At 64.3% G+C, this 113,722-nt stretch carries 102 protein-coding genes (2 of these 102 only partly in view); 62 read left to right on the forward strand and 40 right to left on the reverse strand.

The annotated features are described in order from the left end of the window. Together rbsK and HYH07_RS01470 are read right to left on the reverse strand one after the other, a co-directional pair. A protein-coding gene (rbsK, locus tag HYH07_RS01465; protein ID WP_220000768.1) for a ribokinase crosses the window boundary here: on the reverse strand, positions 1-738 show its 5' portion. 168 nt of this gene lie to the left of the window's left edge; 738 of the gene's 906 nt are visible here — the first part of the coding sequence; the start codon lies at positions 736-738; the stop codon falls past the left edge of the window. Positions 739-748: 10 nt separating this feature from the next. Then, the gene (locus HYH07_RS01470; RefSeq protein ID WP_220000769.1) at positions 749-1,642 is read right to left on the reverse strand and encodes a sugar kinase; all 894 of its coding nucleotides are present in this window, start codon (positions 1,640-1,642) and stop codon (positions 749-751) included. Between the two features lie 210 nt (positions 1,643-1,852). On the opposite strand from HYH07_RS01470, the gene HYH07_RS01475 reads away from it, so the two are divergent. The 11 genes from HYH07_RS01475 to HYH07_RS01525 all read left to right on the forward strand — a co-directional run bounded on the left by HYH07_RS01475 (position 1,853) and on the right by HYH07_RS01525 (position 12,602). Beyond that, positions 1,853-2,701, forward strand: a complete 849-nt coding sequence (locus HYH07_RS01475; protein WP_220000770.1) for a VOC family protein — start codon at positions 1,853-1,855, stop codon at positions 2,699-2,701. Between the two features lie 135 nt (positions 2,702-2,836). Next, positions 2,837-3,592, forward strand: coding sequence for a TetR/AcrR family transcriptional regulator (locus tag HYH07_RS01480; protein ID WP_220000771.1), 756 nt, complete (start codon positions 2,837-2,839; stop codon positions 3,590-3,592). A 279-nt stretch (positions 3,593-3,871) separates the two neighbouring features. Beyond that, positions 3,872-4,681 carry an ABC transporter permease gene (locus HYH07_RS01485; RefSeq protein WP_220000772.1) on the forward strand — a complete coding sequence of 270 codons (810 nt, stop codon included), beginning with the start codon at positions 3,872-3,874 and terminating at the stop codon, positions 4,679-4,681. A 52-nt stretch (positions 4,682-4,733) separates the two neighbouring features. Continuing rightward, a complete protein-coding gene (locus HYH07_RS01490) occupies positions 4,734-5,726 on the forward strand; it encodes an ABC transporter substrate-binding protein (RefSeq protein WP_220000773.1) in 993 nt (330 codons plus the stop codon). Between the two features lie 151 nt (positions 5,727-5,877). Beyond that, positions 5,878-6,720: an ABC transporter ATP-binding protein gene (locus HYH07_RS01495; RefSeq protein WP_220000774.1), complete on the forward strand. Its 843-nt coding sequence runs from the start codon at positions 5,878-5,880 to the stop codon at positions 6,718-6,720. Positions 6,721-6,960: 240 nt separating this feature from the next. Continuing rightward, positions 6,961-8,346, forward strand: coding sequence for a hypothetical protein (locus tag HYH07_RS01500; protein ID WP_220000775.1), 1,386 nt, complete (start codon positions 6,961-6,963; stop codon positions 8,344-8,346). Continuing rightward, the gene (locus HYH07_RS01505; RefSeq protein ID WP_220000776.1) at positions 8,343-9,494 is read left to right on the forward strand and encodes a Gfo/Idh/MocA family protein; all 1,152 of its coding nucleotides are present in this window, start codon (positions 8,343-8,345) and stop codon (positions 9,492-9,494) included. The genes HYH07_RS01500 and HYH07_RS01505 overlap by 4 nt, the downstream gene beginning before the upstream one ends. Before the next feature lie 137 nt (positions 9,495-9,631). Further along, a complete protein-coding gene (locus HYH07_RS01510; protein ID WP_220000777.1) occupies positions 9,632-10,822 on the forward strand; it encodes a dihydrodipicolinate synthase family protein in 1,191 nt (396 codons plus the stop codon). Continuing rightward, a complete protein-coding gene (locus tag HYH07_RS01515; RefSeq protein WP_220000778.1) occupies positions 10,822-11,685 on the forward strand; it encodes a sugar phosphate isomerase/epimerase in 864 nt (287 codons plus the stop codon). The genes HYH07_RS01510 and HYH07_RS01515 overlap by 1 nt, the downstream gene beginning before the upstream one ends. A gap of 106 nt (positions 11,686-11,791) precedes the next feature. Continuing rightward, positions 11,792-12,061 carry a hypothetical protein gene (locus tag HYH07_RS01520; protein WP_220000779.1) on the forward strand — a complete coding sequence of 90 codons (270 nt, stop codon included), beginning with the start codon at positions 11,792-11,794 and terminating at the stop codon, positions 12,059-12,061. Between the two features lie 118 nt (positions 12,062-12,179). Continuing rightward, positions 12,180-12,602 (forward strand): SgcJ/EcaC family oxidoreductase, encoded by a 423-nt coding sequence (locus tag HYH07_RS01525; protein WP_220000780.1) that lies wholly within the window; start codon positions 12,180-12,182, stop codon positions 12,600-12,602. Between the two features lie 66 nt (positions 12,603-12,668). Here HYH07_RS01525 and HYH07_RS01530 read toward each other — a convergent pair whose 3' ends face one another. Both HYH07_RS01530 and rocD read right to left on the reverse strand, forming a co-directional pair. Beyond that, positions 12,669-14,051, reverse strand: a complete 1,383-nt coding sequence (locus tag HYH07_RS01530; RefSeq protein ID WP_312016619.1) for a Spy/CpxP family protein refolding chaperone — start codon at positions 14,049-14,051, stop codon at positions 12,669-12,671. Positions 14,052-14,613: 562 nt separating this feature from the next. Then, positions 14,614-15,828, reverse strand: coding sequence for an ornithine--oxo-acid transaminase (rocD, locus tag HYH07_RS01535; RefSeq protein ID WP_220000782.1), 1,215 nt, complete (start codon positions 15,826-15,828; stop codon positions 14,614-14,616). A gap of 432 nt (positions 15,829-16,260) precedes the next feature. On the opposite strand from rocD, the gene HYH07_RS01540 reads away from it, so the two are divergent. The 3 genes from HYH07_RS01540 to HYH07_RS01550 all read left to right on the forward strand — a co-directional run bounded on the left by HYH07_RS01540 (position 16,261) and on the right by HYH07_RS01550 (position 19,737). Beyond that, complete coding sequence (locus HYH07_RS01540; protein WP_220000783.1) at positions 16,261-18,060, forward strand: adenylate/guanylate cyclase domain-containing protein; 1,800 nt, start codon at positions 16,261-16,263, stop codon at positions 18,058-18,060. Continuing rightward, entirely contained in the window at positions 18,008-18,460 is a 453-nt protein-coding gene (locus HYH07_RS01545) for a hypothetical protein (protein ID WP_220000784.1), read from the forward strand. The genes HYH07_RS01540 and HYH07_RS01545 overlap by 53 nt, the downstream gene beginning before the upstream one ends. Before the next feature lie 71 nt (positions 18,461-18,531). Further along, complete coding sequence (locus HYH07_RS01550; protein ID WP_220000785.1) at positions 18,532-19,737, forward strand: hypothetical protein; 1,206 nt, start codon at positions 18,532-18,534, stop codon at positions 19,735-19,737. Positions 19,738-19,803: 66 nt separating this feature from the next. Here the strand turns inward: HYH07_RS01550 and HYH07_RS01555 are convergent, their stop codons facing one another. The 3 genes from HYH07_RS01555 to HYH07_RS01565 form a co-directional block, all read right to left on the reverse strand. Next, on the reverse strand, positions 19,804-22,596 hold the full coding sequence (locus tag HYH07_RS01555) for a hypothetical protein (RefSeq protein WP_220000786.1): 2,793 nt from the start codon (positions 22,594-22,596) through the stop codon (positions 19,804-19,806). A 347-nt stretch (positions 22,597-22,943) separates the two neighbouring features. Next, positions 22,944-23,621: a potassium channel family protein gene (locus HYH07_RS01560; protein ID WP_220000787.1), complete on the reverse strand. Its 678-nt coding sequence runs from the start codon at positions 23,619-23,621 to the stop codon at positions 22,944-22,946. A gap of 6 nt (positions 23,622-23,627) precedes the next feature. After that, positions 23,628-24,860, reverse strand: a complete 1,233-nt coding sequence (locus HYH07_RS01565) for a cytochrome P450 (protein WP_220000788.1) — start codon at positions 24,858-24,860, stop codon at positions 23,628-23,630. 106 nt (positions 24,861-24,966) lie between these two features. On the opposite strand from HYH07_RS01565, the gene HYH07_RS01570 reads away from it, so the two are divergent. From HYH07_RS01570 to HYH07_RS01615, 10 genes are all read left to right on the forward strand, one after another. After that, positions 24,967-25,524, forward strand: coding sequence for a phosphonopyruvate decarboxylase (locus tag HYH07_RS01570; RefSeq protein WP_220000789.1), 558 nt, complete (start codon positions 24,967-24,969; stop codon positions 25,522-25,524). Continuing rightward, the gene (locus HYH07_RS01575) at positions 25,521-26,111 is read left to right on the forward strand and encodes a thiamine pyrophosphate-dependent enzyme (RefSeq protein WP_220000790.1); all 591 of its coding nucleotides are present in this window, start codon (positions 25,521-25,523) and stop codon (positions 26,109-26,111) included. The genes HYH07_RS01570 and HYH07_RS01575 overlap by 4 nt, the downstream gene beginning before the upstream one ends. A 144-nt stretch (positions 26,112-26,255) precedes the next feature. After that, positions 26,256-26,957, forward strand: coding sequence for a TetR/AcrR family transcriptional regulator (locus HYH07_RS01580; RefSeq protein ID WP_220000791.1), 702 nt, complete (start codon positions 26,256-26,258; stop codon positions 26,955-26,957). A 1-nt stretch (position 26,958) separates the two neighbouring features. Beyond that, positions 26,959-28,152 (forward strand): efflux RND transporter periplasmic adaptor subunit, encoded by a 1,194-nt coding sequence (locus HYH07_RS01585; protein ID WP_220000792.1) that lies wholly within the window; start codon positions 26,959-26,961, stop codon positions 28,150-28,152. A gap of 65 nt (positions 28,153-28,217) precedes the next feature. Then, complete coding sequence (locus HYH07_RS01590; RefSeq protein ID WP_220000793.1) at positions 28,218-31,313, forward strand: MexW/MexI family multidrug efflux RND transporter permease subunit; 3,096 nt, start codon at positions 28,218-28,220, stop codon at positions 31,311-31,313. Between the two features lie 114 nt (positions 31,314-31,427). Continuing rightward, a complete protein-coding gene (locus HYH07_RS01595) occupies positions 31,428-32,408 on the forward strand; it encodes an ABC transporter substrate-binding protein (protein WP_220000794.1) in 981 nt (326 codons plus the stop codon). 54 nt (positions 32,409-32,462) lie between these two features. Continuing rightward, positions 32,463-34,508 carry a sensor histidine kinase gene (locus tag HYH07_RS01600; RefSeq protein ID WP_220000795.1) on the forward strand — a complete coding sequence of 682 codons (2,046 nt, stop codon included), beginning with the start codon at positions 32,463-32,465 and terminating at the stop codon, positions 34,506-34,508. Continuing rightward, complete coding sequence (locus tag HYH07_RS01605) at positions 34,505-34,894, forward strand: response regulator (RefSeq protein ID WP_220000796.1); 390 nt, start codon at positions 34,505-34,507, stop codon at positions 34,892-34,894. The genes HYH07_RS01600 and HYH07_RS01605 overlap by 4 nt, the downstream gene beginning before the upstream one ends. After that, on the forward strand, positions 34,891-36,141 hold the full coding sequence (locus HYH07_RS01610) for an adenylate/guanylate cyclase domain-containing protein (protein ID WP_220000797.1): 1,251 nt from the start codon (positions 34,891-34,893) through the stop codon (positions 36,139-36,141). The genes HYH07_RS01605 and HYH07_RS01610 overlap by 4 nt, the downstream gene beginning before the upstream one ends. A gap of 8 nt (positions 36,142-36,149) precedes the next feature. Continuing rightward, entirely contained in the window at positions 36,150-36,896 is a 747-nt protein-coding gene (locus HYH07_RS01615) for a hypothetical protein (RefSeq protein ID WP_220000798.1), read from the forward strand. Between the two features lie 73 nt (positions 36,897-36,969). On the opposite strand, the gene HYH07_RS01620 is transcribed toward HYH07_RS01615, so the two are convergent. The 12 genes from HYH07_RS01620 to HYH07_RS01675 form a co-directional block, all read right to left on the reverse strand. Then, positions 36,970-37,857 (reverse strand): ABC transporter permease, encoded by an 888-nt coding sequence (locus tag HYH07_RS01620; protein WP_220000799.1) that lies wholly within the window; start codon positions 37,855-37,857, stop codon positions 36,970-36,972. A gap of 3 nt (positions 37,858-37,860) precedes the next feature. After that, entirely contained in the window at positions 37,861-38,802 is a 942-nt protein-coding gene (locus HYH07_RS01625) for an ABC transporter permease (protein WP_220000800.1), read from the reverse strand. 10 nt (positions 38,803-38,812) lie between these two features. After that, entirely contained in the window at positions 38,813-40,321 is a 1,509-nt protein-coding gene (locus HYH07_RS01630) for an ABC transporter substrate-binding protein (RefSeq protein ID WP_220000801.1), read from the reverse strand. A 22-nt stretch (positions 40,322-40,343) separates the two neighbouring features. Then, positions 40,344-41,450 (reverse strand): ABC transporter ATP-binding protein, encoded by a 1,107-nt coding sequence (locus HYH07_RS01635; protein WP_220000802.1) that lies wholly within the window; start codon positions 41,448-41,450, stop codon positions 40,344-40,346. Next, on the reverse strand, positions 41,450-42,433 hold the full coding sequence (locus tag HYH07_RS01640; RefSeq protein WP_220000803.1) for an ABC transporter ATP-binding protein: 984 nt from the start codon (positions 42,431-42,433) through the stop codon (positions 41,450-41,452). The genes HYH07_RS01635 and HYH07_RS01640 overlap by 1 nt, the downstream gene beginning before the upstream one ends. Continuing rightward, positions 42,430-43,140 (reverse strand): DUF1028 domain-containing protein, encoded by a 711-nt coding sequence (locus HYH07_RS01645; RefSeq protein WP_220000804.1) that lies wholly within the window; start codon positions 43,138-43,140, stop codon positions 42,430-42,432. The genes HYH07_RS01640 and HYH07_RS01645 overlap by 4 nt, the downstream gene beginning before the upstream one ends. Positions 43,141-43,149: 9 nt before the next feature. Continuing rightward, positions 43,150-44,955, reverse strand: coding sequence for a gamma-glutamyltransferase family protein (locus tag HYH07_RS01650; protein ID WP_220000805.1), 1,806 nt, complete (start codon positions 44,953-44,955; stop codon positions 43,150-43,152). Positions 44,956-45,037: 82 nt separating this feature from the next. Further along, complete coding sequence (locus HYH07_RS01655) at positions 45,038-46,027, reverse strand: ABC transporter ATP-binding protein (protein ID WP_220000806.1); 990 nt, start codon at positions 46,025-46,027, stop codon at positions 45,038-45,040. Continuing rightward, positions 46,024-47,010, reverse strand: coding sequence for an ABC transporter ATP-binding protein (locus tag HYH07_RS01660; protein WP_057753234.1), 987 nt, complete (start codon positions 47,008-47,010; stop codon positions 46,024-46,026). Before HYH07_RS01660 ends, HYH07_RS01655 begins: the two co-directional genes overlap by 4 nt. A gap of 13 nt (positions 47,011-47,023) precedes the next feature. Beyond that, on the reverse strand, positions 47,024-47,986 hold the full coding sequence (locus HYH07_RS01665) for an ABC transporter permease (RefSeq protein ID WP_220000807.1): 963 nt from the start codon (positions 47,984-47,986) through the stop codon (positions 47,024-47,026). Position 47,987: 1 nt separating this feature from the next. After that, a complete protein-coding gene (locus HYH07_RS01670) occupies positions 47,988-48,968 on the reverse strand; it encodes an ABC transporter permease (RefSeq protein WP_220000808.1) in 981 nt (326 codons plus the stop codon). A 116-nt stretch (positions 48,969-49,084) separates the two neighbouring features. Beyond that, positions 49,085-50,686: an ABC transporter substrate-binding protein gene (locus HYH07_RS01675; protein WP_220000809.1), complete on the reverse strand. Its 1,602-nt coding sequence runs from the start codon at positions 50,684-50,686 to the stop codon at positions 49,085-49,087. A gap of 376 nt (positions 50,687-51,062) precedes the next feature. On the opposite strand from HYH07_RS01675, the gene HYH07_RS01680 reads away from it, so the two are divergent. The 6 genes from HYH07_RS01680 (at position 51,063) to HYH07_RS01705 (ending at position 58,819) form a co-directional block, all read left to right on the forward strand. Next, positions 51,063-51,320, forward strand: coding sequence for a DUF6489 family protein (locus HYH07_RS01680; protein WP_057753225.1), 258 nt, complete (start codon positions 51,063-51,065; stop codon positions 51,318-51,320). Beyond that, positions 51,320-52,120, forward strand: coding sequence for a triacylglycerol lipase (locus HYH07_RS01685; protein WP_220000810.1), 801 nt, complete (start codon positions 51,320-51,322; stop codon positions 52,118-52,120). Before HYH07_RS01680 ends, HYH07_RS01685 begins: the two co-directional genes overlap by 1 nt. Before the next feature lie 46 nt (positions 52,121-52,166). After that, a complete protein-coding gene (locus HYH07_RS01690; RefSeq protein WP_220000811.1) occupies positions 52,167-53,717 on the forward strand; it encodes a wax ester/triacylglycerol synthase family O-acyltransferase in 1,551 nt (516 codons plus the stop codon). A 10-nt stretch (positions 53,718-53,727) separates the two neighbouring features. Next, positions 53,728-54,723 (forward strand): alpha/beta fold hydrolase, encoded by a 996-nt coding sequence (locus tag HYH07_RS01695; RefSeq protein WP_220000812.1) that lies wholly within the window; start codon positions 53,728-53,730, stop codon positions 54,721-54,723. Between the two features lie 154 nt (positions 54,724-54,877). Continuing rightward, entirely contained in the window at positions 54,878-58,114 is a 3,237-nt protein-coding gene (locus tag HYH07_RS01700) for a bifunctional cytochrome P450/NADPH--P450 reductase (RefSeq protein WP_220000813.1), read from the forward strand. Positions 58,115-58,144: 30 nt separating this feature from the next. Continuing rightward, on the forward strand, positions 58,145-58,819 hold the full coding sequence (locus HYH07_RS01705; protein ID WP_220000814.1) for a spermidine synthase: 675 nt from the start codon (positions 58,145-58,147) through the stop codon (positions 58,817-58,819). Here the strand turns inward: HYH07_RS01705 and HYH07_RS01710 are convergent. Next, entirely contained in the window at positions 58,816-59,775 is a 960-nt protein-coding gene (locus tag HYH07_RS01710) for an alpha/beta fold hydrolase (protein WP_220000815.1), read from the reverse strand. The two genes, HYH07_RS01705 and HYH07_RS01710, sit on opposite strands and share 4 nt — an antisense overlap. A gap of 126 nt (positions 59,776-59,901) precedes the next feature. Between HYH07_RS01710 and HYH07_RS01715 the strand changes: the two genes are divergently transcribed. The 16 genes from HYH07_RS01715 (at position 59,902) to HYH07_RS01790 (ending at position 74,273) form a co-directional block, all read left to right on the forward strand. Then, positions 59,902-60,282 (forward strand): hypothetical protein, encoded by a 381-nt coding sequence (locus HYH07_RS01715; RefSeq protein WP_220000816.1) that lies wholly within the window; start codon positions 59,902-59,904, stop codon positions 60,280-60,282. Then, the gene (locus HYH07_RS01720) at positions 60,279-61,361 is read left to right on the forward strand and encodes an alpha/beta hydrolase (RefSeq protein ID WP_220000817.1); all 1,083 of its coding nucleotides are present in this window, start codon (positions 60,279-60,281) and stop codon (positions 61,359-61,361) included. The genes HYH07_RS01715 and HYH07_RS01720 overlap by 4 nt, the downstream gene beginning before the upstream one ends. After that, positions 61,358-61,951 carry a GNAT family N-acetyltransferase gene (locus tag HYH07_RS01725; protein ID WP_057753211.1) on the forward strand — a complete coding sequence of 198 codons (594 nt, stop codon included), beginning with the start codon at positions 61,358-61,360 and terminating at the stop codon, positions 61,949-61,951. The genes HYH07_RS01720 and HYH07_RS01725 overlap by 4 nt, the downstream gene beginning before the upstream one ends. Before the next feature lie 247 nt (positions 61,952-62,198). After that, positions 62,199-62,654 carry a phasin gene (locus HYH07_RS01730; protein WP_220000818.1) on the forward strand — a complete coding sequence of 152 codons (456 nt, stop codon included), beginning with the start codon at positions 62,199-62,201 and terminating at the stop codon, positions 62,652-62,654. A gap of 211 nt (positions 62,655-62,865) precedes the next feature. After that, positions 62,866-64,152 carry a DUF445 domain-containing protein gene (locus tag HYH07_RS01735; RefSeq protein WP_220000819.1) on the forward strand — a complete coding sequence of 429 codons (1,287 nt, stop codon included), beginning with the start codon at positions 62,866-62,868 and terminating at the stop codon, positions 64,150-64,152. A 200-nt stretch (positions 64,153-64,352) separates the two neighbouring features. Next, positions 64,353-65,123, forward strand: coding sequence for a triacylglycerol lipase (locus HYH07_RS01740; protein ID WP_220000820.1), 771 nt, complete (start codon positions 64,353-64,355; stop codon positions 65,121-65,123). Between the two features lie 208 nt (positions 65,124-65,331). Beyond that, positions 65,332-66,198, forward strand: a complete 867-nt coding sequence (paaX, locus tag HYH07_RS01745; RefSeq protein WP_220000821.1) for a phenylacetic acid degradation operon negative regulatory protein PaaX — start codon at positions 65,332-65,334, stop codon at positions 66,196-66,198. Between the two features lie 76 nt (positions 66,199-66,274). Next, complete coding sequence (gene paaA, locus HYH07_RS01750; RefSeq protein WP_220000822.1) at positions 66,275-67,267, forward strand: 1,2-phenylacetyl-CoA epoxidase subunit PaaA; 993 nt, start codon at positions 66,275-66,277, stop codon at positions 67,265-67,267. Positions 67,268-67,277: 10 nt separating this feature from the next. Beyond that, complete coding sequence (gene paaB, locus HYH07_RS01755; protein WP_008136594.1) at positions 67,278-67,565, forward strand: 1,2-phenylacetyl-CoA epoxidase subunit PaaB; 288 nt, start codon at positions 67,278-67,280, stop codon at positions 67,563-67,565. A gap of 52 nt (positions 67,566-67,617) precedes the next feature. Further along, positions 67,618-68,355, forward strand: a complete 738-nt coding sequence (gene paaC / locus HYH07_RS01760; protein ID WP_409363872.1) for a 1,2-phenylacetyl-CoA epoxidase subunit PaaC — start codon at positions 67,618-67,620, stop codon at positions 68,353-68,355. Next, positions 68,349-68,852, forward strand: coding sequence for a 1,2-phenylacetyl-CoA epoxidase subunit PaaD (gene paaD, locus HYH07_RS01765; RefSeq protein WP_220000824.1), 504 nt, complete (start codon positions 68,349-68,351; stop codon positions 68,850-68,852). The genes paaC and paaD overlap by 7 nt, the downstream gene beginning before the upstream one ends. Before the next feature lie 138 nt (positions 68,853-68,990). Further along, on the forward strand, positions 68,991-70,073 hold the full coding sequence (paaE, locus tag HYH07_RS01770; protein WP_220000825.1) for a 1,2-phenylacetyl-CoA epoxidase subunit PaaE: 1,083 nt from the start codon (positions 68,991-68,993) through the stop codon (positions 70,071-70,073). 55 nt (positions 70,074-70,128) lie between these two features. Beyond that, positions 70,129-70,578, forward strand: coding sequence for a hydroxyphenylacetyl-CoA thioesterase PaaI (gene paaI, locus HYH07_RS01775; protein ID WP_220000826.1), 450 nt, complete (start codon positions 70,129-70,131; stop codon positions 70,576-70,578). 30 nt (positions 70,579-70,608) lie between these two features. Next, positions 70,609-71,940, forward strand: coding sequence for a phenylacetate--CoA ligase PaaK (gene paaK / locus HYH07_RS01780; protein WP_220000827.1), 1,332 nt, complete (start codon positions 70,609-70,611; stop codon positions 71,938-71,940). A gap of 229 nt (positions 71,941-72,169) precedes the next feature. After that, entirely contained in the window at positions 72,170-73,174 is a 1,005-nt protein-coding gene (locus tag HYH07_RS01785) for a zinc-binding alcohol dehydrogenase family protein (RefSeq protein WP_220000828.1), read from the forward strand. A 43-nt stretch (positions 73,175-73,217) separates the two neighbouring features. Further along, complete coding sequence (locus HYH07_RS01790) at positions 73,218-74,273, forward strand: YeeE/YedE family protein (protein ID WP_220000829.1); 1,056 nt, start codon at positions 73,218-73,220, stop codon at positions 74,271-74,273. Here the strand turns inward: HYH07_RS01790 and HYH07_RS01795 are convergent. After that, positions 74,252-75,169 (reverse strand): DMT family transporter, encoded by a 918-nt coding sequence (locus tag HYH07_RS01795; protein WP_220000830.1) that lies wholly within the window; start codon positions 75,167-75,169, stop codon positions 74,252-74,254. The genes HYH07_RS01790 and HYH07_RS01795 overlap by 22 nt on opposite strands. Before the next feature lie 100 nt (positions 75,170-75,269). On the opposite strand from HYH07_RS01795, the gene HYH07_RS01800 reads away from it, so the two are divergent. After that, positions 75,270-76,700 carry a PLP-dependent aminotransferase family protein gene (locus HYH07_RS01800; protein ID WP_220000893.1) on the forward strand — a complete coding sequence of 477 codons (1,431 nt, stop codon included), beginning with the start codon at positions 75,270-75,272 and terminating at the stop codon, positions 76,698-76,700. On the opposite strand, the gene HYH07_RS01805 is transcribed toward HYH07_RS01800, so the two are convergent. The 5 genes from HYH07_RS01805 to HYH07_RS01825 all read right to left on the reverse strand — a co-directional run bounded on the left by HYH07_RS01805 (position 76,697) and on the right by HYH07_RS01825 (position 81,473). Further along, on the reverse strand, positions 76,697-77,920 hold the full coding sequence (locus HYH07_RS01805; RefSeq protein WP_220000831.1) for a bifunctional alpha/beta hydrolase/OsmC family protein: 1,224 nt from the start codon (positions 77,918-77,920) through the stop codon (positions 76,697-76,699). The two genes, HYH07_RS01800 and HYH07_RS01805, sit on opposite strands and share 4 nt — an antisense overlap. Positions 77,921-77,944: 24 nt before the next feature. After that, on the reverse strand, positions 77,945-78,607 hold the full coding sequence (locus tag HYH07_RS01810; protein WP_220000832.1) for a sulfite oxidase-like oxidoreductase: 663 nt from the start codon (positions 78,605-78,607) through the stop codon (positions 77,945-77,947). Positions 78,608-78,624: 17 nt separating this feature from the next. Next, positions 78,625-79,947, reverse strand: coding sequence for an MFS transporter (locus tag HYH07_RS01815; RefSeq protein WP_220000833.1), 1,323 nt, complete (start codon positions 79,945-79,947; stop codon positions 78,625-78,627). A gap of 33 nt (positions 79,948-79,980) precedes the next feature. Next, positions 79,981-81,201, reverse strand: a complete 1,221-nt coding sequence (locus HYH07_RS01820; RefSeq protein ID WP_220000834.1) for a cytochrome P450 — start codon at positions 81,199-81,201, stop codon at positions 79,981-79,983. Positions 81,202-81,263: 62 nt separating this feature from the next. After that, positions 81,264-81,473 carry a ferredoxin gene (locus tag HYH07_RS01825; RefSeq protein WP_018648108.1) on the reverse strand — a complete coding sequence of 70 codons (210 nt, stop codon included), beginning with the start codon at positions 81,471-81,473 and terminating at the stop codon, positions 81,264-81,266. Positions 81,474-81,626: 153 nt separating this feature from the next. Here HYH07_RS01825 and HYH07_RS01830 point away from each other — a divergent pair, with 153 nt between their 5' ends. Then, positions 81,627-82,274: a TetR/AcrR family transcriptional regulator gene (locus tag HYH07_RS01830; RefSeq protein ID WP_220000835.1), complete on the forward strand. Its 648-nt coding sequence runs from the start codon at positions 81,627-81,629 to the stop codon at positions 82,272-82,274. Here the strand turns inward: HYH07_RS01830 and HYH07_RS01835 are convergent. The 4 genes from HYH07_RS01835 to HYH07_RS01850 all read right to left on the reverse strand — a co-directional run bounded on the left by HYH07_RS01835 (position 82,271) and on the right by HYH07_RS01850 (position 86,343). Next, positions 82,271-82,921 (reverse strand): aspartate/glutamate racemase family protein, encoded by a 651-nt coding sequence (locus HYH07_RS01835; RefSeq protein WP_220000836.1) that lies wholly within the window; start codon positions 82,919-82,921, stop codon positions 82,271-82,273. The two genes, HYH07_RS01830 and HYH07_RS01835, sit on opposite strands and share 4 nt — an antisense overlap. Positions 82,922-83,091: 170 nt before the next feature. After that, positions 83,092-84,105, reverse strand: coding sequence for an amino acid ABC transporter substrate-binding protein (locus HYH07_RS01840; RefSeq protein WP_220000837.1), 1,014 nt, complete (start codon positions 84,103-84,105; stop codon positions 83,092-83,094). A gap of 12 nt (positions 84,106-84,117) precedes the next feature. After that, positions 84,118-85,467: an aspartate aminotransferase family protein gene (locus HYH07_RS01845; RefSeq protein ID WP_220000838.1), complete on the reverse strand. Its 1,350-nt coding sequence runs from the start codon at positions 85,465-85,467 to the stop codon at positions 84,118-84,120. 3 nt (positions 85,468-85,470) lie between these two features. Next, positions 85,471-86,343 (reverse strand): MurR/RpiR family transcriptional regulator, encoded by an 873-nt coding sequence (locus HYH07_RS01850; RefSeq protein ID WP_220000839.1) that lies wholly within the window; start codon positions 86,341-86,343, stop codon positions 85,471-85,473. Positions 86,344-86,430: 87 nt separating this feature from the next. Here HYH07_RS01850 and HYH07_RS01855 point away from each other — a divergent pair, with 87 nt between their 5' ends. Together HYH07_RS01855 and HYH07_RS01860 are read left to right on the forward strand one after the other, a co-directional pair. After that, positions 86,431-87,618, forward strand: a complete 1,188-nt coding sequence (locus HYH07_RS01855; protein WP_220000840.1) for an amino acid ABC transporter permease — start codon at positions 86,431-86,433, stop codon at positions 87,616-87,618. Positions 87,619-87,620: 2 nt separating this feature from the next. Further along, positions 87,621-88,724, forward strand: coding sequence for an amino acid ABC transporter permease (locus tag HYH07_RS01860; RefSeq protein WP_220000841.1), 1,104 nt, complete (start codon positions 87,621-87,623; stop codon positions 88,722-88,724). A gap of 56 nt (positions 88,725-88,780) precedes the next feature. On the opposite strand, the gene HYH07_RS01865 is transcribed toward HYH07_RS01860, so the two are convergent. Continuing rightward, positions 88,781-90,196: an amidase gene (locus HYH07_RS01865; RefSeq protein WP_220000842.1), complete on the reverse strand. Its 1,416-nt coding sequence runs from the start codon at positions 90,194-90,196 to the stop codon at positions 88,781-88,783. Between the two features lie 113 nt (positions 90,197-90,309). Further along, positions 90,310-91,086 carry an SDR family oxidoreductase gene (locus tag HYH07_RS01870; protein WP_220000843.1) on the reverse strand — a complete coding sequence of 259 codons (777 nt, stop codon included), beginning with the start codon at positions 91,084-91,086 and terminating at the stop codon, positions 90,310-90,312. A gap of 156 nt (positions 91,087-91,242) precedes the next feature. On the opposite strand from HYH07_RS01870, the gene HYH07_RS01875 reads away from it, so the two are divergent. Continuing rightward, positions 91,243-92,316: a tartrate dehydrogenase gene (locus tag HYH07_RS01875; protein ID WP_220000844.1), complete on the forward strand. Its 1,074-nt coding sequence runs from the start codon at positions 91,243-91,245 to the stop codon at positions 92,314-92,316. Positions 92,317-92,498: 182 nt separating this feature from the next. Here HYH07_RS01875 and HYH07_RS01880 read toward each other — a convergent pair whose 3' ends face one another. The 4 genes from HYH07_RS01880 to HYH07_RS01895 all read right to left on the reverse strand — a co-directional run bounded on the left by HYH07_RS01880 (position 92,499) and on the right by HYH07_RS01895 (position 96,950). After that, on the reverse strand, positions 92,499-93,572 hold the full coding sequence (locus HYH07_RS01880) for a malate/lactate/ureidoglycolate dehydrogenase (protein ID WP_220000845.1): 1,074 nt from the start codon (positions 93,570-93,572) through the stop codon (positions 92,499-92,501). 147 nt (positions 93,573-93,719) lie between these two features. Next, the gene (locus tag HYH07_RS01885) at positions 93,720-94,631 is read right to left on the reverse strand and encodes an NAD(P)-dependent oxidoreductase (protein WP_220000846.1); all 912 of its coding nucleotides are present in this window, start codon (positions 94,629-94,631) and stop codon (positions 93,720-93,722) included. Between the two features lie 12 nt (positions 94,632-94,643). After that, on the reverse strand, positions 94,644-95,894 hold the full coding sequence (locus HYH07_RS01890; RefSeq protein WP_220000847.1) for a Zn-dependent hydrolase: 1,251 nt from the start codon (positions 95,892-95,894) through the stop codon (positions 94,644-94,646). Between the two features lie 138 nt (positions 95,895-96,032). Next, on the reverse strand, positions 96,033-96,950 hold the full coding sequence (locus HYH07_RS01895; RefSeq protein ID WP_057753159.1) for a LysR family transcriptional regulator: 918 nt from the start codon (positions 96,948-96,950) through the stop codon (positions 96,033-96,035). A gap of 119 nt (positions 96,951-97,069) precedes the next feature. Here HYH07_RS01895 and HYH07_RS01900 point away from each other — a divergent pair, with 119 nt between their 5' ends. From HYH07_RS01900 to HYH07_RS01925, 6 genes are all read left to right on the forward strand, one after another. Then, the gene (locus tag HYH07_RS01900; protein WP_220000848.1) at positions 97,070-97,885 is read left to right on the forward strand and encodes a putative hydro-lyase; all 816 of its coding nucleotides are present in this window, start codon (positions 97,070-97,072) and stop codon (positions 97,883-97,885) included. Between the two features lie 85 nt (positions 97,886-97,970). Continuing rightward, positions 97,971-99,215, forward strand: coding sequence for an ABC transporter substrate-binding protein (locus tag HYH07_RS01905; protein ID WP_220000849.1), 1,245 nt, complete (start codon positions 97,971-97,973; stop codon positions 99,213-99,215). A 154-nt stretch (positions 99,216-99,369) separates the two neighbouring features. Then, positions 99,370-100,248 carry a branched-chain amino acid ABC transporter permease gene (locus tag HYH07_RS01910; protein ID WP_220000894.1) on the forward strand — a complete coding sequence of 293 codons (879 nt, stop codon included), beginning with the start codon at positions 99,370-99,372 and terminating at the stop codon, positions 100,246-100,248. Beyond that, on the forward strand, positions 100,248-101,231 hold the full coding sequence (locus HYH07_RS01915) for a branched-chain amino acid ABC transporter permease (RefSeq protein WP_220000850.1): 984 nt from the start codon (positions 100,248-100,250) through the stop codon (positions 101,229-101,231). The genes HYH07_RS01910 and HYH07_RS01915 overlap by 1 nt, the downstream gene beginning before the upstream one ends. Beyond that, positions 101,228-101,959, forward strand: a complete 732-nt coding sequence (locus tag HYH07_RS01920) for an ABC transporter ATP-binding protein (protein ID WP_220000851.1) — start codon at positions 101,228-101,230, stop codon at positions 101,957-101,959. The genes HYH07_RS01915 and HYH07_RS01920 overlap by 4 nt, the downstream gene beginning before the upstream one ends. After that, positions 101,943-102,647, forward strand: a complete 705-nt coding sequence (locus HYH07_RS01925) for an ABC transporter ATP-binding protein (RefSeq protein ID WP_220000852.1) — start codon at positions 101,943-101,945, stop codon at positions 102,645-102,647. The genes HYH07_RS01920 and HYH07_RS01925 overlap by 17 nt, the downstream gene beginning before the upstream one ends. A gap of 171 nt (positions 102,648-102,818) precedes the next feature. On the opposite strand, the gene HYH07_RS01930 is transcribed toward HYH07_RS01925, so the two are convergent. Then, positions 102,819-103,508: an aldolase gene (locus tag HYH07_RS01930; protein ID WP_220000853.1), complete on the reverse strand. Its 690-nt coding sequence runs from the start codon at positions 103,506-103,508 to the stop codon at positions 102,819-102,821. 116 nt (positions 103,509-103,624) lie between these two features. On the opposite strand from HYH07_RS01930, the gene ltnD reads away from it, so the two are divergent. The 4 genes from ltnD (at position 103,625) to HYH07_RS01950 (ending at position 108,461) form a co-directional block, all read left to right on the forward strand. Beyond that, positions 103,625-104,542 (forward strand): L-threonate dehydrogenase, encoded by a 918-nt coding sequence (ltnD, locus tag HYH07_RS01935; protein WP_220000854.1) that lies wholly within the window; start codon positions 103,625-103,627, stop codon positions 104,540-104,542. A gap of 11 nt (positions 104,543-104,553) precedes the next feature. Further along, positions 104,554-105,336: a 2-oxo-tetronate isomerase gene (otnI, locus tag HYH07_RS01940; RefSeq protein ID WP_220000855.1), complete on the forward strand. Its 783-nt coding sequence runs from the start codon at positions 104,554-104,556 to the stop codon at positions 105,334-105,336. Then, on the forward strand, positions 105,333-106,610 hold the full coding sequence (gene otnK / locus HYH07_RS01945) for a 3-oxo-tetronate kinase (protein ID WP_220000856.1): 1,278 nt from the start codon (positions 105,333-105,335) through the stop codon (positions 106,608-106,610). The genes otnI and otnK overlap by 4 nt, the downstream gene beginning before the upstream one ends. Positions 106,611-106,769: 159 nt before the next feature. Continuing rightward, complete coding sequence (locus HYH07_RS01950; RefSeq protein WP_220000857.1) at positions 106,770-108,461, forward strand: methyl-accepting chemotaxis protein; 1,692 nt, start codon at positions 106,770-106,772, stop codon at positions 108,459-108,461. A 150-nt stretch (positions 108,462-108,611) separates the two neighbouring features. Here the strand turns inward: HYH07_RS01950 and HYH07_RS01955 are convergent, their stop codons facing one another. Together HYH07_RS01955 and HYH07_RS01960 are read right to left on the reverse strand one after the other, a co-directional pair. After that, entirely contained in the window at positions 108,612-110,120 is a 1,509-nt protein-coding gene (locus HYH07_RS01955) for an acetyl-CoA acetyltransferase (protein ID WP_220000895.1), read from the reverse strand. A gap of 185 nt (positions 110,121-110,305) precedes the next feature. Further along, complete coding sequence (locus tag HYH07_RS01960) at positions 110,306-111,439, reverse strand: nitronate monooxygenase (protein ID WP_220000858.1); 1,134 nt, start codon at positions 111,437-111,439, stop codon at positions 110,306-110,308. Between the two features lie 352 nt (positions 111,440-111,791). Between HYH07_RS01960 and yghU the strand changes: the two genes are divergently transcribed. Continuing rightward, complete coding sequence (gene yghU, locus HYH07_RS01965; protein WP_220000859.1) at positions 111,792-112,664, forward strand: glutathione-dependent disulfide-bond oxidoreductase; 873 nt, start codon at positions 111,792-111,794, stop codon at positions 112,662-112,664. Between the two features lie 250 nt (positions 112,665-112,914). Here yghU and HYH07_RS01970 read toward each other — a convergent pair whose 3' ends face one another. Further along, positions 112,915-113,722, reverse strand: the 3' portion of a protein-coding gene (locus HYH07_RS01970; RefSeq protein ID WP_220000860.1) for an acyl-CoA dehydrogenase family protein. The gene runs 470 nt beyond the window's last position; the window shows 808 of its 1,278 coding nt (coding positions 471-1,278); its start codon lies beyond the right edge, outside the window; its stop codon occupies positions 112,915-112,917.

The raw sequence follows: 113,722 nt of genomic DNA on the forward strand, positions 1-113,722 counted from the left end.
CGTGTCGACCGCCTTCACCACGCGGCCCGGCACCGCGAATTCCTCGCTGGCAGCGAGCGCGAGCACGCCGCGCTTGCCCAGCGTGACGCAGATGGTCTGGTCCGCCCGCGCCTGAAGTTGTCGCGCCACCGCGATGATCTTGGCCGCCTCGTCGTCGTCAGTGAGCTCCACACCGGCGAGGAAGCCGAGCTCGGTCTCGTTCAGCACGAGAATATCGACCAGCGTGAGCAACTCGCCCGACATCTTTTGCGCCGGCGCCGGGTTGAGCAGCGTCGTCGCTCCGGCGGATCGCGCCCGCGCGAAGAACGCAGCAATCGTCGGCAGCGGGATCTCGAACTGGCTGACCGCGACATCGCCCTTCGCCAGCGGCACGTCCGCGACGTCCTCCGCGCTGACAAGCGCATTGCTGCCAGGAATGACGACGATGGTGTTGTCGGAGGCCGCAACCGTGATGATCGCGGTGCCGCTATGCGTGTCGGCCTCGCGCACCGCGCCGAGATCGACGCCCTGCGCAGCGAGGAACGCCCTCAGCTCCGCTCCGAACGCATCCTTGCCCAACCGCCCGATCAGCGTCGTCCTCGCGCCGAGCCTGGATGCCGCCACCGCCTGGTTCGCGCCCTTGCCGCCCGGAAAATACAACACCTCGCGGCCGGCGACGGTCTCGCCGACTTTGGGGTGGCGATCGGCGGTCGCCACCACATCCATGTTGATGCTGCCGGCGACGAACACGCGCCCCATTACAAAATCCCTAGACCCTGACTTCGAACTCGTGCCTGACCTTGGCGATGTCGACAAGGGTCGGCAGGCCCGCCTCGTTGCCGAGCCGCTGGATCTTGAAGGTCGAGGCGGCGCGGGCAAAATCAAAATGCTCGCGCCAGCTTTTGCCGGGATGGGCGAGGTAGGAATAGACATAGGCGCCGTGGAACACGTCGCCGGCGCCGTTGGTGTCGATCACGCGCTCGCGCGGGATCGGCATTGCCGGCATCACCTGCACCGTTCCGGTTTCGTCGTACCAGAGCAGGCCCTTCTCGCCCATGGTGACGCCGCCGATCTTGCAGCCGCGGCTCTTGAGATAGTCGAGCATCTTCTCCGGCGTCAGATCCATCTGCTCGCACAGGCGCTCGGCGACGATGGCGACGTCGATGAATTCAAGCAGCTCATGCGTGTTGGTGCGCAGGCCGCCGCCGTCGAGCGAGGTCAAAATGCCCGCCTCGCGGCACACCTTGGCATAGTGGATCGCCGCATCCGGCTGGTGGCCGTCGACATGCAGCGCGCGGCAGCCGCCGAGATTGAGCATCGGAAAGGGGTGGATGTGCTCGTCGTCGCGGCAGCGGACGATGGCGCGCTTGCCGTCCTTGGGCATGATGAAGGACAGCGAGGACTGGTTCACCTTCCGCGGATGCAGCGAGATCGCGTATTTCGCGCACATGTCCTGGAACATGCGCCCCAGCCAGTCATTGGCGGCGGTGGCGATCAGGTCGGGCACGATGCCGAGCTTGGCGCAGCAGAACGCCGCCGTCACCGCGTTGCCGCCGAAGGAGACCGCGTATTCGCGGGCCACGTGCTTTTCGTCGCCGGTCGGCATGTGGTCAGTGATGAAGACGACATCGATATAGGTCTGTCCGATAAAGAGAGCCTGCATTGCTTGTCCGTGATGCGCTGGGTGGTCCCGGCCGGCGCACTTACTCTAGCACCGGTTCCGCGCGAACGACGCGGAAATTATTCACAAAACCGGCCCGAAGCGCTTGAGGTCGGCCTAGGGTCGGAATACGACCATGTCAGGCCCGTGCCAAGCCCGGACATTTGCCGTTGCCCGGCCCCATGGTTCCAGGGCCGATCAAAAGGGACAAGCATGATCACCGGCCTCGATCATATTGTTGTTCTGGTCAGGGATATCGGTGCGGCAAAGGCGGCCTATCAGACGCTGCTCGCGCGCGCGCCGGCCTGGCAGAATTCCGGCGAGGGCGCCTACCGCGTGCTGTTCACCCTCGACAACATGACCCTCGAATTGATGGCGCCGAGCGGCTTTACCGCGACCGCGGACCGGATGCGTGCGCTGCTCGAGGAGCAGGAGGGCGTGCTCGCCAGCCTGTGCTTTCGTGTCGCCGACATCGGCAAGATGCACCGGCGGCTGGACCGGGTGGCACTGAAGCCGGATCCCGTCGCGGAGGTCGAGAGCAGCGACGACGTCTCGGGCGCGGCGCTGCACTGGAGGCGGACGCGGGCCGCGACCGAGCTGACGCGCGGCGTGCGCATGTTCTTCCTCGAGCTTGCCGAGGAGCGTCCGAAGTCGGTGGCCTCAGACGTCGCGCCGATCGACGGGCTCGATCACGTCGTCATCACCACGGAGGATTCCGATCGCGCCGCCGCGCTCTACGGCGCGCGGCTGGGGCTCGATCTCGCGCTCGACCGTTCCCATCATGATTGGGGCCAGCTGATGTTCTTCCGCTGCGGCGATCTCATCGTCGAAGTGGTGCGCCGCCCCGTCGCGGGCGGGGATATCAGGCATGACCGGCTCTGGGGCCTGAGCTGGCGCGTCGCCGACATCGACGCCACCCGCGCCCGCCTCATCGCCGCCGGACTCGACGTCAGCGAAGTGCGCAACGGCCGCAAGCCCGGCACGAAGGTGATGACCGTGCGCAGCGGCACCTGCGGCATCCAGACCGTGCTCCTGGAGCGCTCGCCGAAACCGGTGGAGTAGGTTGTCATTCCCCGGCGTCGCGCAGCGACGAGCCCGGAATCCATTCTTCCACATGCTCTGACGCCCGATGGATTCCGGGCTCGCGCCCAGGAGGGCGCGCCCCGGAATGACGAAACTATGCGACCGGGCCCCCGCATGATACATGCGATCCGGACGACCACCCAGCGAGCACCCGGTTTGGCGAAGGCAACCGCAAAGCGAACTCTGAAATGGCAGCGCGACCCCGAGGGGATGCGGCTGCGTATTCTCGAGGCGGCCAAGCAGGAATTCTCCGCGTACGGGCTCGCCGGCGCGCGCGTCGACCGCATTGCCGCCAAGGCCGGCGCCAACAAGCGCATGCTGTACTATCACGTCGGCAACAAGGACGAGCTTTACCTCGCCGTGCTCGAAGGCGCCTATGACAAGATCCGCAGCGAGGAGCGGGGGCTCGATCTCGAACACCTCGATCCGCCCGAGGCGATCAGGCGGCTGATCGAGTTCACCTGGAATTACTTCCTGCGCAACCCCGAATTCCTGTCGCTGCTCCAGACCGAGAACCTCGCACGCGCAAAGCATCTGAAGCGCTCGACCAAGGTCAAGTCGATGCACTCGCCCTTCGTCGAGATGATCCGCACCGTGGTGCGGCGCGGCGTCGAGAGCGGCGATTTCCAGGTCGCCGTCGATCCGGTGCAGCTCTACATCTCGATCGCGGCGCTCAGCTTCTTCTATCTCTCCAACTCGGCGACGCTCAGCGTGATCTTCGGCCGCGACCTGCTCGCCAAGGACGCCAAGGACGAGCGCCTCGCACACATGGTCGGCCTGGTGCTGGCCGCGCTGACGGGAAAGTCGGCCGCACTGTTCGGGATCGCGAAAGCGCCGAAGTCGCGCGCCGCGGTGGCGCAGACGGTGTAGCTGCGCTGACCGCACGCTGGCGGACGTCTCGTCAGCCGCTTCCCCGATCTCAACTGTCATCGCCCGACGTGATCGGGCGATCCAGTATTCCAGAGGCGTCGATGAGATACGGAGAAGCCGCGGCGCGATGATCCTGCCACACCACCTTCGTTTGACCTCCATTACGGCACCCGCCGCTCGGAACCTCCGCCGCCAACCCTCACAGCGAACCCCCTAGACAGTATTTATCCAACGGGTTAATTTCTTCCGATAACGAAGAAGACTGCCGGGAGTTGAAACGTGGCCGAACCGAAGCCCCAAGAGGCGGTGTCCAAATTGCTGAATGCGGCCTGGGTTCGGCCGTTTTTTTTCCTGGTGTTCATCGTCGTGGCCTGGGATCTTGCGATCCGGCTGTTCAAAATTCCGGCCTATCAGATCCCGGCGCCGGCCGACGTCGTCGCGGTACTGCGCTCCGACTGGCCGGAACTGCTGCGCCAGTGCTGGCCCACCACCTATGCAACGGTCTGGGGCTTTCTGCTGTCCGCACTGTTCGGCATCCCCGTCGCCATGCTGATCGCGGGCTCGAAGACGGTGGAGAGCTACGTCTATCCGCTCTTGGTGTTCTCCCAGTCCGTGCCGAAGATCGCGATCGCCCCGCTGTTCGTGGTCTGGTTCGGCTTCGGCATCCTGCCGAAGGTGATCTCGGCCTTCCTGCTCGGCTTCTTTCCCGTCGTGGTCTCGGCGGTGCAGGGCTTCAAATCGGTCGATCCTGACATGATCGATCTCGCCCGCGCCATGCAGGGCAGCCGCTTCCAGGTGTTTTGCGCGGTGAACCTGCCGCATGCATTGCCGGCGATCTTCTCCGGCCTCAAGGTTTCGGTGACGCTCGCCGTGGTCGGAGCCGTCGTCGGCGAATTCGTCGGTTCCAATTCCGGCATCGGCTACGTCATGCAACGTTCGATCGGCACCTTCGACCTGCCGACGATGTTCGCAGCGTTGGTGATCCTCGCGCTGCTCGGCGTCGTCCTGTTCTGGATCGTCGACCGCATCGAGAAGCTGATCATTCCCTGGCATGTCAGCCAGCGCGAGGACGTGATCTTCGCTTCCTAAACTTAAGCAACGGCCAGCAACGGCCGAAACACAACGACAAGGGAGAGTGACGATGAAGCGGTGGATTGGGGCTGTTGCAGCGGCGCTGATGACGTTTGCGGCCATGCCGGCGCAGGCGGCCGACAAGGTCGTGCTGATGCTGAACTGGTACGTCTATGGCGAGCACGCGCCGTTCTATTACGGCAAGGCCAAGGGCATCTATGCCACTGAGGGCATCGACCTCGAGATCCAGGAAGGCCGCGGCTCGGCTGCGACCACCCAGGCCGTCGCCGCCAAGACCGCGGACTTCGGCTATGTCGACGTGCCCACCATGATGCGTGCCGCGATCAAGGGCGCGCCCGTCATCGCGACCGGCGTGCTGCTCCAGACCTCGCCGATGTCTGCGATGGGTTTTGCCGACAAGAACATCCGGAAGCCCGAGGACATCAAGGGCAAGACCGTCGCGATCACGCCGGCCGATTCCATGACCCAGATCTGGCCGCTGTTCCTGAAGAAGACCGGCCTGAAGGAAAGCGACTTCCAGACCGTCGCCGGCGACGGCCAGACCAAGCTCAACGCCGTCATCAACGGCCAGGCCGACCTGCTGCTCGGCTACGTCATGGACCAGTCGATGAAGATCAAGGACGCCACCGGCAAGGACGTCTATCCGATCAAGTTCGCCGACTACGGCATCAACATGGTCTCGTCGGGCATCATCGCCAATACCGACTACGTGAAAGCCAATGCCGACCTCGTCCGCCGCTTCATGTCGGCGACGACAAAGGCGGTCGAAGCCGCCGAGAAGGAGCCGAAAGCGGCGGCTCAGTCGATCCTCGATGCCAACCCCAAGGGCGGCAAGATCGACACGCTGACCCAAGGCTTCGAGCTGACCATTCCGCTGTACCGGACCGCCGAGACCAAGGGCAAGCGGCCGTTCCAGGTCACCGACCAGAACATGACCGACAGCGTCAACCTCATGGTCGAGTACGGCGGCCTCGACGCCAAGGCCAAGGAGAACCCGAAGGCGTTCTACACCAACGACTATCTGCCGAAGAGTGGCACGTGAAGCAACACACACCGTCATTCCGGGGCGCCCGAAGGGCGAACCCGGAATCCATGTTTCGTCAGAACCCGCTGCCCGATGGATTCCGGGTTCGCGACTTCGTCGCGCCCCGGAACGACGAATGTAACTTGGGCGTTCGATTGGGTGTGATCGAATGATTCCGGAGAAGGCCAGTCTGACAGACCAGCCCGCCGCGCATCTCCGACTGGTGAGCGACCGGGCCAGCCATGCGTCGGGCATCAAGCTATCCGGCGTGTCGAAAACCTACCGGACGCGCGACGGCGACGTGCCGTCGCTGCGGCCGCTCGACTTCCACATCAATGACGGCGAGTTCTTCGTCGTGGTCGGCCCCTCCGGCTGCGGCAAGTCCACGCTGCTCAAGCTGATCTCCGGCCTGCTGCCGCCGACCACGGGCGAGGTGCTGGTCGAGGGCGAGAAGGTGACCAAGCCGCATGGCAATGTCGGCATCGTGTTCCAGAACGCGCTGCTGCTGCCCTGGCGCAACATCCTCTCCAACGTGATGCTGCCGATCGACATGAAGCGGCTGCCGCGGGAGGAATATCTCGCCCATGCCAAGGCGCTCTTGAGGTTGGTCGGGCTGGAAGGATTCGAGAAGAAGCTGCCCTGGCAGCTCTCCGGCGGCATGCAGCAGCGCGCCTCGATCTGCCGCGCCCTGGTGCACGATCCCAGGATCATGCTGATGGACGAGCCGTTCGGCGCGCTCGATGCGCTGACGCGCGAGCGCATGAATGTCGAGCTGATGCGGATCCAGCGCGAGACGAAGAAGACCGTGCTCTTGATCACGCATTCGATTCCGGAGGCCGTGTTCCTCGCCGACCGCGTGCTGGTCATGACCGAGCGGCCCGGCGCGATCGCCGCGATCTATGACGTGCCGCTGCCGAGGCCGCGGTCGCTCGATGTGATGGCGGACCCTGTTTTCACCGAGCTGGTGCAACGCATCCGGAAGCATTTCTTCTCGCAGGGGAGGTTGGATTAGGACGATGGGATTCCCAGTGGCCAGCCGCACGAACGGTGCGCTCCCTCCCCCGCCTGCGGGGGAGGGCTGGGGAGAGGGTGTCTCCGCTGGCAGGACTCCCCAAGAGGTTAGAGCCCTCACCCGGCGCGGGACGATGCTTCGCATCGCCCGGAACGCGCAGACCTCTCCCGCAAGCGGGAGAGGCGCGTCGCCCGTGGTTACACCGCTCGTATCAAGTTCACCTCGCTTCGTTGCAAGATCATGTCCGTGCGCCTGAAGCTGCGAGATATCGCCTTCTTCGAACGTCCCGTGCAGTTCGCGCGGCCGTTTCGCTTTGGCGCGGTGACCGTCAACGCGACGCCGCAGCTGTTCGTGCGGGTCGAGATCGAGGTCGAGGGCAGGGGCACCGCGGTCGGCGCAAGTGCCGAGATGATGGTGCCAAAGTGGTTCGACAAGCGGCCGGAGCTGTCGCCGGCGCAGACGGTCGACGGCCTGCGGCGTTCGCTTCGGATCGCGCGCGGGCTTTATCTTGCCGAGACGGGATTTCGGACGGCGTTCGGCCTGCACGCCGGATGCATTGGCGCGCAGGTCGCGGCCTGTGCCAAAGAGAGTATCCCCGCGCTTGCCGCGGCCTTTGGTCTCGCGGAAATCGACAAGGCGATCCTCGATGCGCTGCTGCGCGGCGTGGAGGTGAATTTCTTCGACGGAATGGCCGGGAACTTATCCGGCATCGATGCGCGGCTCTCGCCGGATCTGAAAGATGCAGACATCGCGGCATTTCTATCCAACCGCAAACCGCTGTCGCGGGTGGCGATCAGGCATACGGTCGGCCTCGACGATACCGTTGAAGGCGAGGGTGGTGTCGCCCATGCGGGTGCGAATTACTTCAAGATCAAGCTATCGGGTCATCCCGCCGCGGATGCCGCGCGGCTGGTGCGTATCGGCAACGAGCTCGACACGCTTGGTCGTGACTACAAGGCGACTCTCGACGCGAACGAGCAATATGCCGACCTTGCCGCGCTGCAGGCGCTGATTGACCGGCTGGATCGCGAGGCCGCCCTGCGGTCGATCGCCTCGCGCCTGCTCTATATCGAGCAGCCGATGCCGCGCGAAATCACGCGGCAGTCGCCGCTCGGCTCGCTCGCCGCGCGCGGCTTCATCATCGACGAGGCCGACGATTGCTACGACGCCTTCCCCGCCGCCCGGGCGCTCGGCTATCGCGGCGTCTCCTCGAAATCCTGCAAGGGGCTCTACAAGTCCATCGTCAACGCGACGCGCGCGGCGAAATGGAGCGCGGATGGCGCGCGGTTCTTCGTGACCGGCGAGGACCTCACCTGTCAGCCCGGGCTTGCCCTCCAGCAGGACCTCGCGCTCGGTGCCTTCCTTGGCGTCACCCACGCCGAGCGCAACGGCCACCACTATGTCGACGGCTTTGGCGAGACGCCGGCCGACGAGGCTCGGGCTTTCGCGACGGCGCATCCCGATCTCTATGCCGATGCCGGGCAGGGCATCCGCCTCAACATCCACAACGGCGATCTCCTGACGGGATCGCTTCATGTTGCGGGCTTTGCGACGTCGGTCCATCCGGACTGGTCGGCGCTTGGTCCGCTCGAACAGCCAAGATCACTTCAGGAGTATTTGGCATGACCACCCAACGCCTCGGCCTCATCATGAACGGCGTCACCGGCCGCATGGGGCTCAACCAGCATCTGATCCGCTCGATCGTCGCGATCCGCGACCAGGGCGGCGTCCGCCTGAAGAACGGCGATCGCGTCATGCCGGATCCGATCCTGGTCGGCCGCAGCGCCGACAAGGTCGAGGCGCTCGCGAAGCGTTACAACATCGCGCGCTGGACCACCGATCTCGATGCCGCGCTCGCCGACATCAATGACACCATGTTCTTTGACGCCGCGACCACGCAGGCGCGCCCCGGCCTGCTGACCCAAGCCATCAATGCCGGCAAGCACGTCTATTGCGAGAAGCCGATCGCGACGAATTTTGAGGAGGCGCTCGAGGTCGTCAAGCTCGCCAATGCCAAGGGCGTCAAGCACGGCACGGTGCAGGACAAGCTGTTCCTGCCCGGCCTGAAGAAGATCGCCTTCCTGCGCGACAGCGGTTTTTTCGGCCGCATCCTCTCGGTGCGCGGCGAGTTCGGTTATTGGGTGTTCGAGGGCGGCTGGCAGGAGGCGCAACGGCCGTCCTGGAACTACCGCAGCGAGGACGGGGGCGGCATCATCCTCGACATGGTCTGCCACTGGCGCTACGTGCTCGACAACCTCTTCGGCAACGTCCAGAGCGTGGTCTGCATCGGCAACACCGACATTCCCGAGCGTTTTGATGAGCAGGGCAAGAAATACAAGGCGACCGCGGATGATTCCGCCTACGCGACCTTCCAACTCGAGGGCGGCGTCATCGCTCACATCAACATGTCCTGGGTCACGCGTGTCTATCGCGACGATCTCGTCACCTTCCAGGTCGACGGCACCCATGGCTCGGCGGTCGCGGGCCTTACCGACTGCATGATCCAGGCGCGGCAGGCGACGCCCCGCCCGGTGTGGAATCCCGACGAGAAGCGGCTGCATGATTTCTACGGCGACTGGCAGAAGCTCCCTGACAACGTCAGCTACGACAACGGCTTCAAGGAGCAGTGGGAGATGTTTATCCGCCACGTCTACGAGGACGCCCCCTACAAGTTCACGCTGCTCGAAGGCGCCAAGGGCGTGCAGCTCGCCGAATGCGCGCTGAAGAGCTGGAAGGAGCGGCGCTGGATCGACGTCGCGCCGATCAAGGCGTGAGATGTCGTGAGTATAGCGCAGGTGTTTACCAAGCCGTCATTGCGAGCGGAGCGAAGCAATCCAGGATCTCTCCGCAGAGGCAGTCTGGATTGCTTCGTCGCTTCGCTCCTCGCAATGATGGGGAGAGGTCTGAATTCATGAACAAGTCTGTCCAGCCCGTGTCATCCCTGTCGCTGAAGCTGCCGAAGGCCGATCGCTCGATCGAGACCTACCGGTTGGCTGCCTCGCGCACGTTTCCCGCAAAGCTCGAGGGTCCGCTCAACCGCATCGCCTTCTCGGCCGTGCATACGGTCGCCGATCCCTTTGCCGACAACGATCCGTGGCTCTCCGTGGCGGTCGACTGGGACAAGACCATCGCCTTCCGCGAGCATGTCTGGGATCTCGGCCTCGGCGTTGCCGAAGCCATGGACACGGCGCAGCGCGGCATGGGGCTGGACTGGCCGACCTCGCTGGAGCTGATCACACGTTCGGTCGCGGCCGCCAAGCGGCGCAACGCGCTGGTGTTCTCCGGTGCGGGCACTGATCATCTTGCTGTGGAGGATGCCAGGAGTCTCGACGACGTGATCCGCGCGTATGAGGAGCAGATCTCGGCAGTCGAGAAGGTCGGCGGCCGCATCATCCTGATGGCCTCGCGCGCGCTGGCGAGGCTCGGCCGCGGCGCCGACGACTATGCCAAGGTCTATAACCGCGTGCTGTCGGGGGTGGCGCAGCCCGTGATCATCCATTGGCTCGGCGATATGTTCGATCCAGCCCTGACCGGATATTGGGGGACCAGCAATCTCGACAGGGCGATGGACATCGCGGTCGCCATCATCAACAACAACGCGGCCAAGGTCGATGGCGTCAAGGTCTCGCTGCTCGACAAGCAGCGCGAGATCGACATGCGCCGGCGCCTCGACAAGCGCATCAAGATGTACACCGGCGACGATTTCAACTATGCGGAGCTGATTGCCGGCGACGAAAAGGGCTTTTCCCACGCGCTGCTCGGCATCTTCGACGCGATCGCGCCGGCGGCATCTTACGCGCTGTCGAGGCTGGCGGCCGGCGACGAAGCCGGCTTCCACGACATCCTCGGGCCGACGGTGCCGCTGTCGCGTCACATCTTCAAGGCGCCGACGCGCTTCTACAAGACCGGCGTCGTCTTCATGGCGTATCTCAACGGTCATCAGGACCATTTCACCATGGTCGGCGGGCAGGAGAGCGCGCGCTCCATGTTGCATCTGGCGGAGCTGTTCCGGCTCGCCGATCAGGCCGGCCTGCTTGCCAACCCCGAACTGGCGACGCGGCGGATGAAGACCGTGCTGGCCTCGCACGGACTGGAAGAGTGATGCGCGATTTTTCATCCGACCATCGCTGGCTGTCGCTCAACACGGCGACCGTCCGCAAGCAGGGCGACCTTGTTCAAATCATCGAGGCCTGCGCCAGGCACGGCATCCGCGCCATCGATCCCTGGCGCGATCAGGTCGCTTCTGTCGGTCTCGATCGTGCGGTGCGCGCCGTGCGTGATGCCGGCCTCGATCTCTCGGGCTATTGCCGCGGCGGCATGTTCACCTCTGACGCATCGCGCCGGGGCGAGGTGCGCGACGACAACCGCCGCTGCATCGACGAAGCCCAGGCGCTGGGCGCGCCCTGCGTGGTGCTGGTCGTCGGCGGCCTGCCGCAATATTCGCGCCCCGGCAGCGAGGCCTCGAAGGACATCGCGGCGGCGCGGGGGCAGGTCGAGGAGGCGCTCGCCGACATGCTCGACTATGCCAAACAGGCAAACCTGCCGCTGGCGATCGAGCCGCTGCATCCAGCCTATGCCGCCGACCGCGCCTGCGTGAACACCACAAAACAGGCGCTCGACATCTGCGACCGGCTCGACCCTGCTCGCACCGGCATGCTCGGCGTCGCGCTCGACGTCTATCACATCTGGTGGGACCCGGAGCTGATGGACCAGATCGCGCGCGCCGGCAAGGATCGCTTGCTCGCGTTCCATGTCTGCGACTGGCTGGTCCCGACCAAGGACATCCTCAACGACCGCGGCATGATGGGCGACGGCGTCATCGACATCAAATCGGTGCGCGCCGCCGTCGAGGCGCAGGGCTATGCCGGCTACTCGGAGATCGAGATTTTCTCCAACGCGTGGTGGAGCAAGCCGATGGACGAGGTGCTGCGCAGCTGCATCGAGCGGCACCGGACGGTGGTTTAGCTCCACACGTGCGGCCCTCACGGGCAACGTAGCTTCGGCGCAGCCGATAAAGTCGTCCGTCGAGACCGCTGAGCCTCCGGCGATCGCCGGGAAGCCCTCCATTGCCGTGCTGCCTTTCGTCTGCTTTTCCGAGGAGCGCGAATTCAAATTCCTGACGGAGGCAATGAGCGAAGATTTGATTACGATGTTAGCGCGGATTCCCGGCTTCATCGTCATCGCCCGGCAATCGGCGTTCGCTTACCAGGGCCGCTCGGTCGATAGCCGTCAGATCGGGCGCTTCTGGGTCCTCTCTGGACCGAGGCGTCGACAAGCTCGCAGTGACCATCCCCACGACGCTGCCAGGGCGGAACGGACGTTGGGCAAGCCTGGCTGCTAGCGGCCCCTTGGTTTCAATCGGGAAGCTTGGGTTCGGGCTGGGCCGGTCGGTTTCTTTTCCGCCGCCAACCGCCGTGCTACGCTGCCCGGATTGGAATTCTCAGGGGAAATTGAAAAAAATGATTTATCGCTCCTTGGCAATCCTGGTCGCGCTGCTATCGATATCCGCGGCGAAGGCCGGACCAAACGAAGACGCGGTGGCGGCGCGCGCACAGTGGGAGCAGGCCTATAATTCCGGTGACGCGGAGAAGTTTGCCGCGATCTACACCAAGGACGCCATGCTGTTCGGCTCGACGGCTCAGCTGTTCACCGGCACGGACGGCGTGCGCAGCTATTTCAGCAAGCTGCCGCCGGGCATCAAGGTGAAAATGGGTGACCAGCAGGCGATTGCGGCAGGGCCCGACGCGTTGTTGAGCTCCGGCTTCGCCGACTTCACGCTACCCAACGGCACCGTGTTGCCCTTCCGCCTGACCCTGGCCTGGGTGAAGGTGGACGGCAAATGGCTGGTGGCGCAGCATCACGGCTCACTCGTGCCGAAGTAAGCCCGGGATGAAGGCTGCCACTTCATCTATGAGCTCTACGCGATGCGTGTGCTCTGGGGCGCCACCTTACGGGCCTGCGACCCGTTGCAGCGTGTTGAAGCGCGCCTTCTGCTCGCTGCTGAGCGTGGCATAGAATTCGTCCAGGGCCGGTTCGACCAGCTTGGCGGCCGACAGCATGGCCTCGAGCCGGTGCTGCATCGCCTCCAGCCGTCCGACCGGCGTCAGCGGCGCATCGTTCGGACAGGCCGCCTGGAGGCCCTCGACGCCCTTTGCCGTCGCTTCGCTAAGGCGGGCGAGCGCCTCCTTCTGCTTGCCTGCGGGGTGGAGCACGGCCTCGATCCTTTGGATCGGCAACTGTGTCAAGCCGGACTTCGGATCACCGCAGCCCTCGGCACTCGCTTGCTGCTGCGGCGGGGAGCGGTCGCCGACATTGGGGCCGAGCGCGTTGAAGCGGGCCTGCTGTTCGTCACTGAGTGAGTTGTAGAACTTCTCCAGTGCCGGTCGCACGATCTTGACCGCTTCCAGCGTCGCACTGATGCGGTTTTCCATCGCCCGCAAGCGGCCGGGCGGGGTCAGCGCATAGGTCTCTGCGCAGGAGTCCTTGAACACATTAGCCGCGTTGGCCGCCGCGGTCTTCAACTCGTCGAGCAGCGCGCGTTGCTCTGGCGTCGGCCGCACCTCCCGCGCAATGTCGGCAAGCGGCCACGCGGTGACGCCCTTGTCCGGGGTGCCGCACAATTGCTGTAGCGTTTGCGGGCTCACGCTCGCGCGCCGGCGTGCGGGATAGCCGCCGCCGGCTTGCGGAGTGTCATACGGGCTGATGCTGGCATAGGCAGAATAGGGGCTGTCACCGCCCCAATACACGGTGTCGACGAAGTCGTCATATGCGTACGCCCAATAGCCGGGGTCATAGGCATAGGACCAGAACGTGTAGTCAAAGATGTCGGAATAGGCGTAAGGCCAGAACACGGGCCCGAGCCACGCCACGAAGATCGCAGGATGGCGGTGGCGCCAGGCCTCTCGGGGAGCCCAGCCGCTTTGGCGGGTGACGAGCGCCGCCTGGCTTAGCGGAGTGGCCTGCTCGTGGAATCGCTCGGTAAAACGCCCGCGCGTGGCGGCTTGCACAGCGGCCGCGGTAGCTTCCGTACGCCCGGCTGGCCCCTTTAGCTCAAGCCGCTGCTGGCGCGCCACGTCGTTTTGCTGCGCGCGCTGCTCACGCTCGAGCAAGCGGTTCTGCGCCTGGAGCGTTCGTTGCTGTGCGCGCAACGCCCGCGCGCCCTCCGGCTTCTGCGACTGGAGTTGCTGCATGCGCTGCTGCAGGCGATCGATGCGGGTCTGGCGCTCTGCGGTCTGGCGCGACAGCATGTCGTGCTGGCGCTGCTGAATCTGCTGCTGACGCTGTTGCGCGCGCTGTTCGATCTGATCCCGTCGCGACAGCCGCTCGCTCACGGCTGGCGGTGCGCTCGGGCGGGAGGGGGCGGCGATATGCGGCGTCGGCCGCGGTGCCATGGCCGGGCGTTGCGGCGCTGCCGGGGCACGATGGAATTCAGGCCGCGGCGCCGCGATGTGCGGGGCAGCGCGCGGTGCCGGCGCAGCGAAGTGTGGGGCCGGACGCGGTGGCGGTGCGGCGATGTGCGGCGCCGGATGAGGTGCCATGGCCGGTCGCTGCGGCATGGCAGGCGGATGGAACGCCGGCGCGGCAGGACGCGCGATGGCTGGTGGCGCGGCGGGACGCGCCATGGCTGGCGGCGCCGCCGGACGGGCCATCGCAGGTGGCGCCGCTGGATGAGCAGCCGGTGCCGGTGGTCCACCCTTTCCATGATTTTGGGCAGACGCGCCGACGCTTACCGCCAGCATCGAGACACCAACCAGAACAGCCCTAGGGCAAACGCCATGCGGAAGCATGATGGTAGCTCCCAGCTCCTAATCGCCCACAGCTTTCAACGCGCAGGTGGCGGAATCGTTCGTTGCCGGCGATGGCCGGCGCTGCGATCTTCCGACGCAGGCAGCCTCAAGAGAAATCCTGCGTCAGGGTCGTCGCGAACCGCTCCAGCGCCCAGTCGACCTCTTCGCTCGTGATCACCAGCGGCGGGGCGATCCGGATGGTGTGCTCATGGGTATCCTTGGCGAGGATGCCCTTGCCCTGGAGCGCCTCGCAGTAGCGGCGGGCGGGGCCGGCCTCGGGATAAAGCTCGACCGCCAGCATCAGGCCGCGTCCGCGCACCTCGCGGATCGTGTTGGCGCGAATCTCCTTCAGGCCATCCAGAAAGCGCGCGCCCTGAAGTGCCGCGTTCTCGATCATGCCTTCCTCGACCAGCACGCGCATCGCGGCGCGGGCCACCGCGCAGGCAAGCGGATTGCCGCCGAAGGTCGAACCGTGCTGCCCGGGTCGGAGTGTGCCTAGCACGTCGTTGTTCGAGAGCACGGCCGACACCGGATAGAAGCCGCCGGACAAGGCCTTGCCGAGCAGCGTCACGTCCGCCTCGATGCCCTCGTGCTGCTCGGCAAGCAGCTTGCCGGTGCGGCCGAGCCCGGTCTGGATCTCGTCGAGCACCAGCATGATGTTGTTGGCGGTGCAGAGCTCGCGCACTTCAGTGAAATAGCCTGAAGGGGGAATGATGACGCCGGCTTCGCCCTGGATCGGCTCGACCAGGAAGGCGACGGTGTTTTTCGTGATCGCTGCCTCGAGGGCGGTGGCATCGCCGAACGCGATGATCCTGAAGCCCGGCGCGAACGGCCCGAAGTGCCCGTGTGTCTCGGGGTCGGTCGAAAAGCCGACGATGCCCAGCGTGCGTCCGTGGAAATTGTTGGCGCAGACGATGATCTCGGCCTGGCCGTCCGGCACGCCCTTGACCTCATAGCCCCATTTGCGCACCGCCTTGATCGCACTTTCGACCGCCTCGGCACCGCTGTTCATCGGCAGCACCTTGTGGGAGCCGGTCAGCGCCGCGATCTCCTCGTAGAACAAGGCGAGCTGGTCGTTGTGGAAGGCGCGCGAGGTGAGCGTCAGCCGGTGCGCCTGCTCCACCATCGCTGCCAGGATCTTGGGGTGGCAGTGGCCCTGGCTGACTGCCGAATAGGCGGAGAGGCAATCGAGGTAACGGTTGCCCTCGGTGTCCCAGACCCAGACACCTTCGCCGCGCGTCAGGACGACCCCGATCGGCTGGTAATTCTGCGCGCCAAAGCGTGCTTCCGTTGCGAGGAGATCAATGACCGACCTGCTCATCCGTCGTCACTCCATGGCTGCCTGCGCCGGGGGGCAAGCGACCGCAGCGGCCGTGCTCAAGCCGATGTGGGTATCAGTCTGTCCGAGCGGAAGCCTTGCGACGGCGTCACCGACATCAAATCGGTGCGCGCCGCCGTCGAGGCGCAGGGCTAAACCGGCTTTTCGGAGATCGAAATCTTCTCCAACGAGTGGTGGAACAAACCGATGGATGAGGTGGGTTCGGCTAACTCGGCGGTTGTGATGCGCGTGATACTCGACCCCCGTTTGCGGTGGCAGAATGGACAGGTAGGACTTGCTGCCGGCTCGACGCGATCCAGCCATCTGCTCAACGGTGGTCGCGCGGGTCAACCAAATGTTGTAAGGTTCCGTGATCGCGCGTCACTGCTCGGAAGGTGTCCGGGGTACTTGGTCCGTTCGAATGACAAGGTGCGCATGAATCAGGCTGAGCAAGCGACAGAGTCGCCGTCCATCGCACCGTCGACGATTACGAGGCGGTTAGCAGCCATCGCCTTTGCCGATGTCGCCGGCTTTTCCCGGCTCATGGGTCTGAAGGACGTCGAGACCGTCATGCGCTGGAGGGCGTTGCGGACCGAGATTATGGAGCCTCACATGGCTCGCCACGGTGGACGGATTGCCGAGATTGCTGGCGACGCCGTTCTGGTCGAATTCCCGAGCGTTGTGAACGCGGTGCGTTGGGCTACCGACGTTCAACGTGTTCAAGAGCGCGCAGTCGACGATAAGGATCCATTCGCGCTGCATCTTCGCATTGGCATCAACGTCGACGATATCATTGATGAAGATGGAATATTGCAGGGCGACGGCGTCAACGTTGCGTCTCGTATCCACCAGGCCGCGCGGCCCGGCCAGATAGTCGTCACGGCGGCAGTCCGCGACTATGTCATCAATCGACTGCCATTGACATTTCATCACCTCGGCGCGCCTGTGATGAAAAACATCATGCGAACCATTCATGTCTATTCCGTCGAGTGGACCAAGGGAGACGCAGACCGCCAGATCGCGCAGCCATACCTGCAATGGGCGTCGAGGCCGACGCTCGCCGTGCTGCCGTTCCGGACAATCGGCGGCACCGACGACGACAGCTATTATGGTGAAGGAATCACGGACTCGATCATTACCGGCCTCTCCAGAAATCGATCGCTTTACGTCATTGCGCGCAATTCCACCCTTCGTTATAGCGCCGGCGGAAGAGACCTGCGACAGATCGCCACTGAGCTCGATGTTCGCTACCTGCTCGACGGCAGCGTCCAACGCCAGGGGACGCGATTGAGAATCAACACGGAGTTGACCGACATATTGGGAAATGTCTCGATCTGGGCCCAGCGGTACGAGGGGTCTACCGACGACCTGTTTGAATTTCAGGATCGAATTGCCTCAAGCATATTGTCCTCGATCGAGCCGCGCGTGCGTGCAGTCGAGATGGCTCGCGTCGCTGACCGCCCGACCGAGAGTTTGGATGCGTTCCATTGCGTCCTCCGAGCGATGTCGCTTCTTTATCTCCTCACCGAAGAAAGCCACCGGGAAGCCGGTCAACTCCTGGAGCGGGCGATCGTGCTCGATCCGCACTATGCTCAGGCCCATGCCTACCTTGCGTGGTGGCTAAACTTCCAGTTTGGCGAAGGTTGGTCGCTGGATCCGGACGGCGACCGGGCGCGCGCCCTCATTGTGTCGCGCCGCGCCATCGAACTCGACCCCGACGATCCGTTTGCGCTGGCGGTGGCGGGGCACATTCTCTCTTTCATGGGAAAATCACCGGGAGAAGCGATGGAGCTTTTTGGGCGCGCGCTGGCGCTCAACGAGAACTCGGCGTTCGCATGGGGCTTGAGCGCCTTGACGCTCGCCTATTTGGGCCGGCCCGACGAAGCGCTGGAGCGATTGGAGAACGTATGGCGTCTTAATCCGTTTGACCCCTTGAACTTTTATTTTTGGATCGTGGCGGGAATTGCCGAGTTCGTCGCTGGGCGATACGATGAAGCGATCGTCTACCTGAACAGGTCACGGCGGGCGAATCTACTTTTCCGTCCCTGCATACGAACTCTGGCCGCTGCGCTTGCCCTTTCAGGTGATGAAGCTGGCGCTGAATTGGCGGCTCGACAGCTTCTCGAAATTGAACCTTCGTTTAGAGTCTCAACTTTCATTTCCTGGTATCCGCTGCGTCAGGATGATCTGGATCGTTTGGCGAAGGGATTGCGCGCGGCGGGATTGCCCGAATAGCAAAGCATTAATTTCAAAGTATCAGGGAGGCTTAACATGGGAGCTGGAGCTGGTGCTGGAGCGGGGGCAGGTGCCGGAGCGGGCGCAGGTGCCGGGGCTGGCGCAGGTGCCGGAGCTGGCGCAGGTGCCGGAGCAGGTGCAGGTGCCGGTGCAGGTGCAGGTGCCGGAGCGGGAGCAGGTGCCGGAGCTGGCGCAGGTGCCGGAGCGGGAGCAGGTGCCGGCGCAGGAGCAGGTGCTGGAGCTGGAGCTGGAGCTGGAGCGGGCGCAGGAGCAGAAGCGGGGCCGGGCACGGGGCGCAGTTATTACGCAACCCCCTCGGACCTGGGGTTTCGACCTTGGGCACTCGACTTCACTCCTGATGATGCTGGGAATCCGCCGTATCCGTGGCTGGAAACTGTAGATCCCTATCAGGTCGATGCAACCGGGCAGGATGCGTTCCTCGAATGGACGACCGATGATTGGGACCCGGCATTGCGGTTCTGGACGCTTCCGTACGACCGTCATCTCACTGAATGGCTGAAGGCCGTCGATCCCTCTCGACCGTCAATCATGGTGGCGCGGGAATTCGGCGGCCAGCCGCGTCAATGGCAATTCGGTCGGGCTGACCTGCTGGCGAGAAACTGGCTGGAGAGCCTCGATCTGGCGTGGCAGCCCGATCCACGGTTGAATCCTCAAGATCCCAACGCGTACCCCACCGCCACAGGCCCCGGATGGATCGCGGCGAAGCGCGCGGCCTTCAACTCGATCCTCGGCGAAATCGAACAACTGCAAATGTTGATGCAGGACGATCGCGATCGCTATATGGCCGAAATCATCGAACAGGCGGATGGCAGCGCCGGCTACATTACGTCCTTCATCGATACAAGTGAATCACGGCGCCCGTGGACAATGGAGCTCGTCAACTGCGGATACGCCATCGGTAACGTCGCATATTTTTATTACAAGCAGCAATTCAGGCGCGTTCGCCCATCGACGTTATGCCCAGGCCTGGCGCCTCCGTTCGGTCCTCCCGCCCATCCCTCGTTTACCAGCGGGCATTCCTTCATCGGTCATTTCGTCGCGCTTCTGCTTCTGGAAATACCGGCGCTTCGCCAGCGCTATGGCATGTTCGTCGCTCCATACGATGGAAAGCCGGGACAGGTGGTCGACCCCTATCCGGCCGTGACAATCTCGCTCGCCAACCCCGCCGTCGTCACCTTGAGCGTGTTGACGGCGCACGGTCTGAACGCTGGAGATCCGATTACTTTTCAGCCCATCCCCGGCGGCCAGCCGCTTCCCGCGCCGCTTGCCAGCGGAACAACCTATTATGTATTGGCCGCCGGCTTGACCGCCAATAGCTTCGAAATTGCCGCGACCCTCAACGGCGCCCCGATCGGCACGGGCGGCGGTGGGCCTTTGGCGCCACCGCCGCCCGTGCCGGCCTTAATACCCTCGGCAAACCCCTTGATGGGGCGCGGCGAACTCACATCGCCGCTGCTTTGGCTTGGGGAGCGTCTCGCCAAGAACCGCGAACGTCTCGGCGTTCACTATGCTTCCGACTCGGCCGGAAGTCGTCACATTGCAGCCGGGATTTGGCGAGCGCTGCTGCACGACACGACGACAAGCCGTATCAATTGTCCGACGCTAAGCTCGGTGCTCGCCCACGCAACCGCCGAGTGGCCGACCAAGTGGCCCTGACCGGGCCTTGTCGGTTCTGCTCGGCGACCTGAACAACGACGCGCACGCCATACCATCGGTCTGCCGCTAGGCGTCGCCGACGACGATGAGACCAAGGTTGTTGTCATTGGGTACGAGGTCAATGAGTGCCGTGGGCAATTGGCTGCACGGGAACGACGTCATTGGGTCCGTGTTGGCGGCATCGTCCCCGCAGGTTGCGATAGCCAGCACCAGATAGCGGGTGCCGGGTGACGGTGGGTTGAACGTGAAATGAAATTCGACAGGCGGCACCCCCGGGGCGATGGTTTGGCTGGGGACTGTCGACGGGGTGCAAGGTGTCCATGTCGTGGGCCCTGGTGCGTTATCATTCCATTCCGGCGGAGGACCGCCACCGGGCCATGCGTGCCACCAGGCGGTGACTACGACATTCGTTGCTTGTTGCCTGCCGCGGTTTCCGACCTTCACGGAAATATTGCCGCCCGACACGACGATGGCGCCTTGGTCGGCCTGCCACAAGGGCGGAGCATCTGAGCCGGACTGGTGGCGATCCCAATCGAGCGAGACCGGATTGTAGCTGCCAGGCCCATACGCGATATCGCCGTAGGGCGAAGCTTCCGAAAGTGGCCGCCGGTCCAGAATGTAGAGGTCGACCGGCGGCGGAAGGCCTGGCGCGTTGGTGATCGTTCCGGCAACGGCGTACAGGCCCTGGACTTCGAACGCCCAGCGAATGACCTTGTGCACACAGCCACCGATCCTGTGGAACGAGAGCGGTTGAGTGTTGTAAGGGGGCGGCGGAAAGGTCACCGTAAAGTTAACATCCCAGCGAATGGTGCCGATGTCGGCGTCGATCAGCGCGGAGACGAGCTGATCCGGCTCGTTGGCCAGTACGGTGGTCGATGTCGGCAGAATCTGAATCGCCCTCATAATGAGATAGACGGAATAATGCGAAGCCGACTCGCGGGCGGACTGGTCAGGCTGGTTTGGCGTTCCCACTACCTTCGTATCCCCGCCAATAGCGCGGTACAGCCGGAACAGCGATGATGAAAGAATCTGCTCGGTCCAGTAGCCCTTGCGTCGGGGCGGCGTTGAATCGGGCACCTGGGACATCGCATAGTGCAACGAACCGCCCCAGCTCCATCCATGCGACACGCATCGGTCGTGGCGACGCGGCGTAAACACCCACGGGAACGTGGCGCCGCGCCAATTGGCATCTCCGGCCAGCTGCGACTGCGGGTCCGAGACGATCGCCGCGAGCGCATCCCCGGCGCTGTGGGCGAAGCGGAATTCCAGCTCCCCGATCGAGCACATCAAGAGCACATGCCCGATCTCGTGCCAGATCCAGCGCGCGTCGGCCGCAATGCCAAGCGGCTCAGCCGGCGAGCGCTTTTTTCCGTCCCACGGCTTGCGTGCACGGGTCGAAAGGTCGGCCAGCGCCAAATGCAGTTGCAGGATCGGACGATCGCCGAGCTTGGTCGGTCCGACGTAGTCGACCTGCCAGCCCTCCGGAAGAACACGCGCATTGACGGTCTGCCCGTCCTTGCCCGGTCCCGGCCTCACTCCCGAGCGATAAAAGACTTTGAGCGGCAGGCTGCTGATCCGAAAGTACGAAGCTGGACTTATTCCGTAGCCATCGAGCCGCTGGAAGAATTGCCTGACATTGTTGTAGGCGCTGATTGCCGAGAAGTCGTTCGATCGAACGAGAGGTGTCGACGTGTCGGGCAGGTCGACCGTCTTCGGATCCCCCGGGTGAGGGGGAGGGGGAGGACCGTCGGCAAGAACAAATCCGGGGCAAACCAACACCTCTTCTTCGATGGACCCGGCTAGTTTGTAAATCAACGGATCCGCCTGATTTGCGGTGATTGCCTCATTATCGCGATAGTGCTCGAGTGCTTCTTCGGTGCGTGTCGGACGCCGTTCGCGAAGGCCGGTTGGCGCCTCCTGCGACGCAGGATCAAGCGGAAACACCCACGCGTGTCCAGGCGTCACCGCGTCGGCGACGAGCTCAACCTTGCTGACAAGAGCCCCGGCCTCTTTCGGCGTCCCCGCGAACACGAACGAATAGGGTGTAGTCCTTGTTCGGCCGCCCGTCGTGTCGGGCTTGCTCGTGGCTTGCCACTGGACAAGCGGTGTTTTTCCGTCGGATGTGGTGGCGATCCGGACGCCCCGAATGGAGACGGATTGATTTCTCAAACCAAGCTGCTCGGACATCTGGGTCTTGACGTCCGCAAGCCTGACCTCGTCGAAGATCGGCGCGAATTGTTCGTCCTTCACCAAATCGAATACTTTGACGGTGCTGTAAGGACCGAACGGAAGTGACGCGGTCATTCCGGTGATGCGGATTTCATATTCTCCGTTGCTCGGCCGCACATGCGCAACCACGCGGATGCCGAACCCGGAGCCCAGGAAATGGCCGGGCGGTTTGAGCTTGTCAGGAATCCACTCGGAGGCCACCAGAATCACGGTCTGATCGACAAGTTCATGTGCCCGCCTACGCTCAACTCGGAACGACACGAACGGGTCGCCGGCTTGGTTGTCGTCGCCGTCAGGCCTTGGGGGAGGCCAGCCAAGGGGCAACCACCGGATGAAGCCCGAACCGGGCTTGAAGAACTCCTGCGCGTCGGTTGCGAACACCGGCGGGAGATCGATTGGCGGATCGATCTCGCGGTTCGCGCTCACCGCTTCGAGGTATTCATTGCCGACACGCTGCATATTGGAGTTATCAATTGCCGGGACGGTCGACAGAAACGGAGCCGTCGGATGACGCAGCAAGATAGAGGTTGGTTCGTTGGACGCATCACCCCAGCGCTGGCTCCAGAGCGCATATTTGCTGGGATGCCACTTCGCTGAATCGCCCGGTCCGCGAGCAACTTCATCTGCCATCTGCCATCCCTCCTGCTTGAGGCGCCCGCCACCCTGTGACGGAGCTCAATGGTGTGCGCACTCGCGCCTGGCGTCGTTGTCAACGAATTCTACTCCATGCCGCCATCTCGCGATAGCCAGTCGCACAGGCAAGCAGGTTGCACCGAAGGTTGAGCGGGAGCTGTCGGGGTCGCAATGTCCCGATCACGTCGTTGTGCGCGATGCTGCCGATTTGCTCTGGCGTATCAAGTGGTTCTGTGTACCCATCGGTTATCGTCGATCAACGCGCCGTCTACTGTGCATGGGGTTGTTTTCGCCTTTTTGGGTCGGCGGCGGTGATGCAGGAGTGGTGATTCAGGAGTGGTGATTCAGGAGTCCTGCCTGCGATGCTCGATTTCGAGCGTGACGAGGCGCGCCAGCAGCGTCGCCGGATAGAGCTGGCCGAAAATGGCTTCCATGTTGCACAGGCTGCGCGCGACCGGGTGCAGCGGCGCGACGTCGCCATATCCGGTCGTGGTCATCGTCGCGAAGCTGAAATAGATGACCTCGCTCGCAAGGCTCGGACTGTCCTCCACCTTCATGCTGACAAAGGCGGCCGGGTCGAGCGAGCCGATGAAAGTGTAGAGTGCCGCGAAGATCACGGCGACCGTGAGATACAGCAGCACGGCACCGATCACCCGATGATAGGTGACGCGCCCAGGCGCAAAGGTCTGCCGCGCCACCGCCCAGGCCATCGTCGTTCCCACGATGAACCAGGAGCCGGCAAACAGATTGAGGTCGAGGATGGATGGAGATCTGATCCGCAAGATCGCGCCTGTCACGATCATGCCGAGCGCGATCAGCATGCCGAACACCGCGATGGGGCTGCCTGATATCACGAAGATGCCGACGACGAGCAGCAGCGCCAGCACGAGTTCGGACACCTGGAATGCGAACAGCCCCAGCGCCTGCAATGGCGCGATCACGAACATCATGATCACCATCAGCACGGTCAGCACCGTGAGGGCAGGATCGGCCCAGCGTTCGCGCAATTGATCGATGGTCATGACGCCTCAGCCGATCGAGCAGGGGACGCTCAGGAAGCCGCGAAACCGCACCCGGCCGCCGCGCACCGGCTGGCCGTTCAGGGCATAGTCCGGGAAGCGCGCCAGAAAACGCGAGATCGCGATTGCGCCTTCGAGCCGTGCCAGCGCCATGCCGGCGCATTGATGCGCACCGGTGGCGAAGGCAAGATGCCGGTTCGGCGTGCGCCCGACGTCGAAGCGTTCAGGATCGGGAAACTGCGCGGGGTCGCGGTTGGCCGCGCCAATGCACAGCGTCACCGACGTGCCGGCTTCGAGCATGACGCCGCCGAGCTCGACCTTCTCGGTGGTCATGCGATTGCCGAGCTGGTTCGAGCTTTCGTAGCGGAGGATCTCCTCGACCGCAGTCTTGATCATGTCAGGATTATCGATCAGCCGCTGCTTCTGGTCGGGATACCGGTCGAGCGCGACGAGGCCGTTCCCGATCAGATTGGTCGTAGTCTCGTGGCCGGCATTGAGCAGGAAGATGCAATTGTGCAGCAGCTCCTTTTCGGTCAGCCGCTCGCCGTTCTCCTCGGCGCTGCCTTCTCCTTGGATCAGGCGTGTCAGCACGTCACGGTCAGGATTGCCCGGCTTTTGCCGCCGCCGCGCGACCAGCGTTTCGAGATAGGCGAGGAAATCCGTCACAGCCTTGTTGCCGCGTGCGGCCGCCTCGGCTGTCACGACCGGCTCGAGCGCGCCCAGGATTGCCAGCGACCAGTCGCGCAGCGGCGCGCGTTCGTCATGGGGCACGTTGAGCAGATTGCCGATCACCTCGATCGGGATCGAGGCCGCGAAATCCTCGATCAGCTCGCAATAGCCCTTGGCGGCGATGGCATCGAGCAGGCCGTCGACCAGCTTGACGAGGTCGCCCTCCATGCCGGCGATCGCGCGCGGCGACAGCGCGCCCATGATCAGACGCCGCACGCGGGTGTGGGCGGGCGGATCGTTGAAGACGAGGCTGGTGGTGTGATGCTCGTAGAGCGGCGTGTCGCCGTATTTCGGCGCGAACTCGCGCTTCTTGTCCGAGCTGAACGATCTTGTGTTCTTGTAGGTGGTGACGAGGTCGTCATAGCGCGTCAGGAACACGGTGCCGCTCGCAAGCCGCTTGACCGGTTCGTTCTCCCGCAGTGCACGATAGGTCGGGTAGGGATCGTCGTAGAATTCGCTGGTCAGCTTCGCCAGATCGAAACTGGCCGCCAATTCTTTCGCACTTGCGTTCATCCGCCATACTCGCCTGATGAGACCGATATGCCATTTTCGCTCTTTCGAGCCGTGCGGATCACCGTCTACAGTCTCGCCGTGATTTGCTAGCCGACCGGACAGAAAAATGCACGCCCGCGCTGACGCTGCCGACACGACGGCGCCGGAGTCAAAGACTCTTTGGCCCGACGACATTTTCGCGACCCTGCAACGCTTCGACGTCCGGCAGGTGCCTTACGTGCCCGATGCCGGCCATTCCAGGCTGATCGAGCGCGTGCTGGCCACGTCCACGATGCGCGGCATTCCCCTGACCACGGAAGAGGAGGGCGTGGCGCTGCTCGCCGGTGCCTGGACCGGCGGCCAGCGCGGCGTGCTGCTGATGCAGTCGAGCGGCGTCGGCAATTGCATCAACATGCTGTCGCTGATCCCGATCCTGCGCTTTCCGTTCCTCAGCCTCGTGACCATGCGCGGCGAGTGGGGCGAGTTCAATCCGTGGCAGGTGCCGATGGGCTCGACCACGCAGGGCGTGCTCGAACTCTCCGGCATCAAGGTGCTGCGTGCCTCGAACGCAGCCGAGGTGCCGGCTGTGCTCGAAGCCGCCGCGGCGCAGGCGTACAACGCGCTCACGCCCACCGCCGTCCTGCTGTCGCAGCGCCTGATCGGCGCCAAGGTCTTCACCAAATGAGCAAGGCTAATCTCCTCGACCGCCGAAAGGTGGTCTCCGCGCTGCTGGCTGATCGCAAGGACGTGGTCGCGATCGGTGGCCTCGGTGCCTCCACCAACGACATCACGGCCGCGGGCGATCATGCCCGCAACTTCTATCTCTGGGGCGGCATGGGCGGCGCCGCGATGATCGGGCTGGGGCTCGCGCTGGCGCAACCGAAATTGCCGGTGCTGGTCATTACCGGCGACGGCGAGATGCTGATGGGCATGGGCAGCCTTGCCACCATCGGCGTGCAGAAGCCGTCCAATCTCTCAATCGTCGTGCTCGACAACGAAGCCTATGGCGAGACCGGCGGCCAGACCAGCCATACCTCGGCTGCCGCCGACTTGGTCGGCGTCGCCAGGGCCTGCGGCATTGCCGATAGCCGGGCAATCTCGACCATGGCTGAGGTCGAAGCCTTCGCCAAGGCCATCCACGACCTCTCGGCAGGGCCGCGCTTTGCCAATGTGAAGATCGACAGCGCCAACGTCGAACGGATCCTGCCGAGCCGGGACGGGACTTACATCGTCAATCGGATCCGTGGCGAGCTCGGCTTTCAGCCGATCTGACCCCGGCCCCTGAATCTGGTCCCTCGTGGGCGACGCTCTCCCCGCGGAGGTAATCTGTGACCAATTTCCAACAGTTCCCGCCCATTTAGGTTGCGCCGCACCATCCGGCTTGACTTTTGCGTGGGTGAGTGCTTACTCACTAGCATGAGCACATTGCGTATGACGAGCGACCTGAGGCGTCAATTGATCCTCGGAGCCGCAAAGCGCTGCTTTGCCCGACATGGCTATAACGGCACCACGACCAAGAGCGTAGCGGCCGCTGCTGCCATTTCCGAGGCGCTGCTCTTCAAGCATTTCCCATCCAAGGCGGCGCTTTATGCCGAAATCCTCAGCGACGAGTGCGAGGCGGACCCGGCGCTGATGGACCTGCTCGAGCGGGAGCCATCGACGGCCACCCTGGTCGAGCTGATCCGCGGCATGGTCCAGCATTTCCTGGAGATCGCCGACGGCCCCGACCAGGAAGAGGCCCAGCGGCTGCGACTGATGGCCACCAGCCATCTGGATGATGGCGAATTCGCTCGTTTGCTATATGAAAAGATCAAGATGCTGATCGGAGCGGTTTTCGTCGCCTCGCTGGAACGCGCCGTCGCCGCCGGGGATGCGCGGGCCTGTGGTGGCGAACCGCTCAACCTGTTCTGGTTTGCGCATCATACGGTGATGACCGCCGCACTGACCAGGCTGCCTTCGGTGCATTGTCTCGCCTATGGCGCGGCGAACGATCTGGAGCGGCAGCTTTGTGAGTTTCTCCTGAGAGGCATCGGACTTAACGACGCCGCAATTGCTTCGCATCTGGGCCATCAATTGGCCCCGGGTGCGGACAAGACGGCGATTGCAGAGAGCGCATGACATGAACATCGTAGCCGAACACAAGATTTCGGGCGAACCGATCGACAGCAAGGCCCCCAAGCGCCCGGTTCGGCCGGTGCTCTGGTTCATCATCGTCGGCACGCTTCTCGGCGTGCTCGTCGGTGGTCTCGTCTGGTTCAATTATTTCCGTGGCCAGATGATCAAGCAGTTCTTCGCCAACAACAAGCCGCCGCCGACCATGGTCAGCGCGGCCGAAGCGAAGTCGGAGGTGGTACCGAACCTGCTCACTGCGGTGGGCGGCCTCGCCGCAGTGCACCAGGTCGACGTCACCGCGGACGTCAATGGCCGCGTCACCGAGATCAAGTTCGAGCCCGGCACCCATGTTGAGGCCGGCACGCCGCTGGTGCAGCTGTTCGACGCCCCCGAGCAGGGCGACCTGGCAAATTACAAGGCGCAGGCAACCGTCGCGCAGCTCTCGCTGGACCGCGCCAAGCAGCTGGCTTCGCGTCAGTTCGGCCCGCAGGCGACGGTCGATCAGGCGCAGGCCTCTTACGATCAGGCGATGGCAGGCATCGCCAAGACCGAAGCACTGATCTCGCAGAAGCTGGTGCGCGCGCCGTTCTCCGGCGATCTCGGTGTCCGCAAGGTCGAGGTCGGACAATACCTCACCGCCGGCACGGCAATCGTTTCGCTGACCGATCTGTCGGAGCTGTGGGCCAACTTTACGGTGACGGAAAAGGACTCGGGCAACCTCAAGGTTGGCCAGCCGGTCCGGCTGAAGGTCGATGCCTATCCGGGGCGCACCTTCGATGGCAAGATCACCACGATCGAGCCGCAGATCGCCACCGACACCCGCAACATTCGCGTGCAGGCGACGATCGCCAACCCGGAGAAGATCCTGAAGCCGGGCATGTTCGTGACCACCACGGTGGTGCTGCCGGACAAGCCGGCCGTGATCACCGTTCCGGAAACGGCCGTCGACTATACGCTGTACGGCGACTCCGTGTTCATGATCACCGAGAAGCAGGGCGAGGACGGCAAGACGACGCTGAGCGCAGTGCGCACCTTCGTGCAGACCGGCAATCGGGTCAACGGTCGCGTCGAAATCATCAAGGGCGTGAAGGCGGGCGACAAGGTCGTCGCCGTCGGCCAGCTCAAGCTGCAGTCGGGCGCCGCTGTCGCAATTTCGACTGACCCGGCTCCGCCGATCCCGGCGCAGCCGCCGCGCTACTGATACATTCGCGTGATCCGGCCCGGCCGGATCACGTCTCTTGAGACATAGAAGTCGAGATCGCCGCGATGGCCTTTACTGATATTTTCATCAAGCGCCCGGTTCTGTCGGTCGTCGTCAGCCTGTTGATCCTGCTGATCGGCCTGCGCGCGGCGATGGTGCTGCCGATCCGGCAGTACCCGAAGCTGTCGAACACGGTCATCAACATCACGACCGTCTATCCCGGCGCGTCCGCGGATCTGATCCAGGGCTTCATCACGACGCCGATCGAGCAGGCGGTCGCCTCGGCCGAGGGCGTGGACTACATGACCTCGTCCTCGGTGCTCGGCACCTCGACGATCCAGGTCTACATCAAGCTGAATTTCGACCCGAACCAGGCGCTTACCGAGGTGCTGGCCAAGACGAACTCGGTCAAGTACCTGATTCCAAAGGAATCGAACGACCCGATCGTCACCAAGACCACAGGCCAGACCACGGCCGTGATGTATCTCGGCTTCTCCTCGGAGGAACTGTCGGGCTCGGCGATCTCGGACTATTTGACGCGCGTGGTGCAGCCGGTGCTGTCGACCGTCGACGGCGTCGCCTCGGCCGACATTCTTGGTGGCCAGACCTTTGCGATGCGGCTCTGGCTTGATCCCGTGAAGATGGCCGGCCGCAGTGTGTCGCCGGCGGATGTTGCGGCCGCAATCACGGCCAACAACTTCCAGTCCGCGGCGGGCCAGACCAAGGGCTATCTCATCGTTTCCAACATCTCGACGAACACCAGCCTGACGGACGTCAACCAGTTCAGGAAGATGATCGTGAAGGCCAAGGACGGTGGCTTCGTCCGGATGGAGGACATCGCCACGGTCGAGCTTGCAGCGCAGAGCACCGACGCGAGTGTTGCCTTCAACGGGGAGCATGCGATCTTCATCGGTGTGAACGCGACGCCGCAGGGCAATCCGCTGACGCTGGTCAAGGGTGTAAGGGCGCTGTTCCCGGAGCTCGAGCGCAACCTGCCGCCGTCGATGAAGATGAAGGTTGCCTATGACTCGACCAAGTTCATCCAATCCTCGATCGACGAGGTGGAGAAGACGCTTGGCGAAGCCGTGATCATCGTGATCGTGGTGATCTTCCTGTTCCTGGCCTCGCTGCGTTCGGTCATCATTCCTGTCGTCACCATCCCGTTGTCGATGATCGGCGTCTGTACCCTGATGCTGGCGCTGGGCTTCAGCTTCAATCTGCTGACCTTGCTCGCGATGGTGCTCGCGATCGGCCTCGTGGTCGACGACGCCATCGTGGTGGTGGAGAACATTCATCGACATCTCGAGGAAGGAAAGACGCCGGTGCAGGCGGCGCTCGAAGGCGCGCGCGAGATCGTCGGTCCTGTCGTATCGATGACCATCACGCTGGCCGCGGTCTATGCCCCGATCGGCTTCCTCGGCGGTCTCACCGGTTCGCTGTTCCGGGAATTCGCCTTCACGCTCGCAGGCTCGGTGATCGTATCGGGCGTGATTGCGCTGACCCTGTCGCCGATGATGTGCTCGGTGCTGCTGAAGAACACCGAAGAAGGCCGCTTCGCCAAGCTGGTCAACAAGGTGTTCGGCGCACTGACGCGCTGGTATGGCCGCAGGCTCGACCGGTCGCTCGATTACAAGGCGATCACCGGCCTGTTCGCAATCACGATCCTCGGGCTCGTCGGCTTCCTCTATATGCACACCTCGAAGGAGCTGGCACCCGAGGAAGACCAGGGCATCGTGTTCGCAGTGACCAAGGCGCCGAAATACGCCAATATCGACTATGTCGATTTCTACGGCGACAAGCTCGACAAGAAGTTTCAGAGCTTCCCGGAGACCGATCTGCGCTTCGTACTGAACGGCATCAATGGCCCGCAGGGCGGCATCGCCGGCATGCTGCTCAAGCCCTGGGAAGAGCGCAAGCGATCGTCGATCGCGCTGAAGCCGCTGGTGCAGGCCGAGCTCTCCAAGATCGAGGGCGTGCAGGCGTTCGCGTTCAACCTGCCGCCGCTGCCGGGTGGTCCGGGCGGTCTGCCGGTGCAGATGGTCATCAATTCCACCGCGAGCTACCAGACCGTCTTTGAGCAGATGGAGAGGCTGAAGGACGCTGCGCGCAAGAGCGGCATGTTCATCGTTTCCGACAGCGACCTCGCCTTTAACCAGCCGAGCGTTGTGGTCACGATCGACCGTAACAAGGCACAGGATCTCGGCGTCAACATGCAGAACCTCGGCAGCACGCTCGCGGTTCTGCTCGGCGGCAACTACATCAATCGCTTCAATCTCGAGGGCCGATCCTACCAGGTCATCCCGCAGGTGCCGCGCGCCAACAGGCTGTCGCCGGAATCGCTTGGCGGTTACTATGTGACGACCAGCACCGGCCAACAGCTCCCGCTGTCGACCGTGGTCTCGATCCAGACCAAGACTGACCCGAACTCGCTGACGCACTACAATCAGCTCAACTCGGCGACGTTCTCGGCCGTGCCGATGCCCGGCGTGACCGTCGGCGCCGCGGTTGACTTCCTCGAGAGCGAGGCCAAGAAGCTGCCGCAAGGCTTCAGCCACGACTATCTCGCGGATTCCAGACAGTATGTGCAGGAAGGCAATCAGCTCGCGATCACCTTCGGGTTCGCGCTGATCATTATCTTCCTGGTGCTGGCCGCTCAGTTCGAGAGCTTGCGTGATCCGCTGGTGATCATGATCTCGGTGCCGATGGCGATCGTCGGTGCATTGATCCCGCTGTTCTTCGGCGTGGCGACCATGAACATCTACACCCAGGTCGGTCTGCTCACCCTGGTCGGCCTGATCACCAAGCACGGCATCCTGATGGTGGAGTTCGCCAACGAGCTCCAGGTGAATGAACGGCTGGACCGCCGATCGGCCATCGAAATGTCGGCCCGCATCCGTCTGCGGCCGATCTTGATGACCACGGCTGCGATGGTGACCGGCCTGATCCCGCTGCTGACTGCGACCGGCGCCGGCGCAGCCAGCCGCTTCTCGATCGGCCTCGTGGTCGTCGCCGGCATGTCGATCGGCACGCTGTTCACGCTCTTTGTCCTACCCGCGGTTTACGTCGTGCTGGCGACCGACCATCGTGCGGCCGCCGATTCCGAGCGCACCAAGCAGGTCAACGAGCTCGACCTCAACGCCAAGGCGCTACGGCCGACCTGAGGTCGGCCGAACGAAGATTGCAAGGCGGCAATGGCCATCGCCATTGCCGCTTTTTTCTTGTCCCGTGCTAGACTTGAGCGGCGCGCTATTGCGCCAAGGGGCAAGGGAGACGTGATGAGGCGGCGCGAATTCCTGGCAGGGCTCGGCTGTGTCCCGCTGTTGGGGCCGTGCTCGGCCGCGGCTCAGAGCGACAGGACGTTCCGTCTGGGCACGCTGACGCCGATCGCGCCGATCACGGAGACCAGTCCTGGCGGCAAGATCCTGATCAAGGTGCTCGGCGAGCGCGGTTTCAAGCTTGGCCAGAACTTGGCCATTGAACCGCGCGGGGCGGCGGGCGACGTCGCGAAGCTCCCCGCGCTGATTGCAGAGCTGAAGGTTGCGAAAGTCGATGCCGTCGTGATCATTGGCTATCCGACAGCAATGGCGGCCAAAGCGGCCGACATTCCCACAGTGGCGGCCAGTGGCATCGGTGATCCCGTCGAGACCAGGCTGATCGAGAGCCTGGCGCATCCAGGCGGCAAAATCACCGGGATTTCGGACGTCGCAGCGACACTCAGCGCCAAGCGGCTGTCGCTGCTCAAGGACATGTCGCCGAAATTGACCAAGGTCGCAATGCTCTGGAACAAGGACGACCTCGGCATGACAATGCGCTACCAGGCGTCCGCGAAGGCTGCACAGGCGCTCGGGCTGTCCGTGCAGGCGTTAGGCGTCCGCGAACCCGACGATTTCGAAGAGGCTTTCTCCGTGATGAATGCCGATCCGCCGGACGGCATCCTGATGGTGGCCGATGCACTGACCATTCTCAACCGCAAGCGCGTGTACGAGTTTGCCGTCCACCGGAAACTGCCGGCGATCTACGAAAATGCCGATCTCGCTCGCGACGGAGGGCTGATGTCTTACGGAGCGGATGTGCTGGAATCCTTCGAGCGGGCGGCCGCCCTCGTCGCCCGCATTTTCAACGGGGCCAATCCCGGCGATCTGCCATTCGAGCAGCCGACGCGCTATCCCCTGGTGATCAATCTGAAGACGGCCAAGGCAACCGGCCTTGAAATTCCCCCGACCTTGCTTGCACTTGCCGACGAGGTCATCGAGTAACCTTGCCCCCCGCGGCGGGAGACAAGGTGCGGCCTTCTTGCTAGGCTCGGGGAAATGAGCATTTCCGTCCATCCCGACACCCCGCAGACCAGGACCCTGCCGAGCACGGCCGGGAGCGGTGCCGGGTCCGCCACGACGGGGCGAGGGATCAGGACCCGCCTGTTCACCAAATATGTCGCGCTGTTTGTGGCCGTGGTCGCGGTCGCCCTGCTGACCAATGGCCTGTTCGAGGTCTTGTTCTACTACAGGGAACACAAGGCCGCCCTGATCCGGGTCCAGCACGAGCAGGCCGAGGCGGCGGCCGCCAAGATCAGCCAGTTCATCAAGGAGATCGAGAGCCAGCTCGGCTGGACCACGCAGCTGCCCTGGTCTGCGGGTTCGATCGAGCCGCGCCGCTTCGATGCGCTGCGGCTGCTGCGTCAGGTGCCTGCGATCACCGAGCTCGCGCAGCTGGATTCGACCGGCAAAGAGCGGCTGCGCGTCTCGCGGCTGGCGATGGACGCGATCGAAAGCGGCATCGATCTGTCGAGCGATCCGAAATTCACCGAAGCCGTCGCGCACAAGGTCTATTACGGACCGGTGTATTTTCGCCGCGAGTCGGAGCCCTACATGACTCTGGCGCTGGCCGGCGCCAGGAAGGATGCCGGGGTCAGCATCGCGGAAGTCAATTTGAAGCTCATCTGGGACGTCGTCTCCCAGATCAAGGTCGGCCAGCGTGGGCACGCCTATGTGGTCGGCCCCGAAGGGCGGCTGATCGCGCATCCCGACATCAGCCTCGTGCTGCGCAATACTGACATGTCGGGCCTCGCACAGGTCCGCGCAGCGCAGGCCGGCGGCGGCGTTATGCCCGATGCGCTTCAGGAGGCGGTCAACATCCAGGGCCAGAAAGTTCTGACCGCCTCGGCCCCGATCGAGCCGCTGCACTGGACCATGTTCGTCGAGCTGCCGGTCGAGGAGGCCTATGCCTCGCTTTACGCCTCGCTGCAGCGGCTCGCGATCGTGCTGCTCGCTGCGTCGATCTTCGCGGTGCTGGCGGGGATTTTCCTGGCGCGCCGCATGGTCGGCCCGATCCAGGCACTGCGTAGCGGCGCCGAGCGGATGGGCGGCGGCGATTTCTCCCAGCGCATCTCGATCAAGACCGGCGACGAGCTGGAAGGGCTCGCGGACCAGTTCAACGACATGGGCTCGCGCTTGCAGGAATCCTACGCCGACCTCGAGAACAAGGTCGAGCGGCGGACCGCAGAACTGAAACAATCTCTCAACGATCTGCGCGCGGTTCAGGACCGTTTGATCCAGACCGAGAAGCTCGCTTCGCTCGGCCAGCTCACCGCGGGGATCGCGCACGAGATCAAGAACCCGCTCAATTTCGTCAACAACTTCTCCTCTGTATCGACCGAGCTGATCGACGAGCTCAACGAGGTCCTGCAAGCAGCGTCGCTTGATGCCAAGACCAGGGAAGAGGTCGACGAGCTCGCCCATATGCTCAAGGGCAATCTCGAGAAGGTCACTCAGCACGGCAAGCGTGCCGATTCCATCGTCAAGAATATGCTCCTGCATTCGCGCGAAGGGTCCGGCGAGCATCGTGCGGTCGACATCAACGCCGTCGTCGAGGAAAGCCTCAACCTGGCCTATCATGGCGCGCGCGCCGAAAAACCCGGTTTCAACATCACGCTCAAGCGCGACTTCGATCCGACCGCCGGCATGGCTGACATCTACCCGCAGGAGATCACGCGCGTCTTTCTCAACCTGATCTCCAATGGCTTCTATGCGGCGGCCAAGCGCAAGGAGAGCGCTGCCGACGGCTTCGAGCCGACTTTGAGCGCCACGACAAGAAGTCTTGGCGACAAGGTCGAGATCCGGATCCGCGACAACGGCACGGGTATTCCGCAGGACGTGAAGGAGAGGATGTTCAATCCCTTCTTCACCACCAAGCCGGCAGGCGAGGGGACCGGGCTTGGCCTGTCCATGAGCCACGACATCGTCGTGAAGCAGCACGGCGGCACGATCGACGTGAACACCACACCCGGTGCCTTCACCGAATTCATCGTCACCCTGCCGCGCGCAATGGCGGCAAGCGGCACTTCCGGAGGCAAGACGTGAACGTTTACATCCTGGTCGTCGATGACGAGCCCGATGTCGAGGCGCTGTTCCGGCAGCAATTCCGGCGCGACCTGCGTGCCGGCCGTTTCCAGATGGAGTTCGCACCCTCTGCGCCCGATGCGCTGAAGCGTGCCGCCGAGGTGCGCGATCCCTCGCTGATCCTGATCCTGTCCGACATCAACATGCCCGGCATGAGCGGGCTTGATATGCTGCCCAGGGTGCGCGCCGAGCATCCGGATGTTCCTGTGATCATGATCACGGCCTACGGCGATGCCGAGACGCATCGCAAGGCGATCGAGCGCGGTGCCAGCGGGCTCCTCACCAAGCCGATCGACTTCGCGCAGCTGCGCCAGCAGATCGACACGAGGCTCGAGCAGGCGGCATGACCCCGACCATCCTCTTCGTCGACGATGAGCCAGATCTCGAGGCGCTGATCCTGCAGAAATTCCGCAGGAAGATCCGTGACGGGCTTCTCGCCATCATGTTCGCACGCGACGGTATCGAGGCGCTGGAGTCGCTCGAGCAGAACCCGCATGTCGACATGGTGGTCTCGGACATCAACATGCCCAGGATGGACGGGCTGTCGCTCTTGCAGAAGCTGCAGGAAGCCGAGGACAAGAAGTCGACCATCATCGTCTCGGCCTACGGTGATATGCGCAATATCCGCACCGCCATGAACCGCGGCGCGTTCGACTTTCTCACCAAGCCGATCGACTTCGTCGACCTCGAAACCACGATCGAGAAGACACTGCGCCACATCGAGATGCTGCGCGAGGTGCGGCGCCGTCAGGCGGAAGCCGAAAGGGCCCACGCCGCGCTGTCGCGCCACTTCTCTCCCGAGCTCGCCAAACGCCTGGCGGCAGGCGGCGACAGCGAGGGTATCGAGGTGCAATGGCGCGATGTCGCCGTCATATTCACTGATATCACCGGGTTCACATCGCTGGTCGAGAGCGCGGCACCCGAGACACTGGGCGCGCTCCTCAACGAATATGTCGGTGGGACGACCGAAGTGATCTTCGCGCATGAGGGGACGGTTGCCAAGATCATCGGCGATGCGATCCACGTGCTGTTCAATGCGCCGGGCGATCAACCCGATTATGCGACGCGTGCGGTCGCCTGCGCGCATGAACTCGACCGTTGGGCGCAGGAGTTTTGCGTGCGTCAGAAGGCCAGAGGCGTGAATTTCGGCACCACCCGCATCGGTATTCACGCAGGGGCCGCACTGGTCGGCAATTTCGGCGGCAACCGTTTCTTCGACTACACCGCCTATGGGGACACGATCAATATCGCAGCGCGGCTGGAGGCCGCCAACAAGCAACTCGGCACTCGCATCTGCGTCAGCTCCAGTGTCGCCGCGGGCGCGTCGAACTTTCAGGGGCGCCCGGTCGGCGATTTGATGCTGCGCGGACGCAGCGAACCGCTGCGCGCGTTCGAGCCACTGCCGCAGGACAAGTTCGATGCGCCCGCGACGGCACAATATGCAGAGGCATTTGCCAGGATGGAGGCGGGCGACGCCGCGGCGATGCCGGCCTTCGCCGCGCTGGTCGGCATGCACGCCGACGATCCGCTCGCCGGCTTTCACTTGAGACGCCTGCTCAACGGCGCCAAAGGCATTCGCATCCAGCTGGATTAGGGTTCGACATGACGCGTGAATTCTCCGCCGGAAATTACCGGTTCATCCCCTCCGTGTTCCAGTATTCTGCTGGTGCTGCTGCCGACGACGGCTATGAGATCGAGCGCGTCAGGTTCGATCGCCTGGTGCCGCTGGCCGACGGGTTTGCGCTGGCTGCAAACTACATCCAGGCGCAAGGACGTCCGCTGACGGCTTTCTGCGCCTGCGAGTTGCGCTCGCCGGCGGCCTTCAGCGAGGAGGGCTTTCGCGCCTTCAACCTGCATTATGTGAAGACACTGTCGGAGTGGGGCATCTTCGACGGCAGCACTAATCCGGTGGCACGCAGCAATGTCTGTCCGGAAATCGATCCGCCCGCGGAGCCGTCATTCTATGCATTCTCGTTTACGCGTCCGACGATTTCGAAGGCGCCGTCCTTCGTGATCGCCGGTGGCGCCGAGGCGCGCGAAGGCAGCGGCACCTATGTCGAACGTACCGTGCGCTATCGCGACCTCAGTCGGGAAGGCCTGCGCGAGAAGGTGCGCTTCACGACGACCTCGCAGATGGAGAACCGGATGGCGGCATTCGGTTTCGGCTGGAAGGACACCACCGGCGTCCAGGCCTATTCCGTGCACGACTTCCATCATGCGCTGGTCGACGAGCTGGTACGGCGCGGCGCGCTGCGCTCGGGCCTCACCTGGCACTTTGCGCGGCCGCCGGTGGTCGACCTGGAATATGAGATGGATTGTCGCCGGGTGATGCGTGAGGTCGTGATCTGAGCTGTCGACGCTCGTTCTTCACCTCTCCCTGCGGGAGAGGTGAACGAAGCTGACTTTCCGCTATGTTACTGCCTCAGCGCTGCCGCGGATCCAGCGCATCGCGCAGGCCGTCGCCGAGCAGGTTCAGTGAGAGCACCACGAGGAAGATCGCAAGCCCCGGCCAGATCGCCATCCAGGGCGCCTGGGTCAGGAAGCGTTGCGCCGCATTCAGCATGCTGCCCCAGGACGGCGACGGCGGCTGCTGGCCGAGCCCAAGGAACGACAGGGCGGCTTCCGCGATGATCGCTGCGGCGATCGACAGCGTCGCCTGGACCAGCAGCGCGGGCAGGATGTTCGGCAGGATGTGCGAGAGCGCGATCCGCCAGGGCGGATTGCCGAGCGCGCGAGCTGCCTCGACATAGTCCTCGGCCTTGACGCTCAGCACCTGGCCACGGGTGAGGCGGATGAAGACCGGCGTCGCCGAGATGCCGATTGCGATCATGGCATTGCCGAGGCTCGGGCCGAGGAACGCGGCCAGCGCAATGGCCAGGATCAGGAATGGACAGGCGAGCATCGCATCGGTGATCCGGCTGATCAGCGCATCGACGAATCCGCCACGATAGCCGGAGACCAGGCCAAGAGGAACGCCGATGCCGAGCGCGATCGCAACCGAGATCAGGCCGGCCAGCAATGAGGCGCGGGCGCCATAGATGACGCGGCTCAGGATGTCGCGGCCGAGCTCGTCGGTGCCGAACCAGTGCGCAGCTGTCGGCGGCTTGCGCACCAGGCTCCAGTTCGTTGCGACGGGATCATAGGGCACGAGCAGAGGCGCCAGCAGCGCGAGCAGGATGAAAATGATGAGGACCACAAGGCCCGCAACCGCCGCCTTGCGCTTGAACAGGCGACGCCGCGCCCGGCGCGCCGGGCTGTCCAGCTCGCTGGTATCAGTGATGGGGGTGGTCGTGAGCACGGCGTCGGTCATGGCCTAGCCCCTCAGCCGCGGATTGACGAGGATATAGGCGAGGTCGGCGACCAGATTGAGCGTGATGTAGACCGTGGCGGTCACCAGCACCACGCCCTGCACGACGGCATAATCGCGGTTGAACACGGCGTCGACGATCAGCTTGCCGAAGCCGGGAATGGAGAAGATCTGCTCGGTGAGCACCGCGCCGGACAGGAGCGTGCCGAGCTCGAGCGCGCCGAGCGTGATGATGGGGGTGAGCGCATTGCGCATCGCATGCTTGAGAATCACCGAGCGCTCGGACAGGCCTTTCGCGCGCGCCGTGCGTACATAATCGCTCTCCAGCACCTGCAGCATGGCGCTACGGGTATGCCGCATCAGGATCGCGGCAATCGCGTTGCCGAGCACGAAGGCCGGCATGATGGTGGCGGCCAGGCTCGCGCGCCAGTTCTCGGTCAGCGGCACATAGCCGGAGGCCGGCAGCCAGCCGAGCTCGATCGAGAACAGGAAGATCAACATGATGCCGAGCCAGAAGTTCGGCGTCGAGATGCCCCACAGCGCAAAGAAATTGGCGCCGTAGTCCCAGGCCGTTCCCTTCTTCACGGCCGCGACGATGCCGGCGGGGATGCCGATCAGGAAGGCGATGATGATGGCCATGGCGCCGAGCTGCAGCGTCACCGGCAGCTTTTGCGCGATCAGCTCGCGCACCGGCATCTTGTTGCGAAGGGATTCGCCGAAGTCGCCGACAAGGACGCCCTTGATCCAGTAGACGTATTGCACGGGGACGGGTTGATCGAGCCGGTATTGGTGCCGGATTTGCTCGATCACGGCAGGATCGCGTTCTTCGCCCGCCATCACCAGGGCGGGATCGCCCGGCAGCAATTGCTGCAGCGAGAAGATCAGCACCGACACGAAGAACAGCGTCGGGACGATCTGCGCAAGCCGGCGGGCGAGGAAGTTCAGCATCCGTTTGGCGTCACTTCAGCTTGAGGCCGACGACGCGCACGAGGCCGTCGGGCATCTGCTTGTAACCCTCGAGCTTGGTGGTGTGCGCAATGATGATGCGGCGATGGTAGAGATAGAGGATGGGCTCTTCGTCCTGGACCAGCTTGGCCAGGATTTCGTAGTCGGCCTTGCGCTTGGCCGGATCGGTCACGAGCCGCGCGTCCTCCAGGGCCTTGTCGGCCTGCGCATTGTTCCAGTCGCTGTAATTCTGAGGCGCGTTGCTGTGCAGGAAGACGACGGTGTTGCCGTCGGGGTCGATGCGGCCGCTCCAGGCGAGCCAGAAGGCCTGAAAATCGCCGGCCTCGGCCTGCTTGAGCCCGGTTGCAAACTCGGTCACCCGGATCTTCATGTCGAAGCCGGCTTCTGCGGCCATTGACTGGATCATCTGCGCCGGTGTTTCGTTTTCCGCGCCCTTCGGCACCAGGAAATCGACGCTGACCGGCGGCTTCACGCCGGCTTCCTTCAGCAGGGCCTTGGCCTTCTCCACGTCGCGGGCACTGACCGGAAGGGATTTCTGATAGTAGGGATGATCAGGATTGACCCATTGATTGCCGACCTGGAACTCGCCGTTGAAGACGACCTGGTTGATCGCCTCGCGGTCGATGGCAAGGTCAAGCGCCTGCCGCACCTTGGCGGACTGGCTGAGCGGGCCCTTGGCCTTGTCCTTGCCGATGTTCAGCGTGATGCCCTGATAGCCGAGCTCGATGGCGGTCGCGACCTTCAGCCGTGAATCGCTACGCACCTCCTTGAGATCGGTGGCGAGTACGCGCTCGATCAGATCGAGGCCGCCCGATTTCAAATTCGCGAGCCGCACGGTGGCGTCGACGATGGGCTGGAACACGATCCGATCGATAAAGACGTTGTCCTTGTTCCAGTAGTCGGCGAACTTCTCGAACACGATGCGATCCTGCTGCACGCGCTCGACGAATTTGTAGGGACCGGCGCAAACCGGGTGCAGGCCGAACTTGTCGCCGGCTTCCTTTGCCGCCTTCGGCGACACCATCATGCCGGCACGATCGGTGAGCTGGGCGAGCAGCGGTGAGAACGGCGACTTCAGCACCAGCTTGATGGTGAGGGGATCGACGACATCGATGTGGTCGACCGAGGCGAGCTCCGGCTTGCGGAACGAGCCGGGGAGAGTCAGGTGACGCTCCAGCGAGAATTTGGCGGCGTCCGCATCGAGCGCCTCGCCGTCGTGGAATTTCACGCCGGGCCGAAGTTTGATGATGAGGCCCTTGCCATCATCGACGGTCTCGCTCGACAGCGCGAGCTGCGGCACGATGTTCAGCTTCTCGTCGATGTCGAACAGCTTGTCGCAGAAGGCGGCGAACACGATCCGGCCGACATAGGTCCGCGCCATGGTGGGATCGAGAATATCAGGGTCCTCGGCAAGCCCAATCCGCAGCGTGGTCTGGGCCTGCGCGGCTCCAAGCGTCAGCAGGGCGACGGCAGCCGTCGCGGCCAGGCGAAACATCTTCATCGGACAGTCCCCATTGCTCCGGCTACGTCGTTGGTGGCCTTGCACTCTGTATACCAACACCGGCCGGGTTCGCGCCTTCCGTCTTTCGGCTGAAGGCCGCGACTAATTTTGCCAGTGCCGGCGAAAATCCGGCCGCTGCGGGCAGTATCGCGTCGGCCGGGGGCAGCTCGCTGACGCGGTGGCAGGCTGTGGCGTGGCCCGCGCCGTCGGCCACCAGCGCTGGCGCTGAGGTGCGGCAGCGGTCGATCACGAACGGGCAGCGGGTGTGGAAGCGGCAACCCGCCGGCGGATTGAGCGCGCTCGGGATCTCGCCTTGCAGCACGACCTTCGCCCGCTTGGCGTGAGGCTGGGGCAGCGGGATCGCCGACAGCAGAGCGCGGCTATAGGGGTGACGGGGCTGGGCGAACAATTCGTCTGCGTCGGCCTCTTCGACGATGCAGCCGAGATTCATCACCGCGACGCGGTCGGCGATGTGTTTGACCACGGCGAGGTCATGCGAGACGAAGATGTAGGCGAGGCCAAGCCTGTCCTGAAGCTCGCGCAGCAGGTTCAAGATCTGCGAACGGATCGAGACGTCGAGCGCCGAGACCGGCTCGTCGCAGATGATCAGCTTCGGCTCGACCGCGAGCGCGCGTGCAATCGCGATGCGTTGGCGCTGGCCGCCGGAGAATTCGTGCGGATAGCGCCGGGCCAGTCGCGGCTCGAGCCCGACCAGCCGCAGCAGCTCCGCGACGCGCTGTGGCCGCTGCGCCGGTGGAACGAGATCGTGCAGCGCCAGCGGTTCGGTCAGGATCTGCGCAACCGTCATGCGCGGATTGAGCGAGGCGTAAGGGTCCTGAAAGATGATTTGCGCCTCGCGGCGGAATTTGCGCAGCGCATCGGCATCGAGCGAGAGCAGATCGCGGCCGTCGAACCGCACGCTGCCTGCATCCGGCTCGATCAGCCGCAGGACCAGACGGCTAACAGTGGATTTGCCGCAACCGGATTCACCGACCAGGGCGAGAGTCTTGCCGGCCTCGAGGGAGAACGTCACGCCATCGACCGCCTTGACATGCGCCCGCGCCCGGCCGAACAGCGAGCGCTCGGCGACGAAGTGCTTGACCAGTCCGTTGACCTCGAGCAGCGCCATCACGACACCAAAACTTCGAGCGGTGCGCGGATGCAGCGCGAGACGTGGTTCGGGCTGACGTTTATCAGCTGCGGCGGCGCCCTGGTGCAGGCCTCCAGCACGAACGGACAGCGCGCGGCGAAGCGGCAGCCGGCGGGCGGTTGCGCCATGTTCGGTACCATGCCTTCGATGGTCGCCAGCTGCTCGGCGCGATGGTCGAGGCGCGGGATCGAGCCAAGCAGGCCCACGGTGTAGGGATGCTGCGGCGCTGAAAACAATTCGTCGACCGGCGCGCGCTCGACGATCTCGCCGGCATACATCACCGCGACCTCGTCGCAGACTTCTGCGACGACGCCGAGATCGTGGGTGATCAGGATGATGGCGGCGCCGCTCGCCGCCTTCAACTCGCGCATCAGCTCCAGGATTTGCGCCTGCAAGGTGACGTCCAGCGCAGTGGTCGGCTCGTCCGCGATCAGGAGCTGCGGATCGCAGGCCAGCGCCATCGCGATCATCACGCGCTGGCGCATGCCGCCGGAGAGCTTGTGCGGATATTCGTCAATGCGTCGCTCGGGCGAGGGGATGTGCACGCGGCGCAGCAGCTCGATGGCCCGCTCACGTGCGCTTTTCCGCGTGCCGCCGCGATGGCGCAGGATCGTCTCGATGATCTGGTCGCCGATCGTAAAGCTCGGGTTGAGCGACGTCATCGGCTCCTGAAAGATCATCGCGAGCCGGTTGCCGCGGAGATCCCGCAGGGTCTGGTCCGGGGTCTTCAGCAGGTCAAAACCGTCGAAGCGGATCGCGCCAGTAATCTCAGTCGTCTGCTTCGGCAGCAGGCCCATGATTGCCAGCGACGTCACACTCTTGCCGCAGCCGGATTCGCCGACAAGACCGAGCGTCGCGCCATTGGCGACGCTGAGATCGACGCTGTCGACGGCGTGGGTGATACGGCCGTCGTCGCCGTGAAAGCGGATACGAAGGTCCCTGATCTCGATGAGAGGGCTCATGGTTGTCTCGCCCGCGCCGCGGCGATGCTGGCCTCGATGACGCTGCGATCGGTGTTGCCGGCTGGGTTCTTCCGGGTCGGCATGGACGGGCGGAAATGGACCCAGAGCTCGTGACTGACCCGTTCGAGCCGTTCGAGCTCCCCGAGTGGATCGGGATGGTCGTCGGCGCGGATGTCCAGCGCCGGCCATTCCTCCTCGCCATGGATCAGCAGCGCAGCCGATTGCTTGCCGCGCTTGTCGCCGCCGGCGGCTTCGCCTCCGCGCATTGCTGCGAGCAGGCGGCGCGGGAAGGGCAGGCTGTCATTGGCGATATAGGTCTTCGCCGTCTCGGCGAGCACGTCGGCGCCGGCGAGCATGTTGCCGGCGATCGAGAACCCGCTGCCGGCGATGTGGCCGCACCAATCGACGCAGTCGCGTCCGGTATGCGCGGCGATCGCACCGCTTGCATCCATGAGATGGATTTGCCGGCTCTCGCGGCCCTCGTCTGTCGCGAGCAGCGTGGCGAGCACGTCATCGGCGTTGAGGCCTTCGCGCAGCAGCTTGACGCCGTCGATGCCGTAATAAGGATTGACGAAGGCCTGGGTCGCGATGGCGCCGAGGCCGGCCGCAATGTAGGGCACGCGGGCGCCGACGGCGAAGAAGCGGGTTGCGACCGCAATGCCGAACTGGCCGGTGGCAGGGTCTCGCGCGATGATCGACCAGGTCATGTGCTGCCTTCAGCGTCCCGCGGCGTAGCCCTGCATGCCGCGCGGATTGGCGGCGGCGCGGCGGCGCACCCCGACGCGCGAGGCCGCGGTGAGGCGGCCTTCCGACCAGTCGGGGCCGACCTCGACGATATGTCCGCGCTCGCGCAAATTCTCTATCGTCGCTTTCGGCACGCGGTTCTCGACCACGAGCACGCCGGGACGCGCGGTACGCGGCCAGAACGAGATCGGGAAATGTTCGGAGTGCCAGGCCGGCGCGTCGATCGACTCCTGGAGATTGAGATTGCAATGGACGTGGCGCAGGAAGAACTGCGTGATCCATTGGTCCTGCTGATCGCCGCCGGGCGAACCCCAGGCCAGATACGGCTCGCCGTCGCGCAGTGCCATGGTCGGCGACAGCGTGGTGCGCGGCCGCTTGCCGGGCGCGAGCGAGCCGGGATGGTTTTCCTCAAGCCAGAACATCTGGGCGCGGCTGCCGAGGCAGAAGCCAAGCTCGGGGATAACAGGCGAGGATTGCAGCCAGCCACCCGACGGCGTCGAGGACACCATGTTGCCGGCCTTGTCGATGATGTCGAAATGCACGGTATCGCCGCGCACCTCGCCGAAGCGTCCCACGGTCGGTTCGCCAGCGCCGAGCGCGCCAACCGCCTCGCGCTGCCCTTCGGCACGGCGCAGCTTGACCACGCCGCCGAAGCCTTCGACGGTGCCGGGCCGGAAGTCGAGCGAGGCCCTGTCGGTGACGAGCTTGCGGCGCTCGTCATTGTACGCATCCGACAGCAGCGTCGCGATCGGGATGTTCGAGAACTTCGGATCGCCGTAGAATTTTTCGCGGTCGGCGAAGGCGAGTTTTGCGCATTCGATCTGGAGATGGATGAATTCCGGTCCGGTCGGATCGAGCCCGTCGAGCGCAAAGCCCTTCAACAGCGCGAGCTGCTGCAGCGTCACCGGGCCCTGGCTCCAGACCCCGGCCTTGCAGACGGTGTAACGGCCGTAATCGTAAGTCAGCGGCGCTTCGACGGTCGGCTGCCAGCGCGCCATGTCGTCGGCGGAGAGCACCCCGCGATGCGGGGAGCCGCTGACGTCCATCACCTCCCGCGTCCGGCAGAACTTGTCGATGGCTTCCGCAACGAAGCCTTGCGACCAGGCCTTGCGCGCACGCTCGATCTCGGCGTCACGACGACCGCCGCCGCTCTCGGCCTCGCTGAGGATGCGGGCGTAGGTCCCGGCCAGCGTCTTGTTGGTGAAGATCGTGCCGGGCTTCGGCACCTCGCCGTTCGGCAAATAGACCGCGGCCGACGTTGGCCAGTGCGTGCGGAACAATTGCTCGACCGTCTGGATCGTCGCGCAGGCGCGCTCGACCAGCGGGTAGCCGTCGCGGGCGTAAGAAATCGCGGGCTCCAGCACGTCGCGCACGCGCATGGTGCCGTAGTCGCGCAGCAGCATCATCCAGGATTCGAAGGTGCCGGGAACACAGGCCGCGAGCAGGCCGGTGCCGGGCACCATGTCGAGGCCTTCGCTCTTGTAATGCGCGATGGTGGCGCGCGCCGGCGCCGGGCCCTGGCCGCAGATCACCTCGGTGCGGCCGCGCTTCACGTCGTGGACGATGACAGGCACATCGCCGCCGGGGCCATTCAGATGCGGCTCGACGACTTGCAGCGTGAAGGCGGTGGCGACGCCGGCATCGAACGCGTTGCCGCCTTTTTCCAGGATGGCCATGCCGACGGCGGTCGCGATCCAGTGGGTCGAGGCGACGACCCCAAACGTGCCCTCGATCTCGGGACGCGTCGTGAAGGGATCCGGATTGACGATGCTGGCCATGGGCTACCTCATTGACGGCGCGCGCAATTGATCACATCAGGCACTGGGATGCCAAATGCACAGGCCGCATGGCACGCGCGCGTTAGGCCGGGACCGGCGCGGTGTTGACGGCATGGCAGGCGACGCCGTCGATCAGCTTTGGAACTTCCTTGCGGCAGAGGTCGAACGCCAGCGGACAGCGCGGATTGAAGGCGCAGCCAGCAGGCGGATTGATCGGGTTCGGAATCTCGCCCTTCACCGGAATGCGCTGGCGGCCACTCATGGCGAGATCAGGCACGGCGCCGAGCAGCATCTTGGTGTAGGGCATGCGCGGGTTGGAGAACAGCTCGCGTCCCTCCGCGATCTCGACGATGCGGCCGAGATACATCACGCCGACGCGGGTCGCCATGTGTCGGACCACAGCGAGGTTGTGGCTGATGAACATGTAGGTCAGGCCGAACTTGTCCTGGAGGTCGCGCATCAGGTTCAGGATCTGTGCCTGCACGGAGACATCGAGCGCCGAAGTCGGCTCGTCACAGACGATGAACTCGGCGTCGGAGGCGAGCGCCCGCGCGATCGCGATACGCTGGCGCTGGCCGCCGGAGAACTCGTGCGGAAATTTCAGCCGGTCATCAGGATGCAGGCCGACGAGGCTAAGCAACTCGCCGACGCGGGCCTGGATGTCGCGTTCGCCCTGGATCAGGTCGAAGGCGCGGATCGGCTCGGAGATGATGGCATCGACCCGGAAGCGCGGGTTCAGGCTCGCATAGGGATCCTGGAAGATCATCTGGATGCGGCGGCGCAGCTTTCGCCGTGCGGGAGCCTGCCTCGGATCGGTCATCGAGACGCCGTCGATCAGGACGTCGCCGGAGCTCGGCGGCAAAAGGCCGACGACCATCCGGGCCACCGTGGTCTTGCCCGAGCCGGACTCGCCGACGAGGGCAAAGGTCTCGCCCTTCTTGATGTCGAAGGTGACGCCATCGACGGCTTTGAGAAATTCGAGATGCCCACCTTCGAGCACGCGGTTGAGCCAGGGCTTTGAAACGTCGAAGACGCGGCGCAGATTTGTGCCCTGGACGAAAGGCGTGCTCATGCCGCGGTCTCCGCCGGCACGGTGTCATAGAGATGGCAGGCGACCGATTGCGCGCCGTGCGGCAGCGGCTCGGGCCGGTCGACGCGGCAGCGGTCGAATGCGAAGGCGCAGCGCGGGTTGAACGAACAGCCGCGCGGGATGGCTGAGAGCCGCGGCATCGAGCCCGGGATCTGCACCAGGCGCTTGTCGTCGCCGGCAAGCGTCGGGATCGCGCCCATCAGGCCCTTGGCATAGGGATGCAGCGGGTTCTTGACGACATCCTGCACCGGACCGATCTCGGCGACACGGCCGGCATACATCACCGCGACGCGGTCCGAGGTCTCGGCGATCACGCCCATGTCGTGGGTCACCAGCATCACGGCGGTGCCGTGGTCGCGGCCGAGCCGCTTGATCAGCGAGATGATCTGCGCCTGCACGGAGACGTCGAGCGCGGTGGTCGGCTCGTCCGCGATGATCAGCTCCGGCTCGGCACAGATCGCGAGCGCAATCACCACGCGCTGGCGCATGCCGCCGGAGAATTCGTGGGGATAGCCGTCGATGCGCTTTTCGGGCGCAGGAATGCCGACCTCGGCGAGCAGATCGATGGCGCGGCGGCGCGCGGCCTGTTCGGACAAATTGAGATGGGTCCGGATCGTCTCCACAATCTGGTCGCCGACCTTGTACAGCGGATTGAGCGAGGTCAGCGGGTCCTGGAAGATCATGCCGATGCGCTTGCCGCGGACGCGGCGCATTTCCTCCGGCGGCAGATCGTCGATGCGCAGGCCGGCGAGACGAATCTCGCCGCCGGCAATGCGGCCAGGCGGGTCGATCAGGCCGATCACCGAAAGCCCGGTCACCGATTTGCCGGCGCCGGATTCGCCGACCACGCCGAGTACTTCGCCCTTGGCGATGTCGAACGAGACGCCGTCGATGGCGCGCAGCGTGCCGCGGCGCGAGGCGAACTCGACCTTGAGATTGCGGACGGAGAGGACGGGTTCGGTCATGAAGGCTGTAGACTCATCGGAGTTTGGGGTTGAGCGCGTCGCGCAGCCAGTCGCCGAGCAGATTGATCGACAGGATCAACGCCGCAAGTGCAATTCCGGGGAAGGCCACGATCCACCATTCGCCTGCGAACAGATAGCCGTTGCCGATGCGGATCAGCGTGCCGAGCGACGGCATGGTCTCGGGCATGCCCGAGCCGAGGAACGACAGCGTCGCCTCGGTGATGATGGCGAGCGCGAGGTTGATGGTGGCGATCACGAGGATCGGCCCGGTGGTGTTCGGCAGCACGTGGCGCAGCATGATCACGGGGGCGGGCAGGCCGATCAATTGCGCGGCCGCGACATAATCCTTGTTCTTCTCGACCAGGACCGAGCCACGCACCGTGCGGGCATATTGCACCCAAAAGCTCAACCCGATCGCAAAGACCAGGACCGCCAGCATGCTCATCTCGTCGAGCTTGTTGCCGAAGACCGATTTGGCGATGCCGTTGATCAGAAGCGCGATCAGGATGGCCGGGAAGGAGAGCTGCACGTCGGCGATGCGCATGATCAATCCGTCGACCGCGCCGCCGAAATAGCCGGCCGTCAAGCCGAGCAGGATGCCGATCGCGCCCGACAAGACCACGCCGAGCACCCCGACCAGCAGCGAGATGCGCAGGCCGTAAAGGATCGCGGACAGCACATCACGGCCCTGCTCGTCGGTGCCGAGCAGGAACGGGCTCTGACCGTCGGCGGTCCAGAGCGGCGAGATGCGCGAATTCATCAGCTGGAGCTGCGCCGGGTCGAACGGATTTTGCACCGACAGCGCTGAAGCGAAGATCGCGACCAGGAAGAACAGCAGCGTCACACCCGCCGCGATCATGGTGATCTTGGAACGGCGGAACGAGTAGAACACGTCGCTGTCGAGCGCGCGCCTGAACCGGCCAGGCGGCGCCGCAGGGCGCTTCTCAGTTGTATGCGGAACGACAGCTTCGCTCATCTCAGTGTGCCCGGCCGACCGTCGAGCGCAGCCGCGGATCGACGATGGTATAGAGGATATCAACCACGAGATTGATGGTGACGAAGATCAGGGACACCATCATCAAATAGGCCGCCATGATCGGGATATCGACGTTCTGAACGGCTTGCACGAACAGGAGCCCCATGCCCGGCCACTGGAACACGGTCTCGGTGATGATCGCGAAAGCAATGACCGAGCCAAATTGCAGGCCGGCCACCGTGATCACGGGAACCAGCGTGTTGCGCAGGGCGTGCCCGAAATGGATCGCACGTGTGGTCAGGCCACGGGCGCGGGCGAAACGGATGTAATCGGTCCGCATCACTTCCAGCATTTCGGCGCGGACGAGCCGCATGATCAGCGTCATCTGAAACAGCCCAAGCGTGATCGCGGGCATGATCAGCGCCTTCAATCCCGATAAGGTCAGCAGGCCCGTGGTCCACCAGCCGATATGCACGACGTCCCCCCGCCCGAACGAGGGCAGCCAGCCGAGCGTCACCGAGAACAGGTAGATCATGAGGACGCCAATCAGGAAGGTCGGCAGTGAGATGCCGATCAGCGAGACGGCCTGGAATATATGCGTGAGCCAGCTGTCGCGGCGAAGAGCCGAATAAACGCCCATCAGGATGCCGCTGAGCATCGCGAAGATCGTGGCAACGATGGCCAGCTCGAGCGTCGCCGGCATCCGCTCCATCAACAGATTGGTGACAGGCAGGCGGAACTGGTAGGACACCCCGAACTTGAATTGTGCGGCGTTGCCGATATAGCGGCCGAACTGCACGAGCACGGGATCGTCGAGGCCGAGTGATTTGCGGATCGCGGCGCGTTCGGCGCCGGAGGTATCCATCCCGACCATCTGGTTCACGGGATCGCCGGCGAAGCGGAACATCGAGAACGCGATGATTCCAACGGCGATCATGACGCCGATGGCCTGGATTGCCCGGCGTAGTGTGAAAGCGAGCATCTGTTCCTTTCACATCTCTTCAGCAGCACGCATCATTGCGTTAGCCCGAAACAACAAGTCCCGGAAGCCAGATCTTGAAAGCGATGGCTTCCGGGACTTCCACAAGATGTCGACACCTACTCGTCCTGCTTGGTCGCCCAATAGAGCATGACCATGTTGTCCGCACGCTGGGTCAGCTTTACCTTCTTCGACACGCCCCAGGCGAGCGCCTGCTGGTGCAGCGGGATATAGGCCCAATCCTTCATTGAGAGCTCGAAGGCCTGTTTGATCAGGAGATCGCGCTTGGTCGTGTCGGATTCCAGGAGAACCTTGTCGGCGAGTTCGTCGAACTGCTTGTTGCAATAGCCGGCGAGATTGGCTTCGCCGCGATTGGGATCCTTGGGATCGTCCCGGCACCCCATGATGTCGTGCAGTACGTTCTGGGAGTCGAGCGTATCCGGGGTCCAGCCCAGCATGTATAGCGAGGTCTTGTAGCCGCCGGGCTTGAGCACCTTGGCGAAATACTGCGCCTTGGGCTGCGCCAGCAGATCTACCTTGATGTTGATGCGGGCGAGCATGCCGACGATCGCCTGGCAGATCGCGGCGTCATTGACGTAGCGATCGTTCGGGCAGTCCATCGTGACTTCGAAACCTTCCGCATAGCCGGCGTCGGCGAGGAGCTTCTTGGCAGCGTCGGGATCGAATTTCGGCCGGGTGAAGTCCTTTGAGAACGGGAAGATCTCCGGTGCGACCATCAATGCGGACGGCGTGGAGAGGCCGCGCATGACGCGATTCTTGATCAGGTCGACGTCGATTGCCCGGTAGACCGCTTCGCGGACCCGGACGTCCTTGAACGGGTTCTTGCCCTTGACGTTGGAGTACAGCAGCTCATCGCGCGCCTGGTCCATGCCGACGAAGATGGTCCGGAGCTCGGGACCGGTCAGCACCGTGGCATTGGGGCTTGCCTTGACGCGGTCGATGTCCTGGACCGGAACCGGCTCGATCACGTCGACCTCGCCCGATAGCAGCGCCGCGACACGCGTGGCCGGGTTCGCGATCGGCGTGAAGACGATCTCCTTGAGATTATGCTCCGGCTGGCGCCACCAGTTCGGGTTGGGCTTGAAGACGGTCTTCACGCCCGGCTGATGGCTCTCGATGATGAAAGGGCCGGTGCCGTTTTCATGGAGCGAGGCATAGCTCGGGGTCGTCGCGGCGGCCGGCGTCGGTGCCACTGCATCGTTCGCCTCTGCCCATTTCTTGTCCATGATGTACCAGGTCGCCCACAGCGCCGTCAGGATGGGATTGGGCGAGGTCAGGATGAAATCGACGGTGTAATCGTCGACCTTGACGACCTTGGCGTCGGCGGGAATGCGGCTCTGAAAATTCGAGCCTTTCGCCCGGACGCGCTCGGCGGAGAACACCACATCGTCAGCGGTGAAGGGGTCGCCATTGTGGAATTTCACGCCCTTGCGCAGGTGAAAGCGCCAGCGCGTCGGCTCCGGGATCTCCCAGCTTTCGGCGAGCGCCGGGATGATCTTCAGGTCCTTGCCGCGGGCGACCAGGCCCTCATAGACATGACCGAGATGCGCGCTGGTGGTCGATTCGTTCAGCGTGTAGGGATCGAGCGACTTGAGCTCACCCTGGTTGGCGTAGCGCAGCGTCTGGCTCGACGCCGGCGACACCGCCAACGCAAGCGTACCGGCGAGCGTCGCCGCAAACAGACTTCGTCCGACTGACATTCTTGACCCTCTTCACTCGCCCCGACCGTCATTTTTGATTGTTCGGCGGGGCTGATCGATCCATGTTGCCCAGAGTTCTCGACCCGTGCAAGCGCCATTCCAGCAAGGAACGCGCCAAGTTGCACCGCTTTGCAGCAATGCTGACCAGTCTTTTAAGGGAGCCAGGCGCGCGAGCGACATTGAACTTTCGGCCGGGTCGGACCTCGAAAATGAGGTGGAAATGGCCCGCCGGGGCCCGTTCGCGCCGACAATTTGATTGACCATATCCGCCGATCGCGGAAGGCCGGTTGTCCCGTCCCCGGCTCAGGTCGCTTGCGTCGCACACCATGTCGCGGCGATACTGTCTGGCGCCGCTCGAATCTCATCCGGAGGGCACATGAAAGTTAATATCGAAATCGACTGTACCCCCCTCGAGGCCCGCCAGTTCTTCGGATTGCCGGATGTCTCGCCGATGCAGATTGCCGTCATGGATAAGCTGCAGCAGCAGGTCCTGAGCAATATCGATAAGGTCTCGCCGGAATCGCTGATCCAGAGTTGGTTCACCTTCGATCCCAAGCTGGCGGAACGGTTTCAGGACATGTTCGTGACCATGGCTGGTCTCGGCGCCCCGCGCAGCGGCGACAAGAAGAAGTAATGCCCGACGCGCGCGAGGCGGGGCCAGGCTCGGGCCGGCTTCGTCCGCCGGCCCTCGGCCTGCTGCTCGCGGAGGCGCGCGGCCTGTTCGAGTTCAACGCCAGCTTGCTGCTGTCACCGCTGCTGATGCGCGCGCCCACGGGCGACGGCCATCCGGTGCTGGCGCTGCCGGGCTTTCTCGCCAGCGATCTGTCGATGGCGCCGATGCGGCGCTATCTGCGCGAGCTCGGCTATGAGGCCCACGCCTGGCGGATGGGCCGCAATCTCGGCGGGCTGGCGCGGATGCGGGAAACCTTGCGCGCCCGTCTCACCGAGATACACGCCGCAAGTGGACGCAAGGTCAGCCTGGTCGGATGGAGCCTCGGCGGTGTCTATGCCAGGGATCTCGCGCTTCAGGCACCCGAGTTGGTCCGCTATGTCATCACCCTCGGCAGCCCCTTTGCCAATGATGTGCGGGCGACCAATGCGACCGCGCTGTATGAGGCGTTGTCCGGCGAGCGGGTCGAAAACTTTGCCGAACTGCGCGAGGCGATCGCCGGTGATCTCAAGGTGCCGGCGACGTCGATTTATTCGCGCGCAGACGGCGTCGTGAATTGGCGGACTTGCCTGTTGCACCCCTCGGACCGGGCCGAGAATATCGAAGTGTATTTCGCCAGCCATATTGGGCTCGGCGTGAACCCGGCGGCATTGTGGGCCGTGGCGGATCGCCTGGCGCAACCGGAGGGGGAGTTCTGGCCATTTGACCGGGGAGGGCCGTTTGCCATTGCATATGCCCCGCCGGAGCGGGCAGTATCGGCCTGACGAGAAGCGCCGTCAAAGGCGCCCGTCGAATGTTCGGGAGGGAACTATGGCTGACGGTAAGAAACTGTCGTCGCTGGACGCATCGTTTCTCTATCTGGAAACGCCTGAGATGCCGATGCATGTCGGAAGCATGGCGATCTTTCGCCTGCCTGACGACTACAAGGGCGACTTCTTCGAAGAGTTCAAGGCGATGATCGTCTCGCGGCTGCACATCGCGCCGATCCTCAAAGCGCGCCTGGAGAAGGCGCCGCTCGACATCGATCATCCGACCTGGGTCGAGGACGACCAGTTCGACATCGACCGTCACATCTTCCGCGCCAGCCTGCCGGCGCCGCGCGATCGCGCCACGCTCGAGCGCATCGTCGGCTGGATGCATGCCAAGCTCTTGAATCGTGCCCGCCCGCTCTGGGAGTTCTACGTGTTCGAGGGCATGAAGGACAATGAGGTCGGGCTCTATTCCAAGATGCACCATGCCGCCATCGACGGCGGCGCCGGTGCGGCGCTGACCAACATGATCTACGATATCTCCCCGATCCCGCGAAAGGTCGAGCCGCCGACGGGCGGATCGAAGCCCGGGCAGGAGCCGCGCGACATCGCTGCGAACCTGCTCGATTCCTATCAGCAGCTCTTTAGCCAGCCGCTCGAGGCGTCGACGGCTGCGAAGAATCTGCAACTGCCGCGCACCGGTAAGAGCGATATTGGCTCGATCCTGTTCGACAACGCGATGTACCAGATCGAAAGCGCGGTGCGCTTCGCCGGCAACATCCCGACCGTGCTCAAGAGCGTGTCCGACGTACTCGGCAAGATCGCCGATCCCAAGTCGCGCGAGAGTCTTGCCAGCATGGTGTCGCCGCCGACCATGCTCAACAAGACGATCTCGTCGGAGCGGAGCTTTGCCGGCGTATCGATCTCGCTGTCGCGCGCGAAGGCGCTGGCCAAGCAGGCCGGCGGCAAGCTCAACGACGTCGTGCTCGCGCTGGCCTCCGGAGTCGTCCGCCGCTACCTCCTGCAATACGGTACGCTGCCGGCGAAATCCCTGACTGCGGCCGTCCCGATCTCGCTGCGCGAGGAGGGCAACACCGAGGCCAACAACCAGGTGTTCGGCATGATCTGCTCGATCGCGACCAACATCGCCGATCCCAAGGCACGGCTCGAGGCCATCATCGCGCAGTCGACCAAGTCCAAGGAGATGTCGCATCCCTTGCGCGCGCTGATGCCGCAGGTCTCCAACATCTCGATGCTGGGCGCGCCGATCATGGTGCAGATCCTGGCGCTGCTCTACAGCCGCTCAAATCTGTCGGACGTGTTGCCGCCGGCCGCCAACATCACTGTGTCCAACGTGCCGGGGCCCCGTCAAACGCTCTACGCCGCCGGCGCCGAGCTGCTGCACATCTTTCCGGTCTCGATCTCGACGCACGGGCAGGCGCTCAACATCACCGTGCAGAGCTATCGCGACCAGCTCGACTTCGGCTTCATCGTCGGCGCCAACATCATTCCGCATGTGCAGGTGATGTGCGACATGCTGCCGGAGGAGTTCGCCGCGCTCGAAGCGGCCTATGGGCCGCCGGCGTCCGACATCAAGGGCGCCGCGGAATAAGGAATGAGCGATGATTGAAATGCCGCCGCTCCAGTTCGCGCAGACGAACGGAATCCGCATGGGCTATCACGATGCGGGCCCAGTGACCGACAAGCCGCCGGTTGTGCTGTGCCATGGCTGGCCGGAGCTCGCCTTCTCCTGGCGCCACCAGATCAAGGCGCTGAGCGAGGCTGGTATCCGCGTGATCGCGCCCGATCAGCGCGGTTATGGCGCGACCGACCGGCCCGAGCCGGTCGAAGCCTACGATATGGAGCATTTGACCGGCGATCTCGTCGGATTGCTCGATCATCTCAACATCGAGAAGGCCATCTTCGTCGGCCATGATTGGGGCGGTTTCGTCGTCTGGCAGATGCCGCTGCGGCACCCGTCACGCGTCGCCGGGGTCGTCGGTGTCAACACGCCGCATTGGGATCGCGCGCCGATGGATCCGATCGCGCTGTTCCGTCAGCGCTTTGGCGACCAGATGTATATCGTCCAGTTCCAGGATCCCGCGCGCGAGCCGGACAGGATCTTTGGCAGCCGCGTCGAGCAGACGTTTGATGCGTTCATGCGCAAGCCGGCTGCGCGCCCTCCCGGTGCGCCCGAGGAACAGCCGATTGCCGGCATTGGTGCTTCGCCCCGCATCAACCTGGCGTTCCCGCAGATGATCGCGAACTACGACGCCAGACATGATCCGCGCACGCCGATCCTGTCGGCGGACGAGAAGAAGGTATTCGTCGACACGTTCACAAGAACCGGCTTCACCGGCGGCATCAACTGGTATCGCAATTTCACCCGCAATTGGGAACGCTCGAAAGGGCTCGATCACCACATCACCGTGCCGTCGCTGATGATCATGGCCGAGAACGACGCGGTGCTGCCGCCGTCGGCGGCCGACGGTATGGAGAGACTGGTGACTGACCTCGAGAAGTACCTGGTGAAGGACAGCGGCCATTGGACGCAGCAGGAGAAGCCGGAAGAGGTCAGCAGCAAGCTGATCGAATGGCGTAGAAGGCGGTTTGGCTAGCTCGTCATTGCGAGCGAAGCGAAGCAATCCAGGAATGCATCCGCCGAGACGGTCTGGATTGCTTCGTCGCTTCAGCGCAAAATTGCTGCGCAATTTTGTCGCGAGCTCCTCGCAATGACGACGTTGGCGATCGCGGCAGGGGGAAACGTTTTTTATGTCATCGAAGAACCGTCTGGATCCGATTCCGCAGCCGCCAACCAAGCCGGTGGTCGGCAACATGCTGTCGCTGGACTCGGGCGCTCCCGTGCAGCATTTGACCCGACTTGCCAAGGAGCTGGGCCCGATCTTCTGGCTCGACATGATGGGCTCGCCGATCGTCGTCGTGTCCGGCCATGATCTCGTCGACGAGCTCTCCGATGAGAAGCGCTTCGACAAGACGGTGCGCGGTGCATTGCGGCGCGTGCGCGCGGTAGGGGGTGACGGCCTGTTCACGGCGGATACCAAGGAGCCGAACTGGAGCAAGGCGCACAATATTCTGCTGCAGCCCTTCGGCAATCGCGCCATGCAGTCCTATCATTCGAGCATGGTCGACATCGCCGAGCAGCTCGTCCAGAAATGGGAGCGTCTGAACGCCGACGACGAGATCGACGTCGTCCATGACATGACCGCGCTGACGCTCGACACCATCGGCCTCTGTGGCTTCGACTACCGCTTCAACTCGTTCTACCGGCGCGACTACCATCCCTTCGTCGAGTCGCTGGTTCGCTCGCTCGAAACCATCATGATGACGCGCGGCCTGCCGTTCGAGCAGCTCTGGATGCAGAAGCGGCGGAAGACGCTCGGCGAAGACGTCGCTTTCATGAACAAGATGGTCGACGAGATCATCGCCGAGCGCCGCAAGAGCGCGGAGGGCATTGACGACAAGAAGGACATGCTCGCCGCGATGATGACCGGCGTCGACCGCTCGACCGGCGAGCAGCTCGACGATGTCAACATTCGCTACCAGATCAACACGTTCCTGATCGCAGGTCACGAGACCACCAGCGGCCTCTTGTCCTACACGCTCTATGCGTTGCTGAAGCATCCGGACATTCTCAAGAAGGCCTATGACGAGGTCGACCGCGTCTTCGGCCCCCACGTCAACGCCAAGCCGACCTATCAGCAGGTGACGCAGCTTACGTACATCACGCAGATCCTGAAGGAGGCGCTGCGGCTGTGGCCACCGGCGCCGGCCTACGGTATCTCGCCGCTGAACGACGAGGCCATCGGCGGCGGCAAGTACAAGCTTAGGAAGGGCACGTTCGTCACGATCCTGGTGACCGCGCTGCATCGCGACCCCAGCGTCTGGGGACCCAAGCCCGATGCCTTCGATCCCGAGAATTTCAGCAAGGAAGCCGAGGCCAAGCGGCCGATCAATGCCTGGAAGCCGTTCGGCAACGGCCAGCGCGCCTGCATCGGACGCGGCTTCGCCATGCACGAGGCGGCGCTGGCGCTCGGCATGATCCTGCAGCGCTTCAGGCTGATCGACCATCAGCGCTATCAGATGCACCTGAAGGAAACGCTGACGATCAAGCCGGAAGGCTTCAAGATCAAGGTGCGTCCGCGTGCGGATCGCGAGCGTGGCGCCTATGGCGGCCCGGTCGCGGCTGCGGCTTCCGTGCCAAAGGCACCACGCCAGCCGACGACACGGCCAGGCCATAACACGCCGATGCTGGTGCTCTACGGCTCCAATCTCGGCACGGCTGAGGAGCTCGCGACGCGCATGGCCGATCTTGCCGAGATCAACGGCTTTGCCGTGCATCTCGGGCCGCTCGACGAGTATGTCGGGAAGCTGCCGCAGCAGGGCGGCGTGCTGATCATCTGCGCATCCTACAACGGCGCTCCGCCCGACAATGCGACGCAATTCGTCAAATGGCTCGGCGAGGATTTGCCGAAGGATGTCTTTGCCGGTGTGCGCTACGCCGTGTTCGGCTGCGGCAACAGCGACTGGGCCGCAACCTATCAATCGGTGCCGCGCTTCATTGACGAGCAGCTGTCCAAGCATGGCGCACGCGCGGTCTATCCGCGCGGCGAGGGCGATGCGCGCAGCGATCTCGACGGCCAGTTTCAGAAATGGTTCCCGGCGGCTGCCCAGGTCGCGACCAAGGAATTCGGCATCGACTGGAATTTCACCCGCACTGCGGAGGATGATCCGCTCTACGCGATCGAGCCTGTCGCGGTGACCGCCGTCAACACCATTGTCGCCCAGGGCGGCGCGGTCGCGATGAAGGTGCTTATCAATGACGAGCTTCAGAACAAGTCCGGTGCAAATCCGTCGGAGCGATCGACGCGCCATATCGAGGTGCAGCTGCCGGCCAACATCAGCTATCGGGTTGGCGATCACCTAAGCGTCGTTCCGCGCAACGATCCGACGCTGGTGGACTCCGTTGCCCGCCGCTTCGGCTTCCTGCCGGCCGACCAGATCAGGCTTCAGGTGGCTGAGGGCCGCCGCGCGCAATTGCCGGTTGGCAGTGCTGTGTCGGTCGGACGCCTGCTCAGCGAGTTTGTCGAGTTGCAGCAGGTGGCGACGCGGAAGCAGATCCAGACCATGGCGGAGCACACCCGCTGTCCGGTCACCAAGCCGGAGCTGCTGGCCTTTGTCGGCGAGGAGGCTGAAACGCTCGAGCGCTACCGGACTGAGATCCTGGGCAAGCGCAAATCGGTGTTCGACCTGCTGCTTGAATATCCGGCTTGCGAGTTGCCGTTCCACGTCTATCTGGAAATGCTCTCGCTGCTGGCGCCGCGCTATTACTCGATCTCGTCCTCGCCGTCGGTCGATCCTGCGCGTTGCAGTGTCACCGTCGGGGTGGTCGAAGGACCTGCGGCCTCTGGGCGCGGTACGTACAAGGGCATCTGCTCGAACTATCTCGCCAACCGGCGTGCGGGCGACACGGTCTACGCCACCGTGCGCGAGACCAAGGCCGGTTTCCGGCTTCCCGACGATCCGTCCGTGCCGATCATCATGATCGGTCCGGGCACAGGGCTCGCGCCGTTCCGCGGCTTCCTCCAGGAGCGCGCCGCGCGCAAGGCCAAGGGCGCCAGCCTCGGACCGTCCATGTTGTTTTTCGGCTGCCGCCATCCGGACCAGGACTTCCTCTACGCGGATGAGCTCAAGGCACTTGCTGCGAGCGGCATCACCGAGCTGTTCACCGCGTTCTCGCGGGCGGACGGACCGAAGACCTATGTGCAGCACGTCCTCGCCGCGCAGAAAGACAAGGTCTGGCCGTTGATCGAGCAGGGCGCAATCATCTATGTCTGCGGAGACGGCAGCAGGATGGAGCCCGACGTGAAGGCGGCGCTGGTTGCGATCTACCGCGAGAGGAGCGGCAGCGATGCGGCCGCGGGCGCCCGCTGGATTGAGGAGATGGGTACGAAGAACCGCTACGTGCTGGACGTCTGGGCCGGCGGGTGACCGCCAGCCCAATCGTGCTAAACGTCTCCCATGATTCCCTGGGAAAAAATCGACACCGCCAAAATCCCCGGCTCGGACGAGGAGCTCCGCCTGATGCGGCGGGGCAAGGAGTTTTCGATCAAACTCGGCACCAATGAGCTGATGAACAACCGCCTGTCGGGCTCCGAGGCCGCCCTCGCAACGCTCGCAGCGAAGCAGATCGAGAAGGTGGCAACGCCCGTCGTCCTGATCGGCGGCCTCGGTATGGGCTTTACGCTGCGCGCGGCGCTGGCCGCGCTTGGAGCCAAGGCGAAGATCGTGGTCTCCGAGCTGGTGCCGGCGGTTGTGGCGTGGGCGCGCGGTCCGATGGCGGAGGTCTTCGGCGACAGTCTCGATGATGCCAGGGTGAGCATCCGCGAAATCGATGTTGGCCAAATCATCCAAGCGAAGAGCTCGGCCTTCGACGCCATTCTCCTCGACGTCGATAACGGACCGGAGGGGCTGACGCGGAAAGGCAACGATGCACTGTACAGTGCGAGCGGATTGACGGCCGCAAAGGCGGCGCTGCGGCCCGGCGGTGTGCTCGCCGTCTGGTCATCGGGACCCAACCCCGCTTTCACCAAACGTCTTGGCCGCGCCGGCTTCGACGTCAACGAGATCAATGTGCGCGCCACCGGCAAAGGCGGCGGGGCGCGCCACGTGATCTGGATCGCGAAGAAGGGTTAAGCCGCTTTGGCCGCGGCGCCATGCGCGTGCTTGTCGATCGCGCCGATGATCTCCGGCCAGAACCGCATCGGCAGCGCGTGGCCCATGCCCTCGATCATCAACAGCTTTGCGCCCGGAATTGACTCCGCCGTGTCCTTGCCGCCCTCGGGGCGCACCAGCGGATCGACGGAGCCATGGATCACCAGCGTCGGCGTCTTCACGCCATGCAGCCGTTCCTTGCGGCTGCCGGAGGCCAGCACGGCGCGGAGTTGCCGGCCGACGCCGGCGGGATTGAGCCCGCGGGCGAAGACGCGTTCGGCACGACCTGGATCGAGCGCTTCTTCCTCGGGAAAGGAGCCGGCCCGCAATATCTTCCACGTCTCGGCGAAGCGCGTGATGAACTCTTCCTTGCTGCGCGGGGGCGGCGCCATCAGCATCGCGGCAGCCTCCCGCGTCGGCGGCGGCACGCGCGGATTGCCCGTCGTCGACATGATCGAAGTCAACGAGCGCACGCGCTGGGGAAACGACAACGTCACCTCCTGCGCGATCATGCCGCCCATGGACGCTCCGACCAGATGCGCAGACTTGATCCCGAGCGCATCCATCAGGCCGACCGTGTCCTTGGCCATGTCGATCAGCTTGTAAGGAGCGGCCACGGGAATCCTGAGGAAGCGCAGCTTCATCAATTCGAGCGGCGTCAGCCGCTTGCCCCCCGTGAGATGGCTCGATTTCCCGATGTCGCGATTGTCGAAGCGGATCACGCGAAAGCCGCGCGCGGCGAGCTGCTCGCAGAAGCCATCGTCCCAGTGGATCATCTGCGCGCCGAGCCCCATGATCAGCAGAAGCGGCTCGGCATTGTCGTTGCCGAAAATCTCGTAGCAGATGTCGATGCCGTTGGCGCGAACGGTCTGCGGCGGCTGATGGGCGGAAGCGTTCACCGGATTGTTCCCCTGTGGCAGGCCGGAATTGTATCGCATGGTTTGCCGCTGCAAAGAAGCCGTACGACATCAGCCTGTCGCTTAGCCGTTGACCGGCCCGTCGCAACGGTGTGGTATGGCGGCAAAAGAGGGGCGCAAGAAGCCCTCGTGACCTGGAGGACGCCGATGACCGACAAGATCACCGACCCTGTCGCCCTGTGGCAGAAGATGGTCGGCGAGATGGAGAAAGGCTTCAACTCCTTTGCCACCAAGGCGATGGAGACGCCTGAATTCTCGCAGGCCATGAATCGGGCCGGCGGTGCTGCTGCGGGCGCTCAGAAGCAGTTCGGCGATCTCATGGAGAAATATCTTCTCTCGATGAACCTGCCGAGCCGCGAGCAGATGACCGGCATCGCCGAGCGGCTGCAAGCCATCGAGGGTCAGATCGGCGAGATCAAGTCGATGCTGAGCCAGATGTCGGCGGCGTCGGGCGGATCGCAGGCCGATGCCGCACCGCGGCCGCCGCGTACCAAACGTCCGCCATCCGAAGGCGGAGGGCCGAAATGAACGCGCCGACGGGACTTGATTTCGCTAGCATCCCGGAGCGCATCCAGGCCGAGGTGCAGCGCGCCATCCAGCGCAGCATCAAGGGCGTCGAATATTTCTCGACCTCGGGTCCGACGCTCGGATCGACCCCGAAGGACGTACTGCATTCGCGCGGCACGATGAGCCTCTATCACTACCGGCCGATGTCGGACGAGATCTACCGCGTGCCGGTGCTGATCGTGATGGCGACCACCAATCGCGGCTACATCCTCGACCTCGTGCCCGGCCAGAGTTTCATCGAGTTCCTGTTGAAGCGCGGCTACGACGTCTACATGCTGGACTGGAGCGCGCCGCGGCCGGAGGAGCGAAGCCTGCGGATGGAGGATTATGTCCTCGACTTCATTCCGGATTGCGTCCGCCGCGTGCAGGCCGATTCCGGCGAGCAGGACGTCTCCGTCATCGGCTATTGTTTCGGCGGCGTGTTGTCGCTGCTGTACGGCTCGATCTTTCCGGACGGGCCGATGAAGAATTTGATCTGCTTCACCACGCCGATCGACTTCCGCGAGATGAAGCTGTTCTCCAATTTCTCCGACCGCCGCTATTTCGACGTCGACCGCCTCGTCGACAGCGTCGGCAACGTGCCGCCGGAGATGATCCTGTCGTCGTTCGAGATGCTGCGTCCGGCCTCGCGCGCGGCGAGCCAGATCCAGCTCTGGGAAAACATCTGGAACGACGAGTTCGTGAAGTCGTACCGGATGTTCGACCGCTGGGCGACCGACACGCTGCCGCTGGCGGGCGAATATTTCCGCGCCATCACCAAGGACCTGATGTGGGACAACAAGCTCTACAACGACACAATGTCGGTCGGCGGGCGACCAGCGAAGCTCGCGAACATCAAGGTGCCGATCCTGCACGCCGTCGCCGAGCACGATCACATCGTGCCCTATGACGCGGCCAAACATCTGATCGCGAAGATCGGCTCGGCGGACAAGGAAGAGGTGATGCTGAAAGGCGGTCACGTCTCGCTGGTCGCCGGCGCCAACGCCATCAAGCGGCTATGGCCGAAACTGGATTCCTGGCTGGGGACACGATCGACATGAGTGAGCAGCGTACCTATCCGCGCCACGTCAAGACCGACGCCGGCGATATCGAGATCCGCCTGATGTCGGCCGCCGATGAAGCCGCCGTGCTTGCCTTCGGCAAAGGCCTGCCGACCCATGACCTGCTGTTCCTGCCGCGCAACATCAGCGAGCCGAAGGTGCTGTCGGCCTGGGTCAAGGAGATCGAGCGCGGCGCCATTCAGAGCCTGCTCGCGGTCAGGGGTGGCACGGTCGTCGGTTGCGGCACCCTGGTGCGCGACCCGCATTCCTGGTCGCCCCATGTCGGCGAGATCCGCATGGTGGTGTCGCAGGACGTGCGCGGGAAGGGGGTGGGGAAGGCGCTGTCGCAGGAGACCTTCGCGCTCGCGCTCGGGGCGGGGCTGGAGAAGCTCTCGGTCCAGATGACGGTCGACCAGCAGGCGGCGATCGCGCTGTTCGAGAGCCTCGGCTTCAAGGCTGAGGCGCTGCTCCGGGACCATGTCCGGGACGTCGACGGCAAGACCCACGACATCGTCGTGCTCGGTCACAACATCGCGCAGGTCCAGGCCCAGATGGAGGCCTATGGGCTGCCAGGCGCCGTCCAGCACTAAAAGCGCCGTCCAGCACTAAAAGCGCCACCCGCCGGCCAAAACCGCAAAACAACCCCATGCACAGTAGGCGGCGGGAGGCAGGGAGGCATCAGAATGCCTCCCGATAAGGCTGATCACGAATTCGTGATATCGCATTGCAACATGAATATTGCATCGCACAATTAGCGATGCCATATATCCAGTGCCCCGGGCCATCGAGGACGGGGTGAGCCCATAGCTCAACCTAATGAGGATGGAGAGAACCCCCATGACCATCGAAACCAACACCGCTTTCGAGGGCTTCAAAGACGCTTTCAAGAACATCCAGAATCTGGAAGTTCCCGAGGCTGCCCGCGAATTCGTCAAGAAGACCGCCAACACGGCCAAGGACCGTGCTGCCGAGGTGTTCGCTGGCTCCGAGCGCGTGACCGCCGCCGTCGAGAACGCGGTGACCGAGTCCGTCACTGAAGCCGGCAAGATCAGCCGCAACATCCAACAGGCGATCTACGAGGACGCCGAGGCGTTCTTCTCGGGTATCGACAAGCTGGCGTCCGCCAAGTCGTTCAGCGAAGCCGTCGAGATCCAGTCGAGCCTGCTCCGCTCCCGCGGCGAAGCGTTCGTCTCGCGCACCAAGGCGACCGCCGACTATCTCGGCAAGCTCGCCGCCAACGGTGCGAAGTCCGCTCAGGACAACTTTGCCAAGGTCTATAGCAAGACCGCCTGATTGTGTGGTTGAGTTTGTTGCGTTGAGTTGAAACTGTGTTTTGAGGCCCGCTTCGGCGGGCCTTTTGTTTTGCGCTGGCGTCATTGCGAGCCAACGGGTCCGCGCTAAGCGCGGCCCGATGACAGGCTCCGCGAAGCAATCCAGAGTCTTTCCGCGGCGGCAGACTGGATTGCTTCGCTTCGCTCGCAATGACGAGTACTGTGATGCGGTGATGACTCGCCCCACTACCTTCTCCTTCGACAGCCCAGGCGATGCCGAGCGCGCGGCCGAACTGCGCCGTGTCAAAGCGCTGGCGACGCTGGTGCTGGCTTCGACATTGGCGCTGTTCATTGTGGCGAAGTGGCTCTTGCCGGTGCATCCCGTATTCGGCTTCATCGCCGCTTTTGCGGAGGCCGCGACCATCGGCGGCCTTGCCGACTGGTATGCTGTGGTGGCGCTGTTCAAGCGGCCACTCGGCCTGCCGATCCCGCACACGGCCATTATACAGAGTAACCAGGCCCGCATCGCCGACAAGCTCGGCGAGTTCATCCAGGTCCATTTCCTCGAGGCCGGTCCCGTCGAGGCCAAGCTGAAGGAGATCGATTTCGGCTCCTTCGTCGCCGACTGGCTGCGCGACCGCAAGCGCAGCGATGACCTCGCGCGCTTTGCGCTGCGGCTGCTGCCGGAGGCGGTGTCCGCGACCGAAAGCTCCGGCCTGATGACCTTCATCATCCGCCGCATGTCCTCGCAGATCCAGGCGATCGACCTCGCGCCGCTCGCGGCAGGCACGCTGCGCGGCTTCGTCGCGGAAGGACGGCACCAGATCCTGTTCGACGATCTCCTGCGCGTGATGCACGAGACGCTGAACCAGAAGGAAACGATGGCGATGATCCGCGAGAAGGTGCGCGCGGAACTGCCTACCCTGCTCAAGCTCTATCGCGCCGACAAGTTTCTCGTGAACAAGATCGTCTCCTCCGCCACCGCGTTCTTCAACGAGGTGCGCAGCGATCCCAAGCATCCGTTTCGCGGCGAGTTCGACCGCATGGTGCTCGGCTTCGTCGATCGGCTCGGCACCGACCAGGCCTATATCGACCGCATCGACGGCCTGAAGCGCGATTTCCTGGCGCGGCCCGAGCTTGCCGATCTCGCCCGCACCGTCTGGGCCAACACGCGCTCCTTCATCGAGCGCAGCGCAGCCGGCGAGACCCAGGTGCTGCAGCATCATCTCGCCGGCATGTTCGTCTCGGCGGGCGAAGCGCTCGCCGGCGATGCCGAGCTGCGCGGCGAGATCAACCAGGGCCTGGTGACGGTGCTGCGCAGCTTCATCGCCGACCAGAAGAGCGGCGTCTCGATCTTCATCTCCGATCAGGTCAAGGCGTGGGACATGGCGCAGCTGATTTCGCTGATCGAAATCAACATCGGCCGCGATCTGCAATACATCCGTTTCAACGGCTCGTTGATCGGCGGGCTCGCGGGTCTTGCGCTCTACTCCGTGGAATTCCTGCTTCGATTGTTGTGACTTTTGCGTCACGCCTGACAGCATTAACACGCGGGCCTATTGTCGCCCGGCGTCCCTCCCGCTTGAATATCGGGAACCGGCCGCCTAGCTGATTCATGTTGCGCTGCGGAACGATCAAGAAGCTGGCGTATTGGAATTCGTGCCCGTTGCCGCTTGCGGCCGGCGGGCTGTTCAGGAATTCTTCCCAAGGGGATCCATTGATGACCGCTACCGCCCAGACGCTGCGTCCGCCGTCCCGTACTCTGATGTTTCTGGAAGGGCGCGCGATTCACGAGTTCGGCGCGTTCCTCGGCGCGTTGCCGCTGCTGAGCCTTGCGCCGCGCGGCGACGGGCATCCGGTGCTGGTGCTGCCGGGCCTGGTGGCCTCCGACGAGTCCACGCGCGCGCTGCGCACCTTTCTTGCCAGCAAGGGCTACGCGGTGAGCGGCTGGCGCCAGGGCCGCAATTACGGCCTGCGCGAGGGCGTGCAGGATGCAATGGTCGATCTGGTTCAGGAGCTCAACGACGCGCACGGCCGCAAGATCAGCCTGGTCGGCTGGAGCTTAGGTGGCCTCTACGCGCGCCAGCTCGCCAAGATGATGCCCGAACGTGTGCGCCAGGTGATCACGCTCGGCAGCCCCTTCGCCGGCAATCCCCGATCGACCAATGCCTGGCGCGTCTATGAATGGGCCAGCGGCCGCCGCGCCGACGAGGTCGACCCGCGCTTCGGCGGCGACCTCGCCGCGCCGCCGCCGGTCCCGACCACCGCCATCTTCAGCCGCACCGACGGCGTCTGCGCCTGGCAGGGCTGCATGGAGAAGACGGGCGCGCAGACCGAGAGCATCGAGGTCGAGAGCAGCCATTGCGGCATGGGCCACCATCCCGCCGTCGTCTATGCGGTGGCCGACCGCCTTGCACAGAAGGAAGGCCAGTGGCGTCCGTTTGATCGCAGCGGCTGGCGCAGCGTGGTGTATCCAGATCCGCACAGGTGAACTCTTTCTTCGCCTTTCCCCGCCTGCGGGGAGAGGCCGGAATTTGCGAACAGCAAATTCCGGGCGAGGGGGACCCTCCACGAGTCCAACTCTCACCGACTCTGTGGAGACTCCCCCTCATCCCGACCTTCTCCCCGCAAGCGGGGAGAAGGAGAAGAGTTGCTCCCCTCCATTGTCGCGCCCGCACCAAACGCGCTAAGCCTGCCGCATGGCGCATCCGCTTTCTCGCATCATCGACCAGCTCAAGCGTGAGCCGTCACGCACGGGCTCCATCGTCATTACCATGTTTGGCGATGCCATCGTGCCGCGCGGCGGTTCGGTGTGGCTCGGCACGCTGCTGGCGTTCTTCCAGGGGCTCGATATCGATGGCAGCGTGGTGCGCACGGCGATGTCGCGGCTTGCCGCCGACGGCTGGCTGACGCGCGAGAAGGTCGGCCGCAACAGCTTCTATCGCCTCGCCGAGAAGGGCCGCGAGACGTTCGAAGCCGCGACGCGCCACATCTACGATCCGCCGCCATCGGACTGGACCGGCCGCTTCGAGCTGCTGCTGATCGGCAATGGTGAAGACCGCGACGCCTCGCGCGAGGCGCTGCGAAATGCCGGCTTCGGCAGTCCGTTGCCGGGCGTGTGGGTCGCGCCGTCGGGCGTGCCGGTGCCTGAGGAGGCCGCGGGCGCGATCCGCCTCGAGGTGTCGGCGGAGGATGACAGCGGCCGTCGCCTGCTCAGCGCGAGCTGGCCGCTGGACCGCACCGCGGACGCCTATCTGAAATTCATGAAGACATTCGAGCCACTGCGCGCCGCACTCGCGCGCGGCACGGATTTGTCCGAGGCCGACGCCTTCACGGCACGTATCCTGCTGATCCACTATTACCGCCGTGTCGTGCTGCGCGACCCGCTACTGCCTGAAAGCCTGTTGCCGGCGGATTGGCCGGGCAGGGCTGCTCGCGCGCTCTGCAGCGAGATCTATCGCGCGCTGCTTGTCCCGTCAGAACAATGGCTTGATGGCCATGGAACGAACGAAAAGGGGCCGCTGCCGCCGGCGCGGAAGCTGCTGGAGAGGCGCTTCGGCGCTTGATCTTTATGTTACAGAAATATCTTGCATGAAGTAGTTTATGTTATATATTGCCTCCCAACAAAGCGGGAGGACGCGCATGTATACCCAGGCGCTGAACACGGCCGAGACCGACGATCGCGGTCTTGAGGATGCGGCCAAGGCTGCGCAGTTCCAGGCCCGCATCGATGCCGAGGAGCGTATCGAGCCGAACGACTGGATGCCGGCGGCCTATCGCAAGACGCTCACCCGCCAGATCTCCCAGCACGCCCATTCCGAAATCGTCGGCATGCTGCCCGAAGGCAACTGGATCACCCGGGCGCCGACGTTGCGCCGCAAGGCCGCGCTGCTCGCCAAGGTGCAGGACGAGTGCGGCCACGGGCTCTATCTCTACGCTGCGGCCGAGACGCTCGGCTCCTCGCGCGAGGAGCTGGTCGACGCCATGCTCGCCGGGAAAGCAAAATATTCCTCGATCTTCAATTATCCGACGCTGACCTGGGCCGACATCGGCACCATCGGCTGGCTGGTCGACGGCGCCGCGATCATGAATCAGATTCCGCTGTGCCGCTGCTCCTACGGCCCCTATGCGCGCGCGATGATCCGCGTCTGCAAGGAGGAGTCGTTCCACCAGCGCCAGGGCTACGAGATCATGCTGACGCTGTGCCGCGGCTCGGACGAGCAGAAGGCGATGGCGCAGGATGCGCTGGACCGCTGGTGGTGGCCGGTGCTGATGATGTTCGGCCCGCCCGATGCGACCAGCCAGCACAGCGACACTTCGACGAAGTGGAAGATCAAGCGCTTCTCCAACGACGAGCTGCGCCAGAAGTTCGTCGATGCCACCGTGCCGCAGGCGCAATATCTCGGCCTCACCATTCCCGATCCCGGCATGACCCAGGACGCCGAAGGTCACTGGCGCTACAGCGAGATCGACTGGACCGAGTTCAAGCAGGTGCTGGCCGGCAACGGCCCGTGCAACCGCGACCGCATGGCCGCGCGCCGCAAGGCACATGATGAGGGCGCCTGGGTGCGCGAAGCGGCTGCCGCCTATGCCGCCAAGCGCGCCCAGCGTCAGACCGCGCAAGCCGCGGAATAGGGAGATCAATATGGCCACGCCGAACACGCCGCTGTGGGAAGTCTTCATTCGCAGCCGCAACGGGCTTGCGCACAAGCATGTCGGCTCGCTGCATGCGAGCGACGCCACCATGGCGCTGCAAGCCGCCCGAGATATCTACACCCGCCGCGGCGAGGGCCTGTCGATCTGGGTCGTGCCGTCGACCGCGATCACCGCGAGCGACCCCGCCGAGAAGGGCATGATGTTCGAGCCGGCCGAATCGAAGATCTACCGGCATCCGACTTTCTACGAAGTGCCCGAGGAAGTGGGGCATATGTGATGGGGGCGATGTGATGTCTTCCGCCAACATCCAGGTCTCCGAAACGCCGTTGGTGCTCTACGCGCTGCGGCGCGCCGACGATGCGCTGATCCTCGGCCACCGGCTGTCGGAATGGTGCGGGCATGCGCCGATGCTGGAAGAGGACATGGCGCTCTCCAACATCGCGCTCGACCTGATCGGCCAGGCCCGCGAGCTCTACACCTATGCCGCCAAGGTCGAGGGCAGGGACAACGACGAGGACAAGCTCGCCTATCTGCGGGATGTCAGGCGGTACCGCAATCTGCTGCTGGTTGAGCAGCCCAACGGCGACTTCGCCCAGACCCTGGTGCGGCAGTTCTTCTATTCCGCCTTCGCTGACCTCTATTGGCGCGCGATGATGGCTTCGCGCGATGCGACGCTCGCGGCTGTCGCCGCGAAGTCGGAAAAGGAAAGCGCCTATCATCTGCGCCACGCCTCCGAATGGATCGTCCGGCTCGGCGATGGCACGGACGAAAGTCACGCACGCGCGCAAGCCGCGATCGATCACCTCTGGGCCTTCACCGGCGAGATGTTCGCCGTCGACGACGGCGAACGCGCGCTGATCCACGCCGGAACCGCGATCGATCCCGGCACCCTGCGCGGCCACTGGCTGACGACGCTGTCCGACGTCGTCAGCGAGGCAACGCTTATACTGCCGCAGAACGACTGGATGCAGCAGGGCGGCCGCTCCGGCCGGCACAGCGAGCATCTCGGCCACCTCCTGTCCGAGCTGCAATCGATGCAGCGAACCTTCCCGGGGCAGACATGGTGACGGTGCTCGAGCGTGACCGTGAATTGCGTCAGCGCGCCTGGGACGCTGCGGCGAGCGTGGTCGATCCCGAAATTCCGGTGTTGACGATTGCCGATCTCGGCGTGCTGCGCGATGTCTCTCTCGATGGCGATCATGTCGAGGTCGCGATCACCCCGACCTATTCGGGTTGCCCGGCCATGAACATGATCGCGCTGGAAATCGAGATCGCGCTGGAGCGCGCCGGCTTCCATCGCCCGACGGTGCGCACGGTGCTGTCGCCGGCCTGGACCACGGACTGGATGAGCGAGGAGGGGCGCAAGAAGCTGCGCGCCTACGGCATCGCGCCACCGCAAGCTTCAAATTCGCGCCGCGCGCTGTTCGGCGCGCAGACGGTGGCATGCCCGCAATGCGGCTCGGACAAGACCGAGCTGCTGTCCGAATTCGGCTCGACCTCCTGCAAGGCGCTCTGGCGCTGCAAGGCCTGCCGCGAACCCTTCGATTATTTCAAGTGTCATTGAGAGACGTGCGATGCCAATCCGATCGTCATTGCGAGGAGCCCTTGCGACGAAGCAATCCAGATTGCTTCCGCGGAAAGATTCTGGATTGCTTCGCTTTGCTCGCAATGACGACGGAGAGACCGAACGAGGACGCCTGTAATGTCCGCCGCCGCACCGCGCTTTCACCGCCTGGCCGTCAACGACCTCCGCCGCGAGGCGTCGGACGCCGTTTCGATGACCTTCGCCATCCCGCGCGAGCTCGCCGACGACTATGCTTTCAGCCCCGGCCAGTATCTCACGCTGCGCACCACGCTGGACGGCGAGGAGGTGCGCCGCTCCTATTCGATCTGTTCCGGCCCAGACGATGGCGAGATCCGCATTGCCGTGAAGAAGGTGGACGGCGGTGCGTTTTCGAGCTGGGCCGCGGAGGAGCTGAAGCGCGGCGACGAGCTCGACGTGATGACGCCGACCGGGCGCTTTGGTGTGATCCCTCCGGCCGAGGCCGGACGCATCCATGTCGGCTTTGCCGCGGGCTCCGGCATCACGCCGATCCTGTCGATCGTCAAGGGCGTGCTGGCGCGCGAGCCGGACAGCCGCTTCTTCCTGTTCTACGGCAACCGCACGACCGACAACATCATGTTCCTGGAGGCGCTCGAGGAGCTAAAGGACCGTTTCATCGATCGCCTCTCGATCTTCCATGTCATCTCCGGTGAGGAGCAGGACATCCCGATCCTGCATGGCCGGCTTGACGGCGACAAGGTGCGGGTGCTGCTGCGCTCGCTGGTGCCGGCGGAGAGCGTCGACCACGTCTTTATCTGCGGTCCCCTGGGCATGAGCGAGGAGATCGAGGCGACCTGCCGCGATCTCGGCATCGCGGAGGAGCGCATCCATGTCGAGCGTTTCGTCTCGGAGTTCGGCGGCAAGCCGCGGCCGAAGCAAGTCGTAGTTTCAGATGCGCCGCCGAAGGCGGTCGCATCGCTGATCATCGACGGCAAGCGCCGCGACGTGCCGGTCGCCGAGAACGAGGCCATCCTCGATGCCGCGCTGCGCGCCGGCATCGATCTGCCCTTTGCCTGCAAGGGCGGCATGTGCTCGACCTGCCGCGCCAAGCTGGTCGAGGGCGAGGCGGCCATGGACATCAATTATTCACTGGAGCCCTGGGAGCTGAAGGCCGGGTTTGTTCTCACCTGTCAGGCCAAGCCATCGTCGGAGCGCGTGGTGGTCGACTACGACCACGTTTGACAGTCTTGGCCATCAGGCAGAACATCATGAGCAAGCATTTCACCGGGAGAAGCGCGTGAACGTCAAAGCCGCCCTGTCGCCTGAGGATATCGCCCGTGCCTGTGCCGATGCGATGTGGGCCGAGGACGATGCCTCCAAGGGCCTCGGCATGGAGATCGTCGAGATCGGCCCGGGCTTCGCGACGCTGGCCATGATTGTGCGTCCGGACATGGTCAACGGCCAGCGCATCGCCCATGGCGGCTTCATCTTCACGCTCGCCGATTCCGCCTTCGCCTTTGCCTGCAACTCGCACAATGAGCGCGTCGTCGCGGCGCAGGGGCAGATCACCTTTCTCAAGCCCGGCCGGCTCGGCGACCGCCTCGTTGCGACGGCGCGCGAGGTGAGCCGCGGCGGCCGCTCCGGCATCTATGATGTGCGTGTCACCGCCGGCGACACCGTCATTGCTGAATTCCGTGGGCATTCGCGTGTCGTTCCGGGCACGTGGCTGCCCACGCAAGATCAATAAAGAGAAGAGCACATATGTGGGGAAACGAGAATGGCTTCGACGAAGCTGAAGGAAGGCGGCCACACCTATAAGGCCGAGATGGACGCGCATGAGCGCGCCTCACGCGATGAGATCATGGCGCTGCAGACGCAGCGGCTGGCCTGGTCGCTGAAGCACGCCTATGACAACGTCGCGCATTATCGCAAGGCCTTCGACAAGGCCGGCGTGCATCCGTCGGACTTTCGCGAGCTGTCCGATCTCGCGAAATTTCCGTTCACGGTGAAGACGGACCTCCGCGACAATTATCCCTTCAACATGTTTGCGGTGCCGCGCGAAAAGCTGGTGCGCGTGCATGCCTCTTCGGGCACGACGGGCAAGCCGATCGTGGTCGGTTATACCCAACGCGACATCGACACCTGGTCGGACGTCATGGCGCGCTCGATCCGCGCCGCTGGCGGCCGCACCGGCATGATCATCCACAATGCCTATGGCTATGGCCTGTTCACCGGCGGGCTCGGTGTGCATTACGGTGCCGAGAAGCTCGGCTGCACGGTGGTTCCGATCTCCGGTGGCATGACCGAGCGGCAGGTGCAGCTGATCAATGATTTCAGGCCCGACATCATCACGGTGACGCCGAGCTACATGCTGGCGATCCTCGATGAGTTCAAGCGGCAGAAGCTCGATCCGCGCCAGTGCTCGCTCAAGATCGGCATCTTCGGCGCCGAGCCCTGGACCAACGCGATGCGCGGCGAGATCGAGGACGCCTTCGACATGGACGCGACCGACATCTACGGCCTCTCCGAGGTGATCGGCCCCGGCGTTGCGCAGGAGTGCATCGAGACCAAGGACGGGTTGCACATCTGGGAAGACCATTTCTACCCTGAAGTGATCGACCCCGAGACCGGCGCGGTGCTGCCTGATGGCGAGAAGGGGGAGCTGGTGTTCACCTCGCTGACCAAGGAAGCGTTCCCCGTGATCCGCTACCGCACCCGCGACCTGACCCGGCTGCTGCCGGGCACCGCACGGCCGGGCATGCGGCGCATGGAGAAGGTGACGGGCCGCTCCGACGACATGATCATCCTGCGCGGCGTCAATTTGTTCCCGACCCAGATCGAGGAGGTGCTGCTCGCGACCGATTGGTGCGGCGGCCACTTCATCCTGGAACTGACCCGCGAAGGCCGCATGGACGAGCTGACCATCATCGCCGAGGCCCGGCCCGAGAGCTGGGATGGCCGCGGCCTTGTCGACCATGCCGACCGGATCTCGACCCACATCAAGAACACGATCGGCGTCAGCTCCAGGGTCCAGGTGGTCGCGCCGGCCACGCTGGAGCGCTCTCTCGGCAAGGCCAAGCGGCTCTACGACAAGCGGCCCAAGGATTGAGCGGCGGGCACTCTATCACCGTCACCCTGAGGCGGCCGCTTCTTCAGCGGCCCTCGAAGGGCGACGGCCCAGATGCAGCAGCGGGGCCATTCATCCTTCGAGACTCCCAGCGCGGTGCCTCGCACCGCTCTGTTCGCGCCTCGGGATGACGGGATGCTGCGAGTTCGTGGCTGTTGACTTGCTCCGTCCCAACGGCGACAACGCCCGCGAGAAATCGCGGGCCTTTCCCATGTCGCCAGCCGATACCATGACCATCGAAGCGCGCTGCGTTCGCCTCAATAGCAAGGCCGAAAACGCTGCTGCGCTTGTCCCTGATGTCGAGCGTCGCACGCTCGCGCGTGGTCCGAACGATCTGCTGATCGAGGTGAAGGCGGCGGCCGTCAATCCGTCCGACGTCAAGGCTGCGACCGGGCTGATGCCTTACGCCGTGTTCCCGCGCACGCCGGGCCGTGACTACGCCGGCGTGGTGATCGACGGTCCGGCCGGCACGGTCGGCAACGAGGTGTTCGGCTCTTCCGGCGATCTCGGCATCCGCCGCGACGGCACGCATGCGAGCCATCTCGTCGTCGAAGCCGACGCCGTGGTGGAGAAGCCGAACACGGTGTCATGGGAGGAGGCCGCCGGCATCGGCGTGCCCTTCGTCACCGCGATGGAAGGCTTTCGCCGCGCCGGTGTTCCGAAGCCGGGCGAGACCGTGCTGGTGTTCGGCGTCAACGGCAAGGTCGGGCAATCAGCGGTGCAGATCGCGACCTGGCGGGGTGCGCGCGTCATCGGCGTGGTGCGCAAGGCGGAAGGCTATGAGGGCCACAGCAACGCGCCGATCGAGGTGATCGACGCTTCCACAACCGATGTCGCCACGCGCGTGCGCGAGCTGACCGGCGGCAAGGGCGCCGACATCGTCTTCAACACGGTCGGCGATCCCTATTTCCAGGCCGCGCACAAATCGCTCGCGCTTCGCGGTCGCCAGATCCTGATCGCCGCGATCGACCGCATCGTGCAGTTCAACATTCTGGAATTCTATCGCGGCCAGCACACCTATGTCGGCATCGACACGCTCGGCCTGTCGTCGGCTGCGACAGGCGCGGTGCTGCGGGAACTGGAATCGGGATTCGCGAGCGGGCATTTGAAGCCGTTCCCGATCAAGGCGAATGCGATTTATCCGCTGGAGCGTGCGAGGGAGGCCTATGTCGCCGTGGCCGGCTCGTCGCGCGACAGGGTCATCCTGCGGCCATGAGGCTCGCAATGACGGAGAATGGCGAGAGGTCTGAGAACTACCGATGGAAACCACCCAACTCGTCACCCTCGCCGGCCTCGTCATCGGCCTCGTCTACGGCGCCGTCGGCCTGCTTAGCGGCTTCTGCCTGATGAGCAGCATGCGCGGATGGCTGGCGGAGGGGGATGGGCGGCTGGTGCGAGCTTACGCGCTGGCGATCGCGGTTGCGATTGTTGCGAGCCAGCTCCTCGCCCGCAGCGGCATGGTCGATCTCGGCAAATCGATCTATCTGCAACCGACCTTTTCGGTGCCGGTGCTGTTCCTTGGCGGCCTGCTGTTCGGCTACGGCATGGTGCTGTCGAACGGCTGTGGTTCGCGCGCGCTGGTGCTGCTCGGCCGCGGCAATCTCCGCTCCTTCGTCGTGGTGATCGTGCTCGCCATCGCCGCGCAGATGACGCTCAAGGGCCTGATTGCGCCGGCGCGCATCACGCTGGTTCAGGCCTCGCAGATCACTGTTGGCGCGAATTCGCTGCCGTCCGTGCTGGCGACGCTTGGTCTTGGTGAAGCGACTTCTCGCGTGATCTCTGCGGCTGTCATCGTCGTTGCGCTGATCCTGTTTGCCTTCGCTCATCCACCGTTTCGCCGCTCGCCGGGCCAGATTGCGGCGGGCGTCATCGTGGGCCTTCTCGTTGCCGGCGGCTGGTACGTCACCGGCTGTCTCGGTGCGGACGACTTCAATCCGGTGCCGGTGACATCGCTCACCTTCATCGCCCCGATCGCCGATAGTCTGCAATATGCGATGCTCTCGACCGGGCTGACGCTGAACTTCGGCATTGCGACCGTTGGCGGGGTCTTCGCGGGCAGCCTGCTCACCTCGCTCGCCACCGGTCGCTTCAAGCTCGAAGGCTATTCCTCGCCGCGTCACATGCTGCGCTCAGGCACCGGCGCCGCGCTGATGGGGATCGGCGGCGTGATGGCGTTCGGCTGCTCGATCGGGCAGGGGCTCACCGGCATCTCGACGCTTGCGGTCGGCTCGTTCGTCGCAGTCGCCGGCATCCTGCTCGGCACGGCGGCCGGCCTGCGCGGAGCCCTGCGCGTTCAGCCGCTCGCGGTGGCCTGACGGCGCAACATCCGATCGCCCAAGGTCGCAAGGCCGATGCCGGTCACGATCAGCGCGGCTGCGATGACGAGGCTGATGTCGATCGGCTCGCCCAGCAGGATCGCCGCGCTGGCGATGCCGACGAGCGGCGTCCCCGTGGTGCCGAGCGCCGTTGTCAGCGCCGAGATGCTCCTGTTGACCATCGACATCGCCCAATAGGCCAGCGCCGTCCCGATCAGGCCGGAATACAGGAGCAGCAGCACCAGCTGCCATGACCATGCCGCATGCGGCAGGCCATCGGTGATGACAGCCAATGCCGTGAGCACGATGGTCGCAACCAGCACCTGCCAGATCAGGAGCTGGAGCGGAGAGCCGATCCAGCGATGCGCCCGGAGATAGATGATGTTCGCGGCCCAGGAGATCGCGGCGAGGATCACCATGCCTGCGCCGAGCAGGACGTTGCGATTGCTCCAGTCGATCGAGGCGGGATTCAGGATGACGGCAAGGCCGACCAGGCCGAACAAGGCGCCGGCTAGCTTGGGTGCGGTCAGCGTATCCTTGCCGAGCATGGGGGCTGATATCGCGACCCACAGCGGCGTGGTGTAGCCGAGCACGATCGCCTTGCTCGCGGGCAGGAAGCGCACACCGGCGGCGACCAGGACAGAGAATATCGTCATGTGCAGCAGCGCCACGCTGAGGATGACAGGGATGTCGCGCCGCTCCGGGATCACCAGATTGTCGCTCGCCTTAAGGATCACGAACAAGCCGGCCAGCGCGATCCAGCTCCGGATCGCCGACGTCCACAGCGGCGGAAGGAACTGCACGATCTGCTTGGTCATCGACCAGTTCACGCCCCAGGCCAGCACGACGATCAGGAACAGGCCGATGGCGGCGCGGGGAGACAGGGAAGAGTTCATCGCAAGGTCCTTGAAGGAGTCCGGTGCGGTGGATAGCATCCGATCTGGCACCTGAAAAAGTGCCAGATTGGAAAGGAATAGAGTGCCAGTTTCGGACAGCATGATCTCCGGCCTGATCGACCTGAACCGCGCCGACGAGCAGGGGCTGGTGGCGCAACTGACGGGCCAGCTTCGCGGCCTGATCGCGGCCGGCCGCATCGCCAAGGGCCGCGCGCTGCCGTCCAGCCGCAGGCTCGCCGGCGATCTCGGTGTCTCACGCAACACCGTCACCTATGCGTTCGAGCAGCTTGCCGCCGAGGGATATCTCGCCGCATCGCGTGGACGTCGTCCTGTGGTGACCGTCGATGGCGGCGAGCGGATCGAAGGCATGGGCGTTGCCGCATCGAAGGCCCGGTCCGCCAAGCCTCGGCTTTCACCCTGGGCTTCAATGCTCAAGCAGGCCGACTGGCCGATGTCCTATCAGGCGCCGCTCAAGGCGCTGCGTCCAGGGCATGGCGATGCACGCGAGTTTCCGAACGAGGTCTGGGCGCGGTGCCTGCGCCGCAGCGCCGTGCGTGCCGCCAAGCGTGAGCTTGGTCCGGTCAACCGCACACGCCTGCGCGAGGCGCTGGCGCATTACCTCGCGGCCAGCAGGGGCGTTCGCGCAGCCGTGGACCAGATCATGATCCTGCCGAGCGCGCAGGCCGCCCTGACCTTGATTGCGGCCGTGCTCATCACGCCGGGCGATGAGGTCGTTGTCGAAGATCCCGGCTATCCCGGCGCGGCCGCCGCCTTTCGCGCGTCTGGCGCGCGCGTCACCGGCATCGGGCTGGATCAGCAGGGCATGCAGCAGATGCCTGAAATGGCCGCGCCAAAACTCATCTTCACGACGCCGTCGCATCAGCATCCGACCGGGCGGCTGATGTCGCTGGCCCGCCGCACCGCGTTTCTCGGGTCATGCAGGTCCGGCAGGAGCTGGATCGTCGAGGACGACTACGATGGCGAATTCCACTATGACAGCCGCCCGGTGCCGTCCCTGCAAGGGCTCGATGCCCATGGCCGCGTGTTCTATGTCGGCACCTTCTCGAAGGCGATGACGTCGGATATCCGGCTCGGCTATCTCGTCGTGCCTCCGGCGCTGGTCAGCACATTCGAGATTGCGCAGCGGCATATCGGGCTGATCGCATCCAGCCACATCCAGGAGGCGCTCGCCGAGTTCATCACCGACGGGCATTTCCTGGCACATCTGCGCCGGATGCGCCGGCTGTACCATCTCAGGCGCGATCATCTCGTCGACGGGCTGCAACGCCATCTCGGCGAGGCGCTGACGGTCGAGGTGCCCCAGGGCGGCATCCAGCTGGTCGCCCGCCTGAAACGAGGGCGCGCCGACCAGGCGGCGGTGAAGCGCTTGGTCGACGCCGGCGTTGAAGCGCGCGCACTATCCAGCCTGGCGCTGGGCAAGCCGCGCGATCATGGCCTGCTGCTCGGCTTTGCGGCCTGGCGCGAGAGCGAGATAGCTGCGGCGGTGCGAACGATGGCGGCGTGCTTCTAATCCACGGCCTTGGTCACGATACGGATCTCCGAGGTCAGCGTCCGGTGCACCGGGCACTTGTCAGCGATCTCCATCAGCTTCCTGCGCTGCTCGGCATCGAGCGCGCCGTCCATCGCGATATCGCGCTCGATCTGGTCGAGCATGCCGTCGCGCGTCTCGCATTCCGCGCAGTCCCTGGCGTAGATCTTCGCGTGCTTGAGCGTGACGGTGACGCGGTCGAGCGGCAATGATTTGCGGTCGGCATAAAGGCGCATGGTCATTGAGGTGCAGGCGCCTAGGCCCGCCAGCAGGAAATCATAGGGGCCGGGGCCGGCATCCTCGCCGCCGGCCGCTTTCGGCTCGTCCGCCACGAGATGATGCGGGCCGACGGTGATGAGCTGGTTGAACTTGCTCTTGCGGGTTTCCTGGACCACGACCTTGCGTGGTTCCTCGGGAAGATCGATCGCTTTTGCGGTCTTTGCCGTATCGATGTAGCGGCTGGCCCAGGAGGCGATCAAATCGGCCGCATAGAGCGCATCGACCGGCTTGGTCAGCAGATGATCGGCGTGGTCGAGCGAGACGAAGCTCTTGGGATGCCTGGCTGCAACGAAGATCTTGGTCGCATTGTCGATGCCGACGGTGTCGTCAACGGGCGAGTGCATCACCAGCAGCGCCTTGTGCAGGCCTGTGATGTCCTTCATCAGCTCGTGCTCGACGATATCGTCGAGGAATTCGCGCTTGATCCGGAACGGGCGTCCGGCAAGCGAAACCTCGACTTCACCCTGCGCGCGGATCGCATCCACATGTTCCCCGAACAGGCCGGTGACATGAGCCGGGTCGGACGGTGCTGCGATGGTGACGACGGCTCTTGCCTCAGGAATCCTGCCGGCGGCCGCCAGGATCGCGGCGCCGCCCAGGCTATGGCCGATCAGGATCGACGGCGCCTTGCGCTCGTTGCGGAGATGATCGGCCGCGCGCACGAGATCGGCGACGTTCGAGGTGAAGGTCGAATTGGCGAAATCGCCCTCGCTGGAGCCGAGGCCGGTGAAGTCGAAACGCAATACCGCGATGCCCTTGGCGGCGAGCGCGACCGAGATGCGTTTTGCAGCGAGCGTGTCCTTGCCGCAGGTGAAGCAGTGCGCGAACAGTGCGTAGGCTGCGGGCTCGCCGTCCGGCAGCTCGAGCGCCGCTGCGAGCTGATGACCGCCTTCACCGGTGAACTGGAAGCGTTCGGTCGGCATGGGTTCCCCCTTGTTTGCTTGAGGCTAGTCCCCTGAATAGCGCTGCTCGGCCCAGGGGTCGCCGCGATTATGATAGCCGCGGACTTCCCAAAAGCCCGGCGCATCCTCGGTCACGAATTCGATGGCTTGCAGCCATTTGGCGCTCTTCCAGAAATACAGATGCGGCACGACGAGCCGCACTGGCCCGCCATGCTCGTCCGACAGCGGCTGGCCCGACCAGCTATGGGCCAGCAGCGCATCCTCGGCTGCAAAGTCTTCCAACGCAAGATTGGTGGTGTAGCCGTCATAGGAATGCAACACGACGAAGCGCGCATTCTCGCGCGGCTGGCAGACCGCGAGCAGCTCGCGCGTGGCCAGGCCTTCCCACTGATTGTCGTAGCGCGACCAGGTCGTCACGCAATGGATGTCGGAGGTGAACTGCTCCTGCTTCTGCGCGGCGAAATCTGCAAAAGTCCAGAATATGGGATTATCGATCGCGCCGTAGACGTCCAGCCGCCAGCGCTCGCGCGACACCGGCGGCACGACACCGAGATCGAGCACCGGCCAGTCCTTTGTCAGATGCTGGCCGGGCGGCAACCGCTGGTCTTCAGGGCGCGTGACCTTGCCGGTAAGGAAGCGGCCCTCGCGCGCCCATTTCTGCTTGGTGCGGGTCAGCTTGCTGTCGGGCGGCTCGTTGTCGTCGGCCATGATTGACTCGGAGTCAGCTATTCGTGGCGATGCATCGCGGATTCGCGCTTGGTGTCGCGCATGGTGGAATAGATGATCAGCGACAGGAAGATGATGCCGGCGAGATAGTAGTAAAACCACTGCTCGTGCCCGATGGTCTTGAAATAGAGCGCGATCGCCGGCGCCGTGCCGCCGAAGATCGAGACGGTGATGGCGTAGGGCAGCCCGACGCCGAGCGCGCGGACATTGGTCGGAAACAGCTCGGCCTTCACCACTGCGTTGATCGAGGTGTAGCCGGCGACGAACAGCCAGGCGCAGCTGATCAGGATGAACGCCATGAAGGGCGATTTGGTCTCCTTCAGCGTCATCAGCAGCGGCACGGTCGCGAGGGTGCCGGCGACGCCGAAGAAGATCAAAAGCGGCTTGCGGCCAATCTTGTCGGAGATCGCGCCGTAGATCGGCTGCAGGATGGTCGCGAACACCAGCGTGCCGAAGATCACGAAGGTGGTCTGGTCCTCGGTCAGCCCGACCGAGAGCTTGACGAAGGTCTGCATGTAGGTGGTGAAGGTGTAGAAGGCGGCGGTGCCGCCGGCGGTGAGGCCGACCACCAGCAGCAGCTCGCGTGGATAGCGCAGCAGATTGGTGATCGAGCCTGATGGGTTCACCACCTTCTTGGCTTCCTCGAAGGCTTCGGTTTCGTGCAGATTGCGCCGCATCACCGCGGCAACGATCGCGAGCGCCGCGCCGATCGCGAATGGAATGCGCCAGCCCCAGGCCTTCAGCTCATCGGGCGTGAGGAAGACCTTTTGCAGGAGCAATAGCACGATGATCGCGGTCAGCTGGCCGCCGATCAGCGTGACGTACTGGAAGCTGGAATAGAAGCCGCGATGCCTGGGATCGGCGACCTCGCTCAAATAAGTGGCGCTGGCGCCGTATTCGCCACCTAAGCTCAGGCCCTCGATGACCCGGGCCAGCGCCAGGATGACCGGCGCGGCGAAGCCGATCGTCGCGTAGGTCGGCGTCAGCGCGATGATCAGCGAGCCGAAGCACATGAACACGACTGATAGCGTCAGCGAAATGCGGCGGCCGAAATGGTCGGCGATGTAGCCGAATAGCCAGCCACCCAGCGGGCGCATCAGGAAGGTCGCCGCGAAGATCACGGCGGCATTCAATTGCTGCACCACGGGATCGTTGCCGGGGAAGAAGGCCGGGGCGAAATACAGCGCGAAGGCCGTATAGGCGTAGAAGTCGTACCATTCGACGAGATTGCCGACGGAGCCGATGAAGATCGCCTTGATTCGCCGCTTTGCGTCGGCGATGTCGAAATGGTCAGAGGCCGGGTTGATTGCTTGCTCTGTCACGTCCGGCCTCCCAGAAGTCTGTTGTCTGGGTGCCTACATCGCCTTTCCCAGCAGAAATGGCAACTGGCGAGGTCCCCGCACCGTGCCCTGCGACCAGGTCACGGTGCCGGCGGGATCGAGGGCGAAGTCCGGAATCCGCTTCAGCCATTCCTCAAGCGCAACCTGCATCTCCATCCGCGCCAGATTGGAACCGACGCAGCGGTGGATGCCGAGGCCGAAGGCGGCATGGCGGTTCTCCCGGCGATCGATCACGACCTTGTCGGCGTCCGGAAACATTTTTGGGTCCCGGTTGGCGGCCGGGAAGGACAGCAGCACCATGTTGCCCGCCTTGACCGGACAGCCCGAGACCGTGGTGTCCTTGACCACCTCGCGGGCCATCGTGACAGGCGAATAGGCGCGCAGCAGCTCCTCCACGGCGGTGGGAATCAGGCCTGGCTCGGCGATCAGCCGCTCGCGATCGGCCGGCGTCCGGGCGAGATGCCACAGTGAGGAGCCGATCGCGCTCCAGGTCGTGTCGATGCCGGCGATCAGGAGCAGCCGCAGCGAGCCCAGCACGTGCGACTCTTCCAGCGGCTGGCCTTCCCGATCCCGGGCATTCATCAGATAGGAGATCAGGTCGTCGGTCGGCTTCGACCGGCGCTCTTCGATATGCGTCCTGAAATAGTCGCTCATCTCCTGCACGGCCTGGAGCAGCTTGGTCTCGTCCCTGATGCCGAGTTCCAGGATCATGTGAATCCAGTTGATGAAGAGATCGCTGTCACTTTCGGGAATGCCGAGCATATGGGCGATGGCCCGCACCGGGATGTATTTGCTGTAGCGCGCGGCGGCGTCGACCTTGCCGGCGGCAATGAACCCGTCGATCAGCTCGTTGCAGATCGCCCGCATCCGCGGTTCCAGCTTCTTCATCGCATCCGGCGTGAAGGGCGGCAGCAGCAATTGCTTGGCCGGCTTGTGCACGGGCGGGTCCGACGTGATCGGCGGGGCCGCGTTCCTCGCGACCTCGGGCCGGACGTCGCGAACGATGATTCGTCGCGAGGAGAAATGTTCGGTGTCGTTGGCGATCGCGCGCACCGCCTCGTAGGTCGTCGGCATGTAGCAACCGAGGAAGCGCTCGGTGTGCACGATCGGACTCGCGGCGCGCAATTCCTCCCAGATCGGAAACGGATCGTCCGTCCATTGCGGATCGGTGTGGTCGAAATCGTTGACCCAGTCGGTCACGGGCGGATGGGCGACGGGCTGGCTGACATCGGACATCGGAAGAATCCCTTGAGGCTCGTGTTCGCTGAAGGCACGCGAGGGCGCGGGCAGGCGCCGCGCTACTCCTCGATCACATCGATCGCGATTTCCGGGCAGTTGGATTTGGCAAGCCAGGCCTTGTCTTCGAGCCCCGGCGGGACTGTGCCGTCTCCGGCCTCGTGGGCGTTGCCATATTCGTCGAGCTCGAACAGCTCCGGCGCCAGCGCCTTGCAGCGTGCATGGCCCTGGCATTTGTCGGGATCGACGTGAACTTTCAGTCGTTCTGCCATTGCGGCTCCCTCGGTCGTGTGGGCGTAGCCCGAGGGGCTGCGCGTTCCTCTTGTCTATTGTCGGCGGCATTTGCCGCTCATTCTAAGTTATATGCTATTACATTCGCGGCAGGCTTCCCCTGTCAAGCGCAAACTTATAGGCTCGCGCCTGACATGCGATCACAACTCGCCCGCAAGCCCGAGAATACCTACCACCATGGCGATCTCCGTGACGCCCTGATCAAGGCCGCGTTGCGCGAGGCGGAGCAGGGCGGGGCGGAAGCGATCAGCATCAAGGCCCTGGCAAAGCAGCTCGGCGTCTCGCAGCCGGCACCCTACCGGCATTTTGCCGATCGCGATGCGTTGCTGGCCGCGGCAACGGCCGAGGCCTTCCGGCAGTTCAGCGCGATGTTGCGCGAAGCCATGACGAAGCCGTCGAAACAATCGAAATTGTCACGGCTGGCGCAGGCGACGCTCGATTTCGGTCTGCGCCGTAACGGCGTCTACCGTCTGATGTTTGCGTCCCGCACCGTCTCGTGCGCGGCCAAGGGCAGCGAGCTGAACGAGGCCACGCGGGAGACTTTTGCGCTCGTGATCGAAGCGCTGGAGGCCCCCGCGGTCGGCTATTTGCGCGAGCGGCAGGCGCTGAAGATCTGGGCGGCGCTGCACGGCGTGGTGATGCTGGCCGCGCAGGGCCTGTTCACCGGCGAGGCCGCGCATGCCACGCGCGAGGAGCTGGTCGAGGATTTCGTCAACGAGACCAAGGCAGCGCTCGCCGTTGCGATCAAGGACGCGCAGCGGCGCAAGAAGGCGGGCGCTTAAGGCGTCGCCTTCAGCAGCCCCTTCAGCTTCTCGACCGCGCTGTCCGGCGTCGTCACGACCGGCCGGCCGGTGGCTTCCGCGACCAGCGGAGCTGATGATGCGATGCTGAACTGGGCCAGTGCGATCACGTCGCAGTCGCGCAGGTCTTTTGACGCCTCGACGATCAGCCGGTCATGCATGGCGCGGTCGCCGCGATCGAGTGCGGCCAGCGCGCCCTCGGCGAGTTTCGGCACGATCTGGACGGAGGCCGGAAACTCCGGCGGCATCGAGACCAGCGTCGGCGGGAAGGTGGAGAGCAGGCCGATGCGCTTGCCCATCGTCACCGCTCGCTCGATCATGGCTTCGTTCGGCTTCAGCACCGGCATCGGTGCGTGTGCGCGCGCGACCGCTTCGATGCAGGGGCCGAAGGCCGAGCAGGTGAACAGGATCGCGTTCGCGCCCGTGGCTGCGGCGTAATCGCCGAGCGCAAGGAAGCGCTCCGTCATGGCGTCGCCAAGCTTGCCGTCACGCGCCAGATCCGCCGACAGGCTGTCGTCGAGCAGGTTCATCAGCCGCGCCTCCGGCCACGCTTGCGCGAACGCCGCTTCGATCGGGGCGATGGAGTGCTTGAGGGCATGGATCAGGGCGATGCGAGGAGATGTCGTCATTGAACGTGACTACCTGGGAGGTCTCGTGCCCCGGACGCAGCGCAATGCGAAGTGTTGCGCTGCAGAGCCGGGGCCCATTGTAGCTGCTGGGTCCCCCGCTCTGCGCAGCGGCGTACCGGACGATGCTTCGCATCGCCGGGAACGCCGCAGCGCGTCCGGGACACGCGGCTTTACTTGAACGGCACTGCGTACATCAGGCCGCCCTTGCTCCAGAGGCCGTTGAGGCCACGCTCGAGCTTGAGCGGGCTCGCTTTGCCGACGTTGCGCTCGTAGATCTCGCCGTAATTGCCGGTGGCCTTGATCGCCGTGACCAGCCATTTGTTGTCGAGACCAAGCCGCGAGCCGAGATCGCCGGTGGTGCCGAGCAGCCGCTGGATGGCGGGCGTCTGCGACTTCGTCATCTCGTCGACATTGGCCTGGGTGACGCCGAGCTCCTCGGCTTCGATCAGGCCGTAGTGCAGCCAGGTGATGATGTCGCTCCAGACCTCGTCGCCATTGCGGGTGAAGGGGCCGAGCGGCTCCTTGCTGATGGTCTGCGGCAGCACGACGTAGTCGGCCGGGTTCGGCGCCGCAGTCGTCACCGCGCCGGCGAGCGCCGAGGCGTCCTGGGTCATGGCATCGCAGCGACCGCCGAAGAAGGTCTGGTACATGGTGTCGACGCGGTCGAACACCAGCGGCTTCCAGTCGATGCCGTTGGCGCGGCCGTAATCGCCGAGCGTGACCTCGTGCGTGGTGCCCTGCGCGACGCAGACGGTGGCGCCCTTGAGATCCTTGATCTCCTTCACGCCGAGGTCCTTCTTCACGACAAAGCCCTGACCGTCGTAGAAATTGATCGGACCCTGGCGCAGGCCAAGCGTCACGCCGCGCAGGTACGTCTGCGTCGAATTGCGGTAGAGCACGTCGATCTCGCCGGACTGCAGCGCCGTGAAGCGGTTCTGTGCGGTCAGCGCGACATAGCGCACCTTGTTGGGATCGCCGAGCACACCGGCGGCGAGCGCGCGGCAATAGTCGACATCGAGGCCCTTGTAATTGCCCTGAGAATCCGGTGCCGAGAAGCCGGCAAAGCCGGCGCTGACGCCGCACACCAGCGTGCCACGGCTCTTGACCGTGTCGAGCGTCGCCGCCTGGGCGACCACCGCCGATGCCGCGAGCACGCCCGCTGCGATAACCACTTTCCTCATCATGCTACTCTCCCCTCAATGATTGACACTACGCAACACGTTGTCGACGCTCGTGCCGAGCTTGTCGACGATCTGGTCGATCTCATCTGCGGACGCGATATAAGGCGGCGCCAGCAGCACATGGTCGCCGCGGACGCCGTCCACGGTGCCGCCGCCGGGATAGCAGCCGAGCCCGTTGGCGAACGCTTCCGCCTTGATCTTGTGGTTCAGCTTGAGCGCCGGATCGAAAGATGTGCGCGTGGCGCGATCGGCGACGAGCTCGATCGCCCAGAACAGGCCGCGTCCCCTGATGTCGCCGACATGGCGGTGATTGCCGAAGCGCTCGGTGAGCCGCTGCTCGAGCTGCTTGCCGCGCTGCTTCACTTGCTCGAGCAGATTGTCCTCGCGGATCACGTCCTGCACGGCGAGCGCCGCTGCGCAGGCGAGGGGATGTGCGAGATAAGTGTGGCCATGCTGGAACGCGCCAGATCCGGCGCGGATGGTGTCGATGATCGCCCTGCTCGCCAGCATCGCACCGATCGGCTGATAGCCGCCGCCAAGACCCTTTGCGATCGCCTGGATATCAGGGGCGACGCCTTCCTGCTGCCAGGCGTGCGTGGTGCCGGTGCGGCCCATGCCGCACATGACCTCGTCGAGAATGAGCAGCGCGCCGTGCCGGTCGCAAATCTCGCGCACGGCCCTGAAGTAGCCGTCGGGCGCAGTCACCGCGCCGGCGGTGGCGCCGACGATGGGCTCGGCGAGGAACGCGGCGACCGTGTTGGGGCCAAGCCGCTGAAACTCCGCTTCGAGCTCCGCGGCGAGGCGCGCCACGAATTGCGCGTCGGATTCGCCGTCGTGCTTCTCGTGATACGCGAACGCCGGTGTTACATGGCTGAAGGCGGCCGAGAGCAGCGGTGCGTAGGGCGCGCGGCGCCAGGCATTGCCGCCGGCGGCGAGCGCACCGAGCGTATTGCCGTGATAGCTCTGGCGTCGCGCGATGAAATGCTGCCGCTGCGGTTCGCCGCGCTCAATGAAATATTGCCGGGCGAGCTTGATGCTGGCCTCGATCGCCTCCGATCCGCCGCTGACGAAATAGGCGTAGGCGAGACCACCGGGCTCATCGCCGACGAGCCTCTCGGCGAGCGCTTCGGCCGGCTCGGAGGCGAAGAAGGCGGTGTGCGCATAAGCGAGCGTCGAGGCCTGCTTCGCCATCGCGGCGATCACACGCGGATGCTGATGGCCGAGGCAGGACACCGCCGCGCCGCCGGAAGCGTCGATCACCCGCCGTCCGTCCTCGCCAAACAGATAGACGCCTTCGCCGCCGATCGCCTTCGGCGGCGTCTCTCGCAGCGAGCGGTGCAGCACGCGGGTGGTGGGGGGGCTCATGGGTCAACCTTTCTCTGAAACGTAGGTGGAGGCCGTGGCGAGCCGGGCCTCGGTATTTTCCAGGCGCTTCTTGGCGGCCGTGCCGCCGAGCGAGAACGTTACTGCAGCGAGCGACTGCGCGATCGCAATTGCGCCGGTGAGGCTCGGAAAGAAACCGGGCGAAGAGGCTGCTTCGAACAGCAGCACGTGGTCGGCGCCCTCGGCCATCGGTGCCGAGAGACTGTCCGCGATGGCGATCAGCGTTGCGCCGGCGCGATGCGCCGCTTGTGCAACGCGGACGCTCGCATTCGTGTAAGGCACAAAGCCAATGACGACGACGGCTTCGCCGGGACGGAACGCGCCGAGATCGAGATCGTCGGGGCCGGACGCACCGACGATCTGCACCTGCTCGGGGCGGAACAGCCTGAGCTCGTAGTTGAGCAATTCGGCGACGCTGCGGCAGCTGCGATAGCCGGCGATCCAGATCCGTTTCGCACCGTGCAGCGTGCGGGCCGCGTCCGCAATCGCGTGGGCGGAGATGCGCGGCAGGCCGGCAGCTTCGGCCTCGAGCTTGTCGGTGATGAGTGTGACGTCGGCATGCGGGCCGTGGCGGCTGCCTTTGGCGCGAGCCGAGAACGGCGAGGTCTGGGACGGCCGCCGTGCCTCGGTCAGCGCCGCGCGCAACTCATCCCAGCCGGAATAGCCGATCGCCTTGGCAAGGCGCGTGAACGCGGCAGGATCGGCGCCGGCCTCGGCAGCGAGATCACGCATCGAGCGGGTGGTGGCGTCGTAATCGTTGGCCGCGACAAAACGTCCGACCTCCTGCAAGCGCAGGGGGAGCGATGGCAACGCAATGCGCAGTTCGCTCAACGGCGAGGATTTCGCTGATACGGCCATGAAACATTTGTTGCACGGAAACGATTTTGATGCAACAGTTGATGCGCGCCGCCGGAAATCGCTGTTTTCGAGAAGGATTTTTGTGCCGTGACCTCAGATGATCCCAGGCCGCCGCCGCGCCGCAGTTTCTTCGGCGCGCTCGGGCCAAACGAATTGAGGGGCCTGTTCTGGCAGGTGCTGGTGGTCGGCATTGCCGTTGCCGTCATCGTCTTCCTCTGGTCCAACACCGTCACCAACCTCTCGGCCCGCCGCATCACCACCGGCTTTGCCTTTCTCGGCCGCGAGGCCAGCATGCCGATCGCCGACAGCCTGCTCGCGTACAATCCGAGAGACAGCTACCTCTGGGCCTTCGTCGTCGGCGTCGCCAACACGCTGCGCGTCGCGGTGATCGGCATCGTGCTCGCGACCATCCTGGGCACGCTGATCGGCATCTCCAGGCTGTCGACGAATTGGCTGCTGTCGCGACTTGCCGCCCTCTATGTCGAAGTCCTGCGCGACATTCCGCTGCTGCTTCAGCTCCTGTTCTGGTACGTGCTGATGCAGGGCTTGCCGGCCGCACGCGCGGCGTGGCGGCCGGTCGACGGCGTGTTCCTCTCCAATCGCGGCCTGATCCTGCCGGCGATCCCGATTCTGGCGCCGCAGCTCTTGGTGCTCGGCACGGCCGTGCTGGGCTTCATTGCGTTCCTTGTCATCAGGCGATGGCTGGTCGCGCAGCAGATGCGCGACGGCAAGCCGCGCCCGGCCTGGCCCTTTGCGCTCGGCCTCATTGCCGTGCTGCCGGCCGCGGTGTCGCTGCTGCTCGGCGTGTCCTGGACGATCGAATGGCCGCAATTGCGCGGCTTCAACTTCGTCGGCGGGCTGACGCTCGCGCCGGAATATTTTGCACTGCTGATCGCGCTCGTCACCTACACCTCGGCCTTCATCGCCGAGATCGTGCGCAGCGGCATCCAATCGGTGCCGCGCGGGCAGTGGGATGCCGCCAGCGCACTCGGCCTGCGCCGCAGCTTCATGCTGCGGCAGATCATCCTGCCGCAAGCGCTGCGCGTGATCGTGCCGCCGATGACGAGCCAGTATCTCAATTTGACCAAGAACTCCTCGCTTGCGGTCGCGATCGGCTATCAGGACGTGGTCTCGGTGGCCAACACGACGCTGAACCAGACCGGCCAGGCGATCGAGGTGATCTCGCTGATCATGGCCGTGTTCCTCACTATCAGTCTTGGCATCAGCTTCTTCATGAACTGGTACAATGCGCGCATCGCGCTTGCGGAGCGCTGAGCATGACCGCGATCACCGACATGCCGGATCTGCCACGCGCCGCCCGCCGCCCGCAAAGCGGCAACCCGGTGCTGCGCTGGCTGCGCACCAATCTGTTCTCGTCGATCGCCAACGGCATTCTCTCGATCATCCTGCTGGCGGTGCTGGCCAAAGGCGTGATCAGCTTCGTGCAATGGGGCATCGCGAACGCGGTCTGGCTCACGCCGGCCAACGATTCCAGCGCCTGCAAGGCCGTGCGCGGTTTAGGTGCCTGCTGGGCGATCATTCCCGAAAAGTACCGCTTCATCCTGTTCGGGACCTATCCGTTCGACGAGCAGTGGCGGCCGGCGCTATCGGTCGCGCTGTTCATCGCGCTGTACTTTCTCTCCACCCGCCGCGCCCTGTGGCGGCGCGAGCTGGTCTATCTCTGGATCGGCGCGCTGGCGCTGATCAGCGTGCTGATGTGGGGCGGCCTGTTCGGGCTGTCGTTCGTCTCGCAGGATCGCTGGGGCGGCCTGCCGGTGACGCTGATCCTGGCGACGTTCGGATTGGCGTTCGGTTTCCCGCTCGGCATTCTGGTCGCGCTCGGCCGGCGCTCAAAGCTGCCGGCGATCCGTTCGCTCTCGGTGCTGTATGTCGAGCTGATCCGCGGCGTGCCGCTGGTCAGCCTGCTGTTCATGGCGAGCGTGATGTTTCCGCTGTTCATGCCCGCGGGGTTCAACATCGACAAGCTGCTGCGCGCGCAGATCGCGATCATCCTGTTCGCAGGGGCTTATTTGGCCGAAGTGATCCGCGGCGGTCTCCAGGCCGTGCCACGCGGGCAATATGAAGCGGCCGACGCGCTCGGGCTGTCCTACTGGCGCAAACATCGGCTGGTCGTGCTGCCTCAGGCGATCCGCCATGTCATCCCCCCGCTGGTCAATACCTTCATCGCGTTCTTCAAGGACACCAGCCTGGTGCTGATCATTGGCATCTTCGATCTGCTGACGACCGCCAAGACCGCGATCATCGATCCGGCCTGGCAGCAGTTTTCGGTCGAGGTCTACATTTTCGTTGCCGCGATCTATTTCGTCTTTTGCTTCGCGATGTCGCGCTACAGCCGCGGCCTGGAGGCGAGGGGAAGGTGAGGCGCGTCCCGGACAAGGTGCAGCGCGCGAGCGCTGCGTCGGAGGCACGAGAGCGGCTACTTCACCCTGGGATCGATCGGCGTCTGCCCGCGCAGGCCCAAAATGTCCTCCAGTACCTTCGCGCCGGCGATCACCTGCGCATCCGCGCGCGGTGCGCCGACGACCTGGACACCCACCGGCAAGCCCGAGGCGGTGAAGCCGCAGGGCAGCGACAGCGACGGGCAGCAGGCGAGCGTGATGGCGTAGACGATGCCGAGCCATTGGATGTAATTCTCGAACCGCTTGCCGGCGCATTCGGCGACATAGCGGTGCTCGATCGGGAAGGGCGGCACGATCGTGGTCGGCGTCAGCAGCAGATCGTAGGTCTTGAAGAACTCGATCGCGCGCGCGGCCATGCCGACGCGCTGGGCTTCGGCGCGGGCGAGCTGATCGACCGTGAGCTTGAGGCCTTCCTCGATGTTCCAGATCACCTCGGGCTTGAGCAGGTCGCGCTTGGTGCGCAGCAGATTGGCCTTGGTCATGGCGAAATCGAAGGCGCGCAGCACGTGGAAGCATTCATGCGCCTCGCGCCAGTCCGGATGCGCCTCCTCGACGATGGCGCCGGCCTCCGCGAAGCGTTCGGCGGCCTTGCGCGTGATCGCCTTCACTTCGGGATCGACAGGGGTGATGCCGAGATCGGGCGAATAGGCGATGCGTTTCGGCTTTTTGGGCGACTGCGCCGCCGACAGGAACGAGGTTGTGGGTGCCGGCAGCGAGAGCGGATCCTCCGCATAGTCGCCGCTCATGGCGTCCAGCAGCAGCGCGAGATCCTCGACATTGCGCGCCATCGGGCCGACCACGCCGAGATTGCGGTTGATGGCCGACTTGGGCGTATGCGCGACGCGGCCGATGCTCGGCCGCATGCCGACAACGCCGCAGAAAGCCGCCGGGCTGCGCAAGGAGCCGCCCATGTCGGAACCTTCTGCGAGCCACGCCATGCCGGTGGCGAGCGCCACGGCCGCGCCGCCTGACGAGCCCGCCGCCGATTTCGTCGTGTCCCAGGGATTGAGCGTCGCGCCGAACACGTCGTTGAAGGTGTTGGCGCCGGCGCCGAACTCCGGCGTGTTGGATTTTGCGTAGACCACCGCGCCATTGGCTTCGAGGTTCTGGACCATGAGGTCGGACTTGGCTGGGATATTGTCCTTGAAGATCGGCGAGCCCTGCGTGTTCAGCACGCCTGCGACATCGGTCAGGTCCTTGATCGGTACCGGCAGCCCCGCCAGCAGCCCGCGTGCACCGGCCGGTTTCTGCATCAGCGCCTTCGCGTGCGTCCGCGCGCGATCGAAGCACAGTATCGGCAACGCGTTCACCTTGCCGTCGACGTCCTTGACGCGCTTCTCCAGCACCTCCAGCAGCTCGAGCGGAGAGACGTCGCCGGAGCGCAGGATGTCGACGACGGTGCACGCGGTTTCGCGGATCAGGTCTTGAGACAAGTACCTACTCCTGTGCTTATCGTATCGTCATTGCGAGCGTAGCGAAGCAATCCAGAAATGCATCTGCGGCGAAAGTCTGGATTGCTTCGCTGCGCTCGCAATGACGGAGAAATCTAACCCCAGCCGGCGCTGATGCCGCCGTCCACCGTATAGATCACGCCGGACGTATACCCTGCACGATCCGACGCCAGGAACGCCATGAGGTCGCCGATTTCGCGCGCATGCGCGGGGCGGCCGAGCGGCAGGCCTTTCTGGAATTCCTTGTAGCGGCTCTCATCGCCGAACTGGTGTTTTGCGCGGGTCTTGAGCAAGGTGACGTGACGATCGGTGCCGACGGGGCCGGGATTGATGCCGACCACGCGGATGTTGTCTGCAAGGCTCTTGCTTCCGAGCGCGCGGGTGAAGGCCATCAGCGCGGCATTGCCGGCGCTGCCGCAGATGTAATTGGCGTCGAACTTTTCGCCGGCTGCGCCGATGTCGTTGACAATGACGCCGCCGCCTTTGGCCTTCATCTGCACGTAGATATGTCGCGTCAGGTTGATGTAGCCGAACACCTTCAAATCCCAGGCGTGGCGCCAGGTCGCTTCATCGATCTTGTCGATGGAGCCGCCGGGGATATCGCCGGCATTGTTGACGAGCACGTCGATATCGGCGGCTTCCTTGGCGAGCCGCGCCACGTCCTCTTCCTTACGCAGATCCACGACACTCGTCGCGGCATCGATCTGATGCGCGGAGCGCAGGCGGTCGGCCAGCGCCTTGAGCTGATCGCCGCTGCGGGCGGCGAGCAGGAGGTTTGCGCCTTCCTCGGCAAACGCCTCGGCGGCGGCGGCGCCAATGCCCTTGGACGCGCCTGTGATCAGGACGCGCTTGCCGCGCAGATGCAGATCCATGGGAGCTACTCGCAGAATGGGTACGGGATGAAATCAGTAGGCGTTCGGTTGCGCCACGGTCAACATTGCAGTGCAGCGTTGCACTGCTGCCGACTTTGGTCCATTGCAGTGCGGTCAAAACGACGGCGGCTGCCGGACCAACCAAGGACGTTCTCGATGAGCAAGAAACAATACCGCATCGCGGTCATTCCCGGCGACGGCGTCGGCAAGGAAGTGATGCCCGAGGGCCTGCGCGTTCTGGAGGCAGCGGCGAAAAAGCACGGCGTGTCCTTGCATTTCGATCATTTCGACTTCTCGTCTTACGACTATTACGAGAAGCACGGCCAGATGATGCCTGACGACTGGAAGGAGAAGATCGGCAAGCACGATGCGATCTATTTCGGTGCGGTCGGCTGGCCGGCGAAGATTCCGGATCACGTCTCGCTGTGGGGCTCGCTGATCAAGTTCCGCCGCGAGTTCGACCAGTATGTGAATTTGCGCCCGGTGCGGCTGATGCCCGGCGTGCCGTCGCCGCTGGCCGGTCGCAAGCCCGGCGACATCGATTTCTGGGTGGTGCGCGAGAACACCGAAGGCGAATATTCCTCGGTCGGCGGCCGGATGTTCCCGGACACCGACCGCGAGTTCGTGACGCAGCAGACGGTGATGACCCGCACCGGCGTCGACCGCATCCTGAAGTTCGCCTTCGAGCTCGCCCAGTCGCGGCCGAAGAAGCATCTGACTTCGGCGACCAAGTCGAACGGCATTTCCATCACCATGCCCTACTGGGACGAGCGCGTGGAGGCGATGGCCAAGAAGTATCCGTCCGTGAAGTGGGACAAGTACCACATCGACATTCTCACCGCGAACTTCGTGCTGCACCCTGATTGGTTCGACGTCGTCGTCGGCTCGAACCTGTTCGGCGACATCCTCTCCGATCTCGGCCCGGCCTGCACCGGAACCATCGGCATCGCGCCGTCGGGCAACATCAACCCTGAAGGCAATTTCCCCTCGGTGTTCGAGCCGGTGCACGGCTCGGCGCCTGACATCGCGGGGCAGGGCATCGCCAACCCGATCGGCATGATCTGGTCCGGTGCGATGATGTTCGAGCATCTCGGCGAGAAGGAAGCCGGCCAATCGATCGTCGAGGCGATCGAGCGCACGCTGGCGGAACGTACGCTGCGCACCAAGGATCTCGGCGGCAATGCCGATACCACGGCGTGCGGCAAGGCGGTTGCGGATATGGTGGATTAAGGCGGGGGCAACACTGCGTAGGGTGGGTTAGGCCTGCGGCCGCGCGAAGCGTGGTCCGCTGGGCGCAACCCACCTCTTCTGTTTCCGCCGATACGAACAGTGGTGGGTTACGCCGCCCAGATGCGCTTCGCGCATCTGCACGACTAACCCACCCTACGATTAAACATAAGCTTCGGTCGTAGCTAGCCCGCGATCTTCTCGATCGCCGCCTGGTCCAGCCCGAACTTCTTTCCGGCCTCGATAATCTCGTGCCAGGTGGTCGGATCGACCGTAATGCCTTCGGCGAGCCGCTTCTTCTTGGTCTCGCGTTCGGGTTCACCGGCGATCTTGACCTTGTCGACGCCGGGGCCGGGCGGCGAGCCGGTGTGCCAGGCGACGAAGCTTTCGACCTCGCGTGCAAGATTCTCCGCGGTGCCGAGCTTGGCCGGATCGATGACGATCGAGAGCATGCCGTTGATGACGTTGTACTTGCCGTCTGACGGGCCCTTGACCACCTCTCCGCCGGAGAGCGCACCGCCAAGGATTTCGCACACCAACGCGAGCCCCGAACCCTTGTGTTCGCCGAATGGCAGGATGGCGCCGTAGGGCGGGATCACGGTGTAGCGCGGATTGACGGTCGGCTTGCCCTCATGGTCGATGATGGTGCCGGGCTCGAGCTCGGCGCCCTTGTTGTGGGCGACGCGGGTCTTGCCCTGCGCGATCCGGCTGGTGGCGAAGTCGAGCACGATCGGCTCCTTACCCCTCCGGGGAATGCCGACGCAGAACGGGTTGGTGCCGTGGCGCGCATCGCTGCCGCCCCAGGGCGCCACGATCGGGCGCGAGATCACGTTGACGAAGTGGATCGAGACCAGGCCGTGGTCGATGCACTGCTCGGCCCAGTGGCCGATGCGGCCGATGTGGTGCGCGTTGGAGAGGCCGACGAGACACACGCCGTTCTGCTTGGCGCGCGCGGCCGCGAGCTCCATCGCTTCATGGCCGATCACCTGGCCGTAGCCGGTGAGGCCGTCGAGGGTGAGAAGCGGACCGGCGTCGAGCACGATCTTGACGTGCGCGTTCACGGCGAGGCCCCCATTGACGACGCTCTGGACATAGCGCGGGATCATGCCGACGCCGTGCGAATCGTGCCCCTTGAGATTGGCTTCGACCAAGTTGGTCGACACGAGCTCGGCTTCGCGGTCCGAGGAGCCGCCGGCCTTGACGATGGCGCGGATGGCGTTGGTGAGCGGCTCCGCCTTGATGGTGCGATAGTCGGCCATTGTTGTTGCTCTTATCCTCTACGAGTCGGTGGGAGGGTCGGGTGGGTTAGGCGAAGCCGTAACCCACCTCTCCTGTCTCCGGGGAGACAGACAGTGGTGGGTTACGCCTTGCCGATGCGCGTTGCGCATCCGCAAAGCTAACCCACCCTACGAGTTCACGATCCGGCGGCAATGGACCCACGCGGCTTCGATCAGGTTCTCGCTCGCTTCCGGTGTACGAAAGGCCGAATGCGCCGACAGCGTCACGTTCGGGATCCTGGTCAGCGGATGGTTCGCCGGCAGCGGCTCGATGTTGAAGACGTCGAGGCCGGCATGGCGGATATGGCCCGATTTCAGCCCATCGATCATCGCCTGCTCGTCGACGATGGCGGCGCGCGCGGTGTTGATGAAGACGACGCCGGGCTTCATCTTGGCGATCTTCTCGCGGCTGATCATGCCGCGCGTCTCGTCGTTGAGCAGCAGATGCAGCGACACGACGTCGCTCCGCGCCAGCAGCGTGTCGAGCTCGGTGAACTCGACCCCCGGATGGCTCTTCGGCGAGCGGTTCCAGGCGATCACCTTCATGCCGCTGCCGGATGCGATCCGTGCGACCTCCGCCGCGATGCCGCCGAACCCGATCAGGCCGAGCGTCTTGCCGGTCAGCTGCATGCCGTCCTCGCGCAGCCAGTTTCCGGCGCGCATCTCGCGGTCCATCATCGCGATGACGCGGGCCGAGGCCCACATCAGTGCGATCGCGGATTCCGCCACCGCCGTGTCGCCATAGCCCTTGATCAGATGCACGGAGATGCCGAGCTCGGCGAGCTCCTCCGGGTTCATGTAGCTGCGTGCGCCGGTGCCGAGGAATACGACGTGCTTCAGGCCCGTGCACTTCTTCGCAACCTCCGTCGGCAGCGCCGTATGATCGACAATCGCGATCTCGGCGCCGTCGAGGATCTCAGGATATTGCTCGGGCTTGATGTCGGGATCCCTGTGGATGCGAACCTTGGGATCACCAGGCTTCTCCAGCCGCTCCATGATGACGGCGAGCGCCTCGTTGGCGTCGACGAAAACTCCGCGCATGTCTGTCTCCGATCAGGATGCGACGCCGGCAACCGCCAGCACGGTGTGCATCAGCACGTTGGTGCCCGCGGCGCAGTCGGGCTGCGTGGCGTCTTCCAGCTCGTTGTGGCTGACGCCGTCCTTGCAGGGGACGAATACCATCGCTGCCGGCATGATGGTGTTGAGGTTGCAGGCGTCGTGGCCGGCACCGGAGGTAATGCGGCGGGAGGAGTAGCCGAGCGTCTTGGCGGCATTCTCGACCGCGGCGATCAGCTTCGGATCGAAATGCGTCGGTGCCTTGCGCCAGACCAGGTCGATCTTGACGTCGACCTTGCGTCGCGCGGCGATCTCGGCGATGGCGGCGCGTAAATCCCGATCGAGCGCATCCATGATCGCGCCATCGGCGCTGCGGCAATCCATGGTGAAGGCGATCTCGCCAGGGATCACGTTGCGGGAGGGCTTTGCGATCACGGCTTCGCCGATGGTGCCGACCGCGTTCGGTCCGTGCTTCTTCGCGATGGCCTCCATCGCCAGCACGATCTCCGACAGTGTCGCCAGCGCATCGCGCCGCAGCGGCATGGGGGTCGATCCCGCATGGCTCTCGAAGCCGGAAATCTTGCCGTCGTACCACAGCACGCCCTGGCCGGAATCGACCACGCCGATGGTCTTGCCCTCGGCTTCGAGGATTGGTCCCTGCTCGATGTGCAGCTCGACAAAGCAGCCGAGTTTCAGAAAGCCGACCGGCTTGTCGCCGCGGTAACCGATGCTGTCGAGCGCCTGGCCTACGGTGGTGCCGTCGATATCCTTGCGCGACAGGATATCGTCGGTGGTGAAATCGCCGACGTAAGCGGCGGACGCCATCATTGCCGGCGCGAAGCGCGAGCCTTCCTCGTTGGTCCAGTTGACGATGCAGATCGGCGCTTCGGTCTCAATGCCGGCGTCGTTCAGCGTCCGGATCACCTCGAGCGCGCCGAGCGTTCCCAGAATGCCGTCATACTTGCCGCCGGTCGGCTGGGTGTCGAGATGCGAGCCGATGCCGACGGGCAGCTTCGACATGTCGCGGCCCTTGCGCAGGCCGAATTGCGAGCCGAGCGCATCGGTGTGAACCTCGAGCCCGGCGTCCTCACAGGCCTTTCGGAACCAGTCGCGAACCTGCTTGTCTTCGCTGCTGAGCGTCAACCGCCGCACACCGCCTTTGGCCGTCGCGCCGAATTGCGCGGTTTCGTGGATGGAGTCCCAGAGGCGGGCGGAATCGATTTGCAAATTGGTCGCGGCTCGGCTCATGCGTCTCTTCCATTAGTCGCTGTCATTCCGGGGCGCCGAAGGCGAACTCTGGTGCGCTCTCGCGCACCCGAGAATCTCGAGATTCCGGGTTCTCACTTCGTAAGCCCCGGAATGACGGTACAAAATCCGGCGCCTTTTTCAATGACGCGCCAGCGCGGGCGCGTCAACCGCGAGGCTGCTCTGCGCAATCTGACATGCAAGCTCGGCGACGCGCTGCACTGCGACGACGTCGGGGGAGGCGAGCCAGCTCGCCGTGAATGTCAGCGGTGCGATCTGAAGGTCGGTGTCGAGCAATTGCAGCCTTCCGTCGGCGAGCTCGTTCTCGACGATGGCGTCGGGGATCACGGCGATGCCGAGGCCTTCCACCGCCATGTGGATCACGGTGGCGAGCGAGGCGGAGGCGTGAAGACGGATCGGTGGCAGGTCGGGCCGGTCGAACACCTCGCGCACCACCTCGTAGGGCCTTGTCTTGCGCGGGAAGGTGATGATCGGAAACCGCGCGAGATCGGCGAGCGTGACAGGCCCATGACCGAGCCCGAGTGACGGGCTGGCGAGAAAGCCGATCGGATAGTCCGCGAGCATGCGGTTGTGCACGCCCGAGGCCGACAGCGGTCCGACCACGAAAGCCAGCTCGATCTCTTGCGCGAGCAATCGCGCGGTGAGGTTCGGCGTGATGTCGACCTCGATCTCCAGCGACAGGTTGGGATAGATCTCGTTGACGCTCTTCACCAGCCGCGGCAGCCAGGTGTGCACGATGGTCTCGGCGACACCGAGCCGCATCACGCCGCGCATGGCAGAGCGATCGCCGATCTCGGCCATCATCGCGGCGCGCAAGCCGATCAGCTTCTCGGCGTAGACCATCATCTGCCGGCCGCTCGGGGTCGGCGAAGCCACGCGATGATCGCGGTTCAGGAGCTTCACGCCCATCTCGCGTTCGAGCTGAGCGATGCGTTGGGAGATCGCAGGCTGGGTGGTATTGAGCCGCGCCGCGGCGCCTCGGAAGCTGCCGAGCTTCACAACCCAGAGGAAGGTTTCGATCGACCTGAAGTCCAGCATTGGAAGGATTTTCCCGATCGATAAAGTTACTTTATCGATATCGATTAAAAAGGACGATTAGACTTTATAGTATGCTTGATGTTGGCTAGGCTTGTCGAGTTCATAGGCAGGTCGATGAAATGACTGTTTTGGTGGCAGCGCAGCAAACTGAAACGCCCGAAACGCTCCCGAGCCGCCAGGCGCGGCTGGCCTATCGCGGCGGCCAGGTCGGATCCACCGCAGGGGTCGCCCCTGGCTTTGTCCAGGGCAATCTGGCGATCCTTCCCGCCGAATACGCCAGCGCCTTCCACCGCTTCTGCCAGCTCAATCCGAAACCGTGCCCGATCATCGGCATGTCTGATGTCGGCAGCCCCTACATCCCCGCGCTTGGCGCCGACCTTGACATCCGCACCGACGTGCCGCGCTACCGTGTCTGGCGCGACGGCGAAGTCGTGGACGAGCCTACCGATGTCACCAGCTATTGGCGCGACGATCTCGTGACCTTCGTGCTCGGCTGCTCGTTCTCGTTCGAAGAGGCGCTGCTCGACGAGGGCATGCCGATCCGTCACATCGAAGAGAACGTGCGCGTTCCGATGTACCGCACCAACATCGCCTGTGGCGAGGCAGGGCCGTTCGCGGGCCCGATGGTGGTCTCGATGCGTCCGTTCAAGCCGGCCGATGCGATCCGCGCGGTGCAGATCACCTCGCGCTATCCGGCCGTGCACGGTGCCCCCGTGCATCTCGGCCATCCGCATTTGATCGGCATCAAGGATATCGCCAAGCCTGATTATGGTGATCCCGTACCTGTTGCCGATGACGAGATTCCGGTGTTCTGGGCCTGCGGCGTGACGCCGCAATCGGTGATCAACGCTGCCAAGCTACCTTTCGCAATCACGCATTCGCCCGGCTTGATGCTGGTGACGGATCTGAAGAACAGGAACATGGCCGTGATTTAGTAGGCAGCGTTTGCTGCTTCTTCGGGCTTTACGCAGTTTGCCAATCGTTTCATTCGATACGCGCGAATAACAGGGGACTTAGCCAATGACGATCACTCGCCGCGACGTTCTGTTAGGGGCCACCGCCGCTGCCGCACTGCTGCCGCTAGCCGCACGCGCGCAAACGTCCGAGGTGGTGATCGGCGCGACCTATCCCCTGTCGGGTGCCGGCGCCCAGGTCGGTGTCGATGCGCAGCGCGCGTTCGAGACCGCAATCGACATCATCAACAACGATCAGGATTTCGACCTTCCGCTGGCAAAGGGCGTCGGCTTGCCGGGTCTCGGTGGTGCCAAGATCCGCATGGTGTACGCCGACCACCAGGGCGACCCGCAAAAGGGACGCGCCGAAGCCGAGCGACTGATCACCCAGGAGAAGGTCTGCGCGGTGCTCGGCTCCTATCAGAGCGCGGTCGCGGTCACGGTCAGCCAGATCTGCGAACGTTACCAGGTCCCGTTCCTGTCGGCGGACAATTCCTCGCCAAGCCTTCATCGCCGCGGGCTGAAGTACTATTTTCGCGCCTCGCCGCACGACGAGATGTTCTCGGCCGCGATGTTCGACTTCCTCGACTCGATGAAGAAGAAGGGCGTCAAGGCCGATACGCTGGCACTGTTCCACGAAGACACGATCTTCGGCACCGACTCCGCCAACGCCCAGACCAAGCTCGCAACCGAGCGCGGCTACAAAATCGTCGCCGACATCAAGTACCGCGCCAACTCGCCGTCGCTGTCGGCTGAAGTCCAGCAGCTCAAGGCCGCCAATGCCGACGTGTTGCTGCCGTCGAGCTACACCACGGACGGCATCCTGCTGGTCAAGACCATGGCCGAGCTCGGCTACAAGCCGAACGCGATCCTGGCCCAGGCGGCCGGCTTCTCCGAAAAGGCACTTTACGATGCCGTCGGCGACAAGCTCGACGGCGCGATCACCCGCGGCAGCTTCTCGCTCGATCTCGCCGCCAAGCGGCCGATGGTCGGCAAGATCAACGATCTGTTCAAGGCGAAGTCGGGCAAGGATCTCAACGACAACACGTCGCGGCAATTCATGGCGATGATCGTGATTGCGGACGCCATCAACCGCGCCAAGTCGACTGACGGCGAGAAGATCCGCGACGCGATGGCTGCAACCGACATTGCGGGTGAGCAGACCATCATGCCCTGGAAACGGGTCAAGTTCGATGACATGGGCCAGAACAACGACGCCGATCCCGTGCTGCTGCAATATATCGGCGGCAAGTTCGTTACCATCTTCCCGACGCAGGCGGCGGTAGCCCAAGCTGTCTGGCCGATGAAGTGAGGATGGAATCGGAAGCTCGCACGATAGCTTCCGATCCTGGTCATGCGGAATAAGGCGGAGGGCCGCGTCGGCTAAGACGAGGGCACGCCTGTCCTTTGCGATGCGCGTTCGATGTCGCCCCTCGGGGTGAGGGCTTTTTCTGGGGGACAAGTTGCTGACAGTCGAAACCATTGTCCAAAGTCTCGCGAGCGGCCTGTTGATGGGCCTGCTCTACGGACTGATCGCCGTCGGCCTCGCGCTGATCTTCGGCCTGATGGACGTCACGAACTTCGCCCATGGCGAGTTCCTGATGATCGCGATGTACGCGTCCTTCTTCCTGTTCGCGTACTTCGCCATCGATCCCTTGCTCTCCGCACCGCTGGTCGCGGCTGCGATGTTCGTGTTCGGCGCGGTGATCTACCTGTTGATCGTACGGTTCGCGATGCGGGCCAAGACCAATGCCGGCATGGTGCAGATCTTCACCACCTTCGGTCTCGCCATCGTCATGCGCGGCCTGGCCCAGCTGTTCTTCACGCCGGATTATCGCAGCATTCCGCAATCCTGGCTCGGCGGCAAAACCGTCTCGGTTGCGGGCATCTTCCTGCCGGAGCCGCAGCTGGTCGGTGCGCTGGTTTCGATCGCCGCCTTTGCCGGCCTTTACTTCTTCATCCATCGCACCGATTTCGGCCGCGCGCTGGAGGCTACGCGCGAAGATCCCGGTGCGGTCGCACTCGTCGGCATCGACAAGAACCGCGTCTTCGCGTTCGGCTGGGGCCTTGGCGCTGCGCTGGTCGGTCTCGCCGGCGCGATCATGGCGGTGTTCTTCTATATCTACCCCGACGTGGGCGCGTCCTTTGCGCTGATTGCCTATGTCACGGTGGCGCTCGGTGGCTTCGGCAGTGTGTTCGGCGCCTTTGCCGGCGGCATCATTGTCGGCCTGGTTGAAGCGGTCACCGCCCTGATGCTGCCGCCGTCGCTGAAGTCGGTCGGCATCTATGCCGTGTACCTGCTCGTCGTCTTCATTCGGCCGCGTGGCCTGTTCGGGTCGATGTGATGGACAAGAATTTTGCCGCGCGGCGCCGCCGCGATCTCATCATTGCCGCGGTGCTGGCCGCGCTTGCCGCGCTCGCGCCGCTGTTCGTCAAGAACGTCTATGTCCAGAACATCCTGGTCCTGACCTTGATGTATGCGGCGCTGTCGCAGAGCTGGAACATCCTCTCCGGCTATTGCGGACAGATCTCGCTGGGCCACGCGCTCTATTTCGGCATCGGCGCCTACACCACCGAGCTGCTGTTCACCAAGTTCGGCGTGTTGCCCTGGTTCGGGATGCTCGCCGGCGGCGGGATCGCGGCCGTTATCGCGATGGGGCTCGGCTATCCCTTCTTTCGCCTCCGCGGCCATTACTTCGTGATCGCGACCATCGTCATCGCCGAGATCGGGCTCCTGCTGTTCCAGAACTGGGAATGGGCGGGCGCTGCGATGGGGATCACCATTCCGGTACGCGGCGACAGCTGGCTGAAATTCCAGTTCATGCGCAGCAAGCTGCCGTATTTCTATTTCGCGCTGGCGCTGTGCTGCATCGCCTGGTTCGTCACCTGGTGGCTGGAGGACTCCAAATGGGGCTTCTGGTGGCGCGCGGTCAAGGACAATCCAGAAGCGGCCGAGAGTCTGGGCGTCGTCGTGTTCAATTCCAAGATGGGGGCGGCCGCGGTCTCCGCGTTCCTCGTCGCCGTCGGCGGCGCCTTCTACGCGCAGTTCCTCGCCTATATCGATCCTGAAAGCGTGATGGGCTTCCAGTTCTCGCTGCTGATGGCGCTGCCGGCTGTGCTCGGCGGCATTGGCACGCTCTGGGGGCCGGTGCTTGGCGCGGCCATCCTGATCCCGATGACGGAGCTGACGCGCTCCTATATCGGCGGCTCCGGCCGCGGCGTGGATCTCATCGTCTACGGCACGCTGATCGTCTTGATATCGCTGGCGCTGCCGCAGGGACTTGTGAGCCTGCTCTCTCGTTCGAAAGCGAAAGGAGCCACGCGATGACCGCGCTCCTTGAAACCCGCGGCGTCTGGCAGCGGTTCGGCGGCCTCGTCGCCAACAGCGATGTCTCGATCTCGGTCGGTCGCGGCGAGATCGTCGGCCTGATCGGTCCCAACGGCGCCGGCAAGTCAACGTTGTTCAATCTCATTGCCGGTGTCCTGCCGCCGACGCAAGGCTCGATCTGGTTCGACGGCGAGGACGTCACCAATCTGCCGGCGGCCGAGCGCTGCCAGCGCGGTGTGGGGCGCACCTTCCAGGTGGTCAAGAGTTTTGAGACCATGACCGTGATCGACAACGTCATCGTCGGGGCGCTCGTCCGCAACACGGTGATGCGCGAGGCGCGCCGCAAGGCGCACCAGGTGCTGGAGTTCACCGGCCTTGCCGCGCGCGCCAACGTGCTCGCGAGCGATCTCGTCCCGGCCGAGAAGCGCCGTCTCGAAGTCGCCCGCGCGCTTGCGACCGAACCAAAGCTGCTGCTGCTCGACGAAGTGCTCACCGGCCTGACGCCGACCGAGGCGCAGACCGGCGTGGCACTGGTGCGCAAGGTGCGCGATGCCGGCATCACGGTGTTGATGGTCGAGCATGTCATGGAGATCGTGATGCCGCTGGTCGATCGCGCCATCGTGCTCGACCTCGGCAAGGTCCTGGTCGAGGGCAAGCCCTCTGAGGTCGTGCGCGATCCCAAGGTGATCAAGGCATATCTGGGAGATCGTCATGCTGTCGGTGCATGAAATCACGACCGCCTATCAGGGCCTGGTCGCGATCTCCGCGGTCAGTATCGAGGTCAGCAAGGGCGAGATCGTCTGTGTCGCCGGGGCCAACGGTGCCGGCAAGTCGACGCTGCTCAAATCGATCGCAGGTGCCGAGCGTCCGCGCTCTGGCACCGTGACCTTCGACGGCAAGCTGCTCAACGGCATGGCGCAGCATCACATCACGGCCGCCGGCATCGCCTATGTGCCGGAGAACCGCCGCCTGTTCCCGCGTCTGTCCGTGCGCGACAATCTGCGCCTCGGCAGCTATCTCTATCGCGGCGAGGCCAACCGCGAAGAACCGCTCGATCTGGTCTTCAAGCTGTTTCCGCGTCTGTCCGAACGGCTCGAGCAGCGTGCCGAAACGCTCTCCGGCGGAGAGCAGCAGATGCTGGCCATCGGCCGCGCCTTGATGACACGGCCGCGGCTGTTGATGCTGGACGAGCCCTCGCAGGGCATCATGCCCAAACTGGTCGACGAGATTTTTCAGGCCGTGAAGCTGATCCGCGACTCCGGCATGACCGTCCTGATCGTCGAGCAACGCATGGCCGAGTGCCTGGAGATCGCCGACCGCGCCTACATCCTGCAAACCGGCCGCGTGCTGATGCAGGGCCCCTCGGCGGAGATCAAGGGCAATCCGGACGTGCGCAAGGCATATCTGGGGCTGTAGCCGCAAAGTGTTGGGCGCGCTCGTCCCGCACTCTCAGTGTCATCGTCCGCGAAGGCGGACGATCCAGTATTCCAGAGGCCGTTGTAATTGAGCCGAGAAGCCGCGGCGTACTGGATTCCCCGCCTTCGCGGGGAATGACAGTGGTGGGCGAGGCGGCGTTTATCCCGCCCATCACTGATGCTCGTGCCCGGGCTCCGGCAAAGTCACCCCGAACACCTGCACCAGATCCTTCACCTGCTCCGGCGATAAATACCGCGGGTTCAACCCGCGCAGCAGCAGATACAGCTTCGCCGTTTCCTCCAGTTCCTCCGTCGCGAACACGGCCGCTTCCAGCGTGTCGCCGGCGACGACAGGGCCGTGATTGGCGAGCAATACGGATGAATATTTCCCGGCCAGCCCCTTGATCGCATCGGCCACCGCAGGATCGCCGGGGCGGTAATAGGGCACGAGCGCGGTGGCGCCGCATTTCATGAGGTAATAGGCCGTCATCGGCGGCAGCGCGGCGCGTGGATCGATCTCCGGCAGCATCGAGAGCGCGACCGAATGCGTGGAGTGCAGATGCACGATCGCCCGTGCGCTTCCGCGCGTGTCGTAGAGCGCGGTGTGCAGCGGAACTTCCTTGGTCGGCGCGTCGCCCGAAACCAGCCGGCCCTGCTCGTCCAGCCGCGACAGCTTTGCGGGATCGAGGAAGCCGAGCGAGGCATTGGTCGGCGTCACCAGCCAGCCGCCGCCATCCAGTCGGACACTGATATTGCCTGATGAGCCCGGCGTCAGCCCGCGCTCGAACAGGGACCGTCCGAACCGGCAGATATCCTCGCGCAGCCTTGTTTCAATGCTCGTTTCGGTTTTCATGGCCGTCATGCCTGCTTGTCTCACGCTTTGGCAGCGCGGCCAAGCCGTGTTATTCGAGATCACGAGCCGCCGCAAAGGCGGTCCTCCAGGAAACGTTAGCAAGGTCTAGTTGAAGGGTCAGTTGCATGTCCGCGTCCACGACACAAAACCAGCGCATCGCCGTCATCGGGCTTGGCTCGATGGGATATGGCATGGCGACCTCGCTGATGCGGGCCGGCCACACGGTGACCGGCTGCGACGTTTCGGCTGATGCGGTTGCGCGTTTCGTCAAGGATGGCGGGGCCGGAGCCGCGACGCCGGCCGAGGCGGCCAAGGGCGCCGACATCGTCGTCAGCGTCGTCGTCAATGCGGCGCAGACCGAGACGATCCTGTTCGGCAAGGACGGCGTCGCCGAAACCCTGCCAAAGGACAGCGTCTTCATTTCCTCCGCCACCATGGATCCTGACGTCGCTCGGCGCCTCGCCAAGCAATTGGAAGCGACCGGCCGGCATTATCTGGATGCGCCGATCTCCGGCGGCGCGCAGCGTGCGGCGCAAGGTGAGCTGACGATCCTCGCCTCCGGCAGTGCGGCCGCCTTCGCCAAGGCGCGCCCCGCGCTCGATGCCATGGCGGCCAAGCTCTATGAGCTTGGCGATGCCGCAGGCCAGGGCGCTGCGTTCAAGATGATCAACCAGCTGCTTGCCGGCGTCCACATCGCGGCTGCCTCGGAGGCGATGGCGTTTGCGGCCAAGCAAGGCCTCGATATCCGCAAGGTCTATGAGGTGATCACCGCATCCGCGGGCAATTCCTGGATGTTCGAGAACCGCATGCCGCATGTGCTCGACGGCGACTACACGCCGCGCAGTGCCGTCGAGATTTTCGTGAAGGATCTCGGCATCATCCAGGACATGGCGCGCAGTGCCAGATTTCCGGTGCCGGTCTCGGCCGCCGCGCTGCAGATGTTCCTGATGACCTCAGCCGCAGGCATGGGCCGCGACGACGACGCGTCGGTGGCGCGGATGTATGCGCAGGTCACCGGCGTCAAGCTTCCCGGCGACAAGTAAGAGGATCTGCAATGCCCCGTTTCGCCGCCAACCTCTCGATGATGTTCACCGAGGTGCCGTTCCTCGATCGCTTCGATGCGGCCGCGCAGGCCGGATTCACCGCCGTTGAATTTCTCTTTCCCTATGAGCATCCGGTGGAAGCGGTGGCCGAGCGGCTGAAGCGCAACGGCCTGACGCAGGCGCTGTTCAATTTGCCGCCGGGCGACTGGAACGCGGGCGAGAAAGGTTTTGCGGCGCTTCCCTCGCGCTTCAATGATCTCAAGGCAAGCCTGGAGACGGCGCTGCCCTACGCCAGGGCCACCGGCGTCAAGCGGCTGCATTTGATGGCGGGCATCGCAAACCGCGGCGAACGCCTCGCGATCGAGGCCTTCTACAAATCCGTCGCATGGGCCGCCGAGTTCTTCGCAGCCCACGGCATCGACATCGTGCTCGAGCCGATCAATCCGCGCAACGTGCCCGGCTACTTCCTCAACGATTTCGGCTTCGCGCGCGATTTGATCCAGGAGCTGCGATTGCCCAACTTGAAGCTCCAGTTCGACATCTATCATTGCCAGATCATCCATGGCGACGTGACAATGCGCCTACGCGAGATGATGCCGATCATCGGCCATATCCAGGTCGCCAGCATTCCCTCGCGCAACGAGCCCGATGGCGAGGAGCTGAACTATCCATTCCTGTTCGAAGAGCTCGACCGGCTCGGCTATGCCGGCTTCGTCGGCTGCGAATACAATCCGCGCGGCAAGACCAGCGACGGTCTCGCCTGGTTCAAGCCTTATGCGGGAGTGAAATCGTGACACTTGCGTTGGGCTGCATTGCCGACGACTACACCGGCGCCTCCGATCTCGCCAACACGCTGACGCGCGCGGGCCTGCGCACCGTGCAGACCATCGGCGTGCCCGCGGATGATCTTGATCTGCCCGAGGTCGACGCCGTCGTGGTATCGCTGAAGAGCCGCTCGATCGAGCCGGGGCTCGCGGTGTCGCGCTCGCGCGCGGCCGAGACATGGCTGCGCAGCCGCGGCGCAAGCCACGTGCTGTTCAAGATCTGCTCGACCTTCGATTCCACGGATGCCGGCAATATCGGCCCGGTCATGGACGCGCTGCGTGCCGATTGCGGCGAGGCCGTCGTGCTGGTGACGCCGGCCTTTCCCGAGACCGGCCGCACCGTCTATCAGGGCAATCTGTTCGTCGGCGCCGTGCCGCTGAACGAGAGCCCGCTGAAGGACCACCCGCTCAACCCGATGCGCGATTCCAACCTGGTGCGCGTGCTGGCGCGCCAGAGCAAGACGCAGGTCGGGCTCGTCGATCTCGCGACCCTCTCGCGCGGGGCGGAAGCCGTGCGCGGCCGGCTTGCCGAATTCTCGGGCAAGGGCATTGGAGCCGCGATCATCGACGCGGTGTTCGACCGCGACCTCGAGACCATCGGCCTTGTCGCCGCAGAGCATCGGCTCTCGGTCGGCGCCTCCGGCATCGGCCTCGGGCTCGCCCGTGCGCTGGTGTCGACCGGCAAGGTCAAGTCGGCCGCGGCCAGCAGCGAGCAGGGGGCCGCCGTCGGCGGACAGGTGGCGTGCCTCGCCGGAAGCTGCTCGCAAGCCACCCTGCAGCAGATCGCCAACGCCGAACGCATCATGCCAGTACTGCATCTCGACACCGACCGTATTCTTACGGGGACAAATGAAGCGCAGCGCGCGCTGGACTGGGCGCGGGAACGATTGGCCCAGGGGCCGGTGCTGATTGCATCGAGCGCGACGCCGGCCGATGTCGCTGCCCTTCAGGCGCGCCACGGCCGCGACGCCGCCGGACACGCGATCGAGCAGACGATGGCCGACATCGCCGAAAATCTCGTGAAATCAGGCGTGCGGCGGCTGATCGTCGCGGGTGGTGAGACGTCCGGGGCTGTCGTCGACCGATTAAGGATTCCCGGGTTTCTCGTCGGAGTGGAGATCGCCGCGGGCGTCCCGGTGCTGCGCGCTGTTGGCGCTGCCGCAGGTGAGATGCTGCTTGCACTGAAATCAGGCAATTTCGGCGGACCGGAGTTTTTCTCGGATGCGATGAGGCTCATGCGCTGAGCGCAGGGCATTCTTAGCGCGCTGTTCATCTCTTTCGGGTTCCGTAGCGGTACCGGGGCGCCGCTTGCATCTGCTCTTTGGGCCAGATGTCGGCGCAGCTCCCTTTGGTTGATCCTTAAGACACCCGGACGCGCCCGCGCCAGCACAAGAGACCTGATTATGCTCGCCACTATCTCCATCCGCGCCAAGATCATCAGCGTCTTGGCGTTCCTGCTGGCCGCAATGGCCGGCATGGGCCTGCTCGCCGTCATGAAGATGCGGTCGATGAATGCCAATACCGTCGACATCACCACGAGCTGGATGCCGAGCGTGCGGGTGCTGGGCGAGATGCGGGCCGCGGTCATCACCTATCGCAACGTCGTTCGCGAGCACATGCTGTCCGAGACGCTGGACGACAAGCTGGCGCAGGAAAAGACTGCGGCGGTCGTGACCGAGGCGCTGGGTAAGGCCCGAAAGGCCTACGAGACGATGATCACTTCGCCGGAAGAGCGGGCGCTCTATACCGAGTGGTCGAAGCTGTGGGCCGAATACCAGAAGGGCGCCGAAGACGTCATGGAATTGTCGCGCAACGAGTTTGGCAAGGTCCCGCACGCGGCGCATGAGTTGAATACCAAGACCGTCAACAAGATCGGTCTGAAGTCTGACGAGGTCCTGGCGAAGGATATCGAGCTCAACACCAAGGGTGGTGATCAAGCGGCACAGGATGCCGCCGACAGCTATTCCTTCGCGTTCATGCTGCTCGCGATCATCCTCGGTGCTGCCATGATCGCCGGCATCGGAGTCGGCTTCTACCTCGTCCAGGACGTCTCCAGCGGCATCGCCTCGATCACCCGGCCGATGCAGGCGCTCGGCCACGGCGATCTCTCCGTCGAAGTCCCGCACCGGGGCGAGAAGACCGAGATCGGCGCCATGGCCGACGTGCTCCAGGTCTTCAAGGAGGCCCTGATCGCCAAGAAGGCCGCCGACGAGGCGGCAGCCGCCGATGCCGAAGCCAAGATCGAGCGCGGCCGCCGTGTCGACAACATCACCCGCGAGTTCGAGACGATGATCGGCGAGATCGTCCAGACCGTGTCGTCGGCCTCGAGCCAGCTGGAGGCCTCCGCCTCGACGCTGACCTCGACCGCCGACCGCTCGCAGCGGATGGCGACCACGGTTGCCGCGGCGTCGGAAGAAGCCTCCACCAACGTGCAGTCGGTGGCTTCCGCGACCGAAGAGATGGCCTCCTCGGTCGGTGAGATCAGCCGCCAGGTGCAGGAATCGGCGCGGATGGCGGGCGACGCCGTCGGCCAGGCCCGCGCCACCACCGAGCGGGTCAGCGAGCTGTCCAAGGCTGCCTCGCGTATCGGCGATGTCGTCGAGCTGATCAACACCATAGCCGGCCAGACCAACCTGCTGGCGCTGAACGCCACGATCGAGGCGGCGCGCGCCGGTGAAGCCGGCCGCGGCTTTGCGGTTGTCGCCTCCGAGGTGAAGGCGCTCGCCGAGCAGACCGCGAAAGCGACCGGCGAGATCGGCCAGCAGATCTCCGGCATCCAGGCGGCGACCAGCGACTCGGTCGGCGCCATCAAGGAGATCTCCTCGACCATCGAGCGTCTCTCGGAAATCTCCTCGGCCATTGCGGCCGCGGTGGAAGAGCAGGGCGCCGCGACCCAGGAAATCGCCCGTAACGTGCAGCAGGCGGCACAGGGCACCCAGCAAGTCTCCTCCAACATCACCGACGTGCAGCGCGGTGCGACCGAGACCGGCACGGCCTCTTCGCAGGTGCTCTCGGCGGCGCAGATGCTGTCCAACGATTCGAGCCGGCTGAAGAACGAGGTCAGCAAATTCCTGACCAACGTTCGCGCGGCGTGAGCTAAATTGCATCCAACTCGCCCGCGATCTCGGCAGGAAGATCGAGCTCGCGGTCTCGTAGGGTGGGCAAAGGCGCTCTTGCGCCGTGCCCACGTCTTTTCATCAAATAGCAAAGACGTGGGCACGCTTCGCTTTGCCCACCCTACGAGATCAAGCCACCCGCCACTCCGGCACGCCGTCGGCGGCCATCGTGATGTCGCCGAGCGACCCCACCGGCGTGCGATCCATATTCAACAGGTGCGCCAGCGTCACGCTGTCGCTCGCCGGAATCCGCGCCAGCGTGCGCCGGTCATCTTCCGTCCGCAGCATCACCACGCCGTGCTCGACCTCTCCGCCGCGGCCATAGAGCACCGTAAAGCTCTCGACCTTGCCCTTGCCCGAGGCCTCCGTGATGAGCTGCGGCACCGCGCGCTTGTTGCGATCGGCCTCGCGTTGCACGCTCGTCTCCTGCGCCAGCGCCTCGCGCGGCGCAATCTTCGACAAGACCAGCGCGTGATGCTTGGTAACAAAACCGCCCTGGCCGTAGAGCAGGCCGAGCTTGTCGCCACCGCGTATCCGCCGCACCATGGCGCAGGCCGCATGCGTCATGTAGGTGTTGAGCGGCGCACCGAAGAAGGTGAGGCCGCCGGTCACGGTCGGCTGCACGTCGGCGGAAAGGCCGAGCGTTCGCCGCGCCATCTTCGGCACGCACGGAAAGCAGCTATAGAGCTCGATCGCGTCGAACTTCTTGCCGGCGCCGCCCGCGAGATCCATCGCCGCCTTCAGCACGGCGTTCTGCGGATGGCTCTCATAAAATTGGTCGCGCAGCAGATAGTCGCGCGGCTCCTCGGCCGAAGCGCCGCCGAGCGGATAGACCAGCTTGTCTTCGGCGATCCCGGCCGCGCGCGCCTTGGCGAGGCTGGTGAGCAACAGCGCACCGCCCATGTTGACGCTGGGGTTGGCGACCATCAGCTTGTTGTAGGGCCAGGCGATCAGCCGGTTGTCCGCCGTCGGCGTCGTGATCTCATCAGGCGTATAGCGCCGCTTCAGCCAGGCATTTGGATTCTGCGCGGCGGCTTCCGAATAGCGCGACCACAGCGTGCCGGATTCCGCCATCGCCTCGCGCGGCGTCTGGCCCCAATGCGCGGAGGAGGCGGCCTCGTAGAACGGATAGACGGTGACGGGCCGGAACACGCCGAGCTTCACCGCCAAGGGCTTCTGGAACGCCGCGCCGCGCTTGGGTTCCACGACATCATGGGCGAACGGTGTCCATGGCAGCTTGACGCCGGCGCGATCGGCTTTCGTCGCGCTCGATTGCGCCTCGGCGCCGCAGACCGCAGCTACCGTGCACTCACCGCGCGCGATGCGCTTTGCCGCCTCGTGGATGTAGCGGATCGGGCTCTCGCCGCCGACCGGGCCATAATAGCAATGCGCCGGTGTGATGCCGAGCCGTTGTGCCAGCAGCTTCTCCGGATCGCGATAGCGCCAGCTCAGGAAGTTGACGACGTCGAGCGACTGCACCTCACTGATCAGCCTTGCGCCGGCGTCGGCTTCTGCGCGCTGCAAGGCCCGTTCGAGCAGGTCGAGCGGTTCGAGGCCGTCGGTGATCTCCTTGGGGCGGTCGACGATCTCGCCGATGCCGACGATGACGGGGATGCGATCTTCGAGGATATTGGTCATTTCTTGTTGGTTCACTTTTTAGGTCTTCGGCACGCCGTCGCCCTTCGAGGGCCGCTGAAGAAGCGGCCACCTCAGGGTGACGGCTACGGAAAAGGCGTCATCCTGAGGTGCGAGATCGGCGGCGCAGCGCGCCGTCGGGCGAGCCTCGAAGGATGGGCTGCGGGCGTTGCTCTGGCCAAGCCACGTCACTCCGAAACCAGCGCATTCATGTGCTCGATGGCTTCGGCAAACTCTTCCTTGAACTCCTGCACCACGGCGCCGGCCGATTTCACGCTGTCGATCAATCCGACGCCCTGGCCGACGAAATAGCTCACGAGATCACGCGCCTTGGCGTTGCCCGCGGCAGCAGCCCGGTCGATCGAATCGAAAGCGTCGCGACTGACGATGCTCTGCAGCGGCATCGGCAGCGCGCCCGGGCTTTCGGGGGCGCGGTCCCAGGCATCGGTCCAGACCGAGCGAAGCTGCCGCGCCGGCTTGCCGGTGCGGCCTTTGGAACGGACCGCATCGCGGGATGATGCCGCGATCATCTTCTCGCGAAAGATCTCGCTGGTCTCGGATTCGACTGTCGCCAGCCACACCGAGCCGGTCCAGGCGCCGGCGGCGCCCATCGCCATGCAGGCCGCCATCTGCCGCCCCGTCATGATGCCGCCGGCGGCCAGCACCGGCACGTCGCGAACCTTTTTGATCGCCTTGATCACTTCAGGCACCAGAACCATGGTCGAGACCTCGCCGCAATGGCCGCCGGCCTCGGTGCCCTGCACCACGAGAATGTCGACGCCGGCCGCGACCTGGCGCAGCGCGTGCTCCTTGGCGCCGACCAGGGCCGCAACAGGCACGTTGTGCTTCCTGCCCATCTCGATCATGGCCTTGGGCGGCACGCCGAGCGCGTTGGCGATCAGCCGGATCGGATGATTGAACGAGACTTTCAGCAGCTCCAGCGCGGTCTCGGCATCGAAGGGTTGCGGCTGGTTGTCGTCCACCTCTGTCGTCGTCAGCTCGATGTCGTACTTCTTCAGGAGGTCGCGCGTGTAGGCGCGGTGCTCCAGCGGCACGCGCGCTTCCAGGCTCTTCCAGGTGACGTGCTTCTCGCCTGATGTAGAGATGTTCTCCGGGATCAGCACGTCGATGCCATAGGGCTTGCCGTCGACGTGATCGTCGATCCATTTCAGCTCGTGTTCGAGCGTATCGGGCGTGTGAACGGTGGCGCCCAGCACGCCGAAACCGCCGGCGCGGCTGACGGCGGCCACGACGTCGCGACAATGGCTGAAGGCGAGTAGCGGGAACTCGATGCCCAGCATGTCGCAGATCGGCGATTTCATGGTCCTCTCCCGGCGGCCTTCGCATTCTCGTTGCTTTCGCTCGCGAAGCAAAGCAACTCCGGCCGATCGATGACATGCTGGATTGGGCGAGGTATCTTGTGTGTAGACGTCGCGCTCTTCCCGCCATCATTCCGGGGCTCGCGTCAGCGAGAGCCCGGAAGCCATTTTCCAGAGCATTCCCGGCGGCGCGATGGATTCCGTGCTCGCCCTGCGGGCGTCCCGGAACGACGGCGAGCGGGATTGCCATGACGAAACGGTGAGGTGCCCCGCCCGGCAATGCATCTCAAAGGGCTTGCCATGGGCAAATCGGGGTCTAATTAATGCAGGCGCATCTTTCCGCCGGAGCATTCGCATGACCGATACCCCTTACGTGCCGCCCAAGGTCTGGACCTGGAACAAGGAGAATGGCGGTCAGTTCGCCAGCATCAACCGGCCGATTGCCGGCCCCACCCACGACAGGGAACTGCCGGTCGGCAAGCATCCGCTCCAGCTCTATTCGCTGGCGACGCCGAACGGGGTGAAGGTCACTGTGATGCTGGAGGAGCTTCTGGCGCTCGGCCACAAGGGGGCTGAATACGATGCCTGGCTGATCAGAATAGGCAATGGCGACCAGTTCGGCAGCGGCTTCGTCGACATCAACCCGAACTCGAAAATCCCGGCGCTGATGGACCGCTCCGGCCCCGAGCCGATCCGCGTGTTCGAATCCGGCTCCATCCTGTTCTACCTCGCCGAGAAGTTCGGCGCCTTCCTGCCCAAGGACACCAAGACCCGCACCGAAGCGATGTCGTGGCTGTTCTGGCAGATGGGCAGCGCGCCGTATCTCGGCGGCGGCTTTGGCCATTTCTACGCCTACGCACCGTTCAAGATCGAATACGCCATCGATCGCTTTGCGATGGAGGTCAAGCGCCAGCTCGACGTGCTCGACCGGCGTCTTGCCGACAACGAATATCTTGCGGGCAAGGAGTATACGATCGCGGACATGGCAGTGTGGCCGTGGTACGGCGCGCTCGCCAAGGGGCTGGTCTACGGCGCCGGCGAGTTCCTGTCCGTGCAGGACTACAAGAACGTGCAGCGCTGGACCGATGAGATCGCGAAGCGCCCCGCGGTGAAGCGGGGCCGCATGGTCAACCGTGTCTCCGGCGATCCCGCCAGCCAGCTCCACGAGCGCCACGACGCATCCGATTTCGAGACCAAGACGCAGGACAAGCTCACGCCGGCGACGTGAGGTGCGTAGGGCGGATTCGCGAAGCGTAATTCGCCGCTCTTGTTGCAGTCGTTCGGCGGATTGCGCTTGCGCTAATCCGCCCTACGGTTCTTCGAGACCAAGACGCAGGATAAGCTCGCGGCCGCGACGTAGCTCAAACTGCGTAGGGTGGGCAAAGCGGAAGCGTGCCCACCATTCCTAGTGACGAGCCGTGATGGTGGGCACGGCGCGCGAAGAGCGCGCCTTTGCCCACCCTACGGCATCTCGCAAGTCAAGCCATGCTCAGTTCGTGGCGGCCGACGACCATCCAGTGCACCTCGTCCGGACCGTCCGCAAAGCGCAGGTGCCGGACGTCCTGGTACATCTCGGCCAGGGGGGTCCAGTGCGAGATGCCGGTGGCGCCGTGCATCTGGATCGCCTGGTCGATGATCTTGCAGGCGCGCTCGGGCACCATGGCCTTGACCATGGAGACCCAGACGCGGGCCTCCTTGTTGCCGAGCACGTCCATCGCCTTGGCGGCCTTCAGCACCATCAGCCGCATCGCCTCGATCTCGCAGCGCGCCTGCGCGATGATCTGCATGTTGCCGCCGAGATGGGCGATCTTCTTGCCGAAGGCTTCGCGGGTGAGGCCCCGCTGCACCATCAGGTCCAGCGCCTTCTCGGCCTTGCCGATGGTCCGCATGCAGTGATGGATGCGGCCCGGCCCGAGGCGCAGCTGCGAGATCTCGAAGCCGCGACCCTCGCCGAGCAGAATGTTCTCCTTCGGCACCCGCACATTGTTGAAGCGCATATGCATGTGGCCGCGCGGCGCGTGGTCCTGGCCGAACACGTACATGGGCCCGAGCACTTCGACGCCGGGCGTATCGCGCGGCACCAGGATCTGCGACTGCTGCTTGCTCGGCGCCGCGTCCGGATTGGTCTTCACCATGACGATGAGGATCTTGCAGCGGGGATCGCCTAAGCCGGAGATGTAATACTTCTCGCCGTTGATGACCCATTCGTCGCCGACGAGTTTGGCCGTGGTCGAGATGTTCTTGGCGTCGGAGGAGGCGACGTTCGGCTCGGTCATGACATAGGCC

The sequence above is a fragment of the Bradyrhizobium sp. BR 10261 genome (assembly GCF_019455395.1).
Taxonomy (GTDB): domain Bacteria; phylum Pseudomonadota; class Alphaproteobacteria; order Rhizobiales; family Xanthobacteraceae; genus Bradyrhizobium; species Bradyrhizobium manausense.

What these genes read in the sequence shown, in the direction of transcription:
- HYH07_RS01565 (WP_220000788.1), bottom strand. Translation starts at nt 24,860, where the DNA reads ATGAACGCAAGTGCGAAAGAATTGGCGGCCAGTTTCGATCTGGCGAAG.
- HYH07_RS01785 (WP_220000828.1), top strand. Translation starts at nt 72,170, where the DNA reads ATGTCGCCAGCCGATACCATGACCATCGAAGCGCGCTGCGTTCGCCTC.
- HYH07_RS01880 (WP_220000845.1), bottom strand. Translation starts at nt 93,572, where the DNA reads ATGGCCGACTATCGCACCATCAAGGCGGAGCCGCTCACCAACGCCATC.
- paaE (WP_220000825.1), top strand. Translation starts at nt 68,991, where the DNA reads ATGTCCGCCGCCGCACCGCGCTTTCACCGCCTGGCCGTCAACGACCTC.
- HYH07_RS01600 (WP_220000795.1), top strand. Translation starts at nt 32,463, where the DNA reads ATGAGCATTTCCGTCCATCCCGACACCCCGCAGACCAGGACCCTGCCG.
- HYH07_RS01525 (WP_220000780.1), top strand. Translation starts at nt 12,180, where the DNA reads ATGATTTATCGCTCCTTGGCAATCCTGGTCGCGCTGCTATCGATATCC.
- HYH07_RS01540 (WP_220000783.1), top strand. Translation starts at nt 16,261, where the DNA reads ATGAATCAGGCTGAGCAAGCGACAGAGTCGCCGTCCATCGCACCGTCG.
- paaB (WP_008136594.1), top strand. Translation starts at nt 67,278, where the DNA reads ATGGCCACGCCGAACACGCCGCTGTGGGAAGTCTTCATTCGCAGCCGC.
- HYH07_RS01710 (WP_220000815.1), bottom strand. Translation starts at nt 59,775, where the DNA reads ATGCGATACAATTCCGGCCTGCCACAGGGGAACAATCCGGTGAACGCT.
- HYH07_RS01920 (WP_220000851.1), top strand. Translation starts at nt 101,228, where the DNA reads ATGACCGCGCTCCTTGAAACCCGCGGCGTCTGGCAGCGGTTCGGCGGC.
- HYH07_RS01615 (WP_220000798.1), top strand. Translation starts at nt 36,150, where the DNA reads ATGACGCGTGAATTCTCCGCCGGAAATTACCGGTTCATCCCCTCCGTG.
- HYH07_RS01700 (WP_220000813.1), top strand. Translation starts at nt 54,878, where the DNA reads ATGTCATCGAAGAACCGTCTGGATCCGATTCCGCAGCCGCCAACCAAG.
- HYH07_RS01650 (WP_220000805.1), bottom strand. Translation starts at nt 44,955, where the DNA reads ATGGCCAGCATCGTCAATCCGGATCCCTTCACGACGCGTCCCGAGATC.
- HYH07_RS01895 (WP_057753159.1), bottom strand. Translation starts at nt 96,950, where the DNA reads ATGCTGGACTTCAGGTCGATCGAAACCTTCCTCTGGGTTGTGAAGCTC.
- HYH07_RS01725 (WP_057753211.1), top strand. Translation starts at nt 61,358, where the DNA reads ATGAGTGAGCAGCGTACCTATCCGCGCCACGTCAAGACCGACGCCGGC.
- HYH07_RS01510 (WP_220000777.1), top strand. Translation starts at nt 9,632, where the DNA reads ATGAACAAGTCTGTCCAGCCCGTGTCATCCCTGTCGCTGAAGCTGCCG.
- HYH07_RS01695 (WP_220000812.1), top strand. Translation starts at nt 53,728, where the DNA reads ATGATTGAAATGCCGCCGCTCCAGTTCGCGCAGACGAACGGAATCCGC.
- yghU (WP_220000859.1), top strand. Translation starts at nt 111,792, where the DNA reads ATGACCGATACCCCTTACGTGCCGCCCAAGGTCTGGACCTGGAACAAG.
- HYH07_RS01830 (WP_220000835.1), top strand. Translation starts at nt 81,627, where the DNA reads ATGCGATCACAACTCGCCCGCAAGCCCGAGAATACCTACCACCATGGC.
- HYH07_RS01625 (WP_220000800.1), bottom strand. Translation starts at nt 38,802, where the DNA reads ATGCTGAACTTCCTCGCCCGCCGGCTTGCGCAGATCGTCCCGACGCTG.
- HYH07_RS01595 (WP_220000794.1), top strand. Translation starts at nt 31,428, where the DNA reads ATGAGGCGGCGCGAATTCCTGGCAGGGCTCGGCTGTGTCCCGCTGTTG.
- HYH07_RS01680 (WP_057753225.1), top strand. Translation starts at nt 51,063, where the DNA reads ATGAAAGTTAATATCGAAATCGACTGTACCCCCCTCGAGGCCCGCCAG.
- ltnD (WP_220000854.1), top strand. Translation starts at nt 103,625, where the DNA reads ATGTCCGCGTCCACGACACAAAACCAGCGCATCGCCGTCATCGGGCTT.
- HYH07_RS01730 (WP_220000818.1), top strand. Translation starts at nt 62,199, where the DNA reads ATGACCATCGAAACCAACACCGCTTTCGAGGGCTTCAAAGACGCTTTC.
- HYH07_RS01805 (WP_220000831.1), bottom strand. Translation starts at nt 77,920, where the DNA reads ATGCCGACCGAACGCTTCCAGTTCACCGGTGAAGGCGGTCATCAGCTC.
- HYH07_RS01675 (WP_220000809.1), bottom strand. Translation starts at nt 50,686, where the DNA reads ATGTCAGTCGGACGAAGTCTGTTTGCGGCGACGCTCGCCGGTACGCTT.
- HYH07_RS01685 (WP_220000810.1), top strand. Translation starts at nt 51,320, where the DNA reads ATGCCCGACGCGCGCGAGGCGGGGCCAGGCTCGGGCCGGCTTCGTCCG.
- HYH07_RS01545 (WP_220000784.1), top strand. Translation starts at nt 18,008, where the DNA reads ATGATCTGGATCGTTTGGCGAAGGGATTGCGCGCGGCGGGATTGCCCG.
- HYH07_RS01850 (WP_220000839.1), bottom strand. Translation starts at nt 86,343, where the DNA reads ATGGCCGTATCAGCGAAATCCTCGCCGTTGAGCGAACTGCGCATTGCG.
- HYH07_RS01740 (WP_220000820.1), top strand. Translation starts at nt 64,353, where the DNA reads ATGACCGCTACCGCCCAGACGCTGCGTCCGCCGTCCCGTACTCTGATG.
- HYH07_RS01505 (WP_220000776.1), top strand. Translation starts at nt 8,343, where the DNA reads ATGACCACCCAACGCCTCGGCCTCATCATGAACGGCGTCACCGGCCGC.
- HYH07_RS01500 (WP_220000775.1), top strand. Translation starts at nt 6,961, where the DNA reads ATGTCCGTGCGCCTGAAGCTGCGAGATATCGCCTTCTTCGAACGTCCC.
- HYH07_RS01555 (WP_220000786.1), bottom strand. Translation starts at nt 22,596, where the DNA reads ATGGCAGATGAAGTTGCTCGCGGACCGGGCGATTCAGCGAAGTGGCAT.
- HYH07_RS01885 (WP_220000846.1), bottom strand. Translation starts at nt 94,631, where the DNA reads ATGCGCGGAGTTTTCGTCGACGCCAACGAGGCGCTCGCCGTCATCATG.
- HYH07_RS01825 (WP_018648108.1), bottom strand. Translation starts at nt 81,473, where the DNA reads ATGGCAGAACGACTGAAAGTTCACGTCGATCCCGACAAATGCCAGGGC.
- HYH07_RS01590 (WP_220000793.1), top strand. Translation starts at nt 28,218, where the DNA reads ATGGCCTTTACTGATATTTTCATCAAGCGCCCGGTTCTGTCGGTCGTC.
- HYH07_RS01610 (WP_220000797.1), top strand. Translation starts at nt 34,891, where the DNA reads ATGACCCCGACCATCCTCTTCGTCGACGATGAGCCAGATCTCGAGGCG.
- HYH07_RS01570 (WP_220000789.1), top strand. Translation starts at nt 24,967, where the DNA reads ATGCACGCCCGCGCTGACGCTGCCGACACGACGGCGCCGGAGTCAAAG.
- HYH07_RS01690 (WP_220000811.1), top strand. Translation starts at nt 52,167, where the DNA reads ATGGCTGACGGTAAGAAACTGTCGTCGCTGGACGCATCGTTTCTCTAT.
- HYH07_RS01480 (WP_220000771.1), top strand. Translation starts at nt 2,837, where the DNA reads ATGATACATGCGATCCGGACGACCACCCAGCGAGCACCCGGTTTGGCG.
- HYH07_RS01835 (WP_220000836.1), bottom strand. Translation starts at nt 82,921, where the DNA reads ATGACGACATCTCCTCGCATCGCCCTGATCCATGCCCTCAAGCACTCC.
- HYH07_RS01660 (WP_057753234.1), bottom strand. Translation starts at nt 47,010, where the DNA reads ATGACCGAACCCGTCCTCTCCGTCCGCAATCTCAAGGTCGAGTTCGCC.
- HYH07_RS01790 (WP_220000829.1), top strand. Translation starts at nt 73,218, where the DNA reads ATGGAAACCACCCAACTCGTCACCCTCGCCGGCCTCGTCATCGGCCTC.
- HYH07_RS01630 (WP_220000801.1), bottom strand. Translation starts at nt 40,321, where the DNA reads ATGAAGATGTTTCGCCTGGCCGCGACGGCTGCCGTCGCCCTGCTGACG.
- HYH07_RS01820 (WP_220000834.1), bottom strand. Translation starts at nt 81,201, where the DNA reads ATGTCCGATGTCAGCCAGCCCGTCGCCCATCCGCCCGTGACCGACTGG.
- HYH07_RS01665 (WP_220000807.1), bottom strand. Translation starts at nt 47,986, where the DNA reads ATGAGCGAAGCTGTCGTTCCGCATACAACTGAGAAGCGCCCTGCGGCG.
- HYH07_RS01655 (WP_220000806.1), bottom strand. Translation starts at nt 46,027, where the DNA reads ATGAGCACGCCTTTCGTCCAGGGCACAAATCTGCGCCGCGTCTTCGAC.
- HYH07_RS01845 (WP_220000838.1), bottom strand. Translation starts at nt 85,467, where the DNA reads ATGAGCCCCCCCACCACCCGCGTGCTGCACCGCTCGCTGCGAGAGACG.
- HYH07_RS01470 (WP_220000769.1), bottom strand. Translation starts at nt 1,642, where the DNA reads ATGCAGGCTCTCTTTATCGGACAGACCTATATCGATGTCGTCTTCATC.
- HYH07_RS01890 (WP_220000847.1), bottom strand. Translation starts at nt 95,894, where the DNA reads ATGAGCCGAGCCGCGACCAATTTGCAAATCGATTCCGCCCGCCTCTGG.
- HYH07_RS01955 (WP_220000895.1), bottom strand. Translation starts at nt 110,120, where the DNA reads ATGACCAATATCCTCGAAGATCGCATCCCCGTCATCGTCGGCATCGGC.
- HYH07_RS01515 (WP_220000778.1), top strand. Translation starts at nt 10,822, where the DNA reads ATGCGCGATTTTTCATCCGACCATCGCTGGCTGTCGCTCAACACGGCG.
- HYH07_RS01800 (WP_220000893.1), top strand. Translation starts at nt 75,270, where the DNA reads ATGATCTCCGGCCTGATCGACCTGAACCGCGCCGACGAGCAGGGGCTG.
- HYH07_RS01860 (WP_220000841.1), top strand. Translation starts at nt 87,621, where the DNA reads ATGACCGCGATCACCGACATGCCGGATCTGCCACGCGCCGCCCGCCGC.
- HYH07_RS01645 (WP_220000804.1), bottom strand. Translation starts at nt 43,140, where the DNA reads ATGACCTGGTCGATCATCGCGCGAGACCCTGCCACCGGCCAGTTCGGC.
- HYH07_RS01585 (WP_220000792.1), top strand. Translation starts at nt 26,959, where the DNA reads ATGAACATCGTAGCCGAACACAAGATTTCGGGCGAACCGATCGACAGC.
- paaK (WP_220000827.1), top strand. Translation starts at nt 70,609, where the DNA reads ATGGCTTCGACGAAGCTGAAGGAAGGCGGCCACACCTATAAGGCCGAG.
- HYH07_RS01870 (WP_220000843.1), bottom strand. Translation starts at nt 91,086, where the DNA reads ATGGATCTGCATCTGCGCGGCAAGCGCGTCCTGATCACAGGCGCGTCC.
- HYH07_RS01810 (WP_220000832.1), bottom strand. Translation starts at nt 78,607, where the DNA reads ATGGCCGACGACAACGAGCCGCCCGACAGCAAGCTGACCCGCACCAAG.
- HYH07_RS01495 (WP_220000774.1), top strand. Translation starts at nt 5,878, where the DNA reads ATGATTCCGGAGAAGGCCAGTCTGACAGACCAGCCCGCCGCGCATCTC.
- HYH07_RS01715 (WP_220000816.1), top strand. Translation starts at nt 59,902, where the DNA reads ATGACCGACAAGATCACCGACCCTGTCGCCCTGTGGCAGAAGATGGTC.
- HYH07_RS01670 (WP_220000808.1), bottom strand. Translation starts at nt 48,968, where the DNA reads ATGCTCGCTTTCACACTACGCCGGGCAATCCAGGCCATCGGCGTCATG.
- HYH07_RS01905 (WP_220000849.1), top strand. Translation starts at nt 97,971, where the DNA reads ATGACGATCACTCGCCGCGACGTTCTGTTAGGGGCCACCGCCGCTGCC.
- paaD (WP_220000824.1), top strand. Translation starts at nt 68,349, where the DNA reads ATGGTGACGGTGCTCGAGCGTGACCGTGAATTGCGTCAGCGCGCCTGG.
- HYH07_RS01930 (WP_220000853.1), bottom strand. Translation starts at nt 103,508, where the DNA reads ATGACGGCCATGAAAACCGAAACGAGCATTGAAACAAGGCTGCGCGAG.
- HYH07_RS01840 (WP_220000837.1), bottom strand. Translation starts at nt 84,105, where the DNA reads ATGATGAGGAAAGTGGTTATCGCAGCGGGCGTGCTCGCGGCATCGGCG.
- HYH07_RS01620 (WP_220000799.1), bottom strand. Translation starts at nt 37,857, where the DNA reads ATGACCGACGCCGTGCTCACGACCACCCCCATCACTGATACCAGCGAG.
- paaX (WP_220000821.1), top strand. Translation starts at nt 65,332, where the DNA reads ATGGCGCATCCGCTTTCTCGCATCATCGACCAGCTCAAGCGTGAGCCG.
- HYH07_RS01640 (WP_220000803.1), bottom strand. Translation starts at nt 42,433, where the DNA reads ATGAGCCCTCTCATCGAGATCAGGGACCTTCGTATCCGCTTTCACGGC.
- HYH07_RS01580 (WP_220000791.1), top strand. Translation starts at nt 26,256, where the DNA reads ATGAGCACATTGCGTATGACGAGCGACCTGAGGCGTCAATTGATCCTC.
- otnI (WP_220000855.1), top strand. Translation starts at nt 104,554, where the DNA reads ATGCCCCGTTTCGCCGCCAACCTCTCGATGATGTTCACCGAGGTGCCG.
- HYH07_RS01720 (WP_220000817.1), top strand. Translation starts at nt 60,279, where the DNA reads ATGAACGCGCCGACGGGACTTGATTTCGCTAGCATCCCGGAGCGCATC.
- HYH07_RS01635 (WP_220000802.1), bottom strand. Translation starts at nt 41,450, where the DNA reads ATGGCGCTGCTCGAGGTCAACGGACTGGTCAAGCACTTCGTCGCCGAG.
- HYH07_RS01735 (WP_220000819.1), top strand. Translation starts at nt 62,866, where the DNA reads ATGACTCGCCCCACTACCTTCTCCTTCGACAGCCCAGGCGATGCCGAG.
- HYH07_RS01560 (WP_220000787.1), bottom strand. Translation starts at nt 23,621, where the DNA reads ATGACCATCGATCAATTGCGCGAACGCTGGGCCGATCCTGCCCTCACG.
- rocD (WP_220000782.1), bottom strand. Translation starts at nt 15,828, where the DNA reads ATGAGCAGGTCGGTCATTGATCTCCTCGCAACGGAAGCACGCTTTGGC.
- HYH07_RS01490 (WP_220000773.1), top strand. Translation starts at nt 4,734, where the DNA reads ATGAAGCGGTGGATTGGGGCTGTTGCAGCGGCGCTGATGACGTTTGCG.
- HYH07_RS01925 (WP_220000852.1), top strand. Translation starts at nt 101,943, where the DNA reads ATGCTGTCGGTGCATGAAATCACGACCGCCTATCAGGGCCTGGTCGCG.
- HYH07_RS01575 (WP_220000790.1), top strand. Translation starts at nt 25,521, where the DNA reads ATGAGCAAGGCTAATCTCCTCGACCGCCGAAAGGTGGTCTCCGCGCTG.
- HYH07_RS01875 (WP_220000844.1), top strand. Translation starts at nt 91,243, where the DNA reads ATGAGCAAGAAACAATACCGCATCGCGGTCATTCCCGGCGACGGCGTC.
- HYH07_RS01900 (WP_220000848.1), top strand. Translation starts at nt 97,070, where the DNA reads ATGACTGTTTTGGTGGCAGCGCAGCAAACTGAAACGCCCGAAACGCTC.
- HYH07_RS01960 (WP_220000858.1), bottom strand. Translation starts at nt 111,439, where the DNA reads ATGAAATCGCCGATCTGCGACATGCTGGGCATCGAGTTCCCGCTACTC.
- HYH07_RS01915 (WP_220000850.1), top strand. Translation starts at nt 100,248, where the DNA reads ATGGACAAGAATTTTGCCGCGCGGCGCCGCCGCGATCTCATCATTGCC.
- HYH07_RS01475 (WP_220000770.1), top strand. Translation starts at nt 1,853, where the DNA reads ATGATCACCGGCCTCGATCATATTGTTGTTCTGGTCAGGGATATCGGT.
- HYH07_RS01795 (WP_220000830.1), bottom strand. Translation starts at nt 75,169, where the DNA reads ATGAACTCTTCCCTGTCTCCCCGCGCCGCCATCGGCCTGTTCCTGATC.
- HYH07_RS01950 (WP_220000857.1), top strand. Translation starts at nt 106,770, where the DNA reads ATGCTCGCCACTATCTCCATCCGCGCCAAGATCATCAGCGTCTTGGCG.
- paaA (WP_220000822.1), top strand. Translation starts at nt 66,275, where the DNA reads ATGTATACCCAGGCGCTGAACACGGCCGAGACCGACGATCGCGGTCTT.
- HYH07_RS01705 (WP_220000814.1), top strand. Translation starts at nt 58,145, where the DNA reads ATGATTCCCTGGGAAAAAATCGACACCGCCAAAATCCCCGGCTCGGAC.